Genomic DNA, 115,343 nt, shown 5'->3' on the forward strand with positions numbered 1-115,343 from the left:
CCCAATGAGCGCGAAAGGCCGTTTTCAGCGTCCGCGTTGGCAAATCCCACACGCGAATCCAGCGATCGAGTCCACCGGTCGCCAGCAGTCGTCCGTCAGGGCTGGCCGCTAAGCAACTAATGCTCCCCGTCTGTGATGCGTCGATCTGAAACAGACGCTCATTCAACTTCCAGTCCCAAACGTCGATCCCACCGGCAAGGGCAGCAGTCGCCACAGCACTATCGCTGAGACAAAAAACAGCGAATGGCCGTTCGATATCGTCGTTGGACCACAACTCATCTCCCGTTGCATAGTCGAAGATGATGGCCCCCTTTCCAGGCCGGACTTTCGCGGACGCAACCTTGACGGTCAGCAGGAATTCTCCACCACGATTGAACTGCACGCTCGACGACTTGGACCTTCCAAAAGGTGGCAGTTCCTCGCCGGTGTCCGATAAGTGCGTGAACGTTGGCTTCATGTTCTCGCTCACCATGACGGTTCCGTCGTGGGGATGAACCGCCAAGTCGGAAAAGAGTTCTCCATTGGAGCGAGCGATCCACTCTTTGCGATTGGCCCCAACAGGCCAAGCTTCGACCACAGTGTTACGCAGTTTGTAAACGCGACTGCCATCAAGATCGAACGCGACTCTGCAATTAAGAAAACGCGAGGCTGAGTTGAGAACATCGCCCGTCGCTATTTCTGCAACTTCTTCTTCGAGGCGAGTTGACCAGAAATCGACGACGCCGTCGGCAGCCCCCCCACGAGCTGAAAGTAGCATCGCTCCGTCAGAGCTGAATTTGACTTTCCATGGCAACGGGGTCAGTCCATTAAGTGACCGTAGCAGCCGCCCCGATTTGGTATCCCACAGCCGGATGCGGTTAGCATTATTGGTTGCAACAACAGCTCCACTGGGACTTAATCGTCGCACCTCATCACCCATGAAGTGCAAAGCTCGTATTTTCACGCCTGATGTCGCATTCAAAATGATCAGCTCGTTGTCACCATAACACGATAGCCAGCCATTTTGCGTGAACTGCAATTGTGTAAGGCTCGGTTTGTCGGATTTCACTTCAAAGGTTTTCCAAACGCTTCCTTTCAATAATTCAATGATCTCGATCTTGAAGTCCAGGTTTTTCCGTTCAGTGACGACCGCTACGCTCCTGGAGTCAAGGCTGAAATCCGGAAGAACCCCATTCCATTTTTGGGTCCACAGCGGCTTGCCCGTACGTGTCTCAAAAGCCGTCAGTTGCCCCTTCATTGTGACCAACGTGACCCGGCCATCGGGACTCATCAATACGTTGCTCCACTGATACGTCTGACAGGGCCAACGGTGAAGAATCTTTCCCGTAAGCAGTTCTTGCACAATGATCTCGCTCTCAGATACGGGAAAGGCAATCTGCTCGCCGCCCTTACTTCCAGCGATGTCGCCGTAAATCGCATATCCCGGAATCGAATCGCCGACTTGCTTACCGTCGAGAGAGAAAACTCCCCCGACCCGCTGGTGCAGAACGGCTGCCAGATGATTGCTTTGGGGCGAAAAATCAAAGTGGCGGACGCTACCCTGCCCTCGGATAATTAACTGCCAAACAGAGTCGCTGGAATGATTTTTGAGGAAGTTCCAGTTGGAATCCCGGAACTGCTCCGGGGTGTCGTCAATAATTTTTTGTGCCTCCATGAACTTGCCTCGCTCGAATTCCTTTTCAGCGACTTCAAGCTGTGACTTGGCTAACGCTTTCTGAGCCGTGACGCGTTCGTCGATAGCAACAGCTTCGGCTCTCGTTGCGCGGCTTGCTTCGGCGGTTGTCCTAATATTCGCTTCGCTCAATCGAAGTGCCTGCGCCGTACTCAACACACTGGCCGCGATGAGGACAACTGCGATCGTTGCGATCGACGACGCGAGGCCGACATTGTTTTTCGCCCATAGCCAGATCCGCTCGGCCGAACCAACACGGCGGGCACGAATCGGACGACCGTCAAGGAAACGTTCTAAGTCGCTAGCCATCGCGTCGGCCGTTCGATAACGACGACGCGGCTCCTTTTCCATCGCCTTGTCGACAATGGTTTGCAGGTCACGCGGCACGCGATGATTCAGTGATCGCAGCGGGGGCGGATGCTTGTCCCGGATCGCGGCTAACAAACCAATACGGTCGTACGCGGAAAACGGCGACTGCAGCGCTAACATCTCATACAGTGTCACGCCTAGCGAATAGATATCGCTGCTCGCATCACAGATCCCCGTAAAACGCTCCGGTGACATGTAACGCAGCGTCCCCACGACGTCGCCGTCACGTGTCAGGTCGACATCATCGGTCTTGGCAAGGCCGAAGTCCGTGATCCATGCATCTCCCTTGGGATCCAGGATGATGTTGGACGGTTTGATATCGCGATGCACGATGCCGCGTTCGTGAGCGTGCTGGAGTCCGTCGGCAATTTGATGTCCGATTCGTGCGACGTTGCGAAAGTACGGTTTGGATTGCCTCGTCACCGTCAACGTCGAACTACCTTTGGCAATCGGCAACGTGTCATCGCTGTCGAGCATTTGTCGCGTCGGGGGTGTTTCCAGCAACGTGAAGTAGCAAGTTGTCTCGAGCTGCGAATCCAGCAAAACGTTGTTGTCGTTCTCCGCCTCACTGCTGTTGATCGCTAAACCTTGCGGTACTTGTTCCGGTAGACCGTGACGGGATTTGCACTGGTCGATGTCGCGGATCTCACGCAACCGGCGGATCACCGCGTCCAGCGAATGGCCTTCGATAAATTGCATCGCATAGTAGCAATGCCCGCCGTCGTCGCCGACCTCGAACACAGGCACAATGTTGGTATGGTGAAGCTGGGCCGCCGCGCGAGCTTCCTGTTTGAATCGTGCCATCGCGCTGGGGTTATCGGCCGTGTGACCCGGCAAGACTTTAAGCGCTACCTTGCGAGACAAGGGCACTTGAATCGCTTCGTAGACGACGCCCATTCCGCCTCGGCCCGCGACGCGAAGCAGCTGATAGTCTTCGATTTCGGGCCAGCCGGCATCTGGCGAGGATGTCGACTCAACATGTTCTTCATCCATGGACGATTCGCCACCGAGACCATGCAGAAGCCGAATGGTTTCCAGCATCCGCCGGAGCGACTTTTCGATGGCTGGGTTCGCAATCACGGCGGGATGCGAGCCGACGAAGTCATTCAAGCTTGGCGGGTCGCCGGTGCGACCAGCCGCCAGAAACTCTTCGGCGATCTGGCCAATCAGAACGTCGCTGTCCGCCAACGAATTTGGGTTGTCCTCGTTTGCGTCATCACAATTTGCGTCATCTGCGTTATGGTTCATCGGGGGCTTCTGAAGGATTCTGTTCTTCATCGATGCTGGCTTCGGCGAGCAATGCTTTCGCCTCCTTGTAGGTCAGCCGGTGGATCAAACGAACATCGTTGGCATCGTCGGTGAGAGGGTATAGCTTGCCATCGGGTAGGCGAGTCATTCTTGCCTCCGTTTCGGAGAAGATGGCAAGGGACTCCTTTTTCTTTCCATCCTGGAAAAGGCTCATCGCACGATAGAAACTCGCGGTGTCCTTGATCAGATCCCCGAGCCATCTGTTGGCGCCCTTGGTGCTCGGTACAGCGGCCAGGGTGGCGGCAGACTCGGTGTACAGACCGCCTCGGTACTCGGCCATGCCAAGCGACAGGCGAGCCCGATGCATTTCCGTTGATTTGAAGCCCGTTTTCATAGCTTGATGGGCTAGAGCCAGAACCGCTTCTCGCTGGGATGCGTCAGAGAGTGGGCGGATGCAGCTCAGTTTGGCGACGCGCTGAGCAAGTTGGCAGTCGGTGGTATCGCTTGCCTGATTCAGCATCCGTTGACGGGTGACCGAATAGTCGGCATCGAGTCCGAACCAAACCTGCAAGGCGGCGGCTCGAATCGCCAGTTGGCTATCATTAGGTGAACTGGCCGACTGTTCCACCAACCGGGCAAGCGACTGATGCGTTGGACCGTCGGCGTTCACTCGATCGGCGTTTCGGCCGCCACGTTGTGGGGAATCAACCTCTGCCACAGCCGTAGTCCAGGCACCGTCGATTTCTGCGCCCACCCTGATCGCCGCCGCTGGATCCAGACGCTTCACTTTCACTTTTGACACCACCCATTCGTTTGCGATCGAACGGAAAGAACCGAGAGCGAGGAATCCAGGATCGGTCATGGCCCAGCTCTTGTGCTGGCTGAGATCCGTTTGGGGCCCCTTCCAGCGGTACAGCGGTCGGGCGTCAAGCGTGGCGGTGATGATGGCGTTTGCGTCGTCGAGTCTCACGGTCACCTCGAGCTCGTGCTCCTGGGCGTCCGTCACCTGTTTGCCTTCAACAGCGCCTGGCAAACGATTACCAAACTGGCCTTTGACTTGGATCAGGCCGCTCCAAATGCCGATGCCGGGACGGCCTTCCAATTCGAATCCACACATCCGATCTGCAACCGGAAGGACGACGTGGAAGACACTCTTTGCATCGCGTTGCCGCAGCACGACACGGACTTGATAACTCGTGCCAGACAAATTAGCGGGCAATTGTATCGTCGCGTACTGCGCCACCGGACTGAAAAGTTTGCTGTCTTCAAGCTTCCACAGGGTACCGCTCGTTGCAACCTCTAACGGATCAAGAGGTGCGAGAAGTTCTTGCCAGCCGTCCGCGTCGGTGGCTACCAACGGCCCGTTCTCTTTCGGTTTCCAGGGCAGTCTCGCGTGTCGGATCGAAAGCTCACGATCCCATACTTTCGTTACTGCATCCATTGTGATGGCGGCGATAAGCTTGCCATCGGGACTGAAGTCCACGTCGATGACTGGCGTTGTGAGGCCGTAAAAGGAAAGCCTTTCTTCTCCACTGGCCGCATCGTGAATACGCACGGTACCAAGATCGCTGCCGCTTAGGATTTCGCGACCATCGGGACTGAACTTCAAACAGCTCACGCCCTCCCAGTGCGCGCGGAAGGCGGTTTGCAGCTGGCCCGTCGCCGCATCCCAGACACGGATCCAGCGGTCCGGTCCGCCGCTGGCTAGGCGTCCTCCGTCGGAGCTGGATGCGAGGCAACGGATGCTCCCGGTCTGCGCGGCATCGATCTGACGAATCAGCTTGCCCGCCTTCCAATCCCACACGTTGATCCCACCGACGCGGGCGGCCGTGGCGACGGCGGAATCGTCGAGACAGAAGGCGGCGAACGGCTGGTGCGATGAGATCCCATTGGAACCATTCCCGAACATAATGTCCTGCAGGATGTTGCCTGACGGATATTCCAAAACTGCAAATGACCAGGCACCTTTCGAATCATGAAAAGCGCCCTGTACGACGAGCAGCCGGTCGCCATTGCGGTTGAACCTCAGGCTCGCGCCGTGGTTGAATCCAAACGACTCCAGCGATTCTCCGGTCGGCGACAGATGGGTGAACGTTTTCTTAGTCCACTCGGACAGGATGATGGATCTGTCAACCGGATGAACCGCGAGGTCTTGGATTTCGCGGGTTGTCGTGAAGTCCCAAGTCTGCGAGTCACCTCGCGTTTGCCAAGCTCCGGCAGATCGGTCAGCGATTGCATAGAAGTTGGACGCATCGTGATCGAAAATGATAGAGCGGCACTTCGACTCTTTCGGAATGAGTTGCACAGAGGCGATCCCTTCTTCGAGCCGGGTCGGCCAGATATTCACCTCGGCATCATTCGATAACATTTGCGATGACAGCAGCATCTTGCCATCGGGACTAAAGAAGAATTCCCGAATTTCAGCAACGGCACCATTGAGAGACCTTAGCAATCGTCCGGTGGTTGATTCCCACAGACGGATGCGAGCACCGCTGAGAGTCGCGACCGAAGCCCCATCAGGACTTAGCCATTTCACCGTCTCGCCTGGGAAGTGTAGCCCTCGGTTTTTCTTGCCCGTCTGAGTGTTCCAGAGGATCACTTCGTCACCGCCTAGACACGCCAGCCGGTCGCCGGTCTGGTCGAATTGCAGAGTCGTCTTTTCGGGATTGTCCGCCGTCGTTTCGAGCGTTCCGCGCACGGCTCCCGTCAGCGTATCCAGGAGTTCGATTTTCAATTCCAAATCGGCATTGGCGACGAGATGCGCCACCGTTCGGCCATCGGGGCTGAAAGCGGGCGCAACGCCCTTGTAAGGCTGTGACCAGAGAGGCGAGTCCGTCTGAGTGGAATAGGCCGTGAGTTTTGTTCCGCCTGCTGCCAGCACAATTTCACCATCGGGGCTCAGCAACACGTGCCCGATTTTTCCAATGTTCAATTTCCACTTACGAATGTCCAGCCCGGTGCCGAGATCCGTCACCACGACCTCGTTTTGCGACCTCGCGAACGCCAGGCGGTTGCCGGCGCGATCGATGCCGAAACTGACACGTGGTGAGGTTGTCGGAATCCAGTCGCCGACTTGCTGACCCGAGACTGAAAAGATTCCGATGCGGTTATAGGCAAAACTGGCTGCGAAACGATCCCCGCGGGGCAGCAACTGCATTTGATACGCGAGGCCTACGGCGGGGATGGAAAGCTGCGCGTTAAAGTCGCGCGAGTGCGACTGTTGGAATCGCCAGTTCGAATCTCGAAAGCTCTCCGGAGTCTCGTCGAGAATCTTCTGCGCCTCGATAAACTTGCCGCGTTCAAATTCCTTTTCGGCGAGGTCCAGTTGCGACTTCGCGAGCGCCTGCCGCGTCGCTTCTTTCTCCTGCACAGCGATCGCTTCGGCTTTCGTTGCACGGTCTGCTTGCGCAATGGCCGTCTGCTCGTTCGCCTCCGATTTTTCTCGCAGCGTCGCTTGTACTTGCTCCGCCTGCGTCGCTCGAGCCGCTTCAACCGTCGCCAGTTTTTCCGCTTTCGTCGCCCGCACCGCCTGCCAAGTGCTCACCGCACTTCCCACCACAAGCACCGCTGCGATTGCAGCGATCGCAGCTGCCAACGCCACGTTGTTTTTGGACCACAACCAGAACCGCTCGACCGATCCGACGCGCCGAGCGCGGATCGGGCGACCATCCAGAAAGCGATCCAGATCGTCCGACATTGCGGCGGCCGTTTGATAACGACGTCGCGGATCTTTTTCCATCGCCTTTTCGACGATGGTTTGCAGATCGCTCGGGACACGATGGTTGATCGAACGCAGCAGAGGCGGCTGCGTGTCGCGGATCGCGGCGATCAAGCTGATGCGATCGTGGGCCGAAAAGGGAGACTGAAGCACCAGCATTTCGTAAAGCGTGACACCCAATGAATAGATATCACTGTATGCGCCACAGGTTCCCGTGAAACGTTCCGGTGACATGTAACGCAGGGTTCCTACGACGTCTCCGTCGCGGGTCAGATCGGTGTCATCGGTTTTCGCTAGTCCGAAGTCCGTGATCCAGGCGACACCTTCGGCGTCCAAGACGACGTTGGCCGGTTTGATGTCGCGGTGAATGACGCCTCGCTCGTGCGCGTGCTGCAATCCATCGGCAATCTGGCGTCCAATGTGTGCGACGTTTCGATAGTACGGTTTGGAATGTTGGGAAACCGAAAAAGAGGAACTACCAGGACGACGAACGACCGTGTCGATCTTGCCGGAGATTTTTGGCGTCTGCTGTGCTTCGAGCGGTATGTCCGAACAAATGGTCGAAACCAAAAAGTCCAGCGAAGCAGATTTGCTATTGGGAACCGTCCCTTCGGACTCGGTCGTCGATCCTCCCAGCATTTCCTTCGTTGAAACGTCTGGCAATTTTGCTGTGTCAATTTCGCCTCGCTCGCGCACCTGGCTAATCACCTCGTCCAACGAATAGCCTTCGATGAATTGCATCGCATAGAAACAATGCCCGCCATCGTTGCCTATCTCAAACACAGGCACGATGTTGGTATGGTGAAGTTGCGCGGCCGATCGAGCTTCCTGTTGGAATCGTGCCACAGCGCTGGGGTTGTTAAGCGTGTGATCGGGCAACACCTTGAGCGCGACTCTTCGAGACAACGATAATTGCGTCGCTTCGTAGACGACGCCCATCCCGCCGCGGCCCGCGACGCGAAGCAATTCGTAGTCCTCGAACTTCGGCCAATCGGCTGGCTGCTGAGTAAAAGTTTTGGCAGGCACAGCGGCAGCGGGAAGCGATTCGCCGCCCAGGCCATGCACGGCCTGGAGCGTTTCGAGCATCTGTCGCAGGGGTTGGCCGAGCGCGGGGTTTGCGAGCACCTTGGGATGCGAACTCACAAACGCATCAACGCTCGTTCGCTCTCCTGCCCGCACGGCGAATAGAAATTCTTCGGCGACTTCATCCACCAACAGATCCAAGTCATGCGACAGATTCGATTCACGATTCATCGGCGTTTCCTAACTCTTGCTAAACCACTGCGTCAGCCCAGGAATATCCTGCATCTTACTTCTCAATCGTTCAATCGCTCGGACGAACCGTTTGCTGGTTGTCTGTTTGGTTAACTGCAAAATCTCAGCGGCTTCGCCATTGGTGACGCCTTCGAAAATTCGCAGCGCGATGATCTCGCGGTCATCCGGATCCATTTGCTCAAGCAGTTCGTGCAGTTTTGCTTTTTGTTCCGAACGAATCAGCTTTCCCGATGCCGAGGATAGACGATCCATCAGCGCGGCAGCCAATGAAACCGATGTTGCACCAAATCCCATATCGCGGTCGATCGACACGTCGCGTCGGGCGTCACGCATTTGAGTGTCGACGTGTCGACGGTGCACGGCCATCAGTCGTTCCATCGTGACAAGCCGCATCCACACCAGTGGTGACATCTCTTGTTTCGTCTTGAAATCATCGAATCGCTTGGCAAGATCCAAAAACGATTCTTGAATCACATCCGACGGATCCACACGGCTGCGCAAATTGGGGTCCATCCGAAACGCGACCATCGATCTCAGTTGATCGCGATGCTGTTGGAACAAGTCTGCCAAAGAGGATTCATCGCCCGGTCGGGCGCGAGGGGGTAAGTCGTTGGTTTCCTCACACATTTTTGAAATCTGTTGGTCAAGATCGCGCTGGTGGACGGGCAGAACGTATCCGATGCGATGCGCTACGACGTTTATAGCGGGACAGCTCGGCATCCGTCGGCGGCGGCGAGATTTTTATAGCCCCGGCTGGCAGGACTAGGGTTCATACGACCACGTGAACGAACGCTTTTTGTCAATCTTTCCAAAATTGCTGAATCAGGAGACGACAACGGCCGGTGGCTCGCAGGTATACCTGCAGAGGGGGGATCCTGGTCCGCCCGCAAAAGGTGACTCATTCAAACGAGTCAACCTGCTGTGTCACAGGAAGTGACACCGTCAATCGATTCCAAAGCCGCCGAGAACATCGACACCAATCTCGCTGTGAAACGAGTGCTTTCCGGAGCACTCGCGATGCTTCGACCCCGTTTGGAATCCACCCAACAAGAGCCTCAGGACCGCCTTCACCTACCGATTTGCGGTGGATAGCCTCCAACAATGCATGTACGAAACGACACCATGAATCCAATCAGCAAGCGTGCCAAGTCCCGTGCCGTGAATTCCCGCCGCCGGGCTACCAGGGTGCAAAGACGGAGCTTGTTTGAGCAACTCGAGTCGCGTCAGCTGTTGGCGGCTGGTCTCAACCCGGTCGTCCTGATTCCCGGTTTTGCTGGGACGTTTGCCGACGTCGTTGGTGCCAACGGTGAATTGATCGCCGAGCCAGCCCGAACTGACCGGATCAATGAATGGTACACGCATCGCGGATTGAGTCCGGACAAGTTGGCGCTGGAGCCCAACGACCAGGTCTACCAAAATATTGTCAAAACGCTGGAGAACGTCGGGTACGTTCTGGGCGAGACACTGTTCGTGACGACTTGGGATTGGCGGGTGCCGATAGCACCTGTCGATGGATCGCTGGCGGCGACCTACGCCGAAATCACCGACAGCACGTTCGATACCGGCCTGGACTATCTGGCCCACACCATCGCGGAAGTCAAATCGCAAAATGACGGCGTGACCAAAGTCGACTTGGTTACGCACGGCAGCGGTGGTTTGATTGCACGAGCGTACGTGCAGAGTGCTGCCTACACGGATCGCGATAACAACGGTCTGCTTTCGGTCGGCAACTTGGTGATGGCAGGTGTGCCCAACCGTGGCGTTTCGGAAACGTGGAACCTGTCGCTGAACGACTGGTCCGCTTCCCCGGCGACCCGATCCGCGGCCTTGTTGGTTGATCACGCCTATGACTTGCTTCAAGACACGGCAAACTTTGGGACGATCTTTGGTCCCGATCCAAACTCGCCAGCCGACGACATCACCAGCCCGGCGATCGACAAACAAGCCTTCGTGCAGCAGTACGTCGGTGCGCTGCGAGGTCAGTTGCCCGAGTATCCGGTACTGGACACCAACAACAACGGAACACTGACTGCCATCGATTCGGCCAATACGCCAGAAGCGAATGCCGCCGGCGTCGATTTATACAATGATCTGTTGGTGGATCTGAACGCGGGTAGTGCCAACGCGTACCTGGACCGTGTTGTCAAAACATCGGTCATTTATAGCACCGAAGTCGATACCAACGATCGATTCATCCAGCGGACGGGCCCCGACGGAGCGTCGTTCCCTAAGAACGAATTGCTGCCCTTCGACAAATTCATCGGCGGCGTTCCTGGTGCGAACGAAGTCTGGTACCAGGATGTCAAAACCACCGCCGGTGGTGACGGTGTCGTGTCGACGTTTTCCTCGATCGACCCATTTCTTGGTGATGCGAGGATTGGAACGACACTGAATCTGATTCCCATCACTGCCGCAGCGGCGGGCACGGGTAACAAACCCGTGAACCACGCGGATCTGGTTGTCGATCCGTATGCGCAAGGCCAGATCTTGGACCAAATCGGCGCGACGTACGTTGCGGCCAATATCGAATCGGGATTGAAGCTCAGCAAAGCACAAACGGACTTGCGTGCTTTTCAAATGGGAATCGTTGATTTCGAGGAAGTGCCGTTGTCGGCCGAGGATGCCGCGGATTTCCTCCTTCAGTTGGGCACCAGTCTGCAATCATTGGCGGGTCAATTGGACGTGCCCGGCGGCATTCCGTTTGTTGACGATGCGATTTCCACGATCACCGGGTTTGCCGATCAGACTCAGTCGCTGGTCACCAAGATGTATTCCAACGCCACCGTGACGGGCGAGTCGGTCATCGCGGCAGCCGATGGCGTTGTCGGCGGGGATGCCGTGCTCGTCATTCGACTGGACGACAAAGATCCCGTCGTGGTGACCATTCCAGCGATCGATCCGGCCGGAAGTTCTGGTGACGGAACCAATGGCAACACGTCGATCGCTGATTTGTATGCTGACATCAACGCGGCCTTGGCTGGCGTGACGTTGGCGGGTGAGAGTTTAAATAATTCTGTGATCGCCGAAGCTCCGGTTGGCGGCAACACGGGCAAGTTTGCCTTGCGCACCATCGATGCGTCCAAGGCCACGAAGCTGGATGTCAGCACGTTGACGTTGACCGGTCCCAGTCCAGCGCCCAGTAGTGGACGTCTAGGAAAAGACGTCAACCTGACGTTCTCGTTGGGACTGAGCAGCACGACGAATCCGGCCCAGGAAATCGGTGGCGAAATCATTCGGCCGCTCGATAGGTTTGACGTTGATGTAACGATCCCCGCCGAATCAACGACGTCTAATACAAGGCTGGCTGATTTGGTGCGCGACATCAATGCAGCGATGGCCGTGGACATCGGTGACGGATCTCTGCTGAGCGATTTTGTGATGGCGACGGCGGCCGGGGCCAGCATTCGCTTTGTCGGGGTGGGATCGTCGACACAGTCGTTGCAGGTCAAACATGGAACCGATCTCGGATTGCTTGATCAGCAGTCCATCGACGCCAATCCGGCACGGGATGTTCTTGGTCTGGGCATGTCGCAAGGTGCCATCGCCGAATTGGTGATCCAGGACGTACGGGATCTGGTCGGCCTGCTCAATTCGGTCCTAACCAGCAAGACCACGCTGGGTTACGACGAAGTGAACCGCCGCGTGACGTTCCAGTTGAATCTGGAAGAGATCTACCAGCGATCCATTGACCTCAATTTTTCAGAAGCGATTGACCTAGGATTCGCTGACTTGAATCTGGCGGGCGGGGCTGAAGCTAGTTTCACGGTCACCGCTGGCGTCGAACTGGCATTGGGGCTGGATCTGAATCGACTGGGTGCTGGTGGAACCGTGGATGCCAACACGACACTTTCAGGTCCGATCGATCTCTCGATCTCCGTGGGCATGGTTGCCGCTGCGCCCGTGACGGCCGCTAGCGCGGTACCCGGGACGCTACAAATCACAGTTGACCGATTTGATGGGACCAGCGTCAACGTAGACGTCGTCATCTCGGCCGCCGATTTAAGCGATAACGATACGAATGTCGCCAGTAATGGTGCCAGTGACTTGGCGTTTGACATCACCGACCAATTGGCTAGCGAAGGCATCCGTGCGACAACGGATGATGATGGTCACTTGGTGTTGATCGCCGACGACAACACCATCAATCGATTGACCGTTCAAACCGGTGGCGGAGCGTTCGGATTTGCCGATAGCGACGTCAGTGATCAACCCGATTTGTCCATCAGGCTTGCCGATGGATCGACGCCTCGTCAAGTGGTTTTGGACGGAGCGAAGACGCTCGGTGACGTGAAGTCGCTGATCGAAGCCGCCGCACCGACGGTATCGGTGACCTTCGTCGGCGACCGAATCCTGCTGACCGATTCCACCTCGCCGGTGGGCAAAAATCGCTTGGTGATCGCTGCGGCTACGGGCGTGCTGGGTGCCTCGCCGGCGGGCGGCGCGTTGGGGATTCTGGCCCGTGCCGCTGATGACGATGATTCGGAAACCACGTTTGACGACTCGATGACGGTCGTCGGCCGGCACTTGATCCTGGGATCGGTGACCGACCAGTTTTACATTGACACCACCAACAGCCGGGTTTACGCCGACGCAGTCCTGAGCGCCGATGACATTGACTTGACGGCGTCACTGGGGCTGTTGGAGTTAGGGATCGGTGGTGATCAACCCGCCGATGGCGGAACGGCTGATTTCGTGATCGGTGCCTCGCTTGCGCTGAGCGATGCCGATGGACGATTGCGGTTGAGCGAGATCGGTGACGCCGGAATCGCCCCGTCGTTCACCTACAGCGGCAATGCGACGCTGCCCGTCCGTATTCCGCTGTTGGATGAAACGCAAGAGATCACGTTGACGCTGCAAAGCGACCCGGACGACATCTTACGTCCACAGTTTGATATTTCCGGCCCCAGCCTGGCTGACTTGAAGAACGTGATCGGTGATTTCAAAAACCTGTCGCTGTCCGACATTGCGGGTATGTTGCGGCAGGTCGTCGACCTGCTGCGAAACAGCAATATTAGCGGGCTGAATGAGACGATTCCCGTCGTCAATCAAACGCCGAATGATCTGCTGGGGTTCACCGACGGGCTGTTGGCCGCCGCTGATAAGCTGCTGGGCGGACCCGACCTGGAAGCTCTCAAAACGCTTCGCCAGCAACTGACTCAGCAAGCGCAGTTCGTCAGTGCGTCGCCGGATCAACTGCAATTGCTCGGCGATTCGATCGAGCGTGTCCGCGATGCGATTGCCCCGGTTCACACGTACAAGCTGCGGATCACCGATGGTGCAGCGGTTGACCATGAAACCGAAACGATCACCAGCACCGCGACGGCGATGGACGTGCAAGAGTCGCTGGAAACGGCGGTCGGCGCAGGTTTGGTCTCGGTGGCCGGAAAAACCGGCGGCCCATTCACGTTCACCTTTGACAAGTCGCTTGGCGATGTTGCGGTGACTGGATCCAGTGCCAGCGGGCTAACTGCTCAGTTTGAAACAACCGAGACGGGCGTCATGGGCACAACGGGTGCGGTGATCGAGGCCGAGTTGGTCACGACGGCTGGATTGTCTGCGGCACTGATCGAATTGGATCGGGCCCTGACGGAACTGTCCCATGCCGGCGTCGATGTCAGTTCGCTTTCAAGCATCGCGGATCAAATGAGCGGATCGGTCGCGTCGACAGCAAACCTCAGTCTGCTGTTGAGCAACCTGTTGAAGGCCGAATTGGGCATGTCGGCCACCGTCGTGGTCAGTTTCCTGGACGGCAACGACGACGCCAACGTCTACGAACCAGTGATCAAACTGGCGCTGGACTTAGATCCCGATTTTAAGACCGGCGTTCCGTTGGATCTCGAGCTGGGCGAATTTGGACCGATCTCCGTCGGAACCGGAGGAATGATCGAGGTCAAGCTCGGTGGGGATATCGATTTGGATGTCGGTTTCAATTTCAAGACGCTGACGCCGTATGTGTTTGCGTACTCCGACAACGGCACGCCCGCGGATACCGATGATGACACCGGAACTCGGTTCGCATTGACAGCAAGTATCGACGCGGGATTGGATGTGACGGCGACCCTGGGTGGATTCCAGGCCGGACTATCGGGAAACGCAACATTAAAGAATGCGGCCGGCACCGGTCCGGCAACGATCAGCGTCTCCGTTGATCAGCCTGCGGTGCCCAACAGCCTGAACAGCATTCCCATCGCGGATCTGTTCTCCGGAGGCCTCGCCAGCAATTTCACGTTTGGACTCGATGCAGCCGTCGACGTGTCACTAGATGCATCGTTGCCGATCGCCGGCAACATCGAAAACGCGATTCAGTTGACGGGATTCAATCCATTTCAAAATTCGACCCAGCTATCCGACGCGATCGATATCAGCGGTCTGACGGCGGGCGTGGAGAACTATTTAAGCAGTCTGACCGATTTGAGCAGCATGAGTCTGGATCAGCTGATCGAAGGCACCCGCACGGTGCTGACGACGATCGAATCCGGGTTGTCGTCGGACCTGCTGAAAAACTTGCCCTTGATCGATGGCGGTTTGGATCTGAGTTCCAGTTTCATCGGTAAGCTGCAATCGATGATCGATCAGTTTGAAACTCTGGTCAACGATTCCGAAGACAGCGTCGATGCGTTGCTTGGTGAGATCCAATTGCTGATCTTCAATTCGCTCGGTCCGGTGGGCGCGAATGTGTTGAAGTTGAAGCCGCTGTTTCATGACAACCCCTCGCAAGACAATGCGACCGAGAAAGCGGAGTACCGAGACGTCGAAGTCACGCTCAGCGATTTGTCATCGGCGGAGTCAGCGGCGGAGGTTGAATTCGCGATCAGTTTGAACCTGGCCGGCCGTGACGTGATCGACGCAGACTTTGACCTAGGTCTGGATGCCGTCGTCTTTGAATTTGAAACCCAAGGCGGAGTGGAACTGACGTTTGACTACGATTTTAACCTCGGATTCGGGATCAATCTGCGCGATGGATTCTTCTTTGAACTGAACAAGAACACGGTCTTCGAAACGGAAACCGGCTTCAGCGACGGAACCGGTGGCGCGCCCGAAATTCAGTTGAGTGCCGAGATCAACCTGAAACCGGGAACGCAGCTCAGCGGTGAACTGTTTTTCTTGAACTTGAATGCGTCTTCGAATCCGATCGAAGACTACAACGGCAACGGCGTTGGCGGCGAAACGCTTAACGAAGCGGCCGATGGGATCGACTACAACCGCGATGGCGACAAAAACGATGTGCTGATCGAATCCGACCTCAATGGCGACGGTCGTCTGTCGCGTGGCACCGGGCTGCGCGGCGAGATTTTCATTGACATCAACGATCCCTCCGGCGACGACGAAAAGTTGACGCTGGGCGATCTGCGAGGCGGTAAGTCGCTGGTCAGCGCCGGCGTTCGCGCCGAAGCCTACGTTGATCTGGGGCTGTCGGCCGATACCGACGCGGGCAGCAGTCTGCCCAAACTGTCGACGGATCTGACCATGGACTGGGGACTTAGCTACAGCACGCACGTTCCCGATGGCCAAATGCAGTCGGTTGGTTTTGTCAGCGGAACCCCCGAAGTGGCATTCCACGACGTATCGCTGGACCTGGGCAGTTTCTTCGAATCGATCGCGGGTCCCGCGTTTGAACTGTTCGAAAAGTACATCGAACCGGCCAGACCCGTGATCGATTTCCTCCGCAGTCCCGTCCCTGGTTTCAGCGAACTGTCCGAGTTTTTTGATGGTCCGGTGGTCACTTTCTTGGATCTGGGAGCCTATTCCAGCGGCAAGTTTGACGAAATCGCTAAGGCCAAAAAGGCCTTGGACGCAATCGATGGAATTTTGAAAGCGGTTGCAGAAATCAAAGGCTTTGCTGGTGCCGATGGGATGGTCATCAACTTTGGTGACTTCTATCTGACCGGTGGTAACCGCAACACGGTCACGGGCGAAATCATCGGCAGCAACCCTGCCAAGGACGCATCGCTGCCATTGGCAAACGCCGCCAAGGCTGGTTCCGTCAGCGTCCGAGCGGATGGCGTCCTGTTGGGGGCCAATCAGTACACGGTCATCCACAGCCAAAGCGGCGGTACGCCGACCACATCCATCCGATTCAGCGAACCGCAAACCGGTCAGATTAAGGTCAGCTATGAATACACGTCGGGAAAGATCGATGTCACCGACGCCACGACACAAGTCAGCGTGGCGGCCAGCACCACGCTGCCGACGACTCAAACCATTGATCAACAAGTCAACAATTCCAGTGGTTCTTCCGCCGACAAGGCCAGCACCAAATCCAAACTGAAGAAGCTGGCGAGATCGGCGACCGAGGGTGGGCACGGATTGTCGATCCCGATCCTTTCCAACCCGCTGAACGCATTCAAATTGCTGACCGGCGAAACCGTCGAACTGCTGGAATGGGACATTCCCACACTGGATCTGAGTCTGCCGTTCGGAACGAAGCTGGGACCGTTCGGCCGGATCGGCGGCAGCGTCGGCGCCAAGTTGGATTTCTCCCTGGGTTTCGATACCCGTGGAATTTCACAAACGGGCAACTTCCTGGATGGGTTGTACTTCGGTGACCTGGCTGACGTTTCCACCGGTGCCGACATCGACGAAGTCGAATTCAACCTCAGCGTGAAAGCCGGCATCGGCATCGATATCTTGATCGCCAGCGTCTATTTGACGGGCGGTGTTGAAGGCAAAATCGGTCTCAATTGGAACGACTTGGATGGTGACGGCAAACTTTACTTCGATGAATTGATCGGGCTGGCACAGTTAAAATCGACTCCCAATATCCCCGGCGTCTGTGTGTTCGACGCCCATGGTGAACTCAATGCCGTGCTGGACTTGGAATACTCATTTCTGTTCTACAGCGATGAGTATTCGATCATCGACCAGCAAATATTTAGTTTTGGTTATTCGTGTGGAAACGGCATCAATGTCGCCGATCTGAAAACCGGTGATCCGGTCTTTGATGATGGCACCCTGGTGCTGAACGCCGGTCCGTTTGCACAAAACCGCACCGCTGGATCCAACGGTAACGACGACGAAACCTTTGCGGTCAGCCAATTGCCCGACGGCTCCATCCAAGTCGCATATGATTGGGTGATCGACAGCGACACCACGGTCAAGCTGCGCCGAAATTACAGTGGCGTCAACCAAATCCATTTCGATGGCGGTGGTGGGAACGACAAATTGGTCGTTGATTCAAGCGTCAGTTCATCCATCCCGGTGACGATGATTGGCGGCGGCGGCAATGACACGTTGATCGGGCACAGCGGCAACAACACGTTCGTCGGCGGTTCCGGTAACGACACGCTTGCCGGCGGTGGCGGAAGCGATTTGTACCTGTTTGAAAACGGTTGGGGACAAGACACGATTTCGGATGTCGGTGGCGCGAGCGATCAATTTGATTTCAGTGCTGTGACGATCGACCTGAATGTGACGTTGGGCAGCATCAGTGTTTCCGACGGCACGTCTTCCAACACGGTGATAAACCCCGACGGTGAATTGGTCGAAGGGATCGAATCGATGGTGGGCGGCAGCGGCAACGACACCTTGAACCTGAGTCAGCCCGCGGGCACCACGCGGTTGTGGACTATCAACTCGATCGGCGGCGGACGCATTGATGACGATTTTCACTTCTCGCGTTTCGAGAATCTCAACGGCGGACCTCAAAATGATGTCTTTGCCTTCAGCGGCGGAAGCATCACAGGAACCATCAACGGCGGGGCTGGCACGGACACGCTGAACTACGCATCCGCACCCGCTGCGGTCGAAGTCAACCGACGAACGTCAACGGCAACATCGCTGGGCAGCTATGTCGGAATCGAGTCGGTGATCGGAAGTTCGGCCAGCGATACGCTGATCGGTGCCGATGCCAACGCGACCTGGAACATCACGGGTGCGAACCAGGGAAATATCAATGGTTCGTTCCAGTTCCAAGGCTTCGAAGACCTGACCGGTGGGGACAGCGACGATTCATTCGTGGTCGCTTCATCAGGCTCGATCAGTGGCCAGTTGCGTGGTACGACAACGCTCGGCCATGCAGATAGCGACAAGCTTGATCTGTCCGCCAAAACGTCTTCCCTCGTCGCCACGATCCAAGGTGAAAACCGGGGTTCGATCACGGATGTTCCCCACTTTGACCGGATCGAGAGTCTCACCGGCGGTTTGGCTGACGATCATTTCACGATCGAGTCGCTGGCCAAGTTGACGGGGACGACCGATGGCGGCGGCGGCAGCGCCGACCACTTGGATTATCGCCTTTGGAGCACCAAGGTCACCGTCAATCTCACGACCGGTGCAAACCAGACCGGCAGTGTCGCCGGAATTGAAAATGTGACCGGCGGATCCGCCGATGACTCCCTCACAGGCAACGCATCGGGCAACCGCATCATCGGACTCGGCGGTGCGGATGTGATCGATGGCAAGGGTGGCAACAATGTACTGATCGGCGACAACGCCACGATTACCTTGGCCGCGATTGCGACGATCATCTCAGCGGGCGATGGCAAGGACACGATTTCGGCGGGCGATGGCAACAACATCATTCTGGCGGGCAGCGGCGGCAGCATCGTCACGGCGGGCGACGGCAACAATCGAGTGATCGGTGACCAAGCGGTGGTGACTCTCTCGGGCGGCATCGCGATCGACCTGCAAAGCGGCCCGCCGGTGGCCGGTGACAAAGATGACATCACGCTCGGTGGTGGCAACAACTTGGTCATTGGCGGCGAAGGTTCCGACGTGATCACCGTGGGTTCGGCTGGGACGACCGGCAGCAACGTCATCATCGGCGATCGCGGCGTGATCGACCGACTCGGCCCTCTATTAACGTCGTCGGCGACGAGTGAGCCGACCGCTTCGGCGGGTTTGGATAAGATCAAAACCGGCGATGGAATGGACGTGATCATCGCTGGCGGTGAATCCGACGAAATCGAGGCCGGCGGCGGCAACAACTATGTGCTTGGCGATGACGGCTCGATCACGTTCGCGAACAATCTGCCGGTCAGCTCGACGCTGAATCCGATGGTCTTTGATGGCCATGACAAGATCACGACATTGGGCGGTCGCGACATCATCTATACCGGCAACGGCGACAACACCGTCCACGCCGGTGCGGGCAACGACGAAATCATCGCAGGCGTTGGCATCGACAAACTGTACGGCGAAGGGGGCAATGACTGGATGGTCGGCGGACTGGGCGACGATACGCTCAGCGGCGGTGCGGGCAACGATGTCATGTTCGGTGGCCTCGCGCGGGGAACCCGACTCGATTACGAGCTCGGCACAAACGACTTTGTTCTTCCGCCCGATTTCGCCGCCAATGAAGCGGCCTATCCCACCGGTTACCTACCGACGATCTTGATCACGCCTAAGATCGTCGTCGGACTGTCGATCGACGGGGATATCGGCGACGGTCGTGACGTTCTCGATGGCGGTGACGATAGCGATGTGATGTTCGGTGGCGCGGATGTCGACGAACTGCGTGGCGGTACTGGCGTTGATTACATCGACGCGGGCTCCGGTGCCGATTTAGTCGTCGAAGGCGGCGACGGCGACGACGTCGTGCGTGGTGGAGCGGGCGATGACACCGTCCGCGGCGGCGATGGCATTGACCAAGTCTACGGCGATGACGGCGACGACATACTGCGTGCCGATGCGGGCAACGGATCCAACCAAGCTGGCCAACGTGTGTACGGAGGCGCTGATCGCGACACGCTTTACGCATTCGCACCAACCAGCGATGTGGCAACCGAAAAGCTGCTCGTCGGCGATCAGCTCTTCGGCGGGGCCGGAGGCGACTTCCTTTACGGCAACCTCCGCCAGGAACTACTCTCCGGCGGCAGCGGCAACGACTACATCAGCGGCGATGAATTCGCCGGTCCGGCCTACGACACTCGAACGAATGCCGATGTCTCAGGTGCCGATGACACGCTGCTGGGCGGCAGCGGCGAAGACCAACTCTACGGCGGTGGAGGCGATGACATCATCTGGGGCGGTGCGGGCACCGACTTCATCGACGGCCAAGATGGTAGCGATACGCAGTACGGCGGCAGCGGCATTGACCTTTTCGTATTGTCCACATCACTCGGTGCATCAGGAAACTTTGATACTGGTACAGACACCATCGACGGCCATTATGGAAACGCCAGTCAAGACGATGTGCCGGATGACAACGCCACCGATATCTTGACGATCAACGGCACCTCGGGTAACGACACGATTCTGATTGGTCAGCAAGCGGGCCAAGCATCTGTTCGCTACAACGGCTTCGCGATCGCCGTCAACATGCTCGATTCGAGCGGCAACCTCCTGGTCGAACAATTCCGCATCGCTGGACTCGCCGGCGACGATACGATCGGTTTCTACACTGAATTGGCGGTTCAATCCGCTGCGATTTCTAAGATTTCCGGATTGGGCACGATTGACCTCTCGGCCCTGGCGGAGCGCAGCCAAGATTGGGTCGGTGTCTTTGACGGCAACAGCGGCAACGACACTCTGATTGGGTCCGACGGTCGCGATCGTCTGGACGGCGGCATCGGCAGCGACAACCTGTTCGGCTTTGGCGGTAGCGATCGACTGTGGGGAGATGGCGGCGGCGGATCGACCAGCGATCACGACGTGCTGTTTGCTGGTCAAGGAAATGACGATCTTGTCGGCGGTGAAGGCACCAACGAGCTGTACGCTTGGAGTTTTGATCCCGCCCGATCGCTCAACCAGCTTGGATTCGTAAGCGGGGATTCGTCATCGATTGGCGTCGCAACCATCGCTGCCACCGACAGCGTTCCTACCGACGGCAAATTGCTGTTGGACACCCTCTTTCAAGTGACGCTTGGAAGCCTCAACGCTAGCGGTGACTTCATTGCTTCCGCCATGCCCGTTCGAGTCCTTTTGCCCATCGAGGCGACCACCGCCAACGCATCGCCAGCGGACTTGGTCAGCGACTTACAAGCGGCGATTAACGCGGCGATCAACCCGGAGACCAACGCGCCCGGTTTGAGCGGCGTCACCGTTGGCTTGAATGCCGAAAACAAGCTGACGTTGACACACGCGACGAGCAGTTTGCGGATTGATCGCACCAGCTTCGGCGTCTACGTCGACGCCATGGGCAAACTGACCGTTGACGATTTCGACCTCAACGACAACGGGCTGCTCGATCTGGACGAGTCATCACCCACCGGCCCCTACCGTCTTGCCTACAACCAGGAAGTCACCGGGCTGAACCGGCTACTGGGCAGCCAGCAAGCGGATACGCTGTACGGCGGTACGACGCTGGACTTCATGTACGGCAACGGCGGTAGTGACACGCTGATCCGCTCCGATGGCACGACATTCGAGTCGATGGATGGCGGTTTGGCCGGCGATGAGTGGAAAGAGTACGCCAAGGAGTCCGACTTGGTGTGGTACATCGGCGGATCCAACGCGGCCGACCAAATCAACGTCGACTTTGTCACCGAACCTGGCTTATTGACTGATCATCACCTCGTCACACGGCTGACCAACAACAACGGCAACTTCAGCTTCAGCGCCCAAGTCCGCTTGGACTTCACTGGCAACGACGATAACGATTTGCGATTCCGCCTCGATCAACTGCTCAGCGAGACGGACACGGAATTGCGAGGCAACGCGCTCAGCGACATCGCCACCGCAGCGACTGCGATGAGCGATTCGGAACTGCTGGCCAGCCTCATCCCGCCCGAAGGTGATTTCCAAGTCATTCTCATTGATGCCCTGGGCGGCAACGACACAATCAACGTCGGTCCGACCGTGCAAAAATCCGTTTGGATCGATGCCGGAGCGGGTGATGACGTAGTCACGATCCGAAGCGGCAATGCAATCTTGGTCGACAAAGCGGAAAGTTCGCTTGGATCGACGGGGCGGCGAGCACGCAACGATATTCCTGCGCAAGCATTCGCATTGATTGCTCCCAGTGTTTCCGAAACCAGCGCCAACGAAGTCAACACAACGTTCAGCGGCAAGACGCTTGACCAGGGTGTGGTCACTTTCACCGGCCTTTCGATCGACAGTCCCACGGATGTCGATTGGTACCGCTTCTCACTCGCCGACGTGGCATCGGCGACCAGCGAGATCGAAATCGCCAGCGGATCACCAATCGATGGATTGCTAATCGAAGTTTGGAATGTCGCTGACGTCGATCCACAGACCGGTGCCCCGATCGTCGATGGCTCGAACCCAGGTACCCCGCGGACTCCGCTGACACTGGGAGGCTTCTCCACCAGCGGTGATTCTTCGACTCTCGCAAATCTAAGCTCACTTGCCGCCCATACGGACTACTACATCAAAGTCAGCAGTCCCAACATCGTCCCGACGCTCTACGACCTGCGGTTGAATCTCGTCGGTGTCGACGTCGCTACGCTTGCTAACCCGCTGGAGGTCAGCCTATCGCTCCGCGAAGACACCGATCGCCGCGACGTGATTCTGGGCGGGCCCGGCAACGACATCCTGCAAGGCGGTGCAGGCGAAGATTGGATCTTTGGCGGCTCTGGCAACGACGTGCTGACGGGAGGCAAAGATCGCGGCGCCAGCGATTTGCTGTTCGGCGGCGATGACGACGACACCTTCCAAATCATCCCCGATGCGTTGCCGTTATTGGGTAACGAACCCGGCACCAATTTCGACCCCGCTACTCAAACCTACATCCCCACGCAGAGTGACCAATTTATCGGTGGTGACGGTAACGACCGAGTGTTGTTCTTGGGCGGTGACCTCGACCGCCGCGGCCTGTTCGTGCCCGACAACGCAGCGATTCGCTACAACACCGGGCTGCATCGTTATGAATTCACCAGCCTGGTTTGGGACATCGGCACGCAAGAGTTCGTTACCAAAGCTGATTCACAAGGTCTTGCTGTTTATGAACAGCAATACCAGTTCTATCAAACTCGTGACGTCGAAAGCACGGAGTTCGACACCCGCAGCGGCGACGACGTCGTCCACGCCGACCCCGAATTTAAGTTCCCACCATTGGGGAAGATTGCCAATGACACGACCGCAAAGTTGCATTATTCATTTGCGAACGATGCGGTGCAGGACGTCAGCGGTCACGACAATCTCGGGACTTTGCAGGGTGGTGCTTCGATCTTATCTGACAACTCAGTCTTGAGCGATGTGCTGACACTCAATGGAACCGGGCAATATGTGTCGGCCACATCAGCGGATGTTCCGATTGGAAATTCGCCCTACACGATGGCGGCATGGATTAAACCCAACTCAATGAATGGTGGCATTATTAGCTGGGGGAACTACGGCCAGGATTCTCAAGTGAATGCATTGCGGCTGAATGGAAGTGGCCTCCTGAACTACTGGTGGAGTAACGATCTGGCAGTAACCACGGGTTCGCTTGTTGGTGCATGGCATCATGTTGCAGCTACCTATGATGGAACCACGCGGCAAATCTACGTTGATGGAGAACTGAAGGGAAGCGACACCCCTTCGGTAAATCATAATGTTCCGAGTTCAGCAAACTTCGCCGTCGGAAGAACAAATGCCAGCGAGTATTTCAACGGTCAAATCGATGATGTCCGAGTCTACGGATCTTCGTTGACGCTCGCAGAAATCCAAAAACTCGCGAACCTTCGCATCAGTGGTGCAGCAGCGACATCCAGCGATGAATGGGGTATCGATCTGGGCGACTATGAGCAGGGAGCCCGCGAAGCGGCATTGAAGATAGACCTTGGCCCCGGTAACGACTACGCCTTCGGCACCGTACTGGCCGACACGATTCTTGGCGGACCCGGAAACGACTATATCGCCGGCGGTCTAGGCAATGACGACATTGATGGTGGTACTGGAAACGACACGATCTACGGTGGCACCGAGGCGGTCTCGGCACCAACCGCGTTTCCGCACTTGCCAGCGCTACCTTCTGGATTCTTTCCTGGGTTGTTCGAATCGGAGTTGTACGAATACGGGCTGGCAACGCCTTCACTTCCGTTTGACCTGGCGCGGAGTGGTGTAGAACTGGATTCGTCACCGACGACGGTGGCTGCATTTGAGTCGTCGGCTCTGGGTGTTACCGGGGTATCCGATGGTGAACGACTCTCTGCATTGGCGCCAATCGGGGACTTCAACGGCGATTTCGAAGACGACTACATCGTCAGCGGTCGGGACTTCAGTTATGTCCTATTGGGTCCGGTCGAACTGACCGACCTCTCGACGGTTGAAAACGAAGCCAGTTTCATCATTGATCATCAAGCCATTGGATATCCCGCGCAGCAGCACGGCAACATCAACGGCGACCGATTCGGCGACCTGACGTTTGTCCGTCAGCAAACCAACTCGTTAAGCGGCAACCCGGAAACAGTGATCACCGTTGTCCTGGGCGCAGAATCTCCGGCAGCAACAACCCTGTGGCCTCGTTACTGGAATCAGCAATTCGTCGGTGACTTCCTAAATGCTACTAATAGTCGCACCATTCTCCTCAGTCAAACAGACCTCTTTACGGGAAGCCGTCCGAGTGTTGAGTTGCTCAACCATGACGGTGATGGCAAGGACGATGTTCTCGTCTTTGGTCAGCAAGTCTCCAGTGGTGGCAGCTATTCAGGGTACATCTTTGGTGGCGAACAGCTAACAGTTGGCGTCACGTCGGTTACTAACGCAATCCTTGCGGTCGACCCTGCGGTGATCGGGTTGTCCGGTAATGGCTACTCGGCAACCGTTGTCGGCGACATCAACGGTGACGACCTCGAAGACATCGTCTTTGCCGACGCCGATAGTGTCACCTTCAACACGACGCAACTCAGCGCTATGCACGGGCCCGCCCCATTCAAGATCGTTGGGCTCAGCGACCTCAACAACGACGGTTACGACGATGTGGCGATCCTTCGCAGCGACGTCCTCGAAATCTACTACGGCGGTTCAGACGTCAGCACATTACTGGATAGTGCCGACACCACGATCGTAGGCAACCACTTACTGCCAACTGTCGGTGACTTTAACGGCGACAAGCAAGCCGACTTGGCGATCGTTCAACCAACCAATAGTGATAATGATTTAGTATCCGTCTTTTATTCAATCTCCAGCTACTCGGGCAGCCTGCTGCTTGCCAATGCTGACGTTGTCCTGCCGTTCTCCGGCCAGCTAATTGCACTTCAAAGCTATCTGAAATTTGACGACGACGCATTGCGACTGCCGAACTCCGTTCTGAATGATAGATCGGAGTTGACAATCGGCATTGTCGCCCGTCCCCGCTTTGCAACCGGAAATACCACCTATTCGTTGATCAGTGGTGCCAATACAAACAACGCCAACGAATTCCTGCTTGACTTTATCAACCCCACGTCGGCCCGTTTGCAAGTTGACGGGGAAACGTTTACCTGGACCGTACCCGACACCAGTGATAAATTCCATCACTTTGCGATCACCGTCAGTGATTCTTCGAACAAAGTTTCGTTGTTCATCGACGGCAACTCGATGAATGACGTTAACGTTGCCGGCAACCCCACTCGCTACAATTACGCTGGTGGCCAGATCAACATTGATACTGGCGGATTGGTAATCGGACAGGACCAGGATGCAGTGGGTGGCGGATTCGATTCAAGCCAAGCGTTCGTTGGCGAACTTGCCGATTTGAGTATTTGGAATGTGGCACTCGATTCAAGCACGATAGCGAATCTTGCTACCACGGGCGTTGTTGGTTCCGAAGCGTCGCTTGCTAATTGGTATCGCTTCAATGAAACCTCGGGCAACACAATTCTGGACAGCAAGGGTGTCGCGGACGGCACTCTGGATAACGGACCGCGCCAACCGCAGCGTGACGCAGGGTTTGACGCTCTCGGGGGAGCATTCATTGCTGCAAGTCTCGATCTCAATTCGGATGAGGTCGACGATTTGGTGATTCCAGCCGGATTGTCTTCCAACGAAACAGGGGATCGCGAAGCCGGAACGGTCTATGTGATTTATGGCTCGCGTGGCCAGACCAAGATTCCCAGCACCTTCGATGTGCTCGAGAATTTCTCGGTCGCCGGTAGCGGGACCTTCGTGGTCGATCGTGGCACCGGCCGTCCCGAATTGTTTGACAATGGAGGCGACCCATTCATCCTGCAGAGTACGACTGAACGTTGGTTCCAATTCACGACCCTCGGCGATGGAAAGAGCGGCGAGGCGATCCGCTTTGACGGACAAGTTGCTGCTGACCTCCTCGATTCCACGGGGGCTGTGCTCGCAATCAAGCAACAAGCATTCGACCTGCGCGCCATCGAAGCCGGTACTTACTACTTACGTGTGTACACGCTCAATGTTGGTACTCCAACGCCCAATGTCTTTGGAGCGGCCGATGTGATTGTGGATACGTTGATCGACGAAAGCGATGGAGTCACTACGAGCGTGGGAGATTTGGTCGGAACGCCTGGCGGGACAGGAATCAGTCTTCGCGAAGCGATCGTTGCAACGAACAACACTCCAGGTGCCCAGGTCATCGGGTTCGCGCCGCGCTTGAATGGCTCGATTCAGCTCTCGTCGCTCCTAGGACAGCTATCGATCTCCGATGGTCTCACTATCGCGGGACCCGGCGCGTCGTTGCTTTCCATTGACGCCGGAAACAGTGGATTCCGGATCTTCAACATTGATGATGGGGACGGGAACATAGCCAGTGCAGTTGTCATTGATGCGTTGACACTTACGGGCGGCAACGTAACTGGCACTGGCGGCGCAATTCGAAATGTCGAGTCGCTGACGGTTTCTCATAGCGACGTCGTATCGAACCAGGCCTCAAATTCCGGTGGCGGAATTTTCAATGATCGCGGATCACTAATGATCCTTGCCAGCACTATCAGCGAAAACATATCTCGCACGACGGGCGGTGGCGTGCGCAGCGAGAATGGAGCATTGACTGTTTCAGAATCCACGTTCTCTTTCAACACTGCCACTTTCGGCGGTGGAGGGATCTTCAACATTGGAAACTCCCTTTCGATCGATAACAGTACGTTTTCGCAAAACGCGGCTGGCACCAACGGTGGTGGGATCTTTACCGACCAGAATACAGGACGAACGATCGAGATCCGTAACTCGACCATTACACGAAACCGCAGTGACAATACGGAGAACGGTACCGGACTTGGTGGTGGCATCCGTGTCTTTGATGCGAACTCGATCCTTCTGCAAAACTCGATCGTCGCCGGCAACACTCGTGGCGCGGCGAATTCGATCGACGATTTCTACGGTGCGGCAAGTGCTGCAAGTGCCTACAACTTGATTGGCGCTGATGTTGGGTTGACTGGAATCACACACGGTACCCAGGGCAACCAAATCGGGACCGTTGCACTTCCCATCGATGCGTACTTGGGTGGATTGTCGGACAACGGCGGCGCGACGCTCACACACGCTCCGACACCGCTTAGCCCAGCAATTGATCGCGGTGACACGACGGCCACGAAGGATCAACGTGGGCGGTCACGTCCTGTCGATGGCAATTTCGATGGTGTCGTCCAAGCGGACATCGGTGCTCTTGAAGTAGGTGAGGCATTCACGATCGAATTCGAGGCGCCGATCCGTGGACAGACGCACGAGTCGTCGTCGCTACCCGATCGCGATCGATTGATCGGTGGTCAAGGGCAGGACATTTTGGTCGGAGGCCCTGGCCTAGATCTGTTGATTGGTGACAGTGGCAATGATGTATTCGTCGGCGAGCCCATCGAAATCCTGGACGGTTTGATTACCGAGCCGCAGAGCAATCCCGCCGCTGCGGAACTGTCGTTTTCAGATGTACTGAATCCACTCGATCCCATCATTGATCAGATTTCTGACGTTGGCTTACTAGTTGCGATCCATCAGCAACTCGGACGCCCCGTCACAAACGGCGGGACGGTAGTCCACAGCCAGCTCCGGGCGTCGGACCTCGCCTCGCTAACGCAGCTTGACGCGTCCAACCGAGGCATCAAGGATTTGACGGGCATCGAAAAACTTGTCAATCTTCGCACGCTCGATCTTTCCGGAAACCAGCTTGGGCACGTTGCCCTCAACGCTCTGCAGCCACAACAGATTGCCGCCGGGATTCAAATTGGTGAAACGGTCGGACTATCACGCTTGCGATCGTTAGACATCAGTGACAATATCGACATTGAATTGTTTAGTGCTCTGGGAAGCCTGACTGATTTGCGCGAGCTGCACGCGTTGGGGACTCGGATCGATGCATTCGCACCAACGACGGTTGCAACTCTGAACTTGTTACCAAATCTAAGGACCTTAACGTTACCGGTACCATCCTTCGCTGGATTCGATCACTTTGAAACCGCACGACTCGGCACCGACGCACCGTCTGACTCCTGGACATTCTTTGACGACGGCCAAAGCACCGTCCGCATTGTCGCGAATGGAATTAACGGAAGCCAGTCGCTCGAGCTCCGCCCGGTGACATCGGCAACTATCACCAAGGCCGATGATTTTGAATCAGCAGCATTAGGCGATACCGCGCCAACTGATTGGGCATTTCTTTGGGATCAATTAACGAGTCCACGGATCATTCCTGACGGCGTCGGCAGAACGCAATCACTGCTACTTTCCCCCCCGATTGCTCTCGTACACGAGGATTTTAATTCTGCGGCGGTTGGCCCCACGGCACCGTTAGGCTGGGCGTTCTATGAAGAGGATTCTTTCGATCAGGTGGAGATTGTCAGTGGTGGATTGCTTGGCACGTCGTCTTTAAGACTCGGCAGCACTGCGATTGCCGAAAATTTTGAGACGGGCGGCAGCGAACCACCTACCGGATTCGAGTTTTACGGTTCTGAGGTTTTCGTTGCAGATGGGCAGCTTGCGTTTTCACGTTTAGGTGACGATCGGATTCATTCAGGCGATGCGACCTGGACCGTTGACTTGAGTGGGAAAGCCAATTCAACGCTAAGTTTTTCATTGCAGAGCACCGATAGTGGAACAATGGGGTCCGGGACGTTTACTGGCCATAGAAGTGGACGTGGAATCGCAGTCAGCGAGGATGGAGTTACATGGCATCCAATCTGGGATCTAATCAACACCAACGGTGAAAGCCAGACGATTGTTATTGACCTGACGTCTTTCGGACTTTCATTAGGATCCAATTTCCAGATTCGCTTCCATGGAGAGCACAATAATGATGAGTTTTCATTGTTCGATAACCTCCTCATTGAGGATGCTCCCGTCCTTGTGGAAGACTTTTCTGTCGGTAACTTCGCTCAGCTGAGTGGTTGGACGGAGCAAACGGGACTAAATAGTTCTGTTCAGATCAGCTCTGGTGAACTGGTGCTCGATCGAGGAGTTTCGTTTGGCGGAGCAACGGCGATCTGGTCGGTTGATCTCAGTGGCCTCGTGGAGCCAACCCTAAACTACGTGGTCACCAATGGCCCGGAACCTAGCATTGAGGTCAGGAACAATGGGACGCAGTGGTATCCCGTTCAGAGTTCGAACGGTAACGCTTCATTGACGACTGGCATTCCGATTCAACTCGATGCAACGGCCCAGATCAGGTTTTCACAAATCGGTACGTCCTTCGGCAGCTATCAAACGAGAATTGACAAGCTAGTAGTCTCAAATGGCAACAGTCGTCGCCATCATGAGGCTACATGGTCTGTCGATTTGAGCAACACAGTTCGTCCGGTCCTGAGTTTCCTGCAGCGTGATGACGGCATTGATGAAATTTCTGCGTTCACCGGTCCATTCACAGATCACGCCGATGCCGACGGTGTCTCCATTAGCATCGATGGCACAACTTGGTATCCGATTTGGAACGAATCGACTCCGAGCGGTACCACTCAGGTTGAGATTGACCTGACGACCGCCGATCTGCCGTTCGCTCTTGGATCAACTGTTCAGGTCAAGTTTCAATACTTTGGGAATGTCGGGAACAGACTCTACGATAATTTCCAAATTGTCGAACAGACGCCGCTCGATGTGGTACACGAGGATTTCAATTCTGCGGCGGTTGGCCCCACGGCACCGTTAGGCTGGGCGTTCTATGAAGAGGATTCTTTCGATCAGGTGGAGATTGTCAGTGGTGGATTGCTTGGCACGTCGTCTTTAAGACTCGGCAGCACTGCGATTGCCGAAAATTTTGAGGCGGGCGGCAGCGAACCACCTACCGGATTCGAGTTTTACGGTTCTGAGGTTTTCGTTGCAGATGGGCAGCTTGCGTTTTCACGTTTAGGTGACGATCGGATTCATTCAGGCGATGCGACCTGGACCGTTGACTTGAGCGGGAAAGCCAATTCAACGCTAAGTTTTTCATTGCAGAGCACCGATAGTGGAACAATGGGGTCCGGGACGTTTACTGGCCATAGAAGTGGACGTGGAATCGCAGTCAGCGAGGATGGAGTTACATGGCATCCAATCTGGGATCTAATCAACACCAACGGTGAAAGCCAGACGATTGTTATTGACCTGACGTCTTTCGGACTTTCATTAGGATCCAATTTCCAGATTCGCTTCCATGGAGAGCACAATAATGATGAGTTTTCATTGTTCGATAACCTCCTCATTGAGGATGCTCCCGTCCTTGTGGAAGACTTTTCTGTCGGTAACTTCGCTCAGCTGAGTGGTTGGACGGAGCAAACGGGACTAAATAGTTCTGTTCAGATCAGCTCTGGTGAACTGGTGCTCGATCGAGGAGTTTCGTTTGGCGGAGCAACGGCGATCTGGTCGGTTGATCTCAGTGGCCTCGTGGAGCCAACCCTAAACTACGTGGTCACCAATGGCCCGGAACCTAGCATTGAGGTCAGGAACAATGGGACGCAGTGGTATCCCGTTCAGAGTTCGAACGGTAACGCTTCATTGACGACTGGCATTCCGATTCAACTCGATGCAACGGCCCAGATCAGGTTTTCACAAATCGGTACGTCCTTCGGCAGCTATCAAACGAGAATTGACAAGCTAGTAGTCTCAAATGGCAACAGTCGTCGCCATCATGAGGCTACATGGTCTGTCGATTTGAGCAACACAGTTCGTCCGGTCCTGAGTTTCCTGCAGCGTGATGACGGCATTGATGAAATTTCTGCGTTCACCGGTCCATTCACAGATCACGCCGATGCCGACGGTGTCTCCATTAGCATCGATGGCACAACTTGGTATCCGATTTGGAACGAATCGACTCCGAGCGGTACCACTCAGGTTGAGATTGACCTGACGACCGCCGATCTGCCGTTCGCTCTTGGATCAACTGTTCAGGTCAAGTTTCAATACTTTGGGAATGTCGGGAACAGACTCTACGATAATTTCCAAATTGTCGAACAGACGCCGCTCGATGTGGTACACGAGGATTTCAATTCTGCGGCGGTTGGCCCCACGGCACCGTTAGGCTGGGCGTTCTATGAAGAGGATTCTTTCGATCAGGTGGAGATTGTCAGTGGTGGATTGCTTGGCACGTCGTCTTTAAGACTCGGCAGCACTGCGATTGCCGAAAATTTTGAGACGGGCGGCAGCGAACCACCTACCGGATTCGAGTTTTACGGTTCTGAGGTTTTCGTTGCAGATGGGCAGCTTGCGTTTTCACGTTTAGGTGACGATCGGATTCATTCAGGCGATGCGACCTGGACCGTTGACTTGAGTGGGAAAGCCAATTCAACGCTAAGTTTTTCATTGCAGAGCACCGATAGTGGAACAATGGGGTCCGGGACGTTTACTGGCCATAGAAGTGGACGTGGAATCGCAGTCAGCGAGGATGGAGTTACATGGCATCCAATCTGGGATCTAATCAACACCAACGGTGAAAGCCAGACGATTGTTATTGACCTGACGTCTTTCGGACTTTCATTAGGATCCAATTTCCAGATTCGCTTCCATGGAGAGCACAATAATGATGAGTTTTCATTGTTCGATAACCTCCTCATTGAGGATGCTCCCGTCCTTGTGGAAGACTTTTCTGTCGGTAACTTCGCTCAGCTGAGTGGTTGGACGGAGCAAACGGGACTAAATAGTTCTGTTCAGATCAGCTCTGGTGAACTGGTGCTCGATCGAGGAGTTTCGTTTGGCGGAGCAACGGCGATCTGGTCGGTTGATCTCAGTGGCCTCGTGGAGCCAACCCTAAACTACGTGGTCACCAATGGCCCGGAACCTAGCATTGAGGTCAGGAACAATGGGACGCAGTGGTATCCCGTTCAGAGTTCGAACGGTAACGCTTCATTGACGACTGGCATTCCGATTCAACTCGATGCAACGGCCCAGATCAGGTTTTCACAAATCGGTACGTCCTTCGGCAGCTATCAAACGAGAATTGACAAGCTAGTAGTCTCAAATGGCAACAGTCGTCGCCATCATGAGGCTACATGGTCTGTCGATTTGAGCAACACAGTTCGTCCGGTCCTGAGTTTCCTGCAGCGTGATGACGGCATTGATGAAATTTCTGCGTTCACCGGTCCATTCACAGATCACGCCGATGCCGACGGTGTCTCCATTAGCATCGATGGCACAACTTGGTATCCGATTTGGAACGAATCGACTCCGAGCGGTACCACTCAGGTTGAGATTGACCTGACGACCGCCGATCTGCCGTTCGCTCTTGGATCAACTGTTCAGGTCAAGTTTCAATACTTTGGGAATGTCGGGAACAGACTCTACGATAATTTCCAAATTGTCGAACAGACGCCGAGGGGGCTTTCCGAAGCAAGCTGGAACGTAGACCTAAGTACGTCAAGTCACCCCGTGCTTGAGTTCTCGTACAGAGACGTCGGCGTTCATGCTGAAACGCCGTTTGCCGGAACGTTCGGCAATAGCTTCAATGCCGATGGAGTGGCCGTTAGCAACGATGGCACGAACTGGTATCCAGTTTGGGATGCGGTGTCCACGACTGGAACCGATACGGTATCGATCGATTTGACGACCATGAATCTGCCATTCCTGCCGGGGAGTGGCTTTCAGGTTCGGTTCCAAAACTACGGCTTCGAAGGCTCTCGCGTCTTTGACGATATCTCTGTGACGGATATATCGCCGTCCGGAACGGGGCAAGCGGATTGGGCGGTTGATCTGAGCAATGCGATCAAGCCGATTCTGAGCTTCACTCATACGGCGACGACTCCGGAATGGACGTTTAATGGGAACTTCACCGGTAACCTTGATGCCAATGGCAGCGTCGAAGTCAGCAACGATGGAGCCACCTGGTACACCGCCCAAACGCTGACCGCCAACAGTGGTGTCCAGTCGATCAATATCGATTTGAGCACGCTGCCGATTACACCCGCTGCCAATTTCCGTATGCGGTTCCGTCACTTCGGGCATGACGGTTCGTTCCGGATGTTCGACGATCTGCGGATTCTCGATATCGCCGCCGAACTTGACGTCGTCAACCAGAATCTCGTCTTCGACGAACAAGCGTTGATCAACATCAACATCGCGGCGACGCAGACTTGGGAAGTCGTGAATCCTAGCGGCGTTGCGGTCAGTTCGGGCACTGGCCAAGTTGTCAGTTTCGCGGGTACCGACAGCGGTACCTACATGGTCCGCAAGCTACGTGTCGACAACTCGATCTACGACGATTGGTTCCCCGTAGCCGTCGGAAATGTCGCACCAACCATTACGCAAGTGCCTGATTTCTCGCTGGCTAATGCCGGCCAAGGAGTCAACGAGGGGCAAGCGATCTCGCTGGGCGTTCGCGTCAACACGGGCGCGACGGTTGAGTTTCCTGTACTGATCGACGGTGACGAAGTGGATCGGCTGATCATCGCGGATCCAGGGGTCGACGATCTACCCGATCTCGACGTGTACATCCAAATTTTGGACTCCAGCGGTCACGCTACCGACCTCAGCCAATCCGCGTTGGACTTCAATGACAACGTCCTGAAGCTGAATTCGCAGATTCTCGATCAGCAAGATAGTCTGACAACTACTTTCTGGATCAAAACGGCGATGACGACGCCACAGACCATTCTGAGTGCTGCAAAATCGGCGAGCGAAACCAGCGAGTTTGAAATCACGCTCACCGACGCGACGACGCTGACGGTTTCTAACGAAGGGCTAGCGACAAACTTCACGGTTTCGTCGCTAACGGACGATCAATTCCATCACGTCGCGGTCGTTCGCGATGTGGCCAGCAAATCGATACGCGTCTATGTCGACGGCAACGAATCGATCAATAGCTATTCCGGGACGCTGCTGTCGCTGGCCGTCGAGTCGGACGGTCTGTTGATCGGGCAAAAGGCAGGTGCTATCGGCACAGCCAGCTTCAACGGGACGTTGGATGAGCTGACGGTCTGGGATCGAGCGCTCACGATCAGCGAAATTGAGTCGATCCAAACGAATGACTTTAACGACCGCGATTCGAATCTGATCGGCTACTGGCCCATGAATTCGGGTGGTGGCGACGTCGTTCGCGACCGCAGTCCACAGGGTCGCGATGCGTTACTGGAAACCGTGTTCTTCCCAGCCGCGATCACACACGACTATTCACTCCAATCGACCTATGCAGACGCACAAGGTGGACCGAGCCTTGTTCCCGCCGGCGGAACGCTGACCGCAAACGGATATGCCTTTGCGGCAGGCCAAGGACCAAGCCTCATTGGCGTCGTTGACCCGAACACCTATTCGATCGAAATTGAGTTTCAGATCGACAGTGTTGTCGGGTACAAGAAACTCGTTGACTTTAAGGACCGAACGATTGACCAAGGTCTCTACAGCCACAATGGTGCAGTTCTGTTTTATGCGCTCGGATCCAGTCAAACCGGTCAGGCCGGTGCGATCACCGCTGGGACGACACACAAACTAACGATCGATCGAGACGGTGCCAGCAAGCAGGTTTCCGTTTCCGTTGACGGCACGTTGCAGCTATCGTTTATCGATAGCGATAATCGGGCTGCTTTGAGTGGCCCTAGCGGTATCATCCATCTGCTTCGTGACGATCTCCAGTACACGGGCGAAGACCCGAGTGGAATCTTACGATCTGTCCGCACCATAGGCTCCGAAACGACGACAGAATCACCCACCTGGACACAGACGGTCCCAGCTGTCTTCAAAGCCAATGTCAAGTTAATCGACAACGATTCCTACGTGTTTAGCGTGATCGTCCGAGACGATGACGGTGGTTTTGATTCGGCGATCGTAGCGCTGCCGGTCAATAATGTCGGGCCGGTCATTGGTGGTGGTTTTAACGCGTTAGCCGCGCTTATGATCGATGGGGGTGACTTCGTCGGTGAAACGTTCTCGTACAGTGTCGATGACGTCGGCGCGGCGGTCACGGACGTTGGGATCGAGGATGCCTTGATCTATCTGTGGGAGGTCACCACCAACAACGGGCAAGCGATCTTCACGTCTAGCGACGAGGATTTTGAATTCGTTCCACGATATGCGGGCCAGTACAGCGTTTCGCTGACCGCGATGGACTCCGATGGCGGCGTCTCCGACCCGTTCATCCGTAGCTTGACCATCCAACCCGTCGTGGCGATCAGCGCTCCCAGCCCCTCGGTTACCGCTGGCGGCGTGGTGTCGCTAGAATCTGGCCAGTCGAGTCCCGCGGTACCAGCCGGTTTGCTGCGTGGAACTGGCCAATCGGCAAGCCGTAGTTACCTGTGGTCCGTGCTTCGCAATGGAACTCCGCTTCCTTTGGCACCGGCGACGTTGACCAACCCAGACCTGAAGTTCTTGCCCGTTGATCCCGGCACTTACACGGTCAGCCTGACGATCGTTGAGTCCTTCTCGACTGGGGCAGATATTCAAAGCACTGCCACGACGGATGCGTTCACCGTCACGGCGGCGAATCCGATTTCGCTGACCGCATCCCAGAGTCTGGCGATCGAAGGCGACGCGGTCACGTTCTCGATCGAAGATCTACCACCGCTCGATGAAGACGCCACCAGGACCTACGCGTGGACCGTCACACCAGCGATTGGATCGAGTCAATACGACGGAACCGCGGCGGTGGATGCCGCGACTTACACGTTGAACGCTTCCTCGGATGATAGCTACAACGTCGTGGTGACCGTGACCGATACGTTGATGGGAATCGACTTCCCTCGCACAACCAGTGCGTCAATGGTCTTCGAGAATGCTGCGCCAACGATCGTCGCCAGTGCAGTCCAGGACGACGAAGGTTCGGAAGTCACGCTGACGGCGACGGTCCTGGATGCCGATGCCAGCGACATCGACGCACACACCTACACGATCAGCTGGGGCGACGGTACGGCGGATAGCACTGGCACGGTCGCGGACAGGGCGATCGGCGAGATGCATACCTACGCTCAAGACAGTCTGGGCCAGCCCAACGGCAAGTATCAGGCGACCATCACTGTCAATGGGGGTGGTCTCACCGCTCCGGTCACTTTCAACGTCGATGTCGTGATTGCCAACGTGGTGCCGACTGCCCGCGGCGAAACCGATAGTACCGACCAGAATAGCCTCATAAGTATATTGAGCTTGGTCAGCAACGACACCGATCCAGGTGCCGACACGCTGTCGGTGTTGAGTATCGATACGCTGTCGTCGATGGGAGCGACGGTGTCGATCGACCCCAATGGCACTGTCACTTACGATCCGACTCATTCGTCGGCGCTGATTGCACTTGCCGATGGCGTGGAGGCAGAGGACACCTTCAGCTATGTCGTGACCGACGAAGCGGGCGGACAGAGTTCGGCACAAGTGACGGTGACAGTCACTGGCGTCAACGATGCACCGGTCGTGTTCGCGGATCGAAAAACGGGCAGCGAGGATGTGTCCATTTCCGGCAATGTCTTGGCCAATGATAGCGATGCGGATCGCGACAGCGGCGACGCCAGCGTCATTGATGCGGGCACTGTGATGATCGTCGAAAGCGTCAGGTGGCAAACAGACGAAGCGCCAATGGCCGAACCGCAAACGGACGACTCGATCGACATCAGCGGCAAGTATGGTGTTTTGAATTGGAACACCGACGGCACCTACACCTACACTCCTGGCGCAGCGGCCCAAGCTCTGGCGGCTGGCGAAACCGCCCAAGAGACTTTCGCGTTTGTGATTTCGGATTCGTTGGTCGATCGTTCGTCGACTTTGGCGATCACGATCGAGGGACGCAATGATGCTCCCGTGGCCGTCGCCGACCACGGCGGGGTCGATTTGCGTCTGGAGAATACGACCAGCGGTTTACTCTGGGCCAAGGACTCCAACCTCAATGACTTCGACGTCGATGGGGCCTTCACCGTTTCGGCTGTCGCTGGTTTGCCAGCCAACGTGAACACCGAGTTCACACTCCCCTCGGGCGCAAGGCTGCGAGTCAAAGCGGATGGCCAATACGATTACCGACCGGGCGCGGCCTTTCGTGATTTGGCCGCCGGCGAGACTCGACCGGACACGTTCCAGTACACCATCAGCGACGCCTTCGGTGCGTCATCGACGGCCATCGTCACGATCACGGTGGTGGGCAAGAACGATGCTCCCACCGGCATTGCTTTCTCGGCGAACAGGGTGACTACTGCAGCCCCCGTCAACACGGTGGTGGGAACGTTAAGCACCAGCGATCCCGATATCAGCGATCCCGACATCGTTGACGCGCATAACTACATGATTGTTGCCGATCCCACGAGTGCGTTCGGCATCAATCCGGGTGACAACAGGTTGATCGTTATCAATTCGGCCAACTTGACCGCTGGCAAGCACATCGTCGTGATTCGTTCCACCGATTTGCAATCGGCAACCATCGATCAAGCGTTTACGATCAATATCGTCGCGGTCCCCAGGAGCACGATAGAGCCATTGCCAGCAGTGGCCTATGACTTGATCATTCCCATTCGAGTCAGCGGCAACACAAATGAATTGAACATCGGTGAGTTTCGGTTGTTTGTCTCGGAAGACGCTGGTCCGTTTGCGCTTTACTCATCGCAAGCAGCCGATCCTGATGGCAGCCCGGTCGAATTTGAGTTTTTGGCCACCAGCAACCACAACTATTTCTTCCGTAGCATTGCCGTCGACAGAGATGGCAAAACGGAAATCAAGACAACAACCGACGCACAGATCATTGTTCGGGACTTTGATAGTCCTGAAACTCAAGTCACTTCGGCAGACGCGTCTTCTTCTGGCTTGTTTGATGTCGTTGTGTCGGGCACAGACTCCGGCGGCGGAACACTGATTTTCTTCGATGTTTACGTCTCTGTCGACGGCGGAGTGGCCCAATTGGCTGGAACCGCCGGCGCTGGCACAGCGGATGGTCAGGGGAAGTATTCGTCTTCCATCTCATATCAGGGCCGGACCGACGGTGTTCCTCACAGCTATCGGTTCTTCAGTATCGGTCGCGATTCGGCCAGCAACATCGAATCGGCTCCACGACGCAGCCAGGATGTCTTGGTCTCGAGAACATTCTTTGATGCGGGGCTGCAAGCGACGGGAATCGATGTTCAGCTCGGAGCGTCTCAGCGATCCTATATTCGAAATTTGGATGTTCTTTTCAGCCAGGAAGCTGGATTAAGCGAGTTGTTGGGTGCCGGACGAATTAAGGTGGAACGGTTCGCCTTGAATGCGACGGACGTTACGCCGGAGACTGGATTCGCATTGCTTCAAGGAACGGACTTTACCGTGGATAAGGTGGGCGATCGACTGAGATTGGACTTCGGGGCCGACGGCATCACCGATGCTCCAACGACCAATGCGGGCGACGGGTTCTATCGCGTGTTGGTCGACGTAGACGGGAATGGTGATTTTGCGGACGTCAGCGATGGATCGTTCGAATTCCACCGAATTCTTGGTGACACCGATGGAAACGCTGTCGTTGACAGCGTCGACCTAGACGTGGTGCTAGATCAGTTGTTCCAGGTTGGCGAAAATCTGGCAGGCGATGCTGACGGAAATCAAATTGTCGATTTCGATGATTTTGACACTGTCAGCAATCAAACGTCGCGAAATCTTCGCCTCGATCTTCGAGATAAGTTGGATGACTAGATAGCAAACTTCAGCGAAGAAACACACACGCTTTAACCCACGCTCTTGGTTAGAGCAAACTCGAATCAACTTAGACATTTTAAAACTGAACTCTTTATGCAAAACCGAATCCTAGCAACTGCCGCCCTATTCACATTGGCAATTTCAAACCTCTGTTCCGGTGCGTTAGTTGTTGAGTTTGAAGACCACGCCTTCTTTCCGGGCACCATCGCCTCGATTGACGTTTACATCAGGAGCGATGGGACTAGTGTCGACAACCTCTCGTCGTATTCCGCGGCATTCGAGATCGAACAAATCAGCGGAACAGGTATACTTGAGTTTCTGCCGAGTAACTTTCCGCTGCCAGCCGGGGAGCATCAAAGTGACTCAGAACGAACGGTCGCAAAACCGAATGCCTACGTCTTCTTGAATGCGCTCGACACAAGTTCAGCCGCGTTTCTGTCGTTGCGTGATAGGGGCAGCAGCCAAGAACTGAATCAGCGTGACAAGGCACTTTCTGACATGACAATCGGCACAGATCGATTATTGCTCGCCAGGTTGGAAGTGAAGCATATCACCACTGACGTTGACGCAGATGCGAAATACCGGATCAAATTGAACCAAAGCATCCCCACAGTTTTTCGAGACAGCGCCAACAGCTTGGCTGCGTTTAACGTGGGCGATTCCAATGCCAATTTCGGCACCATTTCATTCACCACCACGGCTGTTCCTGAGCCATCAAGTATTCTATTGCTTTCGGTTGCAGCAGGACTCGTTTGCGTGCGTCGGAAAAAATGCCGGCCGATGAGTTCCATCTGATCCGCGACGGGGTCGAGCTGTTGGAAGCTGCCGGCATCGACAAGACGATGGACGAGCGAGTCGTCCACGTTCATGCGTTGGGTCCGATTAGAGGTGGGCCGATTGAAGGGACGGAGGTAATTTCGAATGTCACGAATGATGGGCGATAGCTCTTTTTCGAAGCTAGCCAATGCACCGGAACGAATGAATTTCATGGAGTAAGCCTCTTCGGAGGCTTCGATGGTTTGTGTTTCCCCCTCACCCCAGCCCTCTCCCCCATCGTTTTGAACCTCGTTCCTCGGGTCAAAGCGACGGGGGAGAGGGGGCAAAAAAGGTGGAGAGGGGGCACGGAACCTTGGCGGTAACCGTGAGCCGCTGGCCGTGAGGCCACGGGCATTACGAAGGATCAAAGGGGACGGGAGGGCTTTCGAGCTCGAGGGGCTCGAACGACACGAATCTGAAACGCTGTCTAGCCTTACTTATTCATGTCATTTGTGTGATTCGTGGTTCGCTCGTATTCGCCTGGACAGCTTTCGCTGCTGCTCTGCTGAGACAATCGGTTTTCTATCGGACCGATTCGAAGCTGCGTTGACGGGCGTCGGCTTCGAGGCGTTGTTCCAGAGCCGGATCGCCATCGATACTGATCGAGATGACATCGGTTCCCGAGCCGCCGGCGATGCGTCCCGACGCCAACCAGATATTGCGTAGGGTGACGATGTCGTTGCCGCGACCACCCTCTACTCGCAAGAAGTTGTTGATCGTTCCCGAAACAATGATTCGGTCTCCGCCGCGGCTACCGTACAACCACATGTCACGCGAAGTGACATCCGTTGCCATGATGGTGTCGTCGCCCGTTCCGCCATCGACGAAAACGTCATCGGCTGCCGCGACATTGATCAGGGACAACTGGTCATCGCCAGAGTTGCCGACCACAACCACGTCATCCGCGGTTACATTGCTGAGATTGACGACGTCGTTATCGCTGCCTGTATCGATATTGATGTTGTCGCCAACGTCGACATTGAACATGCCGATGTTATCGATTCCGCGAGCCGTCGATACGTACAGGTCATCACCCACGCTGCCCCCATTGATCTGCAGGTCGTCGTTGCCTCGACTTGTGTAGACTCGTAAATCTTGTCCCACCTCGACATCGTTCAATGTCATGTCGTTATCACCGGCCCAGGAAACCGTTGAATCCAAAGTGAAGTGATCGCGAACGAATACGTCGGTCGCTTCGAATCGGTTGTCGCCGCGGCCCAGGTTGACGTGAAGATCTTTGGTTTGGTCTGGATTCAGGAATTGAGAACTTCGCAGAACGGGTAACTGGGAAGATCCGATTTGGATGTCTCGCATGACCACACTGTCAGAGCCATCGCCCATCTCGATCATGATGTCGTCAAGCGTAGTCCTGTCTAACCGCACCAGTTCAATGGTGGCCGGGGCGGTTCCGCCGTTGATCCCCGTTTGGTTCAAGCCGCGAACTTCTAGCCGGTTTCCAACTTCAGCGACTTCGATTGAGTTGTCCTCTGCGTCACCAGTGATGACCACATCAAACCCGAAATTGCCGTCGGCGACAAACTCGACGGTGACATCGCCGGCCATCATCTGGCGGTTTTCAAGCATTTCGCTACTGAGGCGGCGGCGATTCAGACGAGTGGAACGAAGAGGCGTTTTCTTGCCGAAAATCATAGTCTTGGTCATTGGTTGTAGGTAAGTAAGGCGGGAAACCTTCTGCCCGCCAACCCACCAAGCGGAGCGTCTATCGAACTGTTACCGACTTTCCCAAGAATGACTCTCGGCAACCGAGGCGTGAACCGAACCACCAGCAATGAATCAGAATGTAATTCTCGGATTATCGATTTATTCCGGATTTGTTTGTAACACCAGCGATCGCTTTCCGCTTCGGACTTAGCTTGCCGAATTCGGCGTGAAGCTAGACTTCAACCGATCTTTGTCGGCGATTGGCATGTCGTTGGCCGAGCAACTGACTCGGCCACGCCAGCTTTTTGTGAACTCATTTCCAAAATCCGGAAGACCACTGCATGACCTGTCCGAACCGCGTCATCGCCCTGATGATTTGCATCGTTTCCAGTTCCGTTTGCTTGGCGCAAGATGTGATTGAACCCACGGGGATCGAGCAGCTACTCGCGCAGTCAGACCATGACCTGGCGCTGCAAGCGTGTTTGATTGGAATTCAACAACACCCTGACGAAACGGAGTACTGGCGACTTCAAGCCCAGGCTCTGCGGGGGCTTGGCCGGATCGGTGACATCCCGGCAGCGGTCTCGCCGGCGATCGAATTACATCCTCGCGACAGTGGCCTGATTCTGCAGCGAGCGATTGCCTATAAAAATTTGGGGAAGATTGACGAGATGACCTCCGATGCCCAGTCGATGGTTCGGTTGGGCGATGGTCTGGGGTACGTGCTGCTAGCTCAATTAGCTCAGTCCAATGGTGACCGCCTGACGGAAATCCGCTGTTACACGCGTCTGATGGAAACGTATCCCGACAGTCCGGATCTTGCCGAATGGCAATTCTCGCGTGCTCAACAACTCGCGGCGATTCATCTTCTCGATTGGGCATTCGCGGATGTCACCGCCAGCAATCAGGCCAGTCCGGCGCCGTTGAAGGTATTGTTGTTGGGGGAACTTCATGCTCGCGCGGAACATTGGGAGAAAGCCGAAGCGATGCTCGCCGAGTTCAACACGATGACCGACAAGCACTACGTCGGCGAAGTACGCCGGTTAAGCGTTTTGATGGACATGAACGAAGTCGACAAGGTAACGATGCTGCTGCAGCAGTACCAGCAAAAATACGCTGGCAGCGACCAGGCGGCTCACGTTGCGGACGTCCAGGAATGGCTAGATGAACGAAACGCATTGAAGGAACAGCTGCGAACTGCCGGAAAAGCCAACCACCGACCCGACGGGTTTGAAACGGCGGAAGAAATGACCGCTGGCGAAAAGCGAATGCAGGAACTCGCTCGCGCCACGGATCCCGCCGAACGCCAGGAACTGAAAGAACGGTTGATCCATCACGCTCAGCTGGGGATGGTTCTGTCAAATGCTGAATACGCTGATGTGATGCTTAAGACGCTAGGGAATCTGCAAGCGAAGTTTGTGATGACCTCACAAGACCGAGCACGCGAAGCAACCGTCAAGGCATGGTTGCAAATGCAATCGGACGACTATGTTGCGGCGGCGGCAACCGCAAAAGATGCGATTCGGTTGGATGCGAACTCAGCCGATGCGTATCGGGTGGCCGCCTCCATTGATTTCATGACAGACGATATGCAAGACGCTCTGGCAGCAGCGGAAATGTCGGTGCAACTTGACCCTCTGAACTCGCTGAATTACGGATACCTCGGATTGATCCAGACGGATCTTGGCAATCCCGCAGCGGCGCTGAAAGCACTTAATCAAGCGCATCACTTGGACCCATCCAATGAATGGATCGCGGCTTTGATGGTCAGGTTTGCCGATTCGGTCGGACTGCACGAGGCGGCGATTCTTTACCACGGTTCGTTACGCAAGGGCATCTATGTCGAGTCGATGCTAGAACGCTGCGAGATGCTGTTGTCGGCGGGGCTACCGCAATTGGCGACACCGGATGCGATTGAATATGCCGAGGCGACCGAAGACCACGACGAAGCAGAAGTTGCATCGGTCGTGGCGCGGGGGATGCACGCTTGGTATGAACAAACAATCGCATTTGGGACCGGCGGGCCAAACATGTCGAACGTCTTGAAAGCTCTCGAAAGGGCGGTCGGGACGAACCCCGACAATGCGAGACTTCTGATGCTGCAAAGCGATGCACTTCGCCGTGATGGCCAGTACGCCGAATCACTGGCAATTGCCGAGCAATTGTTGTCGCGCGGAGCCGACTTTGCCGTGCTGTTTCAACACATCGCCAATCTGCAACTTGCGTTGGGGGACCTGGCCGGCGCGGTCGCCACCAATGAAGCGATTCAACAGATCACCTACGAAGACGACGAATCAGTTTCAATTCAAAAGGAGATTGCGACGGTGGTTGCCTTGGCAAGCGAATTGGTGCAGACGCTAACGGAGGTGGAATTCACGAGCGATACGGGCACCGCGATGGGAAATTTGCTGGCGTCCCCTGACGACACGCCCCAAGCCTTCAAAGCTGACTACGCGGTCAAGCTAAGCGAGTTCTATGAAGGGATCCGGCCGGAAACAAAAGGCGTCACATTGAAACCAGAACAAACCGATTTGCGAATTGAGGTGACGACGACGCAAGAACTTCGTGAACAAGACCCGGTCATTTTTAACTTTGACCACCAGTTGGCCCAAGTCGCCAACGAACTACAGGATGGGCTCTATTGGTTCACGGTGCGTTGCAAGAATCCGGAAACCGATTCGGGACCAAGCTTTGGTTACTTTGTGAAAACTGAAAACGGATGGCGACTGTTCCCCGAACCATGGGCGATTCGCGAGTAGAGCAAATTGAACGTCCACCGATCAGGTGTCTCGTTTGCTCAAACGGCTTGTTGATTTGGTAACCCGATGTGTGAGCGAGGTATTCGATATGATCTCTCGCTCACGCTTCGGGTTGTGAGTCGCACGCAAGGTTCAGGGAAACGACTACATCAACAAGCCGTGACGAGCCGTTTCGCTTTCACGACTTGGCGGGTCCTGATTCCCCGGCCCAAATGGACTTGTCACCGAGTTGATAGACGTTGATTGTCTGACCGGGTTCGGGACGTTCGTTTTCAGCGACTGGGAAGTAGGATTTGGTCGGGTGTTTTCCTTTGACTTGCCAATGCAAGTGTTTGCTAAAACCGTCTGGTATTTGGCGTTTACGCGGTTCCGAGACGATCGCGGTGATGGACTGTCCCCGGTCGCGAGCGACATCGATTGAATTGCTAAGGCTTTTGTAGTGGGATTCGCCAGAATTCCCGGCTGGAAGGGAATTCTGGCGAATCCCACCACGTCAGTTATTGAAGCGACCTCAACAAGCGAGCCAACGCCATCAAACCGTTGGGACAATGGTTCTACAATAAGCGGCTTCGCCACTCAAATGTGCGAAAGTCGAACTTAGTTGGCGGAGCCGTAGGGGCGGGTGCTGATGACGCCTTCGGTGGGGCTGCTGGCGGTGCCGTAGAGTCGGCGTGGGATGCGGCCGGCCAGGTAGGCGTCGCGGCCGGCTAGCGTGGCGTGCTTCATCGCGCGTGCCATGCGGATCGGGTCTCGTGCGTGCGCGATGGCCGTGTTCAGTAGGACTCCGTCGGCGCCCAGTTCGAACGCTTCGCTGACGTCGCTGGCGGTGCCGACGCCGGCGTCGATGATCACCGGATAGTTCGGGTCATCCTCTTTCAAGTATTCCAGGATGATCTTCAAGTTGTTGATGTTCAACAGTCCTTGGCCGCTGCCGATCGGGCTGCCGGCGGGCATCACGCTGGCGGCACCGGCGGCTTTTAGTTTCTGGGCGGTGACAGGACAGTCGCTGGTGTAGCACAGGACTTGGAACCCGTCGGCCGCCAGCTCGCGACAGGCCGCTAGCGTTTCCGTCGGGTCGGGTAACAGCGTTTTGCTGTCACCTAGCACCTCTAGTTTGACCCAGTCGGCACCGGGGTTGCCCAATGTCAGTAGGATTTCACGGCCCAATTTGGCGGCGCGAATCGCGTCGGCCGCGGTATAGCAGCCCGCGGTGTTGGGCAGCAGGATGTATCGATCCAGGTCCAGGAAATCCAGGATGTTCTGGCCTGACTTGTCGTACAGTCGTTCCCGCCGGACCGCGACGGTGACGCAGTCCGCCCCGGACGCATCGAGCGAGTCGCGCATCTGCGGCATCGAATCGTATCGCCCCGTGCCGACGATCATGCGGCTGGCCAACGTGTGGCCACCGACGATCAAAGGAGTGTCGTCGGCGAAGGTCGGATCGATGGAGTTGCGTGACGTCACGGGTTAAAATTCGGGAACGAGAAGGTAGACGAAACAGACGGATGCAGCCGGACGTCGACTAGCCGCCACCGACCAACGTGACGACTTCGATGTCGTCACCGGCGGCTACCATCGTCGCTTCGTACTGCTGGCGAGGCACGACGTCCCCGTTGATTTCGACGGCCAAATAATTGGGCGGCACATCGACCGTGTCCAGCATCTGTTGAACGGACATGGTCGACTCGATTTCGACGGTTTCGCCGTTGACTGTGATGGTGATCAAATCAGTCGTTCGCTTCGTCAAAGGCGGCATCGAAGGCCCGATTGCTGGGCGAAAAATCAAGCTTCTTGGTGAATTCGCAGGCTTCGCGAGCTCCGAAGGATCGTTCCATGCCGCAGTCTTCCCATTCGATCGACAGAGGGCCTTCGTAGCCGATGTCGTTGAGGGCGCGGATGATTTCTTCGAAGTTCACTCCGCCACGTCCAGGGCTGCGGAAATCCCAGCCGCGTCGGTAATCGCCAAAGTTCAGGTGGCTGGCCAGGATACTGCCGCTGCCATCCAACTTGACGATCGCGTCCTTGATGTGAACGTGATAGATGCGGTCGGCGAAGGTGCGGATGAACTGAACCGGGTCGATGCCCTGCCAAATCAGATGGCTGGGGTCAAAGTTGAACCCGAACTCGGGACGGTGGTCGAGTGCTTCGAGGGCTCGCTGAGCGGTGTAGATGTCGAACGCGATTTCCGTCGGGTGAACTTCCAACGCGAATCGAACCCCGCATTCACCGAATACGTCCAAAATCGGATTGAATCGCTCGGCCAGCAAATCAAAGCCAGCGTCGATCATGGCTGGCGATACCGGCGGGAAGGAATAAAGTAGGTGCCAGATGCTGCTGCCGGTGAATCCGTTGACGACATCGACGCCGAACTTCTGAGCCGCACGGGCAGAGTTCTTCAGTTCCTCGGCAGCTCGCTCGTTGACTCCGGCTGGGTCGCCATCGCCCCAGACGTAGTCCGGCAGAATCGCTTTGTGCCGTTCATCGATGATGTCCAGCACGGCTTGGCCGGCCAGGTGAGCACTGATCGCGTGGCATTGCAGGCCGGCGTCGTCGAGCAGTTTGCGTTTCTTGTCACAGTAGTCGTCCTCGGCGATCGCACGATCCACTTCGAAGTGATCGCCCCAGCACGCCAATTCAATGCCGTCATAACCGAATCCGGCGGTCATGCGTGCCATTTCTTCGATTGGCAGGTCGGCCCATTGGCCGGTAAACAGGGTCACAGGGCGAGGCATCGAGGGTCTCCGAGAATAGGCCTGAGGCGTAAATACAGTCGTGAAGCACGTTGGGCCATTTTGTCGCTCGCGGGCACATCCTGCAACAACCCGCAATTGGGCGGCTTGGACGATCGCGGTGCCGGAGTGCCCCCGAAGAGGCGGCAATGATGGTCCGATGGACCGCTTGGAATTGCGATCTAGCCGCCAAATGCCATGCGGCGGGCCTGTGCATTGATTTCCGACCGAATTCGGTCGATGGCCCGCTGTTGTTCGGATAATTCGGCAGCAGCGTCCTGCTGCAGCAGCCGAAATTGGCGTTCGCGGTGGTCCTGCAGCGAATCGCGGACGTTCAATTGAGCCTCGCGGGCGTCCAGATCGGCGGACCAGGTCTGCAGTCGGTCGATCAGGTCGCTGGCGTGAAGTCGCAGCCACCGCTGGTGCAAGGATGCCGGTTCGCAGTCGCCCCGGGACGAATCGCAACGGCTTTCGTCCACTTGGGACGCATCCACGTGGGATTCGGTGTCCTGATCCGCGGCATCTGGATCCGCCGGCGTCGCTGGGCAGTCGCTCGGGTCGGCTGGGTGTCGACGATCGATGCGGACGATTCGGCCGCCGGAAATTTCGCCGCCGTGGCTTGCAGGTGACGTATTTTCGATCGATTGCGTTGCTGGGGATACCGCCCAACCGGCTCTGCGTAATCCGACCGGGACCGCAACCGGTGCGGCCGAATCAATGCGGTATGGAGGTTGGTTGGACATTTGGAACCGACAGGAATCGGCGTCGACCCAGCGTGCTGAGACGGGAATTCGGACCGAATTGGAGCCGGGAAACGCAAAAATCCCCGCCTATCGTTCCATCGGCCCGATCCGGGGGGCCACTGCATCCCAGCCGACGCAGTGGATAAGATTGACTGCGAGTCGAAAGTGCTGGCAACGAGGGAACGGATTTTGCGGTCTGGGGAAGTTTGCCCGAGTCCGTTGCCCCGGGTGCCGCTGCGTCGACGCTGGGAATCCGCTGGGAAATTTTGATCCGATCCGGATTTTCGCAATCGAAGTCGTTGGCTCACCACACCTTTCCCGCCTCATGGAATCCCATTGATGCCAGTCCAATCTTTCCGTCTTGCCGCTGTTCTCCTGTTCGTTTCCGGTGGTGTCCTGTTGGCGACACCTGGCTTTGCCCAGGATGCAGCAACGGATGTGGCTGGCTCTGACGCGGCTGGATCCGTCGCTGCACCGACGAAATCCGAGATCGAATCAGCCGCGAATCGCGGAATTGAGTTTTTGAAGAATCGTGGTCAGGCCTTGGACGGATCGTTCAGCAGCGAAACGGGGGCTGCGGTGACCGGGTTGTGCGTTCGGGCGATCTTGGAACATCGGCCATCGGCTGTCGACGATCCAACCGTCAAGAAAGCTTTGGAATACATCGAAGGCAATTTTCAAGGCGATGGCGGTGTCTACGCGACGGGATCGCTGTACCGCAACTACGAGACATCGGTCGCTGTGGGGGCTCTTGTGAAAGCCAACCGGGACGGCAAGTACGACAGCGTGCTGGCCCGTGCGAAGGTGTTTTTGAAAGAGATCCAGTGGGACGAAGGTGACGGGGTCGAATCGTCTGACACTGCATACGGCGGGGCCGGGTACGGCAAACACGCTCGCCCCGATCTGTCGAACACTTCGTTTTTGATCGATGCCCTACGAGAATTGGGGGACGATCCGGATGACGAAGCGATCCAAAAGGCGCTGCGATTTGTGCTTCGAACTCAGAACTTGGCCGGCCAAGGCAACGACACCAAGTACGCCGAAACGGTCGGTGACGGTGGCTTTTACTACACCCCGGCCGCGGGCGGTCAAAGTCAGGCTGGCGAAACCGATGGTGGTGGGCTGCGAAGCTATGGTTCGATGACCTATGCCGGACTGAAAAGCATGATTTACGCCGGATTGACCAAAGACGACCCTCGCGTGGCCGCCGCGATGGATTTCATCCGGAAAAACTACTCCTTGGATTCCAACCCGGGGATGGATCAAGCTGGCCTGTTCTACTATTACCACACCTTTGCCAAGGCTCTGGAAGCGGCCGAAATCAACACGATCGATGACGATTCGGGCAACGCGCACGTATGGCGTGACGAGTTGGCCGCCCATTTGATCCGCCGTCAACAGAAGGATGGATCTTGGGTGAACGACCAAAACGATCGCTGGATGGAAGGCGATCGCAACCTCGTCACCGCCTACGCGCTGTTGGCTTTGGCTTACGCCGGACGTTAGTAGATTGTCGGTTTCGTCCAGTTTCCATTTTAGTGTTAGCCGTTTGGACACGATCGCCCTGTTGATTTCATCACCCGCTGCGTAAGCGAGGGATTCGACGTGATCCCTCGCTCGCGCTTCGGGCGATGGTTTGCACGTTAAGTTCAGGGAAACGACTTAATCAGCAGGCCGCATGCCCCGGCTTCGCGGGAGACGAATCCCAGGCTAGCGGGCTGTTGATTTAGTAACCCGCTGCGTGAGCGAGGGATTCGACGTGATCCCTCGCTCACGCTTCGGGTTATGATTTGCACGTTAAGTTCAGGGAAACGACTTAATCAGCAGGCCGCAAGCCTCGGCTTCTCGGGAGACGAATCCCAGGCTAGCGGGCTGTTGATTTAGTAACCCGCTGCGTGAGCGAGGGATTCGATGTGATCCCTCGCTCACGCTTCGGGTTATGATTTGCACGTTAAGTTCAGGGAAACGACTTAATCAGCAGGCCGCAAGCCTCGGCTTCTCGGGAGACGAATCCCAGGCTAGCGGGCTGTTGATTTAGTAACCCGCTGCTTGAGCGAGGGATTCGACGTGATCCCTCGCTCACGCTTCGGGCGATGGTTTGCACGTTAAGTTCAGGGAAACGACTTAATCAGCAGGCCGCAAGCCCCGGCTTCTCGGGAGACGAATCCCAGGCTAGCGGGCTGTTGGTTTAATAACCCGCTGCGTCAGCGAGGGATTCGACGTGATCCCTCGCTCACGCTTCGGGCGATGGTTTGCACGTTAAGTTCAGGGAAACGACTTAATCAGCAGGCCGCAAGCCTCGGCTTCTCGGGAGACGAATCCCAGGCTAGCGGGCTGTTGATTTAGTAACCCGCTGCGTCAGCGAGGGATTCGACGTGATCCCTCGCTCGCGCTTCGGGCGATGGTTTGCACGTTAAGTTCAGGGAAACGACTTAATCAGCAGGCCGCTAGCGTTTAAACGGCGAAGGAAATCGACAAGCCGCTAGTCAACGCTGCGTTGACTGATCCCAATCCCAACGGGATATGGTCTTCCGCAGGCAGTCAGGTAAGTCAGGCAATGGGCTACCGGGGACCGTCCGTTCGTTGCCCTCGCGTCCTGGACTGGGCATACTGACAGTGCGCGTACCGCGCGGGCGACCGGCGTGTCGCAGATTAGTTCATTTTCATCGGCAGCCGATCATCGGTTGCCGGTTTCGATATCAGCAAGTTGGAACGATTTCCATGAGTCTAGCATCGCGTTTGATCACCACCGTCCTATTGGCGTTGTTCTTGGCCGCGTCGCCCACCCAAGGCGAAAACGCGACTTCGGTTACCGAAGGCGGTTCATTGTGGGTCACGTCGATGGCCAAACGTGGCGGCGATGGAAAATTCGTCGGATCGACTGCCACCGGGTTGTTGCTGCGACCTGCGGACGTGATTGCGTTCGACGCGGCGGATCCATCGAATGTCACCACCCTGTACTCGCACCCGGCCGCCGTTTGGCGCGTTGTGGCAACCGACGATGGCAAGACCGTTGCCAGTGTCGATTATCGCGGCAACCTGATGACGCAGTCCGAAGGCGACCAGGAAGCGAGTCTTCACGAAGGTGCGTTTGACCGATGGTGCCAGTCGCTGGCGATCAGCGCCGATCAATCCTCGGTCATCGCCGGGAACGAAGCCGGTAAGGTGATGGTTTGGGATCTGGCCCAAGCCAAAGTCGTTCACTCGGTCGAACTCGATGGCCACGCGGTCACCGGGTTGGCCGTGTCAGCCGATGGAAAGACGATCGCCGCTTGCGACGGCGGTGGGCATGTGCATTTGTTGTCGTGGCCCAAGCTGGAAAGTGCTGGCAAGATTGAAGTCAGCAGCGAAACAGCATGGTGCATCGCGTACGTCGAAGGTGGCAAACGAATCGCCGTGGGCAGTGGTGACCGCAACCTATATCTGTGCGATGCCGTTGACGCTGCGAAGGCCGAAGTGGTTGCCAAAGGTTCCGACTGGATCACTCAGATTGCCGTCTCGCCGGGCGGTCAGATCGCCGCCAGCGAAGTGGGCGGACGTCTGCATTTTGCCGCTAGCGATTCTGATGAAATGACCGCACCTAGCGGAGTCTGGTCACTGGCCTGGAACGGGGATGGGCAACTGTTGGTGGGGACTCGCAAGAGCGGCATCGTCACCGCCGGGCGTTCGTGGAATTGGACCGAGGCAAAGCCCGTCGTGGCAGAGCCGGCCCCAGCCCAACCAGCGGCGACCGAGCCAGCGGCCGAAGAGCCGGCTGCCGAAAAGCCAGCTGCTGAAAAGCCAGCTGCTGAGAAGCCAGCCGCTGAAAAGCCAGCCGCCGAAAAGCCAGCTGCTGAGAAGCCAGCCGCCGAAAAATCCAAGGGCGACGGTGCATCGGATGAGTGAGTCTGACGCGGCGCTGGATTCGGTGGCTGGGGCCGCCGATGCGGCCGAGTACGTGGTTCGATGCGGTTCCATGCGGACGCTTGGAGTGATGAAGGCCAAGCGAGCGTTTCGATACGGTGACGAGGTGATCGTTCGAACCGATCGAGGAACCGAGATTGGGACGGTCCTGTGCGAGGCCACGCCGACGGCGCTCGATTCGATGACCGAACCGACTCAGGGCCGTATCGTTCGACCGGTGTCGGACGACGATCGGTCGCAGTGGCGTCATTTCGAAGACAAGACCGCCGGTGATCTGAAGATCTGCCAACGCTGTGTCGATGCGCTGCGATTGAAGATGGAATTGGTCGACGTCGAACGGATTCTGGGCGGCGAGCGGATGGTGGTCTATTTCCTGGCGGACGAACGCGTTGATTTCCGCCAACTGGTACGGAATCTGGCCAAAGAATTTCAGACTCGGATCGAAATGCGCCAGATCGGCGTCCGCGATGAAGCGAAATTGCTAGCAGATTACGGAGATTGCGGGCAACCGATCTGTTGCGCCACGTTCCTCAGCAAGATGCCGCCGGTGTCGATGAAAATGGCCAAACTTCAAAAGGCCACTTTGGATCCATCCAAGATTTCGGGACGTTGCGGTCGATTGAAATGCTGCTTACGTTACGAGTTCGATACCTACGAAGCATTGGCCAAAGAATTGCCGCCACCGGGCAGCATTGTGCTGACCCGCGACGGTAACGTGACGGTGATCGCTCAGGATATATTGTCCGGGCAACTGACTGTCAAAACGGACGATCACCGACGGATCATGATTCATTCGGACGATGTCATCAGCATCATTCAGCGTGGTGAAGAACTAGGCAAACCTAGACGCGGTCGAAGTCGCAAACCCAAGTCCGAAACGACGGCGGAAACCGAATCCGAGCCAAACGCGAAATCGGCATCCGTCGCTCGAACAGAATCCAAGCCAGGGACTGACCGAAAAGCGAAAGCAAAACCGAAACCACCGAGCGAACCGTTGGGGTAACCCCTGTTTCATGTTCAAGTCCAATCGAAGCCCTATTCCCATCGACACCCACCCGCCAGACGACGAGTTCGATATGAAGTCTCCATTGCAGGCGATGCGAGATCTGTTGGTCGAGGACAAACGATTCAAGATCGAAGCGTACCAGTTCATTCGCGAATCGCTCCAATACGCTCACGAACACTTGTCGGAAACGGCGCCTTCGCCGCGCGAGGGCGAAGAGTTCAGTGACGAGTCCGACCCGAATCACGTGACCGGACAACAGCTGTGCGAGGCGTGTCGCCAATACGCGCTGCAACAGTACGGTTACTTGGCCAAAATGGTGCTGGCCAATTGGGGAGTCCACCAAACCAGCGACTTTGGTGAGTTGGTCTATAATCTGATTCGCATCGAACAGATGCGGAAAAGCGATTCCGACCGCCGCGAGGACTTCCACGATGTTTACTGTTTCGATAATGCGTTCGAGCCCGAATTTGAATTCGTGGCCAAGGACGACGATTAAGGGGTTTTGGCTGGTATTGGCGGTCTGTGCCCTGCCCTGCCCGTGTTTGGCACAATCGAAAAAGCCTGTCGAGGAATCTCGCACAGAGTATCTAGGCCGGACGCTGGCCAAACCGATGTCGCACCTGGGCGCATCATGGCTGATTCGGCCCGAACGCGACGAAGAGGAAAGCACGTCCGAATCCTTTGTGCAGCTGAAACTGGGCAAGGGAATGACGGTGTGTGATCTGGGGTGTGGCAACGGATACTGGACGCTTCCGATGGCCCGTGCGGTCGGCAGTGATGGCAAAGTCTTGGCGGTCGACATTCAACGCGAAATGCTGCACAAGCTTCGCGAACGATCGGGGCGATTGAAATTGCCGCAAATTCAGCCCGTGCTGGGCCAGATCGATGATCCCAAGCTGCCCGCCGGCGAAGTCGATCTGTTGTTGATGGTCGACGTTTACCACGAATTTTCGCATCCCCAATCGATGCTGTGGGGGATCCGGCGGTCGCTGAAACCACAGGGCGTGGTGGCGCTTTTGGAATACCGCGAAGAGGACCCATCGGTGCCGATCAAGCCGCTGCACAAAATGTCTAAGGATCAAATCATCACCGAGTACGAAGCGAACGGGATGAAGTTGGTTCGCGAGTACAACGGGTTGCCTTGGCAGCACCTGATGTTCTTTGCGCGTGACGACAGTCCGCTGGAAAAAATCGATCCGATGCCGACGGAACAAGTGCTACAGAAACTACGCTAGACTGGTCGCCTGTAGCAAAATGACTTTGCGGCATGTCCCGTAGCCTCGATCCAAAGCACCCCTCGCCCATGAATCCCGTCGTCCGAGTCCAGCTCTCGATCATGATGTTTCTCCAGTTCTTTGTCTGGGGAGCGTGGTATGTCACCGCACCGAACTTTTTGCAGACGATTGGGTTTGATGCCAGCGACTTGGGGAACACTTATTCGGTCGGCCCGATCGCGGGGTTGATCACGCCGCTGTTGGTGGGGCTGATCGCTGACCGTTTCTTCAGTGCTCAGAAAGTGTTGGCGATTTTGCACCTGTTGGGCGGTGGGATCCTGTTCGCCGCCGTGGCGGTCATGAAGGGCGAATCCCCGTCGCCATCGGTCCTGAACTGGGGATTCTTTATGGGTTACATGCTGACCTATTACCCCACACTGGCGCTGACCAACACGATCGCGATGAAGAACATGTCGAACCCGGAAACAGAGTTTCCAGGGATTCGAGTGTTGGGCACGATCGGTTGGATCGCGGCCGGCTTTGCATTGACGTTCACCGGGTTCGAAACCAACGCGGGAATGTTCTACATGGCGGCCGGTGCTGCGATCGCGCTGGGCGTCTTCAGCTTCTTTTTGCCCGATACTCCGCCCGTCCAGTCAGACGAAAAAATCAGTGTCCGCCAATTGTTCGGCTTGGATGCATTGGCCCTGTTGAAAGATCGCTCGTACGCGGTGTTCTTGATTTCATCGATGCTGATCTGCATCCCCTTGGCGTTCTATTACCAGATCGCCAGTCGCGTGGTGGAGCTGTCGCGATTGCCGATCGGCACGACCATGTCGTACGGCCAGATCTCCGAGATCGTGTTCATGCTGATCATGCCGTTCTTTTTCAAACGCTTGGGCGTCAAATGGATGTTGGCCATCGGGATGTTGGCTTGGGTGATCCGTTATGCCCTGTTCGCGGTCGGTGCGACGGACCAAATCCGTTGGATGATCATCGGCGGCATCATTCTGCACGGTATCTGTTACGACTTCTTCTTCGTGACCGGCCAGATCTATACGGATAAAAAAGCTCCGCCAGCGATGCGAGCTCAGGCACAAGGGTTGTTGGTCATGTTGACCTTGGGTCTAGGGATGATGATCGGTGCTCAGGTTGCTGGCCAGATCGAAGGGGAACACACCACCGACGAAGCCAAAGCGTTCAACGCCCAAGTGGTCGAAAAGACGCAAGCGATCACCGATGCCAACCTGCAGGGTGTACCGGAAGAAACCGTCGCGGCGCTCGTGGCCGAAAAGGACGAACTTCGCCATCAAGAACTCGCGGCGATCGAGTGGAAACAGTTGTGGATGAAGCCTGCGATCTTTGCTCTGATCGTCTTGGTTGGTTTTGTGCTGTTGTTCCATGATCGAATCAAACCATCGGATGCTGCCGAAGCGGTCTGACGGTTGCACGTTTTGCGTTACCAGCAGAAACAAGCTCTGCTGGAACATGATTGCCTGATCCTTACCCGATGGATAAAAGATGTTCCGACCGATCACTGCCTTGTGCATCGCTTGTTCCCTGCTTGCAGTCGTCGCAAAGTCGGAAAGTCCAACCAGTGCGGGCAATTGGCCTGCATGGCGCGGACCCCAGGGTGATGGAACGGTGGAAAGCACCGATGCACCGACCAAGTGGTCCGAAAGCGAACACGTTCGTTGGCAGGTAGCGATCCCCGGACGTGGGCATGGATCGCCGATGGTATTTGGCGACCGTGTTTACGTGCCAACTGCGATTGCGGATCCACAGCAGCAATGCGTGCTGTGTTTCGACCGCCAAACCGGAAAACCGGTCTGGACTGCGATCGTTCATGAAGGCGGATTCGCCAATCGCAGCAAGCGTTCCGCCAATGAAAAAGCTTCCTTGGCCTCGTCGACGGTCACCACGGATGGCCAGCGTTTGTTCATCAATTTCTTGAACGACAGCGCGGTTCGCACAACGGCGTTGTCGATGGACGGCGATATCCTGTGGCAAACACCCGTGTCGGATTATGAACTGCACCAAGGGTATGGTTCGTCCCCGTTGGTCCACGGATCGCTTGTACTTGTGGCGGCCGACAACAAGGCCGGCGGCGCAGTGGTCGGGCTAGACCGAGAAACCGGACGCATCGTTTGGAAACATGATCGCCCCAAGAAACCCAACTATTCGTCACCGGTCGTGGTGCGAATTGGTGATCAGGATCAGTTGATCATGACCGGCTGTGACTTGGTCGAAAGTCTGGATCCGGCGACCGGCAAAGTGATCTGGTCCGTCGAAGGGGCAACCACGGAATGTGTCACCAGCACGCCAAGTGATGGTCGTCTGGTCTTCAGTTCCGGTGGCTACCCCAAGAACCACATCGCGGCCTACGCGGCAGATGACAACGGATCGTTGGTATGGGAGAACGCAATGCGTTCTTACGTCCCATCGCTACTGTTGCACGATGGGCACCTGTTCGCAGTGCTAGACGAAGGCATCGCCGTTTGTCTGGCCGCGGCCGACGGTGACGTGATTTGGCGGAAACGCCTCGGCGGCACCTTCACCAGTTCGCCGGTATTGGTCGGTGATCGAATCTATGCAACCGACGAAGATGGCAAGACGCATATCTACCTAGCGTCGGCCGACGGTTTCCAACGAATCGCTGAAAACGAAATCGGCACCAGCGTATTCGCGACCCCGGCGATCAGTGGTGATCTGATCTTTCTGCGATTCGCCAAATACGTGGACGACCAGCGTCAAGAATTCTTGGCTTGTATCGAAAACTAAGGCTTCGCCGCCGAGACGATTCGGGGCGGTCGTTGGCCCGAGCCGATCGTCCACTTCGCAACGAGCGATCAATCAGTGTCGTTTCTTTCTTTCCCCTCTCTCTAACTCTCTCCCCCGCAAACCGCTGCGCGGCGGGGGAGCGGTGACTTTCATCGCGACACTGATTGATCGCTCGTTGCTCAGTCGCCGGGGGGCGCTGGCCAGATCATTCACCTCGCTGATGCTTGGGGGGGCGTTCGTGGGTGCATTCGCCGGTCCTTCGGCGTATCTGCTTTCGCCCGGTCGCGTGCTGCTAGGCCTGCAGATACCGCTGCGGAATGGGAAAATCCGATCAATCCGGATTCAGCGACTTTGCGGTTTAAAACGGCTTTGTTGTTGAATGGGCGGTGCAGGCTACCTATTTTGGGGGCTTGTCCTTTGTGATTTGCCTCCGGAGAGTTCGATGTCGCTACGAAAACTTGTTTCCCGATCCTCACGGGAATCCAGACGTCAGCGACTCGGTTGGAGCCTTGCGGCGCTGGAACCGCGAATTCTGTTGGCTGCCGACGCGGGCGTGGCGGTGGAAGCCGTTGGATCGGATAGTGGGCAGATGGTGGCCGCGACGTCAGGTCAAATGGCGGCAGGTGATGGCCAGACCGATGTCGATGGGGTGGCGACGACCGCAACCCAATTGGTGTTCATCGATTCCAGTGTTCAGGATCTGGAACAGTTGGCCGGCGGTTTGTTGGACCATCACGAACTGATCTTGCTGGATGCCGACCGCGGCGGGATTGACCAAATCAGCGAAGCACTAGCAGGTCGCGATCACGTCCAGGGCATCCACATCGTGTCGCATGGTCGTGCGGGCCAGATCCAATTGGGCAATCAAACGGTGGACCGGTCCGTGCTGTTGCAGATGCGCGACCAGATTGCCGGTTGGTCGGATTCGCTTTCGGCTGGCGCAGACATTTTGTTGTACGGATGCGACACCGGGGCCGGCATCGATGGTCTGGAATTTGTCACCGAGTGGTCGCGTTTGGCTGGCGCCGATGTGGCGGCTTCGGTTGATCGGACGGGAAATCGACAAAGCAACGCCGACTGGGATCTGGAACGCCATGTTGGAATGATCGAGTCATCGTTGGCATTCAGCACTGACACCCTGTCGTCCTATTCGTCGACTTTGCCGATTTCGATTCGCGCTGCCGGCCAGCGTGGTGAAGAGCAAATGTCGCTTCAGATCGATGGCACCACTGTTGCGACCTGGGACAACGTGGGTGGCAACGTCGACAACGATGAATTTCTGACGTTCACCTACGACGCCGACGGGATCGACGCCGATCAGATCCGAGTCTCGTTCACCAATGATTGGTATCAGCCCGAAAACGGTATCGATCGAAATCTTCGTGTCGACAGCATCACGGTCGATGGTGTGACGTACCAGAGCGAATCGAGCGAAGTGTTTTCGACGGGGACGTGGAAATCGGCTGATGGAATCACGCCCGGTTTCCGGGAAAGTGAAATGCTGCACAGCAACGGTTATTTCCAGTACGCCGGCAGCAGCGATCCGGTGGATCCTGTCGATGGTGCCTTCGCAATCATCAACGAAATTCATTACAACCCGGGACCCGATGGCGAAGTCGATGGGGACGCCGAGTTCTTGGAACTGTACAACCCCGGCAATGAAGACTACGACCTTTCGGGTATGTCATTCACCGGCTTTGATTTGACGTTTGCCGATGGCACGATTTTGGCGGCTGGTCAGTACGCGATCGTGGCACCATCCACCTCGCTTGCCGAAGCCCAGTGGGGCGTGACACCGATCGCCGAATTCGCCGATGGTGGTTTGTCCGGCGGCGGTGAAACGATTCAGTTGATCGCTGCCGATGGCGTCACGGTGGTGGACGAAGTGAGCTACGACGATAATTCGCCGTGGCCGGGCAGTCCCGACGGCAACGGCCCATCACTGGAATTGGTCAACCCTTCGTTTGACAATAGTGACCCGGTGAATTGGCGTGGTTCCACCGATGCGCCAACGCCGGCGGCTAGGAACTCTGTCTATTCGGAAGTTGCGGTCGGCAAAATCACGGACATTGTGGTGACACCGGGGCAACCGCTGCCCGACCAAGCGTTCACGGTTTCTGCGACCATTCCCGATGCAACGTTCGCAACACTGACCTTCAAAGTGATGTTCGGATCCGACCAGACGGTCGGAATGACGAATGTCGGCGGCGATGTTTGGGAAGCAACCGTGCCCGGCCAGGAAGCCGGCACTTTGGTCCGCTATCGGATCGATTCCGATGTCGCGATCGCTCCCTTCGAAGGTGACACGATCAACTATTTGGGAGTCGTGGTTTCGCCGACGGACATCGTTGGCAACACGCTTCCGGTCTTTCAATTCTTTGTCGATCAAGACGAATTCAACGAACTGACAACGACCGAACTTGCTTTGACCAATAACAAGATTAGTGCCGTTGTCGCCTATGGTGGCGAGGTCTATGACAACGCAACCGTTCGTGTACGAGGTGGCGACTACTCACGAACTTATTTCGACAAGAAGAGCCTGAAGTTTGAACTGCCCGACGGGTACACGATCGACATCGGCGACGAAGGTAGCTACGGCATCGACGAGTTCGGGATCAATGCCGACTTTGGTGACTGGACCGTTGTCACTCCGGACCTTTCGTGGGATGTCTTCAACGCGGAAACCGATTCGTTCACCAGTTCGTTCTTCACTCGCGTTGAAATGAACAGTGGTTTCCATGGCTTGTTCCGATTTCAAGAACTGTATGACGGTCAGTGGCGAGCCGCCAACGGGCTAGCCGAAGCCGAGTTCTATAAGGCAGGCGATGGCGGGTTTGGAAGTTACCCCAAGTTCGACAAGAAGAACCCCGATGACGGCGATTACAGTTCGATCTTGACGATCAACGATGTCTTGATCTCGTCGCCATCGGCCGCCAAAACCGCTTGGTTGTACGAGAACGTTGACGTCTCCAACGCGATCAACCATATGGCGATCTCGTCATTGATGCGGCATGACGATCAGAAGAGCCAGAATTTTTACATGGCACTGGATCCCGAAACACAACGTTGGTCGATTGTGGAATGGGATGTCGATCGAACATGGCGTGAACTGGGTGATGAAACCACGGGACCGTTTACGACGCCCGAGCCGATCGGACACGAGTTGATGGATTCGATGTGGGATGTACCCGAGTTCCAGGATATGTATTGGCGACGCATCCAAACGTTGGCCGATCGCTATCTGGGCACCGACCAATTGATCGACCGACGCGCCGAAGTGATTCAGCAGATTGGTGCCACCAATTCGACGTTGGAGTTCCAGAAGTGGGGCCGTTCGGACATCTACAGCAGCCAGTATTGGGTGGATGATTGGCAGACGTCCATCGACACCCGGCGGGCTAACTTCGCCGCCGAATCTCGTATGCCGGGATCCGCCACTGGCACCGCGAACGTGGTGATCAACGAACTGCACTACAACCCGGCCGACGATGATGCCGAGTTCATCGAACTGTTCAACGATTCGTCCGAGTCCGTCGATTTGTCGGGTTGGTCGATCGATGGCATCGATTTGACGATCGACTTTGGAACCGTTTTGTTGCCCAACCAATACGTTGTCTTCACGGATAACTATCTGCAGTTCCAGGACCAGTACGGCGGCAACACCTTTGTCGCTGGCCAGTACTCCGGTGGACTCTCGGGCGGTGGCGAAACGATCACATTGTTGGACAGCGTTGGCAACGTGATCGATCTGGTGACCTATGACGACGCAGCACCATGGCCGACCGAGCCCGACGGAGACGGCATGTCGCTGTCGCTTGTCGATCCGGCACTGGACAATTCGATTGCGGAAAACTGGTTTGCAAGCGCCGAGTCGGGCGGGACACCGGGGGTCGCCAACGATGGCGTTGTCGCCGGCGAAACGACCAATATTTCGATCTTCGCGGCCGGCGAATCGACCAACGAAATCATCGAACTGGAAATCGCGGGTGTCGTGGTTGCAACCTACGACATTGGGCTGCAGGGTGGCAGCATCGGAGACTATCAATCTCGCAACTTCATCGAACTGACCTACGAAGCAGCCGGCGCAGTCGCTGCGGCCGATATCCGGATCAACTTCGTCAACGACCGCTACGAACCCGAAAACGGCATCGATTACAACGTCCGGATCGATCGAATCCAAGTGAACTCGGTCAACTACCAAACCGAAAGCGCGAATGTCTATTCGACGGGAACTTGGTTGGCAGCCGACGGCATCGTTCCGGGATTCCGGCTAAGTGAGACGCTGCACAGCAACGGGTACTTCCAGTTCGATGCTCTGGCCGGGCTTGCCTAGTTCCTGATCGGTGCTGGGGATAGCGGCCTGCTGATTAAGTGAGCCGTGATCGCGTGAGCGGCCGGGAAATGCCCGTGGCCTCACGGCCAATGCCACCTACTTTACCGCTAGTCGGGTGGTTTTATTAGCCGCGTGCGCGCAGGGCCGTCCGGTCCCGAAACACAGTAAAACGCGGGAGAACCGGACGCTAGCGAGAGCGCCCAGTTTAGCCGCGGAGCGGCGGCAGCTCTTTGCCGTGGGGCCCGCCCCACGGTTAGCGATGACTGATGAAATCTTGATCTTCTCGGCCGGGCCGCCTGCGGGCGGCCCGGCCGAGAAGATCATGGGAGGCTGCCAAATCCGGTGGCCGAGGCCACCGGCAGGATGCTTTCGCCTCTCCGAGGCTGTTGTAAGCTGGACGCTCGCTAGCGCGCCCGCGGCTGATCGAGGCGAATACCTCTCGTGGTTACGAAAGTAGGTGGCATTGGCCTTTCGGCCAGCGGCTCACCATGGCCGTTGAAGGTTCGATTAAATCAGCAGCCAGCTAGTTTTAGCCGCGCCGTGGCGACAGCTATTTGCCGTCGGCCTTGGCCGACGGTACCTGCGTCGACTTTGTCTTTGTCGTAGTGGACTTCGCCAGAAGTCCTTTTCAACGCCGGCAGGGAATACTAGCGAATCCCACTACCGTTGCTTCTGCTATTTCATCGCGACGATCGCCATGGATGGCGATCGCGCTGCCAATTGATCGGCGAATGGTGCAGGACAATTCATTGCCTTGAATCGGCTTTGCCAGCGGTCGATCGCCGCGCGGATCGCCGGACTTCCCAGGGTGTCAAAGTACTGCAGCCAGGGGCGGTCGGACTGAAATCCCAATCCGCCTCGCATGGCGGTGTCCAACGATTCGGTTTGCGTCACGGTTCCTTCGCCAACGGTGATGGCGGCTTCGATCAGCATGGGGATCGATAGCAGTTGCTGCAACTGAGTATCGCTGACCGCACCGATAGGACGAAAATAGGTGTCGGCAAGCGCCAGCGTCTCGGCCGCTAGTCCCAGCGAACGTTGATCGTCGGTGTAGTCGTAAAAACCTTGGCCCACCGATCGGCCCAGACGCTTGGATTTGATCATTTTCCCCAGGATTGGCGCTGGATCGATTCGTTGGGGAAACGATTGCCAATAGACGCGGCCTGAATCAAAGGTGGTTCGTGCGCCGATCATGTCGACCAATTCCAAGGGCGACATTGGCATCCCGTAGGCAAGTGCTGCCGCTTCGATCCGGTCGGCCGGTATGCCGCCGCATAGCAGCAGCATGGCCTGGTTCAGGTACGGAGAAAGCAGGCGATTGACAATGAAACCCGGGCTGTCGGCGACCACCAATGGTTCTTTGCCAAGCCGGCCGACATGACGGGTGCATTGATGGATCGTATCGTCCGAGGTCGATTCGCCGCGGATCACTTCGACCGCCGGGCGTCGATCAACCGGCATGAAAAAGTGCATGCCCGCCATTCGCGATGGATCGCGTAATTGGGCCGCGATGTCGGTGATCCTTAGCGTCGACGTGTTGCTGCACAGGATCGCGTCATCACCGAACAACCGTTCGGCTTCGCCAAAAAAACTGCGTTTCACATCCAAGCGTTCGGCGATCGATTCGATCACGATCGTGGGGGCGTCCACGTTGGTGCCATCGACGTGGCGAATCGAAATCCCCACCATCGAATCGCCCACGGGTCGGGACGGATCGATCGTCCATGATGGACCTAGGTCCAGTGATTGGATCGCACTGTCCACTCGATCCCCGTCCAGATCGGCCAACGTGACCGACTGATCGGATGCGACATGGGCGCGCAAGATCGCTTGGCCGACGACGCCGGCACCGACCAAAATGGTTCCCTTGGGAAAGTCGGTCATCGATGTCACTTCAGCAGGCCATCCGCGAAATCGAGGAACAGTTTCCAATCGGTATGTTTCAGCCCGTGACCACCGCTTCCGATGTGGTAACCGGTTTGGCCGACGACGAGTGGGGTGTCCAGTGCAGGCGGGTTCACGTGAGATCGAAGCGAAGGATCTTTCATCACGTCTTGGCCGATCGATTGTTTGCCCAGCACTGCGAACACGGGAGCCGATTCGACCAGCGACAGGTATTCGCCCCGCGGGTCGGCCCACAGGTCTTCGTCGGCACTGGCCACGTAGACTCCGCGTGGTGCGATCAATCCGATCAGTTCATGTTGGTCGACGGGTAGCTCGTTTTCGCGGCCCGCAAACTTGGCATAGTTGGGGGTGAACCAGTGAGGAAACGAGGATGTGATCCGAGCCACGGTTTCCCCGAACGCTCGTCGTGATAATGCCGCGCCGCCGCAACCGGAATGGTTGCTGTACCCGATCGCGAACCGAGGGTCTTCGGCGGCCGCCCAAAGTGATGTTTTGCCGCCGCGTGAATGCCCGACGACCGCAACCTTGGTCGCGTCCACAGTGTCCAACGTTTCCAGATGGTCAAGAACTTTGCTGGCTGCGAATCCCCATGCCGAAAGACTTCGCCAAGCATCGTCGGTCGGTGGCTGTCCATTGGCAAAGAAACTGCGAATGCCTTCGGCGTAGCCGTCCGCACGATCCGGATCAACATCGGATGTGAAAAACGATGCGACCGCATAGCCACGGTCAATCAAGTCTTTCACTGGAATGAACGAATCGTATTCCTCGGTTACCTTTTTGACGGGGGTAAAGTATCGGTTGTTGATCAGCACCACGGCCGGGACTGGATGGTCGACCCCGGTTGGGATGAAGACGACGAACGGGAACGAAAAAGTGCGATCGTCAATCTTGATGGTTGCTTTAAGTTCGCGGCCGATCGCGGTCCCGCCAAGCACCTCGGTCTGCGATACCTGCGTGAATTCGACGGAGTAATCGGTTGTCGGCCGATGTCCGTAGACGTGATGGCGGAACAAGTCCATCAGTTCAGGCCGTCTGGTGTTGGTCCAGGTCGCGGCGTCGGAAACCGTCCGGCCGTCGTTCATCGTCAGCGGATCGGGCAGCTGGAACGTCGGTACCTTGGATTCGTCATAATTGAATTCGCCGCGTTTCGCCGCAAGCTTCTGGACCACTTGCGGGTTCGCTTTCCAAGATGGTCGCATGTTGTTATCCGGCCCAACCTGGGCCCAAGCAGAGGAGGCAAGCAACAGGGACGAGGCGATGATCGATCGGGAAACGAAAGGCATCGCAATCCTGCGAACGCGGGGCGCTGATTCAGTCATGGTGGTTGATTCTGGGGAAGTCGGGCTGGGGCGTAACGCCAGTAAGGTGGGACGCGAATCCTGGCGGATTGGACTTCTCATTGTAGGGTCCGCGATGAACTGGCGTGCTAGACGGCCTGCCAAGATAGCGGCCATCGATCCAAGTCAGTTTAGTTGGACGAAGTCCGATTGCCCGTCGCCTGGGCGGGGATCCGAATTCGGTCGCGTGCAGTGATTGGCCAGATCTGGCCATTCGGTCTGCCCGCGTCGATGACGACGGCGCCGACGTGCAATGCGACGGTCGGGCAAATGTGGGTGGGCAATCCGATCAGTGGTTGGCCGACCGACCAAGCATCCGATTGATCCGATTCGATCACCAGGTGTTCTTCGCTGTGGCTGACCAATCGGGCCTCTGGCAGTTGTGGGAAACGCACTCGATTGGCAAGTGGCATTTCCGATGCAACCGATTTGTAGCCAAGGTCCAGGCACAGCCGACCAGGGCCTGGTTTGCTGATCACTCGCGTCAGAAGCGCGGCCGCAATCTTGAACTTCAAATCCGGATAGTTCCCCCCATATCCGTCGTCCCAAAGCAGGGGCGTACCGGGGCTGCATTGGAAGTCCGTTTCGGCGGCCCAGATGGGAAACGTGGGTGATCCACCGCCGACGATTTCAGGCGATGGCAGACGATCATTGTAGCTAGACGCCATGGCGATGATCTGGCCGGCACATTCGCGGCGTTGGTCCAGCGAAGGCTGGTGCAACTGACCGTCATAGAGGTGCAGTCCCGCGTAGCACAGGTGGGCCGATGATTCGATTTCTTGTCGCAGTTGATCCAGTCCCGGTCCGAACGGGATCCCGGTGCGGTGCATCCCGCTGTCCACATCGATGAAGACGTCCAGCGAGTTCGGGTTTGCAGCGGCCGCCGATGCCAAGACGCGGCAGTTTTCGACATTGTCAGCGACCACGGCGAAACGAGTCTGGTTTTGATCGTTGCGCAGCCGGATCAAACGATCGATATTGGGGCCGACCATTGGATAGGCGATCAACACATCGGTCGCACCGGCCCGGGATGCCATCTCGGCTTCCGCCAACGTGGCGGCTTTGAAGCGTCGGATGCCGGCGGCGACCTGAAGCCGCACGACATCGGGCATCTTATGCGTCTTGATATGCGGGCGAAGACGATCGATATGTTTGTCGCCGCCGACGATTTCAATCATCTGCTGGATGTTCGTCGCGATGGTCGCTGGATGAATCAGCAACCCAGGGGATTCGACGTCACCGAGGGTGTCGATCGAAATCCAATCCGGAATCAAGGTCATGTGGGGTCGGTCCATCAAGGAGGAATCAAAACGAAAAAAGCCAGCCTGAGTTTATCAGGCTGGCCTTTCATCGTTTGTCGTAGTCGAGTTAGCCAACGGGCGGGAACGAACGTCCGCTTGCAGTCTCGCTCGAGGTCGCTTCGCCGCGGGTGCGGCTTACAGGTTCGGAGTCGTGTACGGTTCGACGTCGCCAACCATGTGGAAGTGGTTGTGGTCAATGTACACCACTTCGATTGCATCGCGGTCATGCAGGGTGTGTGGGACGGGATAACCGACGGTGGTTTTCTCGTCAAAGTAGACCGTGCACTTGTAGTGAGCGTGGTGCAGTTGGGCTGGTCCGATCAAAGGATAGAATCGCGGTGGATCGATGTAGTCAGCGATCTTTTCTTTGATGATGCGAACGTTGTTGCGTTGCTTTTCATAGATCAACGGAATGCCGCCTTGAACCGGACGAGCGGTTTCCAGTGCGTGCATGACTTCGTCATCGCTTGGTGGATCCAAGGCTTTGACGGTACCGCCCGAAGTGGTGGGTCCTAGGATCGGCACGCGTTCGTAACGCTCGTGCTTCCAGAACTTCTCTTCTTGCTTGTGTTGATAGTAGGGGCTTACTGGGATCGGTAGACCCATGAAGCCCAGGTTGTAGCCGCCGCCGACTCCCAGACAGCCGGTGGTCGAGATGGCCATCACGGCCATGGTCGCCAGCGTGATCTGTTGGATCAGGCGTTGGGATTGCCCGCCGCGGATGCGGATTGGCAAAGGAGTACTGTGGGCCGCGTTTTGAGTTTCGTCAGTGCGACGGCAAGTCGAGCTGGTCATCCGAGTAACCTTCCGTGGTTCGTTCCGTAAGCATGAGTTCCCTCGGTGGGACTCAGGAATCTGTCTGGTAATAGATTCGGCACCTCGTGCGTACAGGTGTTATCGTGTGAACTTATGCCGATCTTGCGGGTAATTCCGAAGAATCACCTGATTTGCCACCCGAATGCGATCTCTGCGGCAGCGGCGGCGGGCAAAAGAGTTCACATATCTCTGTTTTTATCGCCAAAGATCGCTGCCATTCGGTTTCGGCGTGTGGGGAACGCCCGTCCCGCGATGCGTCGTCTCCGTTTTCGTCGTCTTTGTTTTCGTCGTTTTTGTTTTCGTCGGCTTTGTTGACCGGCTGGTCAGCGACCGACGAATCAGCAGCGGGTTAGTAGAGAGAGCCGCGACGCGTCAGAGAACGTCCGGCTTATGGCAGTCTCGGAAGAGGCGAAAGCATCCTGCCGCGTGGGCGGGCCCCACGGATTCAGCGTTACCACTGCCCCCTCACCCCAGCCCTCTCCCCCTGGATTATCGAAGCTCCACTTCGATAATCCAGGGGGAGAGGGGGCAAAAGAAAACCAACCAACCGCAGTGTCTCCCCCCACCTCCTTTTGCGTCCTCTCTCCCGCGTTGCCCCCTCTCCCCCGCACGTTGCCCCCCTCTCCCCCGCGTTGCGCCCTCTCCCCCACGTTTCGCCCTCTCCCCCCACGCTGCCCCCTCTCCCCCGCGTTGCGTCCTCTCTCCCGCGTTGCCCCCTCTCCCCCCCGCGTTGCCCCCTCTCCCCCGCGTTGAACGCGAGTTCCGCTCGCGTTCGACGTGGGGGAGAGGGTTGGGGTGAGGGGGTGCGACCTGTGCCTCTCCGAGGCTGTCGTAAGCCGGACGTTCTGGTCAGCGGCCGGGAATCCTTTCTTTGCCGCTGGCGATCGCCTGATCAGGCCGACAAGTTGTCTCTCGATCGTTCGGACGCGCCCAACCAGCTAGCTAAGCTGGTGAAACATGCCCGATGGGTTGCCCTGGGATGTCGATTTTAGCGGGAGACGTTTAGGACTTTTCCAGAAGTCCTTGCCCAGCACGAAATTTGGCGAATCCCCCTATCGAAAGCCTCGGTCAATCGCACCACGTCCCTTGGACTCACCTGACGGACCGCGACCGTGTTTCACGATTGGGCGCAACGAAAAAAGCCCGCCAACAACTTTCGTCGCTGGCGGGCTTTTTGAATGACTTTCCAGTCTGGACATCCCACTTGATGGTGGACTGCGACCGATCAAGCGGACGCGTTGCTGAGGTTCATCCGAAGGGTGGATGATTCACTCAGCTGTGCCGACTAGCGGTCGGTGAAATCCAAGAACCACCAGCCGTCGTCCCATTCCAGGCTGACCTTACGCCATCCCAATGGGACTTGTGGGTAAGGATAGAACGGGCCGATGTATGGCCATGCCGAAGGACTGTATTGCTGCGGATAAGTCACCGCGGCGTAGTTCGGTGCAGCCGCATAGCCAGGCCAAGCGTAGTTTGGCAAGTTGGGCGAGTCATAGCGAGGTGCACCGGCGGGGGCACTTGGTCCCATTGGAACCGGTTGGCCCATCATCGGATTGCCACGGTGTTGCATATGCATTCCGGACGCTTGAGCCTGCATAGGCATCTGGCCTTGTTGCATACGGTAAGGCGCGGTCATCGCTTGTGGAGCCTGATTCATGGGCGCCGAAGCGTACTGGGCAGGAACTCCGCCCATGGGAGCGGCGGCGTGCATCTGCGGTGCAACGTTTGACAAGGCAGGTGCCTGTGGCAAACGGGCTAGGCCGCTAGGAGCAGGTGAGCCGACCGTGATCGCTTCGCGGATTCCCGATACGCCGGGAACCGATTCGGCGATGCCAAGGATGGCGGTGCGTTGTTCTTCGCTGGATGCACGTCCAGTCAATTGCAATACACCGTTGTTGCTTTTAACGTCAACGCCGAAACCTTTCAGTTGGCCAGCGTCTTTGGCACGTCCCAAAGCAGCGACCACGGCATTCACGACCGCGTCATCGCTGACCGGTTCCAATGCCGATGCAGGACGAACTTCGCCCGGCATACCATTCATTGGCTCGATCGCACGAGCTTGAGCAGCCAGAGCGTTTCGGAACGAGAAGTCCGAAGCCGATTCCACGGTGGTCGGTGTCAACTCGCTTTGACCGACGGTCGAAACGGCTGCTTGTGGCTTCAAAACGGTGGCTTCCGGGGCCGCGGTGGCAACCGGCTGTGCGTTGGACACGCGGACTTCGTCCACGATGTTGGCGATTCCTTCGATGCCAGCGGCGGCGCCCAGGACCAAGTCCTTTTGAGCCGATTCGCTTACATTGCCTTTGAATACAACCACACCATCATCGACTTTCATGTCGAGGGTGAAGTCCTTCAAGGCTCCGGAATCACGACTGGTTTTCAATCGCTGGATAATTTGTTCGGCGATTTCTCGGTCACCACCCCAGGCCTGCATTGGCCCGAGGGTAGCGAGCGCGGCAATCGCCAATCCGAAATACTTACGTCGCATTGTTATATGCCTCCCTGCAGTCCTAAATCCATCTGGGCCATTCCACTTGAAGGGTCCGCCGACACGATGACGACGGGGAAGTCACCCTTTCGATGGGGACTCGGTGGATCAAACGGTGTTACCAGATTGGTGTTGTTGGTACTTTCGGCAAACTCGGGTGGAGACAGGTAGGTTTTTTCCGGATTTGTCGCTGATTCGGTTTGAAACGCCGGAAAAGTTTACCAGACCGGATCCTTTGACCGCGCAGCACCCGGCCCCGATGGATCTTTCTGGAAACGCAGGTTGATTCCCACTCGGCGGGCTATTTCAGACCGCGGATGAACACCGTCAGCGCGGCGATCGTCCCAATCGCTGGCACGACCACAAGAATCAACTGTGGCCGCACGGCCATCACCGCCAACCCGATCACGCCGGCCATGGCGATCCCCGGTGGCAACCAACGGGCCGGCTTTTTCAGCGATGGCCAGGCCAGCCATAGGGCGCCCATCAACAGACCGACTCGCCCCGTCGCGGCCGACAAAAATCGGGCTGACCCCTCGCTGCCGAATTTCCAGGTCACCACGGCGCAGGCCACCAGCAATCCGATCGAAATCACCAGCAGCATGGTGCGGCGAGGGTCGGTGGGCGATTTGTCCGTGCCCGCTCGATTGGCGTCGGATGGGCGGCGTTTGGAAGGCGTGAGGTTCATGGTGACCAACGATAGCGTTTTTGGCCGCCGAGTTGGTAGACGACTGGTCGCGATCGCCAACGCTATGAAACATTCGTCCCCACGTACTGGTCGGTTTCTCGTAGCGGAACTCGCCAAGAGTTTCGGCTGGGCGGTTCCTCGTAGCGGAACTCGCCAAGAGTTTCGGCCTAAGGTATGTGGAAACGCCGAAAGTCTTGGCGACTTCCGCTACAAGAGGTTTCACCGCATATCCCCTGTCCCTCCCAACCAAGAGTTTCGGCTGGGCGGTTTTTCGTAGCGAAACTCGCCAAGAGTTTCGGCCTAAGGTATGTGGAAACGCCGAAAGTCTTGGCGACTTCCGCTACAAGAGGTTTCACCGCATATCCCCTGTCCCTCCCAACCAAGAGTTTCGGCTGGGCGGTTTTTCGTAGCGAAACTCGCCAAGAGTTTCGGCCTAAGGTATGTGGAAACGCCGAAAGTCTTGGCGACTTCCGCTACAAGATGTTTCACCGCATATCCCCTGCCCCTCCCAACCAAGAGTTTCGGCTAGCCGATTTCTCGTAGCGGAACTCGCCAAGAGTTTCGGCCTAAGATAGGTGGAAACGCCGAAAGTCTTGGCGACTTCCGCTACAAAATGCTTCAGCGCATTTCCCCTGCCCCCCCAACGATCGTGATTCCCCATGAACGTCCGCGACTGTGACGAACCGTCGACTCACCGATCGTTGTTACAGCGGGCGGCCGACGGCAACGACGACGGATGGCGAATGATGGTCCAGGTCTACGGTCCGCTGGTTTACGGATGGATTCGCCGCTGCGGCGTCCAATCGGCCGACGCCGCGGACGTGATGCAGGAAACTTTCTTGGCCGTATCGAAATCGCTGGCACGCTTTGACGCCGATACGGCGGGATCCAGTTTTCGGGGGTGGCTATGGACGATCGCGAAACACAAACTTCGTGATCGCCAACGGGCCATCGCCCGCTCGGCCGCCGGCGATTCGCCCAGCTTCCTGTGGGAAACGCTGGAAAGTCCAGAACCGCCTAGCGAATTTGGCGACGATGTTCGATCGGTGCGGATTCGGATGTTGGAAGTGCTGCGTTCGTCGATCGACCCACGTTCGTGGCAGATGTTTTGGCGAACGGCGGTCGATGGATGTGACCCGGGGGACGTCGCCGAAGAGATGAACGTTACCCGGTGGGCCGTCTACAAGGCGCGGGCGCGAGTGCTACAGCGACTGAAAACAGAAATGCAAGATTTTGGAAACTAGCCTGTCCAATCGTTTCGTTGTGTAGTCAGAAACCTCTGATACTCTGACGGAGTCCCTGGAATGATTGCGATGAAAACTCAGTGCCTGACCGACGAACAACTCAAGCGGTTCTTAGGTGGGAACATGAACGATCAAGCCTTTGGGGTGGTCCACGATCACGTCGACGGCTGTGAAAGTTGCCAATCCCGTGCCAGCGATTTGGATGCGGGATCCGTCGGCGATCTTGGTGCCTGGGATGATGTTGGGGCCGACGAGAGTCCGGGAAATTCCAGTCCAATGGGCCCCATCGATCCGATCGAAGCCGAATCGGCGTGCCAGTTCGCAGTCCATCGATTGTTGGATCGTAGGACGATCCAGGATTTGTCGGGCGTGGATCCGTCTGGGACGAACTTGTCTGGGACGAAATTGGCGTCGTCTGCGATCGATCAACTTGGCCCGTACCGGATTCTGGGTGAAATTGGCCGCGGCGGCATGGGCACCGTCTGTTTGGCCCAGCATCAGCGGTTGAAACGTCGCTGTGCGATCAAACTGTTGCCGCCGACGCGCGTGGCCCAGCCCGGTTGGTTGGATCGATTCGAACGCGAAATGGCGGCCGTTGCATCGCTGGAACATCCAGGGATCGTGCGGGCCAGCGACGCGGGGACCGAATCTGGGTGGCATTACTTGGTGATGGAGTATCTGGATGGGCTGGACCTAGCCCGCGTGGCCAGTCGGGTCGGACCGCTGTCGATCGCCGATGCGTGCGAGGTCGTTCGGCAAGCGTCGATGGCGCTGTCGCATGTGCACGGCAATGGCTTGGTGCATCGCGATGTGAAACCGTCGAATCTGATGCTGACTCGCAGCGGCGTTGTCAAACTACTGGACTTGGGATTGGTGTTGGCCGGTGACGACCCCCTGTCGTTCGATGATCGTTTGACCACGGTCGGCCATTTGATGGGGACGTTGCCAGCGATGTCCCCGGAACAGTTGATGGACAGTCGCGGTGTGGATGCCGCCGCCGATGTGTATTCGCTGGGCGCGACGTTGTACCGGCTGATCGTTGACCGGTGGCCATTCCCATCCGGTGGTGGCATCGCCGCTCGCGTGCTGGCCATCACGACCCAGTCGCCGGTGCCGCTTGCGAAAGTCCGCAGCGAAGTGGATTCGGACTTGTCGAATTTGGTCGCTCGAATGCTGGATCGCGATCCGGCCAAACGTCCCAGCGCCGATCGGGTCGCCCAGCAGCTACAGCAGTGGACGGGGGATGCGAATCTGAAAAAACTGATCCGTCGTGCCGAAGCTGCCCCCGATGCGTTCTCGGAAACCGGCCCCGCGATGCTTTCCGCTGCGGCTGTGGATGCACCACCTCCGGGCCGTGGCAGGAGGCGTTTGATCGCCGGCGGCTTTCGCTCGCTGGGTTGGTTGGCAGCGGGCGTGATTGCTGCAACCGTCGTGATCCAAATTCGCGCCGAACGTGGGGATATCGTCGTGACCACCGATGGCCAGGACACGCAGATCGCTGTCCTGCCGGATAATGGCGTCGACTCTGCGGCGCGCAATGCCGATCCGGTTTCCCCGATGGAATCTCCGGTGCAAACGGAAGACACGGATTCGGAAGCTGCTGTCGATCCGCTGTACCTGGGCCAGGACTTTGATCATTGGATCAGCGTGTTGAAACGAGAGCAGCAGATCGAAGCGATTGGCGAGGCGATGCGAGCGATTGAATTGCTTTCGCGTGAACAGCCCGCCCGCCGGAAAGAGGCCGCGAGGCAAACGATGCTGCTGACCAACCAGTACGGGAGCGTCTCTTACGATCACAATCCCGGTTGGAACTCGGGGATCGGGAATCGAGATCTTGATTCCTCGCGATTCATGGGGTACCTGTTGCAAGTGGCGCCGAAGTACGGTCCCGAGCCGCTGCTGGGCACGCTTCAGGAAATGTTGAAAGTCGGAAATCGTCACGCAAAAATTGCGGTGGTGATGACACTGCAGCATTACGTCGACGGTTGGGGAAGTTGGACTGGATCGCCCGAGTCTCGAAACGCGTCCCGCCAATACTTTGCCGCGATGGGCCAGAGTGCAGAGGGGAAAGAAGAGCTGACGCAGCTACTAGCGGGACTCGGGGAAATAGCCCGTTGGTCAACGGCGGCCCAACCGGTTGATAGAAAGGGTGATGGCGAAGCAGAGTTCATGACCGTGTCCCAGTCCGAAAACACTTATTTAAGGCAAAAAGCATGGGGCATCGCAAGAACCTTGGTCGTCGCTGCCGATGGGACGATCGATCAGCCCGCCTGGATGATCGATTACGTGCAAGACCAGATTGACCGTGCCGTCACCGCCTATCAAAATCGATCTGCCGAATCCGATTTGCAGGCCGGTGCTCGCTCTGCCATCAGTCCAGGCGGAATGACGGGGACAGGAATGATGGGAGGATTTCCGCAACCGGTGTGGGTGATCGATGGCGACCTGCTGCTGGCCGCTTTGGAAATGCAGCGTGATGGCCTCGTCACCATCCCAACGGATTACGCGGTTGCCGTCATGACTGCTCCCTTTTTTGCATACTTCTCGGACCCCGCGGATCCACAAATTGCGGTCGACACGCTGATTCAGGCCGATGCCAATGCGAAGCAGTTGATCGCAGAGAGCATCGATCAACAGCTGATGCTATGCGAGGTGATCTACGATCAAAATCAGGATGTGCAACCGTTCGCAAGCCTGGTGGGGCATTCGATGTTCCAATTGACCGGACCAATCTTTGCCGCCAACGTCACTGCCACCGCGCCCTTGGTTGAACGAATTTCGAAACTGATCCTGGCCACCCAAAACGCGAATGACCAAGCGGCCAACTTGACGACGATCACCCAAACGCTCGCCACACTACGGCAGCGGATCGAAGAGAAGTGACGCGATGCTATCGAACGCATCGAAACCCCTACGAGGAAATATGAGACTGTGAAGATACTTTGCTTTAGCGATTTGCACCGTGATGTGGACGCGGCGGCCACACTGGTGGCGATGGCTGCCGACGTGGACGCCGTGATCGGTGCCGGCGATTTTGCCAACCAACACCAAGGCTTGGCCGACACGCTGGATATTTTGGCCGCGATCGACAAGCCCACGGTCTTGGTGCCGGGCAACGGCGAGACGGCGACGGAGCTGCGGGCGGCGACCGCCGCCTGGTCTGCGGCCACGGTCTTGCACGGTGACGGTTGCCAGGTCAACGGTGTCGATTTTTGGGGCGTCGGCGGGGGGATCCCGATGACTCCCTTTGGCACTTGGAGCTACGACTTTGACGAAGACCAAGCGACCGATTTGTTGGCCGATTGCCCGGCGGGCGGCGTCTTGGTGGTCCACTCACCACCGATCGACACGGTCGATCACGATAGCAGCGGCCGAATCCGAGGCAGTCGAGCGATTCGCGAAACCATCGTCGCCAAACAGCCTCGTTTGGTCGTCTGCGGTCACATCCACAGCGACTGGGGCAAACAAGTTCGTTTGGGCGAATCGCAAATCCTAAACGCGGGACCCGCCGGGATCGTCGTCGAACTTGCTGACTGACAAGGCGGCGATAGGAACTTCGGGACGCCGGGCTAGTCGTTCGAGGGTAAGTGGACAGCACTTGGTTTGAGGTTTGTTCGTTGCGGCGGTCCAGCGGATTCCGGCTGAAGCCGGTACTACGAACGGTGGGGACATTGTTTGGGGAGTTTCGCTTTGGTGATCGAAGCCATTGGGCTTAAGCCTCTTCGTCGTAGATCGGTTGGCCGCCGAGCCAAACCCGGAATCGGCGGATCCGCAAAGCCGGGCCAAAATTGATTTCGATTCGCAGCGGTCGTTGGTCGGGATCGACCTGGGGCGGCAGCCGGATCTCAATTTCGCGATCGATTCGAAGCCAGCTGACTTTTCGCCACACCGGTTGGTTGTTGATCCGGATTCGCTGCACGAACCACCACCCTGAATAGGTCAGTTGCCTCATTCCGGCGGCGGGAATGGCAGGCATGGATGAGAGCGACTCAAGTTCCCGAAATTGGATGTCCCGGTCCAGGAAAACGGCCCGGTTCAAATGGGCGTTTCCCCACACGCCTCGCCGGGGTGAAAGCTCGGATAACGGTGCGAACGGATTTAACGGCTTCAACGATTGGGTGATTTGGGGGCGTTTGCTTCCCATATGCGGTGCTTCGTTCAGGTGCGTGGCGATTGTTCACTGTCCAAGGGGGGGCGTCGTATCTGCGGCAATGATCGGTGATCAGGCCGGTTGGACGCTAAAACATCATAAAACACGGGAACTTTCTTCATCGAATTACGTCCGAATATTCAACGATTATCAGGAGAGAACCGGTTGCGACGCTCGCAGTGTTCACCTACGATTACCGTTGCTACTTGCCTATTTTTACACCTGTGAATACCCCCCCGCCGGGTCGACCCGGACGTCCGAACCGCAATCGAGGTAACACCATGAAGCGTATGCTGGCCATCTTTTCTTTGATCGCTGCGGGAATTCTTCCCGTCGCAACCGTGGACGCGCAAGAAGTGACGTCTGACACCCAAATTGTCAACCATTTGACGATGAATCAATGGGTTCGTGCCACCGAAAACGGTGAGCTGTCGGGACGTGTTTACTTGCCGGGCGTTAACGGCGAAGCAAAGGCGCTCGCGAACGTGACCGTGGCGATGAAGTCGCGTGACGGTGAAGTCCTGCGTGCGACGACCGATTCGAAGGGTGTTTTCTCTGTCAAAAACGTCCCCAGCGGCGTCTACGCACTGACCGCTCGCGGCGACAATGTCTTCGCGTGCTGTGCAATGCACGTTGTCGACGCATCGGTATCGTCGGACGTCGAATTGCCGACCGAAGCTGAAGTCGCCGTTGCAAACGTCGATTTCACCGTCGTCAACACCGCGGTCATCCGATACATGCCGACCAGCGTCCGCAGCTTCGATTCGTCGTTGGCCGACGCGAAGTTGGACAGCTTGAAGGATCGTATCCGTAGCCAAGACGTTTTCCGCGTCGTGCAAACCGATGGCGGCATGAAGGGACGTATCCACCTGGCTGGCGTTCAACGCGACGCCTTGGGCGACGCTGAAATGACCAACGTCTTCTTGTTCAAAGAAGGCATGGAAATCGCACGAACGCTGACTGGCGAAAACGGCACGTTCTCGTTCGCCAACATCGCAACTGGCAACTACTCGGTCATGGCGATCGGCCCAGATGGAATCGGATTGATCGGTTTCGAACTGGTCGATTCGTCGCTAGAACCAGCAACGGCATCGAATGTCGCCGCGGACGGAACCCAATTGGTTGGCTTTGGTCATCACCGACGTCACAACCAATGCTGCTGTGAAGAGTTCGCGATCCAAGTTGCACCATGCCCCGAAGTGGTCACCTGCGTCGAAGAAGTCATTATCACGGAAACCGTGATCGACGAAGGCTGTGGCTGTGGCGTTCCAGGAGAAATCCTTGAAGGCGAAGTCGTCATGGACGGATTCGGCAACCCAATGGCCGGTGGCGGATACGCTCCTGGTGGCGGTGGCGGATTCAGTGGCGGCGGTGGCGGTGGCGGCGGATTTGGTGGTGGCGGATTGGCTGCATTGGCCGGTTTGGGTGCCATCGGTGCGATCATCGCAACAACCTCGGACGACGATAACAACGCGATCACTGTGCCTGTTGTTGCTAGCCCAGCAGTACCAGCCAACTGATCCCGATCGGAAGGAACGGATGCTCGAACCGGGCCATGACGTTCCCTGATTCAAATCACGTGAAAAGCCGTCGCCCTTGGGTGGCGGCTTTTTTCGTTGGCGGACTGGCATGCGGTACCCGCCATTTCAATCTTGGGGTCAGCCCGCCGCGTGACCGCGCCGGATCGGGATCAGATCGGGATCGGATCGGGATCGGATCGCCAACCGCGATCAACACTGATCAACATCGGGGGGGCAAACCGGGGGAGCGATCGCGAGAATGGTCGATATCCCGTCAACCTTCGTCGGCCCGGCCCACTTTACTAAGACGCATAATGCAACGTTGGCATCGCCGAAGCGTCTGAAACGGCAAAATCCTACTGCGCCGCTCGAGCGCCGTGACGAAACACTTTCTTGATATGATGGTCGGCAAGGACATCGCCAACCAAAACGAATTGATCTCGAGGACCTGAATGAATACTGCGGATACTTCCATCAGTGACGAAGTCGCCAAGTTGGCGGCCGAAGCAAAAGATCGTCTGAATGAGCATACGTTGAAGACCGTCCATTGGCATTTCAGCGAAGACACGGGCAGCCCGTTCTGGTTGGGCAAGAAAGCAGAGCTGAACTTCGATCCGTTGACGGATGTGAAGAGTTTCGAGGATCTGAAGAAGTTTCCCTTGTTCGAAGATGAATGGCTGCGTGGTGGCCCGCTGGCCCGTTGGGTGCCCAAGGGACACGCTGGCAAACCGACCTTCGTATTCGAAACGGGCGGCACGACGGGGATTCCCAAGAGTCGCGTCGTGATCGAAGACCATTGGAAGGATTACGAGTTGTTCAGCGATACGCTGCCCGACAAGTACTTTCCCCGTGGTGCCAATTGGCTGATGTTGGGCCCCAGCGGCCCACGACGGCTGCGTTTGGCTGTCGAACACTTGGCCCAACACCGCGGCGGAACCTGTTTCTGTATCGACTTGGATCCGCGTTGGGTCGTCAAGTTGATCAAGAAAGGATGGATGGAACATCTGGAAGAGTACAAGAAGCACTGCGTCGACCAAGCGGTCACCGTGCTGACGGCCGGACACGATGTGCAGTGCATGTTCGCCACCCCGAAGCTGCTGGAATCGCTGGGCGAAGCATTGGAAGAACGCGGCACTTCGCTTCAGGAAGTTGGCATCAAGGGAATCTTTTCGGGTGGAACCGAGTTCACTCCGCAGTGGACTCGTTTCTGTGTCGAGGAAATGTTGGGCGGACCTGCCGAAGAAGGCGGTGTTTACATGACGCCGACCTACGGCAACACCTTGATGGGGTTGGCATGCAGCAAGCCGATCACGGCGGCCGACGGATACAAGATTTCCTATTACGCACCCCAACCACGTGCCGTGACCGAAGTGGTTTCGTTTGACGATTACAACCAACCGGTTGGAATCGGCGAGACAGGTCGGGTCAAACTGTACACGTTGACCGACGAATTCTTTGTGCCCGGTTTCATGGAACGCGACGAAGGCGAACGCGAAGCACCGTTCGAAATGTACCCATGGGATGGGGTCAGCGGCGTTCGCCCATTCCACGAATTGGCCAGTGCCACCACGGTTGGCGTTTATTAGGCCCGCGTCAGTTGGAGCGCGTCAGTTGGAACGCGTCAGTCAGCGCGGGCGGCCGTCTTCGGCGTCCAGCTTTCAGTTCAAGATTCTTTCCCGATATTCTGTTCGATAAGCCATGATCACTCTTAGTCCGCTCCGCTGGGGCAAACCTTACGAGTCTCTCGATTTTACCGATGTTGTTCACTTCGATACCGGCGAACCGATCGCGCGGATCGGAAACGTGGGCGGCGGTATCGTAGGACGCGACATGCGTCAGGCTCATAAGGCTCGTGAAGCCCTGCTGCAATTTTCGACAGACGATTTGCTTGAAAAATGCAAGCGTGCGGCAGTGTTGTTCGAATCGGCGGATCTGCAGGTCGGCGATTCGACACAGTCGGTTGACCAGTTTGTGCATCAGCAGTCGGCCAGCACGGGGCTTCCCGAGCACATGTGCCGATCGAACCTGGCGAAGAACAGTTTCGTGTTGGCCAACATGGAACAGATCTTGGATTGTTTGACGCGTGGTTTAGATCTGTCGATCCTGTCGCGCGGCTATGGCGAAGAAGGTCGCGGGGTGGTGGTCAGCTATCAAGCACAAACTCCCATCTTGGGCGCTGTCTTGCCGAACAATTCGCCCGGTGTTCATACGCTGTGGTTGCCGGCCATTCCACTGCAGATCGGGTTGGCGCTAAAACCAGGTTCGCAAGAACCTTGGACTCCTTACCGAATGGTATCGGCGTTCATCGAAGCCGGTGTCCCGGCCGAAGCGTTTGGGCTGTATCCGGGCGGCCACGATTCCGGTGGCGCGATCATGACCAAGGCTCCCCGCAGCATGATCTTCGGCAGCGCGCAAACCGTTGCTCAGCATTCCGGCAATCCTAAAGTCCAGGCTCACGGGCCAGGATTTTCGAAGATCCTGATCGGCGACGATGTGGTCGATGATTGGGAAAACTATCTGGACATGATGGTGGAAAGTGTGCTCAGCAATTCCGGGCGCAGTTGCATCAATTGCAGCGGCATTTGGGCCAGCCGACACACCAAGGAAATCGCAGCTGCGATCGCCAAGCGAATTGGCCCTGTCGACGCATTGCCACCGTCCGATCCCAATTCCCAGTTGGCCGCGTTCACGGTGCCCGCGATGGCGACGGGGACCTACGCGATGGTTCAACAGGATCTGGCCGAATCGGGCGTCACCGATGTGACGGCCGAGTTTGGCGAGAAGCTGATCGAGCGTGACCACTGTGCCTATCTGCGGCCGATGGTGGTTCACGCGGATTCGCCTGATCGTGGTGTCGTGTCCAAGGAATACATGTTCCCCTTCGTCAGTGTGGTGCAGTGCCCACAGGCGGAAATGTTGCGACGGATTGGGCCGACCTTGGTGGGCACCGTTTTGACGGCTGACCAGGCACTGATCTCGGCTGCCGGTTCCAGCGTGGACATCGACCGGGTCAACATCGGTCCGATTCCAACGAACCGATTGAACTGGTTGCAGCCGCACGAAGGCAACATCATCGATTTCTTGTTCCGATCTCGGGCTTACCAGACGGCGGATCTGCCGGTCGCTGCGGCCAGTACCTCGTAGCCGCTGCGGCACCGGCCGTGATCCCCCCAAGAATCTGCATCCTGTCCCCCATCGGAGTCGTCCGGTGGGGGACTTTTGCATGGGGGATTCAGGCCCCGAAGGTTCCTGCGAGCTATAGTCGATAGTTCCTAGAACTCTTTCGTGGCCAGCAATACCGACATGACCGATTCCACTGTTACGACCGGTGCTGGGCAAGCACCATTGGCGATGCCAATGGTCCCTGCGCGCGCTGGCGATCGGTGGAAAGAGCCTCCGCCACCGGACCCGCAGGAAAAAAAATCCGATCCCGGCGAACATGCCAAGTCGTCCCGATCATCGTCGCCGCTTGTGCCGTTCCTGGTTAGCACGATCGTGCACACACTGCTGCTGATCCTGTTGGCCCTGGTGACCTATCAATCCACTCGCGGGCACGGAAAGTCATTGGTGGCCAGGCAGGGGCGCGAAGCGGTAGAGATTCCATTGGATTCGTTGACGATGCCGGATGTCAGTGAAATCATTCACGACGGTCAACGGGCCGACCAGCCGATCTCGATCCGATTTCAGCCCAGCGAACCATCGTCCACGATGTCGCCGATCGTCTCGGATGTCGCGGCCAGCGATTTACCCAACGAAGATGTCCCCGATGCGCTCTCTGCGATCGGCGGCGGGCAGCCCACCGCGCTGACACGATTGCCTGTGGTGCATGCATCGCGTGGCGGACTTTCCGGGCGATCCGCCGAACAGCGGAAACGTCTAGGGGAAAAGTACGGGGCCAGCGGAGCCAGCGAGGACGCCGTAGAGAACGCACTGGTCTACTTGGCCGCGCACCAGCGAAACGATGGCAGTTGGTCGTTCAACCTGAAACTGGATCCGTGCAATGGGCGTTGTACCCACAGCACCAAGGGGGGCGAAAGCCCGGCACCATCGACCGGTGCGACCGGATTGGCTCTATTGGCATTCTTAGGCGCCGGGCACACGCACACCGGCAATGGGCCGTATGCCGAGACGGTGCGGAAAGGCATCTATTACCTGCGCAGCAAAGCGGCGGAAACCGAAGCCGGATATGACTGGCAGCAAGGCAGCATGTACGGCCACGGCATCGCGTTGATGGCTTTGGGCGAAGCGTTAGCGATGACGACCGACGAAGGCAACGAACGGGATTCCGACCTGTACGAATTGGTTCAGCGCGGGGCCCAGTTCACCTGCATCGCGCAGCACCATGGTGGTTCGTGGGGATACTATCCCAAGAGCCCCGGTGATACCACGGTCACGGGATGGCAAGTGCTCTCGCTGATCGCGGCTCGTCGCAGCGGCGTCGAACTGCAGACCCACACCCTGGCACAAGCCAAAGAGTTTCTGTTTTCAACCTGCACCGATCGCGACTATTGGTTTGGCTATCAGGCACCGCCCGGCGAACCGACGACGACCGCAATCGGTTTGGCGATCATGTTGTACTTGGGCGAACGACCTGACTACACCATGTTTCAAATGGCGTTGACCGACATGGCCCAGCGGGGACCGACGCTGACGAACATCTATCACGACTACTACGCGACGCTGGCACTGCATCACGCTAGACATCCCCTGTGGGGCGATTGGAACGTGCGGTTGCGCGATCATCTGGTGGCCACGCAGGTGAAGTCGGGCCATGAAAAAGGCAGCTGGCACTTCAAAGATAAATGGGGCGATGTGGGCGGGCGAATCTATACCACCGCGATGTGCGCGTTGACGCTGGAAATCTATTACCGGTACCTCCCGATCCATGATCAGTTGGAAGAGTTTCCGCTGTAGCGACATTCAGCGACGATGGGCGATTCCGCCGCTGTGGCGGCGACCGTTGGCCCCCGTCATCGATGGGATCCGTGTTGTGGCAGTTGAATCTGAAGCGTCGCGCCGCCACCTGATGTTGGGCGGTGTGTCACGGTTCCTCCCAACGCGGTTGCGATCTGCTTGACCAACGACAGTCCCAGTCCCACGCCCGATGCTGTTTCGGCTGCGACGTCGGACGACTTGGTAAAGGGTTGGAACAATGTCCCGGTCAACGCGTGGGGGATGCCCGGGCCATGATCCGCCACGGTCAACACGAACGTTCCCGCACGTCGCTTCGCCGAAAAGTGTACCCGCCGATCGTCCGCGTCCGCGGCATACTTGGCGGCATTGTCGACCAGATTGAACACTGCTTGTTCGATTGCTTGGTCGTCCATGCGAACCTGACTGCCGCTGTCAAATTCGGTCACCAGGGTCAACTGGACCTCGGCCAAACGGCTGGCTAGTCTTGGCGTGATTCTGGAAATCCAGGTATCCACGTCGACCAATTGGGTGCAGGCATGCGGCGCGGTGTGCTGAAGTTTGGAGTATCGCAGTACATTGTCGACCAGGTGCGACAGCCGGTCAGCTTCCCGGCACAGCGTTTGTAAATAGTCGCGGCGCTGATCCGGATCGGAAACGATATCGCGAGCCAGCAGGTCGCTATAGAGCCGGAACGTCGTCAGCGGTGTTCGCAGTTCGTGCGTGACGGCGGATACGAACGCAGCACGCCGTTCGCTGATGGCAATCAGCCGCCCCAGAGCCAGGGCGGCGATCAGGATCGTGACCGCCCATGCCGACCAAGCAAAGCACAGCGAAGTGTCGGTGGGCGACCATGACGTTGACGTATCGGCAGGCAACGGAACCGAAATCTGTGCCGGAATCGCTGCCAGTGCAAACTCAGGATCAGCCGTCTGGGGCGTCGGCAAAGGTGCAAACGTCGCCTGCGGGATCAGGTCGGCAATGTCGTCCATCATCGAATTGCGTAGCCGCGGCCAGTCCAGCCACGCCCCTTCGATTTGGCCGTCCAATCGAGTGCGAAGTACAAATAGTTCTGCATCGATCCAGATGGGCCGAATTGAAATTTGATTTTCGGTCTGTGGGACTGGCCCGGCGACGTTCTGCTGGGCTGCTTGCGCGAATTGGTTCAATGCGAACTGCTGTTGTACCAGTGAATTGCGATTTTGAAGTTCCAACTGATTCGAGTCGGCGCTGGGCTGGGCGACCAGTGACGCGATCTCGTTCGGCATCCACTGCTGGGCTGCCTGCATCATCTGGGGCGCAGGCACTCGGGCGCGTAGTTCAGCGAAGGCCTCGCCGCGATTGAGCTCCGGATCGAGGCGTCCGTCCGGGGCGGTGATCGCGTCGCGAGACTGGTATCGCGGTACCGAGGCGGATGACTTTCCTTTGGCACCGGACGATCGGCCGGGTTGCGCCGTTGGACCTGCGATTGCCACCGCGTTGGCAATCAGAAAACGGCAACGGATGTAGGTCGGGTCGTGGTCCGCCATCAGCGGTGGTCGATGGTCGTTCGCCGTCGCGATGAACGGACCCAAGCGTGAATCGAGTCGCCACAGCGCGACGCGAACGTTCTGTTGCAATTCTTTGCTGGCTTCTGCGATTTGTCTGACCCGACTCAGGTGCATCGCGTGGTAGGAAAGTAGCCCCAGCCCCAGCGATGCCAGCAGCGTGACCGCCACGAAGATCGACCATAGCATCCACGGGCGAGCCAGCGTTTGGCTGATGGACCACCACCAAGAACGCATCATGTCGCATCCACCCATCGTTGGTCGAATACGTATCCGCGGCCCCGTACCGTCTTGATGATCGGAATGTCGCCGCACACCCTGCGAAGTTTCTCTCGCAATCGGGCGACGTGCACGTCCATCGTTCGTGTCGTGATTCCCTTGGCTTCCAACTGCCAGACACCTCGCAGCAGTTCGTTTCGGTCGATCACCCTGCCCGACCGGCGTGCGAGGTATTCCAGCAAGGCGGATTCACGGTCCGACAATACTTCGCAGGTTCCCTCGTCGGATGTCAATTCCTTGGTCGACCAGTCGATCGACGCCGATGGAATGTTCAACCGGATCGTTTGCGCCGATCGAGCCGGTGAACGGCGCAGCACGGCTTCCACACGGGCAAGCAATTCGTCGACGCTGAACGGTTTGACCACGTAGTCGTCCGCGCCCAAGCGTAGACCGCGGACACGGTCGATCGACTCACCACGGGCTGTCAGGATGATGACCGGCAGCGTCGGTTTGTCGCGGCGGATGTGGGCCAGCACATCCAATCCATCGCCGCCCGGCATGACCAAGTCCAACAGCACCAGATCGCAGGGTTTGTCCATCGCCATGGTGACGGCTTCGTCGAACCGAGCGGCTTGCCAAACCACGTACCCCGATGCCTGCAGCGCAGCGACGATGCCACGCCGAATGGCGGCGTCGTCTTCGATGGTCAGAATTTGGTAGGCCGTCATGGGAAACGATCGCGGGAATGGATACGCGGGGTCGTTCTATTGGACCGTATCAGGTTCGATTCGCCCACCGTTTCGAAGCGCGACGATGCGGGGCGGTAGAGAAAGCCCCAGCCAGGGATCGTCCAGCGGCATCAGAAAGACGTCCGCGTAAATCCATGACGTCAGTTGCGGGACATCTAGAATGTCCTTGGCGGTTGAAAAGTGGTCGTCGATGCATGTCTGTAAAACAAACAGGTTCAGCACCGTGTCTCGCGCCGTCAGCGGGTTTTCTGCTGGGATCGCCCTTAGTAAGGGAGCTTCGGCCACCGCCTTGCCGACGGTTGTGATCATGGCGGCTTCGGCAAGTGGTTGGACCGCGGCCGTTGAAGTCGATTGTTCCGCTTCGGTCTTGGCGAATTGGATCCAACGTGGGTCCAGTGGGTTGATGTCGCGAACCGGTTGTCCGGGCCGAATCGCCAGCGGGCACTCCGATCGACGTTGGGCTGCACGTCGACGGTGGAAGGCCGCGATTTTCGCTACCGCTTGGTGATCGGTGGATCCATCGACTTGATCGGCTAAGTCGATCGCTGACCGCAGCCATTGGGTGAATCGATCGGCGGATACCAGACCCGGCATGACATCCAGTGGGCGTCCGGTCGAATCCAGGACCAGGTGAGCACTGTTGCCGGTGATCGGTTGAACCAGTTTTCGGCCCTGCCCCAAGTCGATGGTCACCATGGGGACGTCGCGGACGGATTGCCAATGCAGCACGAAACCTTGCTTCATCAGGTCGCTAACCCAAGGGTTGGGATACAACGAACTGCGAAAGAATCGACTGTTCGCACAAGTCTGTTCTTGGTTCAGTTTGCCAAGCAGTCGCAGGCTCAGAATCGGTCGTCCGGTTCGCTGAGATTCCGACAACGCACTGTCCAGCGATGTGTGCCAGAACAGGCCCGATTGGGCTGCGTTGAACTGTGCGGCGACTTGATCGATCAGTTCGTCGTAGTGGTCTCGTGTCGCGTCGGTGGCAATCACAGGCGTTTGTGGACGCGTTCGAATCATCCACGTGACGGCATCTTGTCCCGTGTCGCGCAGGTCTCGGATCGACTGCTGTACCGCCGCCGATTGCAGATCGAAGTCGTCGGCCGCCGCCGCCAGGAACAGATCCCGGCAAACATTGGAATGATCGAACGATGCGGAGAAACTATTTGGGTGGTGACGCGTTGCCTTTGCGGGAGGTTCGACGGCGAACGTGGTGGATGCAGCCCAACCGGCAATGATGATCCCCAAGCAGCTGATTCGATACCACATGATTGTGACTCCTGGTCGAAACGGAAACGGTAGAACCATCGACGCCTGCGGAGGGTTGATTGGTTTTCCAGCCGGGAATTCTGGCGAATCCCACTGCGTCGGAAATGAAATCAACGGCTCGTGGCATCGACTGATTAGGATCCTATTCGTTTCGACGTCGCTTGGACGTAACAGGTTTGTAACAACCGGCCGGATGTGATCTGTGCGGGGTCACTGCTGCGGCGGTCCCGATTCGACCAGCGTGTCGGCGGTTTGGATGTCGACGCCCAGGTTCATCACGGTGTCGGAACGGCCAGCCAGGCTTTTGGTCGGCTGCGTGCCCAACAATCGATCACCGCCCAGCATGGTCAGGCCGTACCAAAAATTCTCGTTCTGGAAATGGTGTAGGCGGTGGTTCCGCCATAGTCGGCGATAGAGTCGACCCTTGGGAACATACGAGGTGTGGATCAGGTAATGGATCCATTCATAGTTCAAGATCAACAGGAACGTGATCAGATTTCCGGACATCACCGCGCCCAATGGCAGCCAACCGATTTGGTAGGGAATCGACCACAGCAGCGGGACGCAGCCCAAGAACCCGATCACAAAGTAGGTCGTCGTCAGTCCGTACTTAGGGTCCCAGGGATTTCGGTGATGGGCGCGATGGGTCTTGGTGATCAGCAGTTCCATTTTGCGATTGCCGATTTGGATCGGCGGGCGATGTTCCAACCAAGCATGGATCAACCATTCTTGGATCGGCCACATTACGATCACGCTGGCAACGACGGCTAGGTCTTGCCATCCGCTTTGGCCGACGACGATTCGAGCGATCAGGCTGATGGCGCAGGTGACGACCAATACCCTCGGACCCCAGAAGCGAAACATGCCTTTGGCTGCGGCGGCCAAGCTGATTTTGGATCCAAATCCTGGCTGCTTGTCCGCTGGCGGCATCGCCTCGGCTTCGGTCCATGTTCGAGACCGAGTCCATAGGAACAGTCCGGCCACGGCCGTGAAGTACAAGCCATAGCCGATTGCCACCATATCGTCGCTCCGTTCGCGTTGCCGAATCTTCGGGCCAAAGCAATCGCGGGATGCGTTTGCAAGAGGCGCAATTTAACGTCGGTTGCAGAACCTGAACAGATCGACCCTCGAACGGGCGATTGCCAAGCCCCGAATTCAAACTTGTGGGTTTGAATTCGGGAGCTTGGCAAGTCATCCCGGTCGGTATGGTCGGACGAAATTGTTCGCCCGCTGGTTTACTGCGTCAGCGGCAATCCCGATGGGATCGCATCGATCGTGACCGGTTGGCTGTTGGGGAACGTCGATGGATCACCCTCGAGGGTTGGCATCGGGTTGTCGTCCAACGGATCCACGTTCATCAGCACTGCTTCGTCGGCTTCGAACACTTGTTCCAGATCCACATTTCCTTCGGAATCGACTGGCGACAGGGCCGAAGTTTGCAGGAAGTTCTTGAACGTTGGTTCCGGTGGAAGTCGGTCGTAGGGCAAGCAGCAGGTGTTGCATTGGCCATCGATCATTCCGCCGGCCGTCACGCCCGGCAGCGACAATAGATACTCCGGTGACAGTTCGCCCGGTTCGATCCATAGTCCTTCGGGGGTGATTTCCATCGTGCCAAGATCGAAGTCCAGCCCGCGTCGAACGACTTCGTAGTTGACGAAGATGTTCAGCAGACCGTTCTGGGCATCCAACAAGTCGGTCAACGCACTGATCGCGTCACGAGCGGCTGTTGGGCCAGCCGGACGTCCGTCGGCTTCATTGATTGCTCGGATGTCCGTGTTCAATTCAATCTGGGCCGCAGCGATGCGAACCGATTGGCGTCCCAGTTCGAAGGTCAACCGGTTGGCTTGCAGTTGCCGTACTTCGGCACGCAGTACCTGCCAAATGCTGTCTTCCAAACCGTAGTAATCACGTTTGGCTTGTTCATATCGAATCAGGCTGGTTCGGTAAGCATTGCGTTCCAGCAGTCGTGTGATGGGAGCATCCCATTGCAGTCCGACTCGCAACCGTCCGGTGTTGCTGCGAAGATCCAGCGGGTTGTTGCCCGTATTCTGAACGTCTCCGCTGAACACCACGTCCAGGGTACTTTCCAGGTCGTCGGCGGATACTTCGATGGCACGCCATGTGTCGACCAAGGAAGCACGAGCGTTGGCCAAGTCACGTCGGTTGCGTCGAGCGATCTCGAACGCGTTTTCCGGTGCGATGTCGACGGTCGGCAAGACTACCTTTTCCGTTCGTGCACGTGCTTGGATCAGTTGCAGTGCCAACACATCGTCACCCAAATCGGACAACAAGTTTTGGGATGCCAGGATCAAATCGTCACGCAGTATCTGGTTCAGTTCCAGCGGGGTGCGGTCGCCGCCATCGTTGTCCAGGATGTCCTGCAAGGTGGTTTGAAGCTTGTCGATCTTCGCGGTGTAGGAATGGAATCGCTTTGACAGTGTGTCCTGTTGCGTTTTCAACAGCGGGCCCAAGGTGACCAGTTCTTCGATGTCAAAGATCGACTCGTCGACTTCCGACACGTTCAACAGACCACAGATGCTTTGCTGTTCGGTGCGATAGACCTTCAACAGTTCCTTATTTTGCTTTTGACGCAGTGCCAACGATTCATTGAACGTTTCCACGTCTTTGGCAACCGCGATCAAGTCTTCACCGATCAGGGTGCGATTGAACTCGGCCAACGGTTCAAGTTCCTCTCGCAGCTGTTCCAGCATTTCGGCTAGATCGTCGCTCCACTGGATACTGGAAACCGGAAGCTCGGTATCCGCTTCGATGTTGAATTCTTGTTTGCCCAGGATTGCGACATTCAGGATACCGACCTGTGATCGCAGGATGCTGAGTTCTTCGCGACGAGTGAGCAGCGTGCGATCGATCAATTCAAACTGTTCCAAAATTGGATCGTTCAGCTTGGCACAGATGTAGGGAGGCAATCCCAAGGTTCGCAGGAACGAATCGACGGTCCGTTGGTAATTGGCTTGTTGGTTGACCAATTGGCTTTGGGAACGCAGCAGGCTCGAACGGGCCTGGGCGACCTGCAAGGTTTGTCGGGCGATGGAGTCGCGGGAATCCGGGATGGTGGTTTTCAACTCGATCAGGCTGTCTTCCAGCACGAGCAGAAATTCCGTTTGCCGGGCGATGTTTTCTTCCAAGTTGCGGATCTGCAATTGGGTTTGCAGCAGCCCCAGGTATCCGCCCGCGTTGCCCAAGCTGCCGGCTCCCACACTGGCGATATTGTTGCCCAGTCCGCTGGCGGAAAAGCCGCCACCGCGAAGGGTGCTTTCGGTCGAACGACCGACGGTGATGTTCAGATAGAAACTGCGGCGGTAACGTTCGAAGGCACGGACGTTGGCTAGCAGGGCACGTTCGGCGAAGGTCAGGTCTTCGAGGACTTTGTCACGACCGGCGTTTCGTAGCAGCGGTTGCAGCAAGGTGAAGTCCAGGACAGTCGTGGCGCTCTGCGAGTTTGGGCCGCTCAATTCCCAAACGATGCTGTTGGCGACACCCGCGATCAATTCGCCACCAGTGGCAAATTTGCGTTGCAGGGCTAGGTCGCGTCGGCCGTTGCTGTTGGGGCCGATTTCAAACTGGGTGCTGCTGTTGCCACCTGCACCGCGTCGCCCGGGGCCGTCGGCGGTCAGCGATGTTTGTGCACCGCCAAAGAATTGGGTGTCGAACTGGAAACGTTCGGCACTGACCTGCAAAGCCGACAAATACAGCTGTTCCACCTGTTGTTGGTAATCCGGTGAATGCAACAGTGCGATCTGGACAGCATTCTCCAGATTCAACACCAACACACCGTCATCATCCAACGGCAGGAACTGCCACCAATCGGGGCTTTCGGTCGTATTGGTCAATCCAGCGGCCTCCCACATCGGATACCCGCGGCGTCCGTCGACGCACTGCATGTATCGATACGACGCCGGATCATCCAGCGGCATCGGCTGGAAGTCCAAGTCAAAGGGGTTGAACATCCGGCTGCGGCGATCGACTTCGATCCGCACCGCTTCGTTCGGGGGGCGAGCCACGTGAGACGATTTCTCGGCGATCAGAAGATGGGCCTCATTGTCGGCTTGCTGACGGTAGAACTGTCGGTGACAGCCTGCTAGAGCAGGAAGCAGCAAAGTAACCAATCCGATAGTCCGTATCGCAGAGCGAGCGATCCGAGTTCGAAAGAGTGTCATAGGGCGGGCCAATCGTTGAAATCCGGGAAACCGTTTTGTCGGGGCAAATCGGCAAAAGCCGAATGATCATTCCCCGTAGTACGGTTTCGGTGGTTCTGGCCGTCCAATTCAGCGCTAAGCGGGAGGGATATACCTGTTTTGACTGCGCGGGGTGATGGTGGTAACGGTTGGCGCGACTATGCGGGCTCGGCCCGAAATTTCAGGTTTTCGCGGCTCAGACCGGTCAAATCGGCACCAATTCGGACAATGCTCTCATCCGTGCCGAGAAATCCTTGACGCTACAAATTGCCCAACTTAGTATTCGATGAGGCATTTTTTGCTGCTCTTCTGTCAATTTTTGTGTTCGCCATCGCTCGGCACCGGATCCACTAGCGACCAACGGGCATGGCAGCCGATATCCATCAATGCGATATCGGACAGGCAGGAGCTTCCCCATTCACGTGACCCGATGGTGATCTCGAAACGACTATGAAGTTTGTCATCCTCGGTCTGCTGCTGATTCTGTTGATCGGCTTTTTCGTCATGGTCTGGAAGGCTGCCATCAACTGGCGCTGGTACCAGATCGTCCCTGTCTGCATCACGATGCTGTTGGGCGTTCTATTCTTGTTCCCCACCGCTGGCGTGCTAAAGAGCCGGTCGGAATGGCACAAGGTCCGCGAAAAGCTGTCCAAGCAGGCTGCACAGGTCCACAGCGAAAACCGGCTGATCAAATATGGTGATCCCACGGATCCGTCAGCCGGCGAAGGCGTCGTGGCGCTTTCCCAGCGACTTTCCAAGCTAAGTATCGAAGCCGGACGACGATGGCGCAATCTTCAGATGCAGCCGGTCAATGGCAACGAAGTCCGATTGATCCAGCCGGCTAGCCCGAATCAAGCCGTCGACGGTATCCCAGGACAAGAACCCGAAGCGGCCGCGGTACCCGCACAGCCGCTGATTCCTGTTGATTTGGTTGTCTATGGGTTTGGCGAATCCGCCAACCAGAAACTGCAGACGTTGATCCCAACGTTCTATCTGGGCGAATTCCGAGTCACCGCTAGCACGCCCAATCAGGTCACCCTGGTGCCGACCGGCCCCTTGGAACCCGCACAGTTGCAAGCGATCAACAGTGGCCAAGCGAAAAGTTGGTCCGTCTATGAACTGCTGCCCCTGGACAGCCACGAGCCCTTCATCGCCGAAGGCAGTGTCCCCGACGACAACAACTACTTGGGCCGCGTCGACGACGAGCTGGTCAAGTCGTTGATGGGCAAAACCGTTTCGCCCGAGACTTTGCAAGATTATCTGCGTGACGGAGCCCGTTCGACCCAAGATGACCCGCCTCTTAGCCGCTGGGTCAAAGTCGAATTCTTGAAGAACTACGAGATCGAAGTCGACAGCAAGGAAGAACGCGGCGCGCTCGAAGGTGGCTTCTTTGACGGTACCGGACGTGCCGTCGATGGGCGACTGAAACGCGGCGACGAAGGCAAAGTTAAATTCAAAAAGGGTGATCAGCTTCTGATCAAAGAACCCGAAGATGGCGTTCATCCCTTGATCGACGAGAATGTCGTCAAGCCGATCGTCAGCTATTACCTGCGTCCGCTGAATGATTACCGCTTCATTCTGCGTCACATCCGACTGCGATTGGCCGAACTGGAAAATCGTAAAGCGGAACTGAACACGGCTCGCACCGTGTTGGCGGAAGCCATCGAAAAGAGCAACGCGATGCTGGTCGCCAACCAAGCGATCAAGGTCAAATTGGAACAGGATTTCCAACAGTTCCGGACCGAAAAAGAAGCCATCTCGGATCACACCGACAAGCTACGAAAGCAAGTCGAAGAAACTCGCATCGAAATGGCTCGTCTGCACCGATCGAATCTGGAACTGGAACAGCGTCTGGAACAGATTCATCGCAAGATCGAACAACGCATCAACGCACTGACATTGGCTCAGTAGCGTTGGCGTGGCCTCGGCCGGCAGGGGATCCAGACTGATGCGGATTGAGTTGTCGTTGACTATCAAACGGTTGGCTAGAAGCCGCCTATCTTGGATATGCCGAGGGATCTTCCCCGGACTCGGCTGCAATCGTTTCTCGGATTGCGATACAATGGACGTTTGATAAGGATCGTGCGAGAAAGAAAGTGTCCGCCCCCTTCTGCCGGGAACCCGCTCTGGGGCTGCTTGGTACAAACGAAGGCGACACTTCTTTTCCACTCAGTCCTGGACGAAGCGTTCACTCGTTAGGAAAGACGGCACCATGACGGGCCAGTGGGTTGAAGTTGAATTCGATTGCATGCCGCTGCGTAGTGTCAGTCGATTGGACGTGCCAGTGGACGCGTCGCCCGCGTACGAACAGTTCGTGCTGCGAGTCAAAGACGCGATGTCCACGCACGGTACCCACAACACGTACTATCTGCATCGTGGCAGCTGCACCTATCACCTGACCAATGATCCCCAACGCGGGCAAATCGTGTTCGCGTTCGAAGGGACGGTCATGACCGGCGAAAAGGATCTGCAAACCAAAGCGGTGGACGTGAAGATCCGGTTGAAGGCCGAAACCTGCGCTTGGTTGAGCGAACCGATGGTCGAATTTTTGACCGAGAGCGTCAAACACGCATTGTTGGTGGAATTCGATCGCTATATCGAAGCCGGCGATTTGCAAAAGACCGAAGATCGGATCAAAGCGATTCAAGCCGAAAGTGACTCGGCAGACGGTTTCATGGGCATGTACCTGTAATCTTTAGTCGTCGTATTGCAGGTCTTTGCCCAGCGCGTAGCGAAGAAACGATTCCAGGTCGGTGAACCGGAATCGGTAACCAGCGGATTCTAACTTCGTCGGTTTCACTCGCGCACTGGCCAACAGCAGCGCGTCCGCCATTTCCCCCAGTGCCAATCGCAGTGCGAATGCCGGAGCCGGAAATAGTGCGGGGCGACCGAGCACCCGGCCCAGTGTCTTGGCAAAGTCGACGTTGCGAATCGGATGCGGCGATACCACGTTTACCGCTCCGTTGATTTCAGGATCGGTGATCGCGTGATAGATCGAACCGACGGCGTCATCCAACGCGATCCATGACCACCATTGTTGGCCGCTGCCGAGCGATCCCCCAGCAAACTTCGCCGGCAACAGAGACTTCGCTAGGGCGCCGCCCTGCGGGGAAAGGATGATCCCAAAGCGAACATGCACGACGCGGATCCCTGCATCCACCGCAGCCTGGCAGGCCTGTTCCCATTGCTTTGCCACGTCGGCAAGAAAGCTTGTGTCGGGGGCCGACGATTCAGTCAGCACGTCGTCGCCTCGATCCCCATAAATGCCGGTTGCCGATGCGCAGATCAGCACCTTGGGTTTGTTTTTCAGTCCGGCCAACGACTGGCACAATTGGCGTGTCTTGATCACGCGGCTGTCGCGGATCTGTTGTTTGACGGAATCGGTCCAACGACAGTCGGCGATCGGTTTGCCAGCCAAGTGGACGACGGCATCGACGCCGTCTAGTTTTTGAACCTCGCTATCACCCGACCAGGCGGCGATCTGGTCTTCGGATCCGTCGGCCGATCGGACGATCGCTCGCGTTCGGTGACCCAGCACTCCCAACAACGCCGAAAGCTGGGATCCGACCATGCCTGTGCTGCCCGAAATGGCGACCGTCATCGCGGGGGCTGGGCGATCGGCCTGCAATTGAAGATCGTCGTGCGTCAGTCGGTGTCGGTAGGCGAACATCCGTTGGATTTTCTTCCGCACCAAACCGCTGGTCATCAGCCGGCCCACGGATCCGGCCGGGATGCGATACGAAATCGAATCTCGCAGAATGCTTTGGTCACCGCTGGCGGTGAATTGATGGCTGTGGTCCCAGGCCGCGAAGGGGCCCGAAAGCTGAGTGTCGGCGAACTGCCGCGGCGGATCGTACAGCGTGTGCTGGGCATGCCAGCGAAGTGGAATTCCCGCGAACTTGGTCGTCAGCGTGACGCGGCTGCCGACCGCCAACGAATCATCACTGTGTTCCAGTTCGACCGATTCCCAGGGGGGAATCAGCCGTGCCAACGCGCCGGGGCGATCGTGATACGCAAAGGCATCCTCCACCGCGCATGGCAACGAAACCTGTGCGACAAATTCTTGGGTGCTGCTCATGATGTCCTGGCAAAGTGTCTGGAAGGGCCAAAGGGGCTCACGAGTCACTCTAGGCGGACATCAATGCCAAAAGTTCGCGGCAGAAATCTGGCAGGTCATCGGGGCGACGACTGGTGACGTGGTGCCCGTCGACCACAACCGACGCGTCCTCGTAGATGGCTCCGGCGTTGACCAAGTCGTCGCGAATGCCGGGGGAACCGGTAACACGAACGTCCTTGTAGACTCCCGCCGAAATCGGGATCCAACCGCCGTGGCAAATCGCAGCGATCGGTTTCTTGGCCGCATCAAAGGCCCGGACCAGATCCAGGACCGCCTTGTCGCGTCGCAGTTTGTCGGGCATGAAGCCGCCCGGGACGACCAACGCATCAAAGTCATCAGCCCGCATGTCCGCAATGGCTGTATCGCTGGTGCACGGGTAGCCGTGTTTGCCGTTGTAGTGGGTATTGGCATCGGGGCCCGCCAGGACGACTTTGCCGCCGGCCTCTTCCAGCCGCAGCTTGGGATACCACAGTTCCAGGTCTTCGTAGATTTCGCCCGTCAAAATCAATACCGATTGACCCTGGATGGGCAATTCATTGTGGGTCATATCGCTTCGTTTCCTGTTTCACCGGTTCGGATGCGGATGCAGTCGTCCATGGGCAGCACAAAGATCTTGCCGTCGCCGATTTCGCCATCACCATCGGACCGTCCGCCTTCGATGATCGCATCGACCGTTGGCTGAACGAATTCGTCGTTGACGGCAATTTGCAATTGAGTTTTACGCAACAGGTTGACGCTGGAGTCGCGACCAACGTGTGCACCTGTCTTGCCGCGTTGGCGGCCGAATCCTTGACATTCAAGCACCGTCAATCGAACGACCTCCACTTTGCTGAGCGAGGCTTTGATCGATTCCAGTTTGCCCGGTTGGACGATAGCGATGACGAACTTCACAAGAAGCTTTCAGCGAGAGAAAGGCAAGGGAGCGTGATCCGTCCAATGCGGTGACGGTGATCAGCGAGGTCGAAGGGTGCCGCACGCCATGATTCTAAACCGCCAAGCTCGGCTCGCATACGACGGGCAACCAGGCGGCGCTGCCGGGATCGAAGGCGTCGCGGATGCGAGGATCAGCGTCGCATCGAATGGACGGAACCGCGGGGCCATCGTGTACCCCATGACGTCCATGGTCCAAAAAACAAGCCGACTCCCTCAGCGAGGGAATCGGCTCGAATGGAAAGACTGATTCGCCAGCCTGGTTCAAAAATCCCAGATCCGGGCGAACGAGGCGGACGCCCGCCCGGACTGGGTGCTTCTGGCCCAGGCAAGAGCCAAGAAGTCTTTCGCATCTGCTTGTTTTGCTCGGTTGCCATCCAATCCACCGTTGCCCCGCCAAAGATGCTTCAAGAAACTTCGATGGCGGGGCGGTGGTGGGTAGATGATTAAGTGATCGATCCGCCAGCGATGGCATCCGAAGGGTAGGCGTGCATGCCGTGCTCCGAGATGTCCAAACCAGCTTGTTCTTCGACTGCCGATACTCGCAGCATTCCCATTGCCTTCAGGGCCAAGAACACAGCTCCCATCGTCACGAATGCCCAAGCACAGATCGACGCGGTTCCGATCAGTTGAATTGCGAAGCTAGTAGCACCGCTTTCCAAGTGAGTGTTCGGCAGGATGCCTAGGGACATGCATCCCCAAACACCGCACAGTCCGTGCACAGGCCAAGCACCCACTGGATCGTCGATCTTTGCCTTGTCCAGGATGATCACGCCCAGGACGACCAAGCCGCCGGCCACGCCGCCGACAACCATCGACCAACCGTTGGTGAATGCGTCACAGCAAGCCGTGATGCCAACCAATCCGCCAAGTGCCCCGTTCAGGCTCATCGTCAGGTCAGGCTTGCTGAACATGACCCAGCTAAGCATGGTGGCGACAACCGCACCGGCAGCTGCTGCCAAAGTTGTGTTGACCGCGATGAACACGGTAGCGTCAATGTCGCCAGTGCCTTGGAAAGCCAGTTGGCTACCAGGGTTGAATCCATACCATCCCACCCACAGGATGAACACGCCAAGTGCCGCAAAGGCGATGTTGTGACCCGGTAGGGGAACGCTCTTGCCGTCGGCGGTGAAGCGACCCAATCGTGGGCCCAAGATCATCGCACCGGCAAGGCCAGCGAATCCGCCGACCGCGTGAACCACTGCTGAACCAGCAAAGTCTTGAAATGCCATGGTGTATTCACCGTCGACCAGTTCACCGAACTGCATCAACCAGCCGCCGCCCCACTTCCAGTAGCCGCTGATCGGATAGATCAGACCGGTCAGCAAGGCGCTGTAGACCATGTAAGCACTGAACTTCATTCGGCCGGCAACCGCACCCGAGACGATCGTCGCGGCGGTTGCTGCGAAGACCGCTTGGAACAACCAGTCGACTTGTGGCGAGAACGTGCGTTCCAGGCTAGCGTCTTCATAGATTCCGGTTCCACCGAAACTGAAGTAGGCGTTGCTGACTTCGCCGTACGAACCCGGGTACATCAACCCGAACCCGACAAAGAAGAACAGCAGTGCACCGACCGCCAAATCCATCACGTTTTTGGATAGAATGTTGACAGTGTTTTTGGCTGAATTGAGTCCGACTTCGACCATCGCGAATCCGGCTTGCATGAACAGCACCAAGACCGCACAGAAGAACAACATCACGTTGTCGAGTGCATAGCCGACGCCCAAATCTGTCTCGTCAGCCGCACCCTCTTCGGCTGCGACTTCATCGGCGACCACATCGTCGGCAACGACTGTCTCAACCGCTACTTCGTCTTGTGCGTACGCTTGTGTGCCAGTCGCCAGACTGACGCCCATGATCCCCCCTAGGACCAAACATGTGAGCATGGAAGCTCGAACCCATTGAGTCATTCTAAAATCGCCTTCTGCAGGAACGTGAAAAACCTTCTCATCAGCGGCTCGACCACCCGGTCGAGCACCCACTGATCACGGCGAATGCCATTCGGTCTTCCACTCATCTCCTGCCCGGGCCATCTTCAAAGACGCTCGTGAGCTGATTGGGTGACGAATTTTGTGCATTCGCTCGCAACACGGGACGGTTTAAGCAAGGGGCGGGCCAAAGCCGTTTGCTAGGTCCTGGTTCGTGCTTGTAAGTCCTTTGCCAGTAACGCGTTAAAAGAAATGTTTTTTTCTTGGTTCTGACGGGTGTTCCGGTTTTGCTGAATTGGTGTGCCTGGCCTTTGGGCATCTGGATAGCAGCTGCCTAAGCGGCGGGCACTTTTAGATTCCCCGGTGTCGGCCCGGGCCCCCGTAGAAGAGGGGGGGGGGCGGCCCAGCGTTGGTCAGGTCCTGCAAGCTGGGGCGGTGGGGGCCCAATCAGTGCGGATTCGCGGGGACCGCGGACGCGGGTGGGGGGGGAGGCCCGGTTTCCTCGCACCGTTCGATCGCGCGCCGATCAGTGGCACGCAGCAAGACGGGCCGCAGCAGGGGGGAAGCACTGGGGGCGATCTGGCAACGAAAAAAGCCTGGCCTCGAACAAGTCGAGGTCAGGCTTTCGGTGAACTGCGGTGCGGCCGAAACTCCTGGCGAGTCTGGCTACCCGATGATTCGGTTCGCTCGATGCACTAGTAAGTGAAGATCGTGTCGACGCCGAAGGTCGTTTGTCGTTCGGCATCATTTTCCAGGATGTCCATGTCGGCGACCGCAAGTCGATCGGTACCGCCATCGACCCAATCCCAGCGGATTTCAGGTCGAATGGTGACGTTGGAATGAGGTTTGACGTTCATGCCAAGCGTCAGAGCAAAGATGTCGAAGTCGCCGGGGGCGATCGCACCAAGTCCGGCCGGGGCGGCTGGACCGTAATAGCCTTGGCTGTCGGCTTGGACGTTCCACCATTCGAATCGGGAACCAATCTGGATTCGGTCGTTGATCGAACGAATCAGGTATTGGTTGATGCCAAACGTTTCGCGGACCGTTTCGCCAGCGGCGTTTTCGGTATCCAGAAGGTCGGCTTGGAAGATGTACGACAGCTTCTCGGTCATCTGCATCGAAGCGACGGTGGACGACATGTAGCCGCGTTCATCAGCTCCGCCCTTGTCATTCAAACGGCCGACGGTGAACGTCGAAGTGACGTTGATGTCGTCGGTCAGTTGAACCGAGCTACCGCCGATGTAGGCGTCGCCGTTGTCTTCGAATCCGCTATCCCAACCCAACACATAGCCACCGTAGAAAGCCATGTCTTCGGTCATGTCATAGGTGAACAATGCACCGCTGTGGGTGAACGGTTCGCTGTTGTACATGGTGTACGCGTGGCTGTAGAAGAAGTTGCCGGTTGCGGCGACCACTTCGTAGCCGATGATCGTGTAGAAGTGGCCTACTTTGACCGAAAGGTCGCCGTAGCCGGCTTCTAGATAGGCTTGCGGGATCGCGTGCCCATAGTCGGGACCGTTGTCCCATTGGTTGTCCCAGTGGTTGTTCGGGATGCCGAACGCTTGGGTATCAGGACCATCGGTACCGTAAAGGTAGTCGACTCGTCCACCGACGCCAAAGCCATTGGACGTGTCCAATTCTTTCTCGGCGTAGACCCAAGCCTGCTGGAGTTGCAGTTCGTCTCTGCGGCTGTTGAACAGCGACAAGTTCTTGTTGTGGTATCCCAATTGGACCCATCCGCCCATGGTGAAGCCGCAGCATTCGCCAAGCAGGTTGTAGGGATCGCCAAGTTCCGAGTCGCTGAGGAAACCGTTGTCAAACAGTCCTCCACCGCAACCGGTGTCGCAGGCGGCCAAGTCACCGCAGCCCGCGTCGATCCAATCGTTGCCGCCACAGTCACGAAGGCCACAGCCGCCGTCACAGTTGCCTTCGCAACCGCCATCACATCCGAGTGCCGGCATCGCTGCGTCGCAGCCGCAATCCGACAGGCCACAATCGCAGTGGCTCACTTGCGAGACGCCTGATTGCGAGATCCCCGAACCGACCGAACGTTGGCCCGGCATTTGGCCCCAGGACGTCGAGGCGGACGTGCCGCTGCTGATCACGGCGCCGCCACACAAGGCGGCGAGGAATGCCAATTTGCTAAGTCTCATTCGTCCTGGACTCCCATCCATGTTTCTTCGGCCGGTGCTGTTTCACAAGTTGCACCAGGTTGCTTAGGAGTCCTATCGGCAGGCATTTCCCTTAAAATCCAACCTTCCCTCAGAAGCCAGACAATCGAAACGACCCATTTCGGCCCAGATTGGTAAGGTTTGACGGTTGGGGGAAGGCTGACGGAGGTATGCATCCCCGCACTGCGATCCGGGGCCCACGATCCATCACCGAAACGCATCGCCAGGGAAACGGGTTTCACACCCCGTCACGACTCGGGACCGCGATGGACGACCGCATTCAGGTTTGATTCGGCGCATAAAAAAACCGGCCGTTCCCCGATTGGGAACGGCCGGTCTGATTTTTAGCTAGAAGTTCGCACCACCTGGGTGAATCGAACGTCGGGGAGAGTCGTTGAAAACCCTTTGCGAACCTCGCACTGTTTTCAAGCTTAGAACGTCAGGATGGTATCGACGCCGAAGGTGGTTTGGCGAGTTCCATCTTCCAGTCCGATGAACTGATCGTCATCCCAATCCCAGCGGATTTCAGGACGCACGGTCACGTTGGCGTGCGGCTTGTAGTTGGCACCTAGGGTCAAAGCGTACAGGTCGCTTTCGCCAACACCATTGGCTCCGAATCCAGCACCTTCAGCATTCCACCATTCGAAGCGAGCACCGACGGCCCAGCAATCGTTCAGTGTCTTGACCAAGTACTGGTTGATTCCGAAGCTTTCGCGAGCCAGGGCTCCGGCAGCATCTTCGGTGCTCAGGATGTCGTTCTGGATGATGTACTGCAAGCTGTCGGTGACGGCGTAGTCAGCGACGATCGAGTGCATGTATCCAGTTTCAACACCGTTGAAACGGTTTTCGCCGAAACGACCAGCGGTCGCAGCGTAGGTCAACTGCAGCTTGTCGGTCAGACCCAGCGAGATCCCGCCCAAGTAGGCGTCGCCGTTGTCGTCGAAACCGCTGTCCCAACCCATGCTGTATCCACCCCAGACCGTAACGTCATCGTTGACGTTGTAAGTCGCCAACGCACCGGTGTGCGTAAACGGCTCGCTGAAGTTGAACGTGTAGGCGTGGCTGTAGAAGAAGTTTCCGGTTGCACCGACCACTTCATAACCAATGATGGTGTAGAAGTGACCCAGTTTCACCGACAGGTCACCGTAGCCAGCTTCGGCGTACAGTTGTGGCAACGCGTGTCCGTATTGGCCGCCGTTGTCCCAGCTGTTGTCCCAACCGCGTGGGTCAGTGCCGAAGGCCTGAGTGTTCGGGCCGTCGGTTCCATACAGGTAATCGATGCGACCACCGATATCGAAACCGTTGCTGGTGTCGATCGACTTTTCAGCGAACAACCAAGCTTGTTGCAGCTGAAGGTGATCGGGGTAGGTGTTGAAAGCTGGCAGAGCTTTGTTGCTGTATCCCAATTGGACCCAGCCTCCGGCCGACCATCCACAATGTTCGCCGAACAAAGTGTAGGGGTCGCCCAAGCAGCAATCGTCGCAGTCCAGCAGTCCGCCCAAGGCGTTGCCGATTCCACATCCGGAATCGCAACCACAGGCTCCGTCGCAACCGCCGTCGCATCCATCGCTGCAACCGAGGTCACAGGAAGGAATCGCAGCTTCGCAGCCGCATGCTGGTTCGCCGCAATCACATGCAGCGTGACGGTGCGAGACGAGTTGAATTTCGTTGGTCTGATCGGCGAACACGTTGCCTGCGTAAGTTCCACAAGCAAGTGCGGCGACCAGCGCTAATTTACTAAGCTTCATTGCTTTTAATCCCCAGAGATCCGTTTTGGGTGGCCGTCATGGCACATTGGCGTGGATCCTTGCAATCGATCGATTGCAAGGGGTTGAGAGAACGCTCTCTCAGCCGGGTGATCGAATCCGCTGTCTTCCGCCCGAAGTGGCGTTCGACAATCCGAACCACGCGTTGTCTTCGAAAGTAGTCATCGGAACGCGATTGGGGTTTCGCCGCCGGAACCTCTAGAACAATTCACAGATGGCCGCTGCCCAGTGCAGCTCGTATCTGTCGTGACCATCATGCGGTTTGCTCCGTGCGCTCGGTTTGGGCAACGCGATCGCCTGGCGAAGAATCTGCGTGTTAGTCAAACTGTTCGGGTTAGCTGGTCGGGCAATGGCAGTGGGCCGATGCCCAAACGCCTATTCCCCGTGCCCCAGCGTTTTTTTGCTCGAATCAACAGCCCTACCCGGCGGACACGGCATCCGTCAAACTGGGCGTTGCAGGCGATTGCCGATCGAGGCCGCCGCGGATCCACCTTCCGACCGATGTGACTGAAGCTCATGGCGTTTTGGCGTTCCAAGAAATCAGAGACCACCCCGCCGCAGGATAACCCGGCCCCCAGTTCAGATGGCGCAGGCACTTCGGCGGTAGAACCAACCGCTTCGCAGCCCAGCGCGGCTGGTGCCGATGCCCCCGCCGGAGGCGTGTTCTCCCAAGTGCGAAAGGCGCTGACGAAAACTCGGCAAGCGCTCAATACCGATATCCGTGACCTGTTCAAGAGCGAAGGCCGATTGGTCGACGACGAGTTCTTGCAGGAATTGTTTGCTCGGCTGATCCGCACCGACATGGGCGTCACCTCTGCCGAAGCGGTGCGGGATGACATCGGCAAACGATTTCGCGCTCGTGTGGTCCACCTCGATGACATCTTGGAATCGATCACTCAACAGACTCAGCAGATGCTGTCGCAGGAATCGACCGAGATTCAGTTTGCGGAATCGGGACCCACGGTGATTTTGGTCGTGGGAGTCAACGGCAGCGGCAAGACAACCTCGATCGGCAAACTGGCCTACCATCTGCATTCGGCCGGACACAAAGTCGTGCTAGGGGCCGGCGATACGTTCCGCGCCGCCGCGGTCCAGCAGTTAACGGTCTGGGCAGGACGCATCGGATGCGAAATCGTCACCGGTAAACACGAAGCCGATCCCGCTAGTGTGGCCTTTCAAACGGTCGAAAAGGCGGTCGAAATCGGCGCGGACGTCGCCATCATCGATACCGCGGGTCGGTTGCAAACGCAAACCAACCTGATGCAACAGTTGGATAAGATCCGACGTGTGATCGGCAAGAAGATCGAATCGGCGCCGCACGAAGTGTTGTTGGTCCTGGACGCCACGGCCGGCCAGAACGCGATCAGCCAAGCGCGCGGATTCAGCGACGCGGCCGGTTGCACAGGAATCGTGCTGGCCAAGCTAGATGGTTCGGCCAAGGGCGGCGTGATCGTGCCGATTCGTGAACAGTTCCAGTTGCCCGTCAAGTTCGTCGGTCTCGGCGAAGGCATCGAAGACATCGCTACCTTCGATTCGGCTTCGTTCGCAAAAGCACTGTTCCAGTAACCGATTCGAATCATCGAGGAAGAACTCGAGCACTTCGAAATGGTCTGGGATCTGTTGGATCGACGCGGCATCGAATTCCGCCGGATTGCACCAGGCCCCTATGGCAAATCGTTGAGCGGGTTGATTCGTGTCCAAGAACCTGATCGCGCGGTCGACCGGCTGTTGGTTGCGTCATTGATCGAAGCCCGCAGCTGCGAGCGATTTCGATTGTTGTCCGAACATGTTGCCCAGTCGGATCCCGAATTGTCTGCTTTCTATGGCGGGCTGTTCGAAAGCGAAGCCCGGCATCACACGACGTACGTGAAGTTGGCCGAAGATTTCGCACCGCGGGATGTGGTTCGCGATCGATTGGCCCAACTGTCCAAAGACGAGGCGGCGATCATTGCCGAAGGATCCCCTTTGCCTCGGATGCACAGCTAGCTGCTGCGTTTCACGCTTGGATACCCCGCTGGCGGACTCGCGGGGCAAAGTTTCACATTCGTCCCGGCAGCGCCCAGCGGTGGACGTGATCGCGCCGGACTCTGGTCACCCACCGCCGATTGGCGATTGCCGCGGTGGTTGGCATCGCTAGATTTCAAATGTCCGGCAGACGTTTGGATGTGTCCGGCGGGAACGGCAAGGTGCCCTCCCCCGCCCCGATCATCCAAACACTCCGGAACCTTTCCACGACGGAAGCGGCGACGTGGGGGTGTGGTCTTGGGGTGGCAGATTCCTTTGGGAACCCGCCCAGACGATGTCTCACACCTGCGTCACTGATCGGATGATCCGATCTGCCAATTTGGTTTGTGTCTGACACCGCGCTGCAATCGATGGTCGATTTGGATCCTTCGGGTGCACCGCTATCGGAAGTTCCGGGAAAGGATGATGGTTTCGATGTCGCAACCACTGAAGATTGCAATCGCTGTTTTGGTTTCTGTGGCCGCACTGCCCGCTGGTTCCCACGCAGGTGATCAAATCCAGTTTGACCTGCCATCGGTGGTCGCCGCCGGACCGGCGGAAACTTCGCCCGACGATCCAAGTTTGGTAACCGTCCAATTGCGATTGTCGTCGATGATCGTCAGTCCGACGGCACCAACGATTGATCAGTGGTTGGTCCGCTGCCAGCCTCGCGACGGCAATGTATCAATCGCCGACTATGCGCCGCGCACCGAAACGGCCAGCGATGTTGCTTCACCGATCCAAATCAAACAGGTCAAAGAGAAAACGTCGTCCTTGGGGATCGGCCCAAACGGAAGCTATGGACACGCCGTGACCGGAAACGTCGGATCCGACTTGGGCGCCAAAGACATCAACACGATCGAGTTCCAACGACAGGCACCGGTTCAAGCCGTCACGGCCGCCGGCACGATCAATCGCGGACGCGGCGTGTATTTCAAACTGCGTTGGACGTCCCAGCAGATTTTGGAAGGCGAAAAAGTCTTTCGCATCACCTTTGCTGTTCCGCCGTCTTGGCGAGGCAGTTTGATCGACGTGTCCGTCATCGCGCAAACCGAAAAGAAAACGTTCGGTGGACTGGATCACGAGATCCGCACGATCGGTGCAGCCAAGTTTGTCGTGGCCGCCTATCGGGCCGGAGACGAGGTCGCCGCGCATCATGCTTCGGAGATGGCGGCTGCTGAATTTCGACTCAAAGCGACTGCCCATGAATTGGTGCAACCGACCAGTTCAACCCGATCGTTGTCATCGATGTTGCGGCAGGTGGCGGTCAAGTTGGACCTGGACTCTAAGCGGCCCGACCATCGTTGGATGTCACGATTGTTGGTGGGGGCTGCGGATCCCCATCTGGATCGCGAGATCACTAAGTTGCCGATGGACGTTCGTTTGGCAGCGCTCGACTATGTCGAAACGCGAGACCGGTTCCTGCAGATGGGCTGGACCCATGGACGCACGGAAAATGTGGCTCGCGTGTCCGCATCGAAGCCCGCCATGCAGTGAACGCGATCGAGTGAACGATTGGCTTTGAAAATGTCGATCAGTTCGCCGCCAGCCATGGTCCCCACGTTCAGCCGGGGCTATCGGCCTGCTGATTTAGTAACCCGACGCGTCAGCGAGGGATCCGATTCCGCGACGCGCTAGTGACTGCAACGCTGTTTTCTCGACAACGACTAAGTCGGCTGGCCGCTATCGCCCAAACGGATGACGGTTGTTTCCCAAACCTAACAGCCTAGTTATTGCTGAAACCTAGGGTCAGCATGGCGTCGCGGCCCAACGGGTTCTTCAAGAACTGATGATGGCATTCGGCGCACAGGTCGTAACGACCTTCATGGCTCAACTGCGAATCAACAAGATCGCTGACGTCTTCGACCGATTCGTCGTGCAGGTTTTCCAGAAAGTCATTCAGTTCGTTCAGTTGGTCGATGTCATCATCGATTTCAATGCTAGGGCCATCGATGGCGGACTGAATTTCAATGTGGACGATAAACCGATTCTGCTCGTCGGTGTCGATCTGGCGCTTACAACGATCACAAGTGTAGTGGATCATCTGGCATGGGTTCCGACTGCGAGGATGACTCGCGACGCGATCGGCACGGTGCCCGATCGGATGAAAAGCGAATGTGTGGCGTCGTGAGTCACCTTCATGTTAGTGACGTGCGCGATGCACTGGCAAGGCAAATACCAATCAGTTTTTTGCGGGATCCCGAAAACGATTGACATCGCAGACGCCATCGCGCAGACGAAATAGCGGGAATGATCGCAGCGTGGCAGCTATCCCCGGCAACCGCGAAGGCCCCTGCCCTGCGACCTTCACGGTGTCTCGGGTTCGGTCGAATCCGCAGGCGGTGAGGCCGTCGTGGCGCGTCCAGTTCCCGTCAACAACGACAAAGGCGGCTTGATTTCAATCAACATGCCCGGCAGAAAATCGTTGGGCAGCGTATCGAGTTCCCGATCGTCTAGAATCTTGACGGCGAACCCACGCGCCGCAGCTTGTTCCTGCAGCCGTTGGATCGCCGGCACATAGCCGTAAGCCAGTAAACACCGGCCGCCCGGTTTTAGGTGTTTGGGCAATCCATCCAACAGCGAATCCATCAATGCGAAGCTCGGGTCGTAGAACGCATGGTCGACCGGCTGCGTGACCTGGCCGTCTTCCCAAGGTGGATTGGACAGGATCAGGTCAAACTTTTCGTCGTCTTGGATCACAGAGAACGCGCCCGGCGAATCGGGGGGGACCTGCCGAACATCCAATTGGGATGTTGCCAAAAACGTTTCGGCCAACATCGCGACGTTGTATTTCGCGCAAGCCACGGCGGCCGGGTTGATGTCGGTGGCGACAACGCTGGCAGCATCGTTCTGCAAACAGATGATCGAAATCAGTCCGGTACCAGTGCCGATTTCCAGAACATCACGACCCGAGGCAATCGAGTCGTCGATCAGCAGCCTGCGTAAGGAAACCGTATCGTCGGGTTCCCAGAAGACCGATTCGAACTGGACAATTTCGCCCGCCGCAAGGTCTTCCAGCGGCCAGGTCTGCAGGACGTTGTAAGAATAGTCCAGGTCTTCGCGATACTTGGTTCGGCAACCAAGTGAAACCATGACCAGAAACGCAATGCAGACCATTCGCATCGATACACTCGCTTTTCACATGAACGTTCAACCAGGGGATCCCCCGGACCAGCGAAGCGGCGTGACCGCTTCAGCCCTGGTAGTCTAGCTGACAGTTTAGCGAGTGGTTTAGCGAGCGGTTTAGCGAACCTTGCAATCGAAACGCACGGTGACACTTTCGCCGACGCGAAGCTTGCCGTTCAGCTTCCAGATCAGTTGCATCGAAGCAGCCGAGTTGGCAACGGCAGAGAATTCAGCGTCGCCGCTGCAGGTTTGGCTGTCGACAACGTATTCCAAGCGAGTGGTCAGGTTGTCGGTCAACGTGACCTGTTCGACCGGCGAATCACCCACGTTGTCCACGCGGATCGCAAAGGACACCGTTTCGCCTGGTTTGGCGTCCGAGCGGTCCGCCAGTTTGACGATCTGCAAACGTCCAGCGTCGGGGAAATCGTAGACGGTCAGGCCTTCGACGGTTTGGTCGCGGGTCAGCGTTGGTGCCTTCAAGTCTTCGATCGCAACTTCGACCGATTCATCGATCGTCCAGGCGATAGCGGCTGCGGCATAACGTTCAAGAACAGCCTTCTGTTCGTCACGCAATTGTCCCAGTTGGTTCCATTTGACACCCGCCAAGATTGCCAACACGTCCACGTTCTGAACCGGCTGCATCACGCTTTCCACGGGCACCAAACGACTGCGGTCTCGCATCGCATCGATGCGGCGCGAAACGTCGGCATGACCAAGTTCGGTGGTTTCACCGATCACGACACCGCCTTCGTTGATCGCAATGCGACCTGCGCCGACGGGGCGATCGACCGTCGCCAGACCGATCGAATGGCCGCCTGCGACGGCCCCGGTGATCTTTCGCACCGATGCGAATCGTGGTGCATAAACACAGACACGATTGCTGGCGTTGGTTTCGATGTCACCGGCTTCGGTGGTGTAATGAACTACGGTGTCTTCGGCTTGCAGTCCACCAAAGGTATCGTCGCGACGGACAAACACGTCTCCGTGGGCGTCGCCGCCATCACATAGATACTCTTGTGGGTCAAAACCGGGCGGGCAAGGAAACGCGGGCATCCCGCAGCTTTGCGATCCGTCGATTTGCGCCGTTGGTCCGCAGGCTTGGCATCCGCAACCCATCGAACCGGCGACGCCCACGTTGTTGGGGGCGGTACAGGTGGCGCATGAATCGGCGGCGATGTCACCGATAAAGCCCACTTGGCTGACCATCGGTGCGGCGTTTGGTCCGCCCGAAATCGGCGGCGCGGCGTTGGCTGGCGCTGTGTTGGCAGGCATCGCAGTGGCTGTGACGGACGTCGCTTGGATCGGCATCCGATACGGTGGTGATGCGGCACTGGGGTACGAAGCGACTTGATTTCCCGACGGCAGCGAGCCGCAGCCGGTCATCACGATGGATGCGGTCATCCCCAGGATCGTCTTGGCCATTTTCATGGTGTGGCTGTGGGAGATTCGTTTCATTGCCGGTTCACCGTTTCGGGAAAATCGTTCAACGTTTCCGAGGTCGCGTTGACTGTTTCGGGAGCGTAGATGGGAGCCCAAGCCGGGTAGCCAAAGAAGAACTGATGCAACAGTTCGGGTTGGCGTGGCGGGGCGACCGAGCCGATCCGGACGATCGCCAATGGGCGACCGAAGCGATCAGCGACTTCCAGTGCGTCTTGGAATTCGGAAACGTCGATCGGACGATTCGTGTTTCGTGTTTGTTCCATCGGCGTGGCCGATTGTGGATCTTCGAGGTAGATCACGCGGGTGACCATTTGTCCGCGCAGGGCCGCCAACAGATCCTCTTGATCAATCTGGACCAAGATCGGGTGACGGGTTGCTAGGCCGGGTGGCGGATAGGTCCGGTCGATCAATTCGATCGTGGGGTACAGTTCGGCGCCCTCGTGGCCCGGGATGCGGCTGACCTGGAACCGATAGACTCCGCCGACCAGCAAACCGGCCTGCAGATTCGGGGTCGGTTCCAAGAACGCGCCGCTTTGTGCCAGCGAGATCTGACTGCCGTCGGGGCCGATGATCGAAACCGGCTGCATGTAGCCAGGGCACAGCGTGCGACCGGCATTGCGAGCGGCACCGACGTAGCCGGGCGGCATGTCGGCCGACAGGATTCGGTGACCACCGCTGGGTGGCAAAAATTGCGATGGGTCGGCTGCGGCAGCGCTGCGGCCGAGACACAACGTGGTGGCGACGCAAACCGCGATGGCAATGACCGGAATACCGACGACCCCCAGGCCGTGGTGTTGGGGGCGCCGCGGTGGTAGCCGGACGATGGATGAATCGGCCGCTGGCCAACCGGCGTCTGGCAAGCTGGCGTCTGACAAACTGGCGTCTGACAAACTGGCCGCTGGCGAACCGGTGTCTGGCGAACCGGCGTTGGCAGGCATCGGGCGTCTTGGTTGCATCAGTTGTTGGTCGTGGGTGTGCATCGGACCGACCTGCTTCGCCATGAAAAATGTAGAGTTACCGAAGAAACGCGGCGAGCCGCTGGGTGCAAACTCGCCGCGTTTCGTTTTTCCGTGTGTCAACCGAACGCGGGGTTCGGCTGACGCTTTCAAGCACTCGGCGATCGATTAGTAATTACTGTTCGAATCGACGGCTTGGCTTTGGTGCTGATACAGTCCGCGACCGTTCGGGACACCCGGGTTGATGTTCTGTTCGGTGATGCGAACTCGGCTAACCGGGTTGGGATAGCTGTATCCGGGCTGCATGCGAACGTTCATCTTGACCTTTTCCACAGGACGCGGAATGTTCATCGGCGTGTGATTCTTGATCACGTGCTTCTTCAAGCCAGCCGGATGTCCCAATGGAATATGGGGTGGTCCGGGCAACCCGATGGGCGTGCCGGTGATTGGCATTCCGTATTGGGGAGCGTTGTATCCAGCGACCATGCCGGGCAATCCGACGGGCGTGGACGATCCACCTGCACATCCGCAACCGTCGGTCATCGCCGGAGCGAATGGTGCCGGCAGTCCTGCGATTGGAGGTGCAAACATGGCACCGCCCCCGATGCCTCCGCTAATTCCACCGGCTCCCGACATTTCGATGTCCTTGTCCCCTAGGCGAATGATCGCCAGGATCGAACCACGACGGTCGGCTTCGACGATCGGGTCGATGCCCGGATCGAGTCGAGTGCTAACCAGGGTGTCGATCCCTGCCAACGCGGGCCCTTGGAAATCAGGATCCGGTAGGTAGATGACTTTGGTGACGAAGTTACCGGTCAAGACTTGGTCGAAGTCTTCTTCGGTGAACTGCAATGGCACCGAGTTGTGAGCCAAGTAGGCTCCGGTGCGAGGATTCGAGTACGCCAATTCAACGGTTGGGTACAGTTCGACGCCTTCACGAGCCGGAATGTTGGTCAGTTTCAACCGATACAGTCCACCCTGAGGGAAGTTCTGTCGGGCTGGAACCACCAATGGCTCGCTGTCGAACATGCCGGAACCGGTCGCATCGTAGCGAACGTGCATTCCGTCGGGCTGACCCAAGGTGACCTGAACGGTCGATGGGATCGCCGCTGCCATGCTGTTCATGGCATAGCCGCCGCCAGCCGGAATCATGGCTCCTTCGCCAATTTGTCCGCCGCCCAGGCATCCGCCTGGTCCGCCGCCACAGTTGCATCCCGAAGTGCCACAGGCGTAGTTGACCAAGCCAACTTCGCCCGCTGCACCTTTCATCGATGCGTTCATGGCCGAGGTGCCCATCATCGGTCCGCCTTGAAGCGGAACGCTGCGCATCACATCGGGGCCGGCTTGGCCGATCGCACCGGGAGGCATTGGACCACCAGGTCCGCCCATCATCGGTCCGCCCATTGGTCCGCCCATCATTCCACCGGCTCCCATCATTGGGCCCCCGCCCATGCCGCCGTATGGCGGAGCGCCGAGGACGCCGGGGCCAGGGCCGCCGACGCCGGGACCCGGCTCGAGCATTCGTTGTTCGGGTGGCAGGTTGTGGCGAACCGGCACACACCCGGTGGCGATCATCGCCGTGGCCGCCATTAGCGACATATGAGTGACGATTCGTTTCATCGTTTCCCCCGTTCCTTGGGTATTCTTGCACGTGGTTGCTGGAGTGACGGTCTCGGTAAGACAGTCGTTGCTGGTTTCTGGCTGGACTTACCGAGTGGTCGGAACCTACGATCCGCCGATAGCCATCTGCCCTGATATGAAGTGCGGTCGTACCGGCTTCGTAATTGGTCATCGGCTCGTTACAGGCCGTATCTTTGAGAAAACCATCACAACCGGCCCATGAAGATCAATCATTACAACCAATACCGGTGTTTCACGGCCATGAAACGTATTTTCAGACGTTTGAGTGCATTGTCGGCTTTGCTTGCAATTGCATCGGTGGCGATCGGACCGCTGGCGACCATCCTGTTCCCTGCGTCCCCTATCCTGCCCGAAGTGATCGCCCAGGATGTGTCGTTTCCTAAGACGGGATTCCCCGACACACCTTCTCCCGGAACGTTGGCCTTGGCTGCCGATTCGCCCAGCCAGGATCCCGCTGCCCATCGTGCGACCGAACCGATCGCCCTGGCAGGGACCGAACAAGCCGCAACCGACCCGCTGGTTTCCCAGACGTCTCAGCCGCAGGCCGTTGCGATGTTGGACCAGGTCGTCCAATACCTGGTCAACGGACCCGCCTTCGATGCAAAGGTGCGTGAGACCGTGTGGACCGCCGGCCGCGAAATCGTCGGTGTCGGCACGTACGAACAATCCGGCGGTGCCAGCGGACGGTACAACTTGCACATGACGATGTTGGATGGTGACGGCAAACACCGATTTCAACAGATCAGCGACGGACGACTGGCTTGGACCCGAACCGAAATCGCGGGGGAAGTCTCGCTCCGCCGCGTGGATGTGGGCCGGTTGGACGAGTGGTTGCACGATGATGTTGCCGATTCTTCGGTTTCACCTCGGCTGCGGGTCGGCGCGTGGGCCGAAATGTTGACCACGATCCAACGCGATCATGTTCTGCGGGCGGCCAGCTACAAATTGAAGGGGCGTGCCGTTTGGGTGGTCACAGGAACGCTGCGGCAAGAACGTCGCCAAGCGATCCTGGCTCAATCGGGACTACAAGAATGGCCCGAGCTGTATCCCACGCGAGTTCGGATTGCGATCGCTGCCACCAATGATCCCGAAACCGGGTTCGGCCAATGGCTGCCCATCCATATTGAATTCCGTAGCGACCCCACCGCCCAAACCGTTGCGTCCCCGGAAGGCCCCACCCCACCCAGCAAGGGGCGGCTGATCACATTGATCGAACTGTATTCATTGCGGCCGATCCAACCGCCGCCGATGGAACAGTTCCGATTCGAAAACCAGGACGCGGAGGTCAACTTCGTCAACGAAACCGATCGCTACTTGCAATTGTATGGTGTCCAGCTGACCGATCGCGAACGGCGGCAACTGCGCCGCTGATCGATCGGGGCCGGCCGCTCCGCTGTGCGGCCGGGGCCCGTCGTCAATGAATCGGCTGGTGTCGATGCCAATGCATCCGCCCTGGGGGGATGCCGCTGGGTTGCGTTACAATGATCGCGTTCTGGGAATATCGCTACTCATAAACGCTGATCGACATCTTGGCCGCTTCGAACACCTCATCGCCGAATTCGGCTCTGTACGACTGGGCCCAACTGGTTCGGTTGCCCAATGTCTTTACTGTCCTAGCCGATGTGGGCGCCGCGTTCCTATTGGTCGCTGGCGGACCCCAGCCGGTCGCCCGGTTGGTCGCTGTGATCCTGGCGGGTGTCTGCTTGTATTGGGCGGGGATGATCTTGAACGATGTCTTTGACGTCGAAAAGGACAAAGCCGAACGATCCAGTCGTCCGTTGGCTGCGGGGCGGATCGGGCTCGGGAAAGCTCGAATGGCAGGTTGGGCGTTGCTGTTGTTGGGGATCATCATCGCCGCGGTCAGCGGATATCTGCCGGCCCAGGACCGGCCGACGACTTGGGTTCCGGGCGTGATCGCGATCGCACTGGCCGGGATGATCGTCGCCTATGACGGCCCGCTGAAGAAAACACCTGCCGCGCCGGCAGCGATGGGCGGATGCCGAGTGCTTAGTTTCTTGTTGGGGGCGTCTCCATGCATGGTGATGGCCGCCGACGAACCATTGTTCCCCAAGTATGTGCTGGGTGCCGCGTGCGGCTTTGGTGTCTATATCATGGGGATCACCACGATGGGCCGGCGCGAAGCGGTGGGCGGGCCATCGCATCACTTGCCGACCGGTTTCTTGGTGACCTGTTTCGGTTTCATCCTGTTGGCGACCGCGCCGTGGTTGGCGCCGCCGGAGGACCAGGTCGTTTTATTGGACTGGGATCCGGCCGTGGTGCGGATGTTTCCGCTGTTGATTGCGATGATTGCGTTCCCCGTGGTGATTCGTGCGTTTCGTGCCGTCCGGTCCCCATCGCCGGCTCACATTCAGATGGCGATCCGGGTGGGCATCTTGTCGATGATCCCTTTGGCTGCGGCCTACGCCTATCTAGGGGCTGGGCAGGTTTGGGCGATGGTGATCTTTGCACTGGTCGTGCCGTCGTTGCTGCTGGCCGCTCGATTTCGAGTGACCTGATGCGACCTGGATACCATTTGTCCGGATTGCTGCTGCACGACCCGATGATCCGGCGGGGCCCATCGCTGGTTTCCGCCGACGAGTCCCAGTGGGACGATGCCCGCCAGTGGATTCTGCGCTGGTTGCCCGTTGCCCAAGAGATAGGTTGCCCGTCGCCCAAGAGATAGGGGCGGACTTGGTGACGTTTTCCACCGGTCCACTCGATGCGTTGTCGTCGGATTCGGATGAAGAGAATCTGGACCGATTCGCTGGGCGTCTGTCCCAGTTGATGGATGCCGATCGGTCAGGGCGAAGTTGCACTGTCGCGGATCACTGATTCGCTGATCCGTGGTGGGTTCCGTGGTCCGGGGATCATCCGGATCGACGGGCACAGCCAGCTTGGCTTGGCACCGGTCCACCGGGCGATCACTGCTTTTGGCGGTTCCTAAGCATCCGCGCCGGCGCCGATCGGGGTGTCTCTGCGTCGTTTTGGCGAACTATCGCGTGTTTTGCCTTTTTGCAAGGGCGTGAAACGCCAAAAGGGCTGTGAAACACGAAAAAGTCGACTTCGTGCAACGAAAATGCTGGACCATCCTTACTGGACACTCCTATCATTCGGTTGTCGCAGGGGAACGAACAGTGGGTCGTTCAGCCAGCGTGGACCGTAGCGGGACGAAGACAGAAGTCGCCGCGATGGAGTTCGGATCGGAATGAGGGTTATGCCAGATCTTTTCACTTCGCCTGTAGTGCAAGCTGCAACTGCCGTAGTGGTCCTGTGCATCCTGATATCGGGCGGATTTTATCTCGTGGCAAGCTATCGGGACTATGTCGCTGACGACCGGGAGATCACCCCAGAAGCCCTCGCAAACTTGCTAGAAATGCACCGCAAAGGTGACATCAGCGACCAAGAAATCCGAACAATACAAGCTAGAACCCAGCAACATTTCGCCGGACCAATTGCAAACGACGTTTCGACCGACTCGGACGAATCGTCACCGAACACTCCAAGTTGACACTTCCCTTTCGTCAGCAAGGACTCCCAATGTTCGGATCCTTTGAGTGATTGAGTCCCCAGCGGGATGCGTGAAGGACAACCCCTCCCTCTGTTTGCCCTCCCAATTCCATGTGGGCAATCATTTGGAAACTATAGATCGTTTTTGAATTTGAACCACGATAGGCTCGAGCTTTCGAGGATACGGATGACCCATCCCGCATTTGGGGCGGACTCCAAGCGGCAGACTTCGGTTTGTCGATCGGAAAGTCGCCGTGATGCGGGAAAGCATTCGAGCCGTGGCCCGAAACCGTTTGACGCGTGACTATTGACGCGTCGGCCGGCGGATGAAGAAGAGAATCACCCGAGCGAATAGCTCATGAAGTTGGTGACCTCTTTCAAAACCCGCCGTTCGACTCGTTCGTCGCACCAACAGGAGTCGTGTATGCCCTCGAAAGATACCCCTAGTACTACTACTAATACCCCGTCCCGCCGCGGAACGTCGACCAACAAAAAGAACGCTTTCTGTTCTTTCTGTCGCAAGAGTTACCGAGACGTGGGACCACTCGTCGAAGGTCCAGGTGATGTTTACATCTGTTCCGAGTGTATCGAGCTGTGCCAATCGATTTTGGACCAGGAACAACGTCGACGCGGGCCTAGCAAGTCGCTGTTCAACGAAATTCCTTCGCCACGAAACATTGTTGAACACCTCGATCAATACGTGATCGGACAGGGATCGGCCAAGCGTGTCTTGGCGGTCGCCGTCCATAACCACTACAAGCGTCTGACCAGTGAATGGGAAGGCGGCTCGGAAGTGGAGATTGAAAAGAGCAACATTCTGCTTGCCGGTCCGACCGGTAGCGGAAAAACGTTGCTCGCCCGTTCTTTGGCTCGAATGCTGAACGTTCCTTTTGCCATCGGCGACGCCACGACGTTGACCGAAGCTGGGTACGTCGGCGAAGACGTCGAGAACTTGTTGTTGAAACTGTTGCATGCGGCTGACTTCGACGTCGAAGCAGCCCAACGCGGTATCCTTTACATCGATGAAGTCGACAAGATTGGCAAAACGAGTGCCAACGTGTCGATCACTCGCGACGTATCCGGTGAAGGCGTGCAGCAGAGCTTGTTGAAGATGCTGGAAGGCACCGTTGCCAACGTTCCACCGCAAGGCGGACGTAAGCATCCCGAACAGCAGTACATCCAGATGGACACCAGTAACATCTTGTTCATCGTCGGCGGTACTTTTGTCGGAATCGAAGACATCATTCGCAAACGACTCGGGCACAAGACGCTCGGGTTCGGTGGTGGTGACAGTGTTCGCAACGAGCAAACGACTTCAGAGTTGTTGGCTCAGGTGCAAACCGAAGACATCCTGCAATTTGGTCTGATCCCCGAATTGGTTGGACGTTTGCCCGTGGTCAGCTATCTGCAGCCGCTGGACGAAGAAGGTTTGGTTCAAGTCATGACTGAACCAAAGAACTCGTTGATCAAGCAGTACGAAGCACTTTTCGCCATGGAAAATTGCGAACTGAAGTTCACCGAGGGCGCGCTGCAATTCGTCGCTAGACGGGCCTTGGATAAGGGCGTCGGTGCCCGTGGCCTGCGAGGCATCTTGGAAGAGGTCATGTTGGACATCATGTACGACTTGCCCGAACAACCCGAAGGCACGCTCTACACCATTGATGAAGACGTCGTCTCGGGCAAGAATAAACTGTTCCAGATGCCAACGACCAAAAGTGCCTAGTCACCCCATCTGACTAGCACCCAAGTCATCTAGCGAAGAACGACTAAACGTCGGAGTCCCCCCGTGGGCTCCGGCGTTTTTTTCGTTTTCCAGCGCTCCCTCCCTCCCCGCCCTTTCCGTCCATCCTTCATGTCGTGGGATTCGCCTGAATTCCCTTCTCTCGCGCCGCCTGGCCGGCGAAATGTGAAGCATTCCGCGACGGCAGATCGCCAGCCCAAGTGCCATTGATCTGCGTTCCATTCTTCCCATGGCCCGGTGCTGGCCCGTCGCGTCGCTCGACCACGAAAAGAGGTCGCCGTGGCAGACGCGAAAATCTTTTTCTGCTTTTCGTTAAGGGGTTCGGGCGGGTATCCCGCAAGTGTTGGTGAGGCGGATGAGTCGCCTTCATCAAAACGAACGTAAAACACTCCCCCCCAAAATCGGAACGAAAGCACAGCCATGTCCATTCACAAGATCATCTTCGCCATCACCGTCGCCGTCTCGGTCCTCCGCATCGCCGACACCGCTTCCGCCCAAGGCTACTACAACCCCGAAATTTACGACTCGGGCCGCCGCATCACCGATGCCCGCTACGATCCGTTCACCGGAAAGATCATCGTTCGAACCGACAAGACGAAGGTTCGCGAAAGCTACTTGGATCCCAACCGGTCCCAAATCGATCCGGGTTCCTACCGCAACGTCAACCG

At 57.2% G+C, this 115,343-nt stretch carries 61 protein-coding genes (2 of these 61 cut by a window edge); 30 read left to right on the top strand and 31 right to left on the bottom strand.

Features of this window, described 5'->3' with window-relative positions:
- The 3 genes in view from K227x_RS06305 to K227x_RS06315 are tightly spaced (at most 9 nt apart) and all read right to left on the bottom strand, a layout consistent with a single transcriptional unit that may run on beyond the window.
- Window positions 1-3,289: the 5' portion of a WD40 repeat domain-containing serine/threonine-protein kinase gene (locus tag K227x_RS06305; RefSeq protein ID WP_218933798.1), read on the bottom strand. It extends 293 nt beyond the left edge of the window; only the first 3,289 of its 3,582 coding nucleotides appear in the window; its start codon is at window positions 3,287-3,289; the stop codon falls past the left edge of the window.
- Window positions 3,279-8,261: a WD40 repeat domain-containing serine/threonine protein kinase gene (locus K227x_RS06310; RefSeq protein ID WP_145168745.1), complete on the bottom strand. Its 4,983-nt coding sequence runs from the start codon at window positions 8,259-8,261 to the stop codon at window positions 3,279-3,281. The genes K227x_RS06305 and K227x_RS06310 overlap by 11 nt, the downstream gene beginning before the upstream one ends.
- A 9-nt stretch (window positions 8,262-8,270) precedes the next feature.
- The gene (locus K227x_RS06315; protein WP_145168746.1) at window positions 8,271-9,002 is read right to left on the bottom strand and encodes a sigma-70 family RNA polymerase sigma factor; all 732 of its coding nucleotides are present in this window, start codon (window positions 9,000-9,002) and stop codon (window positions 8,271-8,273) included.
- Window positions 9,003-9,482: 480 nt separating this feature from the next.
- On the opposite strand from K227x_RS06315, the gene K227x_RS06320 reads away from it, so the two are divergent.
- Both K227x_RS06320 and K227x_RS06325 read left to right on the top strand, forming a co-directional pair.
- Window positions 9,483-39,059: a LamG-like jellyroll fold domain-containing protein gene (locus tag K227x_RS06320; protein ID WP_145168747.1), complete on the top strand. Its 29,577-nt coding sequence runs from the start codon at window positions 9,483-9,485 to the stop codon at window positions 39,057-39,059.
- A gap of 96 nt (window positions 39,060-39,155) precedes the next feature.
- Window positions 39,156-39,857 carry a PEP-CTERM sorting domain-containing protein gene (locus K227x_RS06325; protein ID WP_145168748.1) on the top strand — a complete coding sequence of 234 codons (702 nt, stop codon included), beginning with the start codon at window positions 39,156-39,158 and terminating at the stop codon, window positions 39,855-39,857.
- Between the two features lie 543 nt (window positions 39,858-40,400).
- Here the strand turns inward: K227x_RS06325 and K227x_RS06330 are convergent.
- Entirely contained in the window at window positions 40,401-41,540 is a 1,140-nt protein-coding gene (locus K227x_RS06330; protein ID WP_145168749.1) for a hypothetical protein, read from the bottom strand.
- A gap of 341 nt (window positions 41,541-41,881) precedes the next feature.
- On the opposite strand from K227x_RS06330, the gene K227x_RS06335 reads away from it, so the two are divergent.
- Complete coding sequence (locus K227x_RS06335) at window positions 41,882-44,299, top strand: tetratricopeptide repeat protein (RefSeq protein WP_145168750.1); 2,418 nt, start codon at window positions 41,882-41,884, stop codon at window positions 44,297-44,299.
- A 597-nt stretch (window positions 44,300-44,896) separates the two neighbouring features.
- Here the strand turns inward: K227x_RS06335 and K227x_RS06340 are convergent.
- The 4 genes from K227x_RS06340 to K227x_RS06355 all read right to left on the bottom strand — a co-directional run bounded on the left by K227x_RS06340 (window position 44,897) and on the right by K227x_RS06355 (window position 47,771).
- A complete protein-coding gene (locus K227x_RS06340; protein ID WP_145168751.1) occupies window positions 44,897-45,763 on the bottom strand; it encodes a thiazole synthase in 867 nt (288 codons plus the stop codon).
- 58 nt (window positions 45,764-45,821) lie between these two features.
- Window positions 45,822-46,025: a sulfur carrier protein ThiS gene (thiS, locus tag K227x_RS06345; protein ID WP_145168752.1), complete on the bottom strand. Its 204-nt coding sequence runs from the start codon at window positions 46,023-46,025 to the stop codon at window positions 45,822-45,824.
- Window position 46,026: 1 nt separating this feature from the next.
- Window positions 46,027-47,031 carry a sugar phosphate isomerase/epimerase family protein gene (locus K227x_RS06350; protein WP_145168753.1) on the bottom strand — a complete coding sequence of 335 codons (1,005 nt, stop codon included), beginning with the start codon at window positions 47,029-47,031 and terminating at the stop codon, window positions 46,027-46,029.
- A gap of 179 nt (window positions 47,032-47,210) precedes the next feature.
- A complete protein-coding gene (locus K227x_RS06355; protein ID WP_145168754.1) occupies window positions 47,211-47,771 on the bottom strand; it encodes a hypothetical protein in 561 nt (186 codons plus the stop codon).
- A 339-nt stretch (window positions 47,772-48,110) separates the two neighbouring features.
- Between K227x_RS06355 and K227x_RS06360 the strand changes: the two genes are divergently transcribed.
- From K227x_RS06360 to K227x_RS06395, 8 genes are all read left to right on the top strand, one after another.
- On the top strand, window positions 48,111-49,277 hold the full coding sequence (locus K227x_RS06360) for a prenyltransferase/squalene oxidase repeat-containing protein (RefSeq protein ID WP_145168755.1): 1,167 nt from the start codon (window positions 48,111-48,113) through the stop codon (window positions 49,275-49,277).
- Window positions 49,278-50,492: 1,215 nt separating this feature from the next.
- Complete coding sequence (locus K227x_RS06365; RefSeq protein ID WP_218933800.1) at window positions 50,493-51,656, top strand: WD40 repeat domain-containing protein; 1,164 nt, start codon at window positions 50,493-50,495, stop codon at window positions 51,654-51,656.
- On the top strand, window positions 51,649-52,677 hold the full coding sequence (locus tag K227x_RS06370; protein WP_246146580.1) for a PSP1 domain-containing protein: 1,029 nt from the start codon (window positions 51,649-51,651) through the stop codon (window positions 52,675-52,677). The genes K227x_RS06365 and K227x_RS06370 overlap by 8 nt, the downstream gene beginning before the upstream one ends.
- A 73-nt stretch (window positions 52,678-52,750) precedes the next feature.
- A complete protein-coding gene (locus tag K227x_RS06375; protein WP_145168757.1) occupies window positions 52,751-53,176 on the top strand; it encodes a Minf_1886 family protein in 426 nt (141 codons plus the stop codon).
- A 31-nt stretch (window positions 53,177-53,207) separates the two neighbouring features.
- Window positions 53,208-53,915 (top strand): class I SAM-dependent methyltransferase, encoded by a 708-nt coding sequence (locus K227x_RS06380; RefSeq protein ID WP_391540443.1) that lies wholly within the window; start codon window positions 53,208-53,210, stop codon window positions 53,913-53,915.
- 68 nt (window positions 53,916-53,983) lie between these two features.
- Window positions 53,984-55,336: an MFS transporter gene (locus tag K227x_RS06385; RefSeq protein WP_145168759.1), complete on the top strand. Its 1,353-nt coding sequence runs from the start codon at window positions 53,984-53,986 to the stop codon at window positions 55,334-55,336.
- Window positions 55,337-55,415: 79 nt separating this feature from the next.
- Window positions 55,416-56,675 (top strand): outer membrane protein assembly factor BamB family protein, encoded by a 1,260-nt coding sequence (locus tag K227x_RS06390; protein WP_145168760.1) that lies wholly within the window; start codon window positions 55,416-55,418, stop codon window positions 56,673-56,675.
- Window positions 56,676-57,117: 442 nt separating this feature from the next.
- Window positions 57,118-61,008 (top strand): DUF4347 domain-containing protein, encoded by a 3,891-nt coding sequence (locus K227x_RS06395; RefSeq protein ID WP_218933801.1) that lies wholly within the window; start codon window positions 57,118-57,120, stop codon window positions 61,006-61,008.
- Window positions 61,009-61,683: 675 nt separating this feature from the next.
- Here the strand turns inward: K227x_RS06395 and K227x_RS06400 are convergent.
- The 6 genes from K227x_RS06400 to K227x_RS06425 all read right to left on the bottom strand — a co-directional run bounded on the left by K227x_RS06400 (window position 61,684) and on the right by K227x_RS06425 (window position 69,543).
- Entirely contained in the window at window positions 61,684-62,892 is a 1,209-nt protein-coding gene (locus K227x_RS06400) for a 3-hydroxyacyl-CoA dehydrogenase family protein (protein WP_145168762.1), read from the bottom strand.
- A 5-nt stretch (window positions 62,893-62,897) separates the two neighbouring features.
- The gene (locus tag K227x_RS06405) at window positions 62,898-64,112 is read right to left on the bottom strand and encodes a glucuronyl esterase domain-containing protein (protein WP_145168763.1); all 1,215 of its coding nucleotides are present in this window, start codon (window positions 64,110-64,112) and stop codon (window positions 62,898-62,900) included.
- A 269-nt stretch (window positions 64,113-64,381) separates the two neighbouring features.
- Complete coding sequence (locus tag K227x_RS06410; protein WP_218933802.1) at window positions 64,382-65,530, bottom strand: D-TA family PLP-dependent enzyme; 1,149 nt, start codon at window positions 65,528-65,530, stop codon at window positions 64,382-64,384.
- A 156-nt stretch (window positions 65,531-65,686) separates the two neighbouring features.
- On the bottom strand, window positions 65,687-66,223 hold the full coding sequence (locus K227x_RS06415) for a hypothetical protein (protein ID WP_218934036.1): 537 nt from the start codon (window positions 66,221-66,223) through the stop codon (window positions 65,687-65,689).
- Window positions 66,224-67,652: 1,429 nt separating this feature from the next.
- Window positions 67,653-68,855 carry a BON domain-containing protein gene (locus K227x_RS06420; protein ID WP_145168765.1) on the bottom strand — a complete coding sequence of 401 codons (1,203 nt, stop codon included), beginning with the start codon at window positions 68,853-68,855 and terminating at the stop codon, window positions 67,653-67,655.
- A gap of 301 nt (window positions 68,856-69,156) precedes the next feature.
- Window positions 69,157-69,543 (bottom strand): hypothetical protein, encoded by a 387-nt coding sequence (locus K227x_RS06425; RefSeq protein WP_246146589.1) that lies wholly within the window; start codon window positions 69,541-69,543, stop codon window positions 69,157-69,159.
- A 659-nt stretch (window positions 69,544-70,202) separates the two neighbouring features.
- Here K227x_RS06425 and K227x_RS06430 point away from each other — a divergent pair.
- The 3 genes from K227x_RS06430 to K227x_RS06440 are packed head-to-tail and all read left to right on the top strand — an operon-like array spanning window position 70,203 to window position 74,324.
- Entirely contained in the window at window positions 70,203-70,787 is a 585-nt protein-coding gene (locus K227x_RS06430) for an RNA polymerase sigma factor (protein ID WP_145168766.1), read from the top strand.
- 60 nt (window positions 70,788-70,847) lie between these two features.
- Entirely contained in the window at window positions 70,848-73,670 is a 2,823-nt protein-coding gene (locus tag K227x_RS06435; RefSeq protein ID WP_145168767.1) for a serine/threonine protein kinase, read from the top strand.
- A gap of 48 nt (window positions 73,671-73,718) precedes the next feature.
- Window positions 73,719-74,324, top strand: a complete 606-nt coding sequence (locus K227x_RS06440; RefSeq protein ID WP_145168768.1) for a metallophosphoesterase family protein — start codon at window positions 73,719-73,721, stop codon at window positions 74,322-74,324.
- A gap of 175 nt (window positions 74,325-74,499) precedes the next feature.
- On the opposite strand, the gene K227x_RS06445 is transcribed toward K227x_RS06440, so the two are convergent.
- Window positions 74,500-74,763 carry a hypothetical protein gene (locus tag K227x_RS06445; RefSeq protein WP_145168769.1) on the bottom strand — a complete coding sequence of 88 codons (264 nt, stop codon included), beginning with the start codon at window positions 74,761-74,763 and terminating at the stop codon, window positions 74,500-74,502.
- Between the two features lie 455 nt (window positions 74,764-75,218).
- Here K227x_RS06445 and K227x_RS30280 point away from each other — a divergent pair, with 455 nt between their 5' ends.
- From K227x_RS30280 to K227x_RS06465, 4 genes are all read left to right on the top strand, one after another.
- Window positions 75,219-76,457, top strand: a complete 1,239-nt coding sequence (locus K227x_RS30280; protein ID WP_218933803.1) for a carboxypeptidase-like regulatory domain-containing protein — start codon at window positions 75,219-75,221, stop codon at window positions 76,455-76,457.
- Between the two features lie 452 nt (window positions 76,458-76,909).
- Window positions 76,910-78,043 carry an acyl-CoA synthetase family protein gene (locus K227x_RS06455; RefSeq protein WP_145168770.1) on the top strand — a complete coding sequence of 378 codons (1,134 nt, stop codon included), beginning with the start codon at window positions 76,910-76,912 and terminating at the stop codon, window positions 78,041-78,043.
- A 112-nt stretch (window positions 78,044-78,155) separates the two neighbouring features.
- Window positions 78,156-79,601 carry an aldehyde dehydrogenase family protein gene (locus tag K227x_RS06460; RefSeq protein WP_145168771.1) on the top strand — a complete coding sequence of 482 codons (1,446 nt, stop codon included), beginning with the start codon at window positions 78,156-78,158 and terminating at the stop codon, window positions 79,599-79,601.
- A gap of 141 nt (window positions 79,602-79,742) precedes the next feature.
- Window positions 79,743-81,371 (top strand): prenyltransferase/squalene oxidase repeat-containing protein, encoded by a 1,629-nt coding sequence (locus tag K227x_RS06465; RefSeq protein WP_218933804.1) that lies wholly within the window; start codon window positions 79,743-79,745, stop codon window positions 81,369-81,371.
- A gap of 56 nt (window positions 81,372-81,427) precedes the next feature.
- On the opposite strand, the gene K227x_RS06470 is transcribed toward K227x_RS06465, so the two are convergent.
- The 5 genes from K227x_RS06470 to K227x_RS06490 form a co-directional block, all read right to left on the bottom strand.
- Window positions 81,428-83,155 carry a sensor histidine kinase gene (locus K227x_RS06470; protein WP_218933805.1) on the bottom strand — a complete coding sequence of 576 codons (1,728 nt, stop codon included), beginning with the start codon at window positions 83,153-83,155 and terminating at the stop codon, window positions 81,428-81,430.
- Window positions 83,152-83,862, bottom strand: a complete 711-nt coding sequence (locus K227x_RS06475; RefSeq protein WP_145168774.1) for a response regulator transcription factor — start codon at window positions 83,860-83,862, stop codon at window positions 83,152-83,154. Before K227x_RS06475 ends, K227x_RS06470 begins: the two co-directional genes overlap by 4 nt.
- Window positions 83,863-83,898: 36 nt before the next feature.
- Window positions 83,899-85,152 (bottom strand): hypothetical protein, encoded by a 1,254-nt coding sequence (locus K227x_RS06480; protein WP_145168775.1) that lies wholly within the window; start codon window positions 85,150-85,152, stop codon window positions 83,899-83,901.
- Between the two features lie 210 nt (window positions 85,153-85,362).
- Complete coding sequence (locus tag K227x_RS06485) at window positions 85,363-86,172, bottom strand: sterol desaturase family protein (protein ID WP_145168776.1); 810 nt, start codon at window positions 86,170-86,172, stop codon at window positions 85,363-85,365.
- Window positions 86,173-86,387: 215 nt separating this feature from the next.
- Window positions 86,388-89,270, bottom strand: coding sequence for a hypothetical protein (locus K227x_RS06490; RefSeq protein WP_145168777.1), 2,883 nt, complete (start codon window positions 89,268-89,270; stop codon window positions 86,388-86,390).
- Window positions 89,271-89,798: 528 nt separating this feature from the next.
- Between K227x_RS06490 and K227x_RS06495 the strand changes: the two genes are divergently transcribed.
- Window positions 89,799-91,259 (top strand): coiled-coil domain-containing protein, encoded by a 1,461-nt coding sequence (locus K227x_RS06495; RefSeq protein ID WP_145168778.1) that lies wholly within the window; start codon window positions 89,799-89,801, stop codon window positions 91,257-91,259.
- 301 nt (window positions 91,260-91,560) lie between these two features.
- The gene (locus tag K227x_RS06500; protein ID WP_145168779.1) at window positions 91,561-92,040 is read left to right on the top strand and encodes a hypothetical protein; all 480 of its coding nucleotides are present in this window, start codon (window positions 91,561-91,563) and stop codon (window positions 92,038-92,040) included.
- Window positions 92,041-92,043: 3 nt separating this feature from the next.
- Here K227x_RS06500 and K227x_RS06505 read toward each other — a convergent pair whose 3' ends face one another.
- The 6 genes from K227x_RS06505 to K227x_RS06530 form a co-directional block, all read right to left on the bottom strand.
- Window positions 92,044-93,426, bottom strand: a complete 1,383-nt coding sequence (locus K227x_RS06505; RefSeq protein ID WP_145168780.1) for a TIGR01777 family oxidoreductase — start codon at window positions 93,424-93,426, stop codon at window positions 92,044-92,046.
- 49 nt (window positions 93,427-93,475) lie between these two features.
- Entirely contained in the window at window positions 93,476-94,012 is a 537-nt protein-coding gene (locus tag K227x_RS06510) for a type 1 glutamine amidotransferase domain-containing protein (RefSeq protein WP_145168781.1), read from the bottom strand.
- Window positions 94,009-94,356 carry a P-II family nitrogen regulator gene (locus K227x_RS06515; RefSeq protein WP_145168782.1) on the bottom strand — a complete coding sequence of 116 codons (348 nt, stop codon included), beginning with the start codon at window positions 94,354-94,356 and terminating at the stop codon, window positions 94,009-94,011. The genes K227x_RS06510 and K227x_RS06515 overlap by 4 nt, the downstream gene beginning before the upstream one ends.
- 485 nt (window positions 94,357-94,841) lie before the next feature.
- Entirely contained in the window at window positions 94,842-96,281 is a 1,440-nt protein-coding gene (locus tag K227x_RS06520) for an ammonium transporter (RefSeq protein WP_145168783.1), read from the bottom strand.
- 737 nt (window positions 96,282-97,018) lie between these two features.
- Entirely contained in the window at window positions 97,019-98,476 is a 1,458-nt protein-coding gene (locus K227x_RS06525; protein WP_145168784.1) for a porin, read from the bottom strand.
- A 449-nt stretch (window positions 98,477-98,925) separates the two neighbouring features.
- Complete coding sequence (locus K227x_RS06530; RefSeq protein ID WP_145168785.1) at window positions 98,926-100,242, bottom strand: porin; 1,317 nt, start codon at window positions 100,240-100,242, stop codon at window positions 98,926-98,928.
- A 534-nt stretch (window positions 100,243-100,776) separates the two neighbouring features.
- Between K227x_RS06530 and ftsY the strand changes: the two genes are divergently transcribed.
- The 3 genes from ftsY (at window position 100,777) to K227x_RS06545 (ending at window position 103,761) form a co-directional block, all read left to right on the top strand.
- Window positions 100,777-101,826 (top strand): signal recognition particle-docking protein FtsY, encoded by a 1,050-nt coding sequence (ftsY, locus tag K227x_RS06535; RefSeq protein WP_145168786.1) that lies wholly within the window; start codon window positions 100,777-100,779, stop codon window positions 101,824-101,826.
- A gap of 12 nt (window positions 101,827-101,838) precedes the next feature.
- Window positions 101,839-102,246 carry a tRNA isopentenyl-2-thiomethyl-A-37 hydroxylase MiaE gene (gene miaE / locus K227x_RS06540; RefSeq protein WP_261343453.1) on the top strand — a complete coding sequence of 136 codons (408 nt, stop codon included), beginning with the start codon at window positions 101,839-101,841 and terminating at the stop codon, window positions 102,244-102,246.
- Window positions 102,247-102,699: 453 nt separating this feature from the next.
- Complete coding sequence (locus K227x_RS06545) at window positions 102,700-103,761, top strand: hypothetical protein (protein WP_145168788.1); 1,062 nt, start codon at window positions 102,700-102,702, stop codon at window positions 103,759-103,761.
- 229 nt (window positions 103,762-103,990) lie between these two features.
- Here K227x_RS06545 and K227x_RS06550 read toward each other — a convergent pair whose 3' ends face one another.
- The 5 genes from K227x_RS06550 to K227x_RS06570 all read right to left on the bottom strand — a co-directional run bounded on the left by K227x_RS06550 (window position 103,991) and on the right by K227x_RS06570 (window position 109,406).
- The gene (locus tag K227x_RS06550; protein ID WP_145168789.1) at window positions 103,991-104,308 is read right to left on the bottom strand and encodes a hypothetical protein; all 318 of its coding nucleotides are present in this window, start codon (window positions 104,306-104,308) and stop codon (window positions 103,991-103,993) included.
- Window positions 104,309-104,571: 263 nt separating this feature from the next.
- Window positions 104,572-105,387: a methyltransferase gene (locus K227x_RS06555; RefSeq protein ID WP_145168790.1), complete on the bottom strand. Its 816-nt coding sequence runs from the start codon at window positions 105,385-105,387 to the stop codon at window positions 104,572-104,574.
- A 120-nt stretch (window positions 105,388-105,507) separates the two neighbouring features.
- Entirely contained in the window at window positions 105,508-106,845 is a 1,338-nt protein-coding gene (locus tag K227x_RS06560) for a DUF11 domain-containing protein (protein WP_145168791.1), read from the bottom strand.
- The gene (locus K227x_RS06565) at window positions 106,842-107,810 is read right to left on the bottom strand and encodes a hypothetical protein (RefSeq protein ID WP_246146591.1); all 969 of its coding nucleotides are present in this window, start codon (window positions 107,808-107,810) and stop codon (window positions 106,842-106,844) included. Before K227x_RS06565 ends, K227x_RS06560 begins: the two co-directional genes overlap by 4 nt.
- A gap of 144 nt (window positions 107,811-107,954) precedes the next feature.
- Window positions 107,955-109,406 carry a hypothetical protein gene (locus K227x_RS06570; protein ID WP_145168792.1) on the bottom strand — a complete coding sequence of 484 codons (1,452 nt, stop codon included), beginning with the start codon at window positions 109,404-109,406 and terminating at the stop codon, window positions 107,955-107,957.
- Between the two features lie 219 nt (window positions 109,407-109,625).
- Between K227x_RS06570 and K227x_RS06575 the strand changes: the two genes are divergently transcribed.
- From K227x_RS06575 to K227x_RS06590, 7 genes are all read left to right on the top strand, one after another.
- Window positions 109,626-110,798, top strand: coding sequence for a hypothetical protein (locus K227x_RS06575; RefSeq protein ID WP_218933806.1), 1,173 nt, complete (start codon window positions 109,626-109,628; stop codon window positions 110,796-110,798).
- Window positions 110,799-110,956: 158 nt separating this feature from the next.
- Window positions 110,957-111,943: a UbiA family prenyltransferase gene (locus K227x_RS06580; protein WP_218933807.1), complete on the top strand. Its 987-nt coding sequence runs from the start codon at window positions 110,957-110,959 to the stop codon at window positions 111,941-111,943.
- Window positions 111,943-112,110 carry a hypothetical protein gene (locus K227x_RS30285; RefSeq protein ID WP_218933808.1) on the top strand — a complete coding sequence of 56 codons (168 nt, stop codon included), beginning with the start codon at window positions 111,943-111,945 and terminating at the stop codon, window positions 112,108-112,110. The genes K227x_RS06580 and K227x_RS30285 overlap by 1 nt, the downstream gene beginning before the upstream one ends.
- A gap of 105 nt (window positions 112,111-112,215) precedes the next feature.
- Window positions 112,216-112,371 carry a hypothetical protein gene (locus K227x_RS30290; RefSeq protein WP_218933809.1) on the top strand — a complete coding sequence of 52 codons (156 nt, stop codon included), beginning with the start codon at window positions 112,216-112,218 and terminating at the stop codon, window positions 112,369-112,371.
- A 297-nt stretch (window positions 112,372-112,668) separates the two neighbouring features.
- Window positions 112,669-112,935, top strand: coding sequence for a hypothetical protein (locus tag K227x_RS30295; protein WP_218933810.1), 267 nt, complete (start codon window positions 112,669-112,671; stop codon window positions 112,933-112,935).
- Window positions 112,936-113,358: 423 nt separating this feature from the next.
- Window positions 113,359-114,657 (top strand): ATP-dependent Clp protease ATP-binding subunit ClpX, encoded by a 1,299-nt coding sequence (gene clpX, locus K227x_RS06585; protein ID WP_145168795.1) that lies wholly within the window; start codon window positions 113,359-113,361, stop codon window positions 114,655-114,657.
- A gap of 438 nt (window positions 114,658-115,095) precedes the next feature.
- A protein-coding gene (locus K227x_RS06590) for a hypothetical protein (RefSeq protein ID WP_145168796.1) crosses the window boundary here: on the top strand, window positions 115,096-115,343 show its 5' portion. It continues 283 nt past the right edge of the window; 248 of the gene's 531 nt are visible here — the first part of the coding sequence; its start codon is at window positions 115,096-115,098; its stop codon lies off the right edge, out of view.

The organism is Rubripirellula lacrimiformis (genome assembly GCF_007741535.1).
Lineage (GTDB): Bacteria > Planctomycetota > Planctomycetia > Pirellulales > Pirellulaceae > Rubripirellula > Rubripirellula lacrimiformis.

Coding starts and splice junctions, on each gene's coding strand:
- K227x_RS06550 (WP_145168789.1), bottom strand. CDS start 104,308: ATGATCCACTACACTTGTGATCGTTGTAAGCGCCAGATCGACACCGAC.
- K227x_RS06390 (WP_145168760.1), top strand. CDS start 55,416: ATGTTCCGACCGATCACTGCCTTGTGCATCGCTTGTTCCCTGCTTGCA.
- K227x_RS06350 (WP_145168753.1), bottom strand. CDS start 47,031: ATGCCTCGCCCTGTGACCCTGTTTACCGGCCAATGGGCCGACCTGCCA.
- K227x_RS06455 (WP_145168770.1), top strand. CDS start 76,910: ATGAATACTGCGGATACTTCCATCAGTGACGAAGTCGCCAAGTTGGCG.
- K227x_RS06335 (WP_145168750.1), top strand. CDS start 41,882: ATGACCTGTCCGAACCGCGTCATCGCCCTGATGATTTGCATCGTTTCC.
- K227x_RS06480 (WP_145168775.1), bottom strand. CDS start 85,152: ATGTGGTATCGAATCAGCTGCTTGGGGATCATCATTGCCGGTTGGGCT.
- K227x_RS06370 (WP_246146580.1), top strand. CDS start 51,649: ATGAGTGAGTCTGACGCGGCGCTGGATTCGGTGGCTGGGGCCGCCGAT.
- K227x_RS06405 (WP_145168763.1), bottom strand. CDS start 64,112: ATGCGACCATCTTGGAAAGCGAACCCGCAAGTGGTCCAGAAGCTTGCG.
- K227x_RS06510 (WP_145168781.1), bottom strand. CDS start 94,012: ATGACCCACAATGAATTGCCCATCCAGGGTCAATCGGTATTGATTTTG.
- K227x_RS06330 (WP_145168749.1), bottom strand. CDS start 41,540: ATGACCAAGACTATGATTTTCGGCAAGAAAACGCCTCTTCGTTCCACT.
- K227x_RS06500 (WP_145168779.1), top strand. CDS start 91,561: ATGACGGGCCAGTGGGTTGAAGTTGAATTCGATTGCATGCCGCTGCGT.
- K227x_RS06420 (WP_145168765.1), bottom strand. CDS start 68,855: ATGCGACGTAAGTATTTCGGATTGGCGATTGCCGCGCTCGCTACCCTC.
- K227x_RS30285 (WP_218933808.1), top strand. CDS start 111,943: ATGCGACCTGGATACCATTTGTCCGGATTGCTGCTGCACGACCCGATG.
- K227x_RS06530 (WP_145168785.1), bottom strand. CDS start 100,242: ATGAAGCTTAGTAAATTAGCGCTGGTCGCCGCACTTGCTTGTGGAACT.
- ftsY (WP_145168786.1), top strand. CDS start 100,777: ATGGCGTTTTGGCGTTCCAAGAAATCAGAGACCACCCCGCCGCAGGAT.
- K227x_RS06355 (WP_145168754.1), bottom strand. CDS start 47,771: ATGTCCAACCAACCTCCATACCGCATTGATTCGGCCGCACCGGTTGCG.
- K227x_RS06570 (WP_145168792.1), bottom strand. CDS start 109,406: ATGAAACGAATCGTCACTCATATGTCGCTAATGGCGGCCACGGCGATG.
- K227x_RS06315 (WP_145168746.1), bottom strand. CDS start 9,002: ATGCCGAGCTGTCCCGCTATAAACGTCGTAGCGCATCGCATCGGATAC.
- K227x_RS30290 (WP_218933809.1), top strand. CDS start 112,216: ATGCCGATCGGTCAGGGCGAAGTTGCACTGTCGCGGATCACTGATTCG.
- K227x_RS06400 (WP_145168762.1), bottom strand. CDS start 62,892: ATGACCGACTTTCCCAAGGGAACCATTTTGGTCGGTGCCGGCGTCGTC.
- K227x_RS06505 (WP_145168780.1), bottom strand. CDS start 93,426: ATGAGCAGCACCCAAGAATTTGTCGCACAGGTTTCGTTGCCATGCGCG.
- K227x_RS06415 (WP_218934036.1), bottom strand. CDS start 66,223: ATGGCCGTGATGGCCATCTCGACCACCGGCTGTCTGGGAGTCGGCGGC.
- K227x_RS30280 (WP_218933803.1), top strand. CDS start 75,219: ATGAAGCGTATGCTGGCCATCTTTTCTTTGATCGCTGCGGGAATTCTT.
- K227x_RS06560 (WP_145168791.1), bottom strand. CDS start 106,845: ATGAAACGAATCTCCCACAGCCACACCATGAAAATGGCCAAGACGATC.
- K227x_RS06495 (WP_145168778.1), top strand. CDS start 89,799: ATGAAGTTTGTCATCCTCGGTCTGCTGCTGATTCTGTTGATCGGCTTT.
- K227x_RS06445 (WP_145168769.1), bottom strand. CDS start 74,763: ATGCCTGCCATTCCCGCCGCCGGAATGAGGCAACTGACCTATTCAGGG.
- K227x_RS06365 (WP_218933800.1), top strand. CDS start 50,493: ATGAGTCTAGCATCGCGTTTGATCACCACCGTCCTATTGGCGTTGTTC.
- K227x_RS06460 (WP_145168771.1), top strand. CDS start 78,156: ATGATCACTCTTAGTCCGCTCCGCTGGGGCAAACCTTACGAGTCTCTC.
- K227x_RS06310 (WP_145168745.1), bottom strand. CDS start 8,261: ATGAATCGTGAATCGAATCTGTCGCATGACTTGGATCTGTTGGTGGAT.
- K227x_RS06425 (WP_246146589.1), bottom strand. CDS start 69,543: ATGAACCTCACGCCTTCCAAACGCCGCCCATCCGACGCCAATCGAGCG.
- K227x_RS06575 (WP_218933806.1), top strand. CDS start 109,626: ATGAAGATCAATCATTACAACCAATACCGGTGTTTCACGGCCATGAAA.
- K227x_RS06395 (WP_218933801.1), top strand. CDS start 57,118: ATGTCGCTACGAAAACTTGTTTCCCGATCCTCACGGGAATCCAGACGT.
- K227x_RS06520 (WP_145168783.1), bottom strand. CDS start 96,281: ATGCTCACATGTTTGGTCCTAGGGGGGATCATGGGCGTCAGTCTGGCG.
- K227x_RS06485 (WP_145168776.1), bottom strand. CDS start 86,172: ATGGTGGCAATCGGCTATGGCTTGTACTTCACGGCCGTGGCCGGACTG.
- K227x_RS06555 (WP_145168790.1), bottom strand. CDS start 105,387: ATGCGAATGGTCTGCATTGCGTTTCTGGTCATGGTTTCACTTGGTTGC.
- K227x_RS06565 (WP_246146591.1), bottom strand. CDS start 107,810: ATGCACACCCACGACCAACAACTGATGCAACCAAGACGCCCGATGCCT.
- K227x_RS06430 (WP_145168766.1), top strand. CDS start 70,203: ATGAACGTCCGCGACTGTGACGAACCGTCGACTCACCGATCGTTGTTA.
- K227x_RS06360 (WP_145168755.1), top strand. CDS start 48,111: ATGCCAGTCCAATCTTTCCGTCTTGCCGCTGTTCTCCTGTTCGTTTCC.
- K227x_RS06545 (WP_145168788.1), top strand. CDS start 102,700: ATGTCGCAACCACTGAAGATTGCAATCGCTGTTTTGGTTTCTGTGGCC.
- K227x_RS06375 (WP_145168757.1), top strand. CDS start 52,751: ATGAAGTCTCCATTGCAGGCGATGCGAGATCTGTTGGTCGAGGACAAA.
- K227x_RS06325 (WP_145168748.1), top strand. CDS start 39,156: ATGCAAAACCGAATCCTAGCAACTGCCGCCCTATTCACATTGGCAATT.
- K227x_RS06410 (WP_218933802.1), bottom strand. CDS start 65,530: ATGACCTTGATTCCGGATTGGATTTCGATCGACACCCTCGGTGACGTC.
- K227x_RS06435 (WP_145168767.1), top strand. CDS start 70,848: ATGATTGCGATGAAAACTCAGTGCCTGACCGACGAACAACTCAAGCGG.
- K227x_RS06525 (WP_145168784.1), bottom strand. CDS start 98,476: ATGAGACTTAGCAAATTGGCATTCCTCGCCGCCTTGTGTGGCGGCGCC.
- K227x_RS06475 (WP_145168774.1), bottom strand. CDS start 83,862: ATGACGGCCTACCAAATTCTGACCATCGAAGACGACGCCGCCATTCGG.
- K227x_RS06385 (WP_145168759.1), top strand. CDS start 53,984: ATGAATCCCGTCGTCCGAGTCCAGCTCTCGATCATGATGTTTCTCCAG.
- clpX (WP_145168795.1), top strand. CDS start 113,359: ATGCCCTCGAAAGATACCCCTAGTACTACTACTAATACCCCGTCCCGC.
- K227x_RS06470 (WP_218933805.1), bottom strand. CDS start 83,155: ATGATGCGTTCTTGGTGGTGGTCCATCAGCCAAACGCTGGCTCGCCCG.